122 protein-coding genes, 1 tRNA gene, 1 pseudogene, 1 riboswitch and 1 other annotated feature (2 of these 126 running past the window's edge) are annotated in these 115343 nt (G+C 53.4%); of the genes and pseudogenes, 49 read left to right on the top strand and 75 right to left on the bottom strand.

Annotated features, from left to right (window positions below; all coding sequences use genetic code 11):
- The 12 genes from H8696_RS08730 to H8696_RS08675 form a co-directional block, all read left to right on the top strand.
- Positions 1-3021 carry the 3' portion of a peptidoglycan-binding domain-containing protein gene (locus H8696_RS08730; RefSeq protein WP_249316741.1) on the top strand. Its footprint begins 2511 nt before the window's first position, so the window shows 3021 of its 5532 coding nt (coding positions 2512-5532); its start codon lies off the left edge, out of view; its stop codon occupies positions 3019-3021.
- A gap of 53 nt (positions 3022-3074) precedes the next feature.
- Entirely contained in the window at positions 3075-3338 is a 264-nt protein-coding gene (locus tag H8696_RS08725; protein WP_249316739.1) for a hypothetical protein, read from the top strand.
- Positions 3339-3356: 18 nt separating this feature from the next.
- A complete protein-coding gene (locus tag H8696_RS08720; protein ID WP_249316737.1) occupies positions 3357-4448 on the top strand; it encodes a hypothetical protein in 1092 nt (363 codons plus the stop codon).
- Positions 4445-5356: a hypothetical protein gene (locus tag H8696_RS08715; RefSeq protein WP_249316735.1), complete on the top strand. Its 912-nt coding sequence runs from the start codon at positions 4445-4447 to the stop codon at positions 5354-5356. Before H8696_RS08720 ends, H8696_RS08715 begins: the two co-directional genes overlap by 4 nt.
- Positions 5353-6495 carry a DUF5048 domain-containing protein gene (locus H8696_RS08710; RefSeq protein WP_249316733.1) on the top strand — a complete coding sequence of 381 codons (1143 nt, stop codon included), beginning with the start codon at positions 5353-5355 and terminating at the stop codon, positions 6493-6495. The genes H8696_RS08715 and H8696_RS08710 overlap by 4 nt, the downstream gene beginning before the upstream one ends.
- A gap of 18 nt (positions 6496-6513) precedes the next feature.
- On the top strand, positions 6514-7209 hold the full coding sequence (locus H8696_RS08705; protein ID WP_249316731.1) for a hypothetical protein: 696 nt from the start codon (positions 6514-6516) through the stop codon (positions 7207-7209).
- Positions 7210-7228: 19 nt separating this feature from the next.
- Positions 7229-7552 (top strand): hypothetical protein, encoded by a 324-nt coding sequence (locus H8696_RS08700; RefSeq protein ID WP_249316730.1) that lies wholly within the window; start codon positions 7229-7231, stop codon positions 7550-7552.
- Between the two features lie 12 nt (positions 7553-7564).
- Positions 7565-9082, top strand: coding sequence for a fibronectin type III domain-containing protein (locus H8696_RS08695; RefSeq protein WP_249316728.1), 1518 nt, complete (start codon positions 7565-7567; stop codon positions 9080-9082).
- 19 nt (positions 9083-9101) lie between these two features.
- Positions 9102-9404 (top strand): hypothetical protein, encoded by a 303-nt coding sequence (locus H8696_RS08690; protein ID WP_249316724.1) that lies wholly within the window; start codon positions 9102-9104, stop codon positions 9402-9404.
- A gap of 57 nt (positions 9405-9461) precedes the next feature.
- Positions 9462-10334, top strand: coding sequence for a peptidoglycan recognition protein family protein (locus H8696_RS08685; protein ID WP_249316722.1), 873 nt, complete (start codon positions 9462-9464; stop codon positions 10332-10334).
- Between the two features lie 12 nt (positions 10335-10346).
- Entirely contained in the window at positions 10347-10598 is a 252-nt protein-coding gene (locus H8696_RS08680) for a phage holin family protein (protein ID WP_283244965.1), read from the top strand.
- A gap of 108 nt (positions 10599-10706) precedes the next feature.
- Positions 10707-11861, top strand: coding sequence for an aldo/keto reductase (locus H8696_RS08675; RefSeq protein ID WP_249316718.1), 1155 nt, complete (start codon positions 10707-10709; stop codon positions 11859-11861).
- A 36-nt stretch (positions 11862-11897) separates the two neighbouring features.
- On the opposite strand, the gene H8696_RS08670 is transcribed toward H8696_RS08675, so the two are convergent.
- Together H8696_RS08670 and H8696_RS08665 are read right to left on the bottom strand one after the other, a co-directional pair.
- Positions 11898-12335 carry a GNAT family N-acetyltransferase gene (locus H8696_RS08670; protein WP_249316716.1) on the bottom strand — a complete coding sequence of 146 codons (438 nt, stop codon included), beginning with the start codon at positions 12333-12335 and terminating at the stop codon, positions 11898-11900.
- Positions 12332-13816, bottom strand: coding sequence for a potassium/proton antiporter (locus H8696_RS08665; RefSeq protein WP_249316715.1), 1485 nt, complete (start codon positions 13814-13816; stop codon positions 12332-12334). Before H8696_RS08665 ends, H8696_RS08670 begins: the two co-directional genes overlap by 4 nt.
- Positions 13817-13972: 156 nt before the next feature.
- Between H8696_RS08665 and H8696_RS08660 the strand changes: the two genes are divergently transcribed.
- Both H8696_RS08660 and ftsH read left to right on the top strand, forming a co-directional pair.
- Positions 13973-14455 carry a MarR family winged helix-turn-helix transcriptional regulator gene (locus H8696_RS08660; protein ID WP_249316712.1) on the top strand — a complete coding sequence of 161 codons (483 nt, stop codon included), beginning with the start codon at positions 13973-13975 and terminating at the stop codon, positions 14453-14455.
- On the top strand, positions 14452-16293 hold the full coding sequence (gene ftsH / locus H8696_RS08655; RefSeq protein ID WP_249316710.1) for an ATP-dependent zinc metalloprotease FtsH: 1842 nt from the start codon (positions 14452-14454) through the stop codon (positions 16291-16293). The genes H8696_RS08660 and ftsH overlap by 4 nt, the downstream gene beginning before the upstream one ends.
- Before the next feature lie 50 nt (positions 16294-16343).
- Here ftsH and H8696_RS08650 read toward each other — a convergent pair whose 3' ends face one another.
- The 3 genes from H8696_RS08650 to H8696_RS08640 all read right to left on the bottom strand — a co-directional run bounded on the left by H8696_RS08650 (position 16344) and on the right by H8696_RS08640 (position 19821).
- Complete coding sequence (locus tag H8696_RS08650; RefSeq protein WP_249316707.1) at positions 16344-17246, bottom strand: helicase associated domain-containing protein; 903 nt, start codon at positions 17244-17246, stop codon at positions 16344-16346.
- A 7-nt stretch (positions 17247-17253) separates the two neighbouring features.
- Positions 17254-18507 carry an EAL domain-containing protein gene (locus H8696_RS08645; RefSeq protein WP_249316704.1) on the bottom strand — a complete coding sequence of 418 codons (1254 nt, stop codon included), beginning with the start codon at positions 18505-18507 and terminating at the stop codon, positions 17254-17256.
- Positions 18508-18711: 204 nt separating this feature from the next.
- Positions 18712-19821 carry a tyrosine-type recombinase/integrase gene (locus H8696_RS08640; protein ID WP_249316702.1) on the bottom strand — a complete coding sequence of 370 codons (1110 nt, stop codon included), beginning with the start codon at positions 19819-19821 and terminating at the stop codon, positions 18712-18714.
- 572 nt (positions 19822-20393) lie between these two features.
- On the opposite strand from H8696_RS08640, the gene H8696_RS08635 reads away from it, so the two are divergent.
- Together H8696_RS08635 and H8696_RS08630 are read left to right on the top strand one after the other, a co-directional pair.
- Entirely contained in the window at positions 20394-21092 is a 699-nt protein-coding gene (locus tag H8696_RS08635) for a FadR/GntR family transcriptional regulator (protein WP_249316699.1), read from the top strand.
- A complete protein-coding gene (locus H8696_RS08630; protein WP_249316697.1) occupies positions 21077-21853 on the top strand; it encodes a GntR family transcriptional regulator in 777 nt (258 codons plus the stop codon). The genes H8696_RS08635 and H8696_RS08630 overlap by 16 nt, the downstream gene beginning before the upstream one ends.
- Positions 21854-21859: 6 nt before the next feature.
- Here H8696_RS08630 and H8696_RS08625 read toward each other — a convergent pair whose 3' ends face one another.
- The 3 genes and pseudogenes from H8696_RS08625 to H8696_RS08615 form a co-directional block, all read right to left on the bottom strand.
- Positions 21860-22258, bottom strand: coding sequence for a ribosomal maturation YjgA family protein (locus tag H8696_RS08625; protein ID WP_249316695.1), 399 nt, complete (start codon positions 22256-22258; stop codon positions 21860-21862).
- On the bottom strand, positions 22255-23535 hold the full coding sequence (locus tag H8696_RS08620; protein ID WP_249316693.1) for a cytochrome c biogenesis protein/redoxin: 1281 nt from the start codon (positions 23533-23535) through the stop codon (positions 22255-22257). The genes H8696_RS08625 and H8696_RS08620 overlap by 4 nt, the downstream gene beginning before the upstream one ends.
- A pseudogene (locus H8696_RS08615) lies at positions 23528-23981 on the bottom strand (DUF6125 family protein). The gene H8696_RS08620 and the pseudogene H8696_RS08615 overlap by 8 nt, the downstream one beginning before the upstream one ends.
- Positions 23982-24246: 265 nt before the next feature.
- Here H8696_RS08615 and H8696_RS08610 point away from each other — a divergent pair.
- Positions 24247-25623, top strand: coding sequence for an MATE family efflux transporter (locus H8696_RS08610; RefSeq protein ID WP_249316691.1), 1377 nt, complete (start codon positions 24247-24249; stop codon positions 25621-25623).
- A gap of 44 nt (positions 25624-25667) precedes the next feature.
- Here the strand turns inward: H8696_RS08610 and H8696_RS08605 are convergent, their stop codons facing one another.
- Positions 25668-26843, bottom strand: coding sequence for a M20 family metallopeptidase (locus tag H8696_RS08605; RefSeq protein ID WP_249316689.1), 1176 nt, complete (start codon positions 26841-26843; stop codon positions 25668-25670).
- A 155-nt stretch (positions 26844-26998) separates the two neighbouring features.
- On the opposite strand from H8696_RS08605, the gene H8696_RS08600 reads away from it, so the two are divergent.
- The 3 genes from H8696_RS08600 to H8696_RS08590 are packed head-to-tail and all read left to right on the top strand — an operon-like array spanning position 26999 to position 30711.
- Positions 26999-27682, top strand: a complete 684-nt coding sequence (locus H8696_RS08600; protein WP_249316687.1) for an ABC transporter ATP-binding protein — start codon at positions 26999-27001, stop codon at positions 27680-27682.
- Between the two features lie 4 nt (positions 27683-27686).
- A complete protein-coding gene (locus H8696_RS08595) occupies positions 27687-29366 on the top strand; it encodes a COG1361 family protein (protein WP_249316684.1) in 1680 nt (559 codons plus the stop codon).
- The gene (locus H8696_RS08590) at positions 29353-30711 is read left to right on the top strand and encodes an ABC transporter permease (protein ID WP_249316682.1); all 1359 of its coding nucleotides are present in this window, start codon (positions 29353-29355) and stop codon (positions 30709-30711) included. Before H8696_RS08595 ends, H8696_RS08590 begins: the two co-directional genes overlap by 14 nt.
- Before the next feature lie 45 nt (positions 30712-30756).
- Here H8696_RS08590 and H8696_RS08585 read toward each other — a convergent pair whose 3' ends face one another.
- From H8696_RS08585 to H8696_RS08575, 3 genes are read right to left on the bottom strand one after another with little or no spacing between them, the layout of a single operon-like run.
- Positions 30757-31044 (bottom strand): hypothetical protein, encoded by a 288-nt coding sequence (locus H8696_RS08585; protein WP_249316681.1) that lies wholly within the window; start codon positions 31042-31044, stop codon positions 30757-30759.
- Between the two features lie 5 nt (positions 31045-31049).
- The gene (locus H8696_RS08580; protein ID WP_249316680.1) at positions 31050-31226 is read right to left on the bottom strand and encodes a hypothetical protein; all 177 of its coding nucleotides are present in this window, start codon (positions 31224-31226) and stop codon (positions 31050-31052) included.
- A gap of 18 nt (positions 31227-31244) precedes the next feature.
- Positions 31245-31532, bottom strand: a complete 288-nt coding sequence (locus tag H8696_RS08575) for an HU family DNA-binding protein (protein ID WP_249316678.1) — start codon at positions 31530-31532, stop codon at positions 31245-31247.
- A gap of 377 nt (positions 31533-31909) precedes the next feature.
- On the opposite strand from H8696_RS08575, the gene H8696_RS08570 reads away from it, so the two are divergent.
- Positions 31910-32911: a GGDEF domain-containing protein gene (locus H8696_RS08570; RefSeq protein WP_249316674.1), complete on the top strand. Its 1002-nt coding sequence runs from the start codon at positions 31910-31912 to the stop codon at positions 32909-32911.
- 14 nt (positions 32912-32925) lie between these two features.
- Positions 32926-33498 (top strand): TetR/AcrR family transcriptional regulator, encoded by a 573-nt coding sequence (locus tag H8696_RS08565; RefSeq protein ID WP_249316670.1) that lies wholly within the window; start codon positions 32926-32928, stop codon positions 33496-33498.
- A 59-nt stretch (positions 33499-33557) separates the two neighbouring features.
- Here H8696_RS08565 and gap read toward each other — a convergent pair whose 3' ends face one another.
- The 3 genes from gap to H8696_RS08550 all read right to left on the bottom strand — a co-directional run bounded on the left by gap (position 33558) and on the right by H8696_RS08550 (position 36717).
- On the bottom strand, positions 33558-34565 hold the full coding sequence (gene gap, locus H8696_RS08560; RefSeq protein WP_249316669.1) for a type I glyceraldehyde-3-phosphate dehydrogenase: 1008 nt from the start codon (positions 34563-34565) through the stop codon (positions 33558-33560).
- 84 nt (positions 34566-34649) lie between these two features.
- Positions 34650-35771: an aminopeptidase gene (locus tag H8696_RS08555; protein WP_249316668.1), complete on the bottom strand. Its 1122-nt coding sequence runs from the start codon at positions 35769-35771 to the stop codon at positions 34650-34652.
- Entirely contained in the window at positions 35761-36717 is a 957-nt protein-coding gene (locus H8696_RS08550) for a glycosyltransferase family 2 protein (protein WP_249316667.1), read from the bottom strand. The genes H8696_RS08555 and H8696_RS08550 overlap by 11 nt, the downstream gene beginning before the upstream one ends.
- 171 nt (positions 36718-36888) lie before the next feature.
- Between H8696_RS08550 and fba the strand changes: the two genes are divergently transcribed.
- The 3 genes from fba to H8696_RS08535 all read left to right on the top strand — a co-directional run bounded on the left by fba (position 36889) and on the right by H8696_RS08535 (position 38788).
- Positions 36889-37818, top strand: coding sequence for a class II fructose-1,6-bisphosphate aldolase (fba, locus tag H8696_RS08545; protein WP_249316666.1), 930 nt, complete (start codon positions 36889-36891; stop codon positions 37816-37818).
- Between the two features lie 108 nt (positions 37819-37926).
- A complete protein-coding gene (locus H8696_RS08540) occupies positions 37927-38382 on the top strand; it encodes a DUF4190 domain-containing protein (RefSeq protein ID WP_249316663.1) in 456 nt (151 codons plus the stop codon).
- Between the two features lie 31 nt (positions 38383-38413).
- On the top strand, positions 38414-38788 hold the full coding sequence (locus H8696_RS08535) for a cytidine deaminase family protein (protein WP_249316661.1): 375 nt from the start codon (positions 38414-38416) through the stop codon (positions 38786-38788).
- Here the strand turns inward: H8696_RS08535 and H8696_RS08530 are convergent.
- From H8696_RS08530 to H8696_RS08520, 3 genes are read right to left on the bottom strand one after another with little or no spacing between them, the layout of a single operon-like run.
- Complete coding sequence (locus H8696_RS08530; RefSeq protein WP_249316659.1) at positions 38785-39531, bottom strand: DUF4097 family beta strand repeat-containing protein; 747 nt, start codon at positions 39529-39531, stop codon at positions 38785-38787. The two genes, H8696_RS08535 and H8696_RS08530, sit on opposite strands and share 4 nt — an antisense overlap.
- Entirely contained in the window at positions 39524-40168 is a 645-nt protein-coding gene (locus tag H8696_RS08525) for a permease prefix domain 1-containing protein (protein ID WP_249316657.1), read from the bottom strand. The genes H8696_RS08530 and H8696_RS08525 overlap by 8 nt, the downstream gene beginning before the upstream one ends.
- Before the next feature lie 13 nt (positions 40169-40181).
- Positions 40182-40502, bottom strand: coding sequence for a PadR family transcriptional regulator (locus tag H8696_RS08520; protein WP_249316883.1), 321 nt, complete (start codon positions 40500-40502; stop codon positions 40182-40184).
- Between the two features lie 236 nt (positions 40503-40738).
- On the opposite strand from H8696_RS08520, the gene H8696_RS08515 reads away from it, so the two are divergent.
- The 9 genes from H8696_RS08515 (at position 40739) to H8696_RS08475 (ending at position 47719) form a co-directional block, all read left to right on the top strand.
- Positions 40739-41278, top strand: a complete 540-nt coding sequence (locus H8696_RS08515) for a helix-turn-helix domain-containing protein (protein ID WP_249316655.1) — start codon at positions 40739-40741, stop codon at positions 41276-41278.
- A 24-nt stretch (positions 41279-41302) separates the two neighbouring features.
- On the top strand, positions 41303-42346 hold the full coding sequence (gene potA / locus H8696_RS08510) for a spermidine/putrescine ABC transporter ATP-binding protein (RefSeq protein WP_249316653.1): 1044 nt from the start codon (positions 41303-41305) through the stop codon (positions 42344-42346).
- 3 nt (positions 42347-42349) lie between these two features.
- Entirely contained in the window at positions 42350-43174 is an 825-nt protein-coding gene (locus H8696_RS08505) for an ABC transporter permease (RefSeq protein ID WP_249316650.1), read from the top strand.
- Entirely contained in the window at positions 43168-43968 is an 801-nt protein-coding gene (locus H8696_RS08500; RefSeq protein ID WP_249316881.1) for an ABC transporter permease, read from the top strand. The genes H8696_RS08505 and H8696_RS08500 overlap by 7 nt, the downstream gene beginning before the upstream one ends.
- Positions 43965-45008 (top strand): ABC transporter substrate-binding protein, encoded by a 1044-nt coding sequence (locus tag H8696_RS08495; RefSeq protein WP_249316648.1) that lies wholly within the window; start codon positions 43965-43967, stop codon positions 45006-45008. The genes H8696_RS08500 and H8696_RS08495 overlap by 4 nt, the downstream gene beginning before the upstream one ends.
- 104 nt (positions 45009-45112) lie before the next feature.
- Positions 45113-45586, top strand: a complete 474-nt coding sequence (locus H8696_RS08490) for a hypothetical protein (protein WP_249316646.1) — start codon at positions 45113-45115, stop codon at positions 45584-45586.
- Between the two features lie 221 nt (positions 45587-45807).
- Positions 45808-46314 carry a GNAT family N-acetyltransferase gene (locus H8696_RS08485; protein ID WP_249316645.1) on the top strand — a complete coding sequence of 169 codons (507 nt, stop codon included), beginning with the start codon at positions 45808-45810 and terminating at the stop codon, positions 46312-46314.
- Positions 46311-46904 carry a hypothetical protein gene (locus H8696_RS08480; RefSeq protein ID WP_249316642.1) on the top strand — a complete coding sequence of 198 codons (594 nt, stop codon included), beginning with the start codon at positions 46311-46313 and terminating at the stop codon, positions 46902-46904. Before H8696_RS08485 ends, H8696_RS08480 begins: the two co-directional genes overlap by 4 nt.
- Positions 46904-47719, top strand: coding sequence for a PHP domain-containing protein (locus tag H8696_RS08475; RefSeq protein ID WP_249316638.1), 816 nt, complete (start codon positions 46904-46906; stop codon positions 47717-47719). Before H8696_RS08480 ends, H8696_RS08475 begins: the two co-directional genes overlap by 1 nt.
- Positions 47720-47790: 71 nt before the next feature.
- Here the strand turns inward: H8696_RS08475 and H8696_RS08470 are convergent, their stop codons facing one another.
- Positions 47791-48975 carry an iron-containing alcohol dehydrogenase gene (locus tag H8696_RS08470; RefSeq protein WP_249316633.1) on the bottom strand — a complete coding sequence of 395 codons (1185 nt, stop codon included), beginning with the start codon at positions 48973-48975 and terminating at the stop codon, positions 47791-47793.
- Positions 48976-49008: 33 nt separating this feature from the next.
- Positions 49009-49992 (bottom strand): Gfo/Idh/MocA family protein, encoded by a 984-nt coding sequence (locus H8696_RS08465; RefSeq protein ID WP_249316629.1) that lies wholly within the window; start codon positions 49990-49992, stop codon positions 49009-49011.
- Between the two features lie 181 nt (positions 49993-50173).
- Here H8696_RS08465 and H8696_RS08460 point away from each other — a divergent pair, with 181 nt between their 5' ends.
- Positions 50174-51613, top strand: coding sequence for a phospholipase D-like domain-containing protein (locus H8696_RS08460; protein WP_249316625.1), 1440 nt, complete (start codon positions 50174-50176; stop codon positions 51611-51613).
- Between the two features lie 310 nt (positions 51614-51923).
- Positions 51924-53174: an MFS transporter gene (locus H8696_RS08455; RefSeq protein ID WP_249316621.1), complete on the top strand. Its 1251-nt coding sequence runs from the start codon at positions 51924-51926 to the stop codon at positions 53172-53174.
- 242 nt (positions 53175-53416) lie between these two features.
- Here H8696_RS08455 and rplL read toward each other — a convergent pair whose 3' ends face one another.
- The 21 genes from rplL to secA form a co-directional block, all read right to left on the bottom strand.
- Positions 53417-53797, bottom strand: a complete 381-nt coding sequence (gene rplL, locus H8696_RS08450; protein WP_249316615.1) for a 50S ribosomal protein L7/L12 — start codon at positions 53795-53797, stop codon at positions 53417-53419.
- Between the two features lie 80 nt (positions 53798-53877).
- Entirely contained in the window at positions 53878-54408 is a 531-nt protein-coding gene (rplJ, locus tag H8696_RS08445) for a 50S ribosomal protein L10 (RefSeq protein ID WP_249316610.1), read from the bottom strand.
- 16 nt (positions 54409-54424) lie between these two features.
- Positions 54425-54559, bottom strand: a sequence feature (ribosomal protein L10 leader region).
- A gap of 30 nt (positions 54560-54589) precedes the next feature.
- On the bottom strand, positions 54590-55276 hold the full coding sequence (gene rplA, locus H8696_RS08440) for a 50S ribosomal protein L1 (protein ID WP_249316607.1): 687 nt from the start codon (positions 55274-55276) through the stop codon (positions 54590-54592).
- A 52-nt stretch (positions 55277-55328) separates the two neighbouring features.
- Positions 55329-55754 carry a 50S ribosomal protein L11 gene (rplK, locus tag H8696_RS08435; RefSeq protein WP_249316602.1) on the bottom strand — a complete coding sequence of 142 codons (426 nt, stop codon included), beginning with the start codon at positions 55752-55754 and terminating at the stop codon, positions 55329-55331.
- Positions 55755-55845: 91 nt separating this feature from the next.
- Positions 55846-56379 (bottom strand): transcription termination/antitermination protein NusG, encoded by a 534-nt coding sequence (gene nusG / locus H8696_RS08430; RefSeq protein WP_249316597.1) that lies wholly within the window; start codon positions 56377-56379, stop codon positions 55846-55848.
- 30 nt (positions 56380-56409) lie between these two features.
- Positions 56410-56664, bottom strand: coding sequence for a preprotein translocase subunit SecE (gene secE / locus H8696_RS08425; protein WP_249316587.1), 255 nt, complete (start codon positions 56662-56664; stop codon positions 56410-56412).
- A 36-nt stretch (positions 56665-56700) separates the two neighbouring features.
- Positions 56701-56850: a 50S ribosomal protein L33 gene (gene rpmG / locus H8696_RS08420; protein ID WP_249316584.1), complete on the bottom strand. Its 150-nt coding sequence runs from the start codon at positions 56848-56850 to the stop codon at positions 56701-56703.
- Between the two features lie 232 nt (positions 56851-57082).
- Positions 57083-58294: an elongation factor Tu gene (gene tuf, locus H8696_RS08415; RefSeq protein WP_249316582.1), complete on the bottom strand. Its 1212-nt coding sequence runs from the start codon at positions 58292-58294 to the stop codon at positions 57083-57085.
- 72 nt (positions 58295-58366) lie between these two features.
- Positions 58367-58440 (bottom strand) — tRNA-Gly (locus H8696_RS08410).
- 129 nt (positions 58441-58569) lie between these two features.
- Positions 58570-59193, bottom strand: a complete 624-nt coding sequence (gene sigH / locus H8696_RS08405; RefSeq protein WP_249316580.1) for an RNA polymerase sporulation sigma factor SigH — start codon at positions 59191-59193, stop codon at positions 58570-58572.
- A gap of 105 nt (positions 59194-59298) precedes the next feature.
- Positions 59299-59820: an NYN domain-containing protein gene (locus H8696_RS08400; RefSeq protein ID WP_249316578.1), complete on the bottom strand. Its 522-nt coding sequence runs from the start codon at positions 59818-59820 to the stop codon at positions 59299-59301.
- Positions 59817-60599 carry a 23S rRNA (guanosine(2251)-2'-O)-methyltransferase RlmB gene (gene rlmB, locus H8696_RS08395; protein ID WP_249316576.1) on the bottom strand — a complete coding sequence of 261 codons (783 nt, stop codon included), beginning with the start codon at positions 60597-60599 and terminating at the stop codon, positions 59817-59819. Before rlmB ends, H8696_RS08400 begins: the two co-directional genes overlap by 4 nt.
- Positions 60592-61344, bottom strand: a complete 753-nt coding sequence (thyX, locus tag H8696_RS08390) for an FAD-dependent thymidylate synthase (RefSeq protein WP_249316574.1) — start codon at positions 61342-61344, stop codon at positions 60592-60594. Before thyX ends, rlmB begins: the two co-directional genes overlap by 8 nt.
- Positions 61326-61790: a Mini-ribonuclease 3 gene (locus H8696_RS08385; RefSeq protein WP_249316572.1), complete on the bottom strand. Its 465-nt coding sequence runs from the start codon at positions 61788-61790 to the stop codon at positions 61326-61328. Before H8696_RS08385 ends, thyX begins: the two co-directional genes overlap by 19 nt.
- 64 nt (positions 61791-61854) lie before the next feature.
- On the bottom strand, positions 61855-62625 hold the full coding sequence (locus H8696_RS08380; protein ID WP_249316570.1) for an N-acetylmuramoyl-L-alanine amidase: 771 nt from the start codon (positions 62623-62625) through the stop codon (positions 61855-61857).
- Positions 62626-62766: 141 nt separating this feature from the next.
- On the bottom strand, positions 62767-63807 hold the full coding sequence (gene tsaD / locus H8696_RS08375) for a tRNA (adenosine(37)-N6)-threonylcarbamoyltransferase complex transferase subunit TsaD (RefSeq protein ID WP_249316879.1): 1041 nt from the start codon (positions 63805-63807) through the stop codon (positions 62767-62769).
- Positions 63797-64519, bottom strand: a complete 723-nt coding sequence (locus tag H8696_RS08370; RefSeq protein WP_283244951.1) for a TIGR01906 family membrane protein — start codon at positions 64517-64519, stop codon at positions 63797-63799. Before H8696_RS08370 ends, tsaD begins: the two co-directional genes overlap by 11 nt.
- A 66-nt stretch (positions 64520-64585) precedes the next feature.
- Entirely contained in the window at positions 64586-65680 is a 1095-nt protein-coding gene (locus H8696_RS08365) for a DUF3048 domain-containing protein (RefSeq protein WP_249316568.1), read from the bottom strand.
- Positions 65681-65891: 211 nt separating this feature from the next.
- Positions 65892-66956 carry a dTDP-glucose 4,6-dehydratase gene (gene rfbB, locus H8696_RS08360; protein WP_249316567.1) on the bottom strand — a complete coding sequence of 355 codons (1065 nt, stop codon included), beginning with the start codon at positions 66954-66956 and terminating at the stop codon, positions 65892-65894.
- A 301-nt stretch (positions 66957-67257) separates the two neighbouring features.
- Positions 67258-68356, bottom strand: a protein-coding gene (gene prfB, locus H8696_RS08355) for a peptide chain release factor 2 (RefSeq protein WP_249316566.1) whose coding sequence is annotated in 2 segments (ribosomal slippage) — positions 67258-68280 and positions 68282-68356 — 1098 coding nt in all. Because the reading frame shifts where the segments join, the coding sequence is not laid out codon by codon here.
- Positions 68357-68391: 35 nt separating this feature from the next.
- Positions 68392-71139, bottom strand: coding sequence for a preprotein translocase subunit SecA (gene secA, locus H8696_RS08350; protein WP_249316565.1), 2748 nt, complete (start codon positions 71137-71139; stop codon positions 68392-68394).
- Between the two features lie 154 nt (positions 71140-71293).
- On the opposite strand from secA, the gene nagB reads away from it, so the two are divergent.
- The gene (nagB, locus tag H8696_RS08345; RefSeq protein WP_249316561.1) at positions 71294-72016 is read left to right on the top strand and encodes a glucosamine-6-phosphate deaminase; all 723 of its coding nucleotides are present in this window, start codon (positions 71294-71296) and stop codon (positions 72014-72016) included.
- 44 nt (positions 72017-72060) lie between these two features.
- On the opposite strand, the gene hpf is transcribed toward nagB, so the two are convergent.
- From hpf to H8696_RS08300, 9 genes are all read right to left on the bottom strand, one after another.
- Positions 72061-72603: a ribosome hibernation-promoting factor, HPF/YfiA family gene (gene hpf, locus H8696_RS08340; RefSeq protein WP_249316559.1), complete on the bottom strand. Its 543-nt coding sequence runs from the start codon at positions 72601-72603 to the stop codon at positions 72061-72063.
- 81 nt (positions 72604-72684) lie between these two features.
- Positions 72685-73104 (bottom strand): DUF3021 domain-containing protein, encoded by a 420-nt coding sequence (locus tag H8696_RS08335; protein WP_249316554.1) that lies wholly within the window; start codon positions 73102-73104, stop codon positions 72685-72687.
- 11 nt (positions 73105-73115) lie between these two features.
- Positions 73116-73553, bottom strand: coding sequence for a LytTR family DNA-binding domain-containing protein (locus tag H8696_RS08330; RefSeq protein WP_249316552.1), 438 nt, complete (start codon positions 73551-73553; stop codon positions 73116-73118).
- Between the two features lie 131 nt (positions 73554-73684).
- Positions 73685-74164, bottom strand: a complete 480-nt coding sequence (locus tag H8696_RS08325) for a hypothetical protein (protein WP_249316550.1) — start codon at positions 74162-74164, stop codon at positions 73685-73687.
- 158 nt (positions 74165-74322) lie between these two features.
- Complete coding sequence (locus H8696_RS08320; protein ID WP_249316548.1) at positions 74323-74601, bottom strand: zinc-ribbon domain containing protein; 279 nt, start codon at positions 74599-74601, stop codon at positions 74323-74325.
- 394 nt (positions 74602-74995) lie between these two features.
- Positions 74996-75643: a ComF family protein gene (locus H8696_RS08315; protein WP_249316546.1), complete on the bottom strand. Its 648-nt coding sequence runs from the start codon at positions 75641-75643 to the stop codon at positions 74996-74998.
- A gap of 11 nt (positions 75644-75654) precedes the next feature.
- On the bottom strand, positions 75655-77820 hold the full coding sequence (gene recD2 / locus H8696_RS08310; RefSeq protein WP_249316544.1) for an SF1B family DNA helicase RecD2: 2166 nt from the start codon (positions 77818-77820) through the stop codon (positions 75655-75657).
- On the bottom strand, positions 77820-78995 hold the full coding sequence (metK, locus tag H8696_RS08305) for a methionine adenosyltransferase (RefSeq protein ID WP_249316542.1): 1176 nt from the start codon (positions 78993-78995) through the stop codon (positions 77820-77822). The genes recD2 and metK overlap by 1 nt, the downstream gene beginning before the upstream one ends.
- Positions 78996-79056: 61 nt before the next feature.
- Positions 79057-79164, bottom strand: a riboswitch (SAM riboswitch).
- Between the two features lie 106 nt (positions 79165-79270).
- Positions 79271-79735 (bottom strand): COG2426 family protein, encoded by a 465-nt coding sequence (locus tag H8696_RS08300; protein ID WP_249316538.1) that lies wholly within the window; start codon positions 79733-79735, stop codon positions 79271-79273.
- Positions 79736-79900: 165 nt separating this feature from the next.
- Between H8696_RS08300 and H8696_RS08295 the strand changes: the two genes are divergently transcribed.
- The 5 genes from H8696_RS08295 (at position 79901) to H8696_RS08275 (ending at position 85154) form a co-directional block, all read left to right on the top strand.
- On the top strand, positions 79901-80128 hold the full coding sequence (locus H8696_RS08295) for a hypothetical protein (RefSeq protein WP_249316533.1): 228 nt from the start codon (positions 79901-79903) through the stop codon (positions 80126-80128).
- Positions 80129-80245: 117 nt separating this feature from the next.
- Positions 80246-81595 carry an ABC transporter substrate-binding protein gene (locus tag H8696_RS08290; RefSeq protein ID WP_249316531.1) on the top strand — a complete coding sequence of 450 codons (1350 nt, stop codon included), beginning with the start codon at positions 80246-80248 and terminating at the stop codon, positions 81593-81595.
- 153 nt (positions 81596-81748) lie between these two features.
- Complete coding sequence (locus H8696_RS08285) at positions 81749-82489, top strand: tRNA 2-thiocytidine biosynthesis TtcA family protein (RefSeq protein WP_249316529.1); 741 nt, start codon at positions 81749-81751, stop codon at positions 82487-82489.
- Positions 82486-83022 (top strand): NUDIX hydrolase, encoded by a 537-nt coding sequence (locus H8696_RS08280; RefSeq protein ID WP_249316527.1) that lies wholly within the window; start codon positions 82486-82488, stop codon positions 83020-83022. Before H8696_RS08285 ends, H8696_RS08280 begins: the two co-directional genes overlap by 4 nt.
- Positions 83023-83324: 302 nt before the next feature.
- Complete coding sequence (locus H8696_RS08275) at positions 83325-85154, top strand: ABC transporter substrate-binding protein (RefSeq protein ID WP_249316525.1); 1830 nt, start codon at positions 83325-83327, stop codon at positions 85152-85154.
- A gap of 109 nt (positions 85155-85263) precedes the next feature.
- Here the strand turns inward: H8696_RS08275 and H8696_RS08270 are convergent, their stop codons facing one another.
- The 6 genes from H8696_RS08270 to H8696_RS08245 all read right to left on the bottom strand — a co-directional run bounded on the left by H8696_RS08270 (position 85264) and on the right by H8696_RS08245 (position 92097).
- Positions 85264-85842 (bottom strand): cytidylate kinase-like family protein, encoded by a 579-nt coding sequence (locus H8696_RS08270; protein WP_249316518.1) that lies wholly within the window; start codon positions 85840-85842, stop codon positions 85264-85266.
- A 107-nt stretch (positions 85843-85949) separates the two neighbouring features.
- A complete protein-coding gene (locus H8696_RS08265) occupies positions 85950-86969 on the bottom strand; it encodes an LCP family protein (protein WP_249316516.1) in 1020 nt (339 codons plus the stop codon).
- Between the two features lie 165 nt (positions 86970-87134).
- Positions 87135-88178 carry a rod shape-determining protein gene (gene mreB, locus H8696_RS08260; protein ID WP_249316514.1) on the bottom strand — a complete coding sequence of 348 codons (1044 nt, stop codon included), beginning with the start codon at positions 88176-88178 and terminating at the stop codon, positions 87135-87137.
- 94 nt (positions 88179-88272) lie between these two features.
- A complete protein-coding gene (locus H8696_RS08255) occupies positions 88273-89235 on the bottom strand; it encodes a D-2-hydroxyacid dehydrogenase (RefSeq protein WP_249316512.1) in 963 nt (320 codons plus the stop codon).
- 89 nt (positions 89236-89324) lie between these two features.
- Positions 89325-90725, bottom strand: a complete 1401-nt coding sequence (locus H8696_RS08250; RefSeq protein WP_249316510.1) for an MATE family efflux transporter — start codon at positions 90723-90725, stop codon at positions 89325-89327.
- Between the two features lie 13 nt (positions 90726-90738).
- Positions 90739-92097: an MATE family efflux transporter gene (locus tag H8696_RS08245; RefSeq protein ID WP_407926377.1), complete on the bottom strand. Its 1359-nt coding sequence runs from the start codon at positions 92095-92097 to the stop codon at positions 90739-90741.
- A 275-nt stretch (positions 92098-92372) separates the two neighbouring features.
- Here H8696_RS08245 and H8696_RS08240 point away from each other — a divergent pair, with 275 nt between their 5' ends.
- Positions 92373-93368, top strand: a complete 996-nt coding sequence (locus tag H8696_RS08240) for a GNAT family N-acetyltransferase (protein ID WP_249316506.1) — start codon at positions 92373-92375, stop codon at positions 93366-93368.
- Between the two features lie 135 nt (positions 93369-93503).
- On the top strand, positions 93504-94841 hold the full coding sequence (locus tag H8696_RS08235) for an MATE family efflux transporter (protein ID WP_249316877.1): 1338 nt from the start codon (positions 93504-93506) through the stop codon (positions 94839-94841).
- A gap of 15 nt (positions 94842-94856) precedes the next feature.
- Here the strand turns inward: H8696_RS08235 and H8696_RS08230 are convergent, their stop codons facing one another.
- Both H8696_RS08230 and H8696_RS08225 read right to left on the bottom strand, forming a co-directional pair.
- A complete protein-coding gene (locus H8696_RS08230; RefSeq protein WP_249316504.1) occupies positions 94857-95699 on the bottom strand; it encodes an endonuclease VIII in 843 nt (280 codons plus the stop codon).
- A 57-nt stretch (positions 95700-95756) separates the two neighbouring features.
- Entirely contained in the window at positions 95757-96134 is a 378-nt protein-coding gene (locus H8696_RS08225) for a VOC family protein (protein WP_249316502.1), read from the bottom strand.
- Between the two features lie 82 nt (positions 96135-96216).
- On the opposite strand from H8696_RS08225, the gene H8696_RS08220 reads away from it, so the two are divergent.
- The 5 genes from H8696_RS08220 (at position 96217) to H8696_RS08200 (ending at position 101349) form a co-directional block, all read left to right on the top strand.
- Positions 96217-96942: a sulfite exporter TauE/SafE family protein gene (locus tag H8696_RS08220; protein ID WP_249316500.1), complete on the top strand. Its 726-nt coding sequence runs from the start codon at positions 96217-96219 to the stop codon at positions 96940-96942.
- Between the two features lie 10 nt (positions 96943-96952).
- Positions 96953-97678 (top strand): sulfite exporter TauE/SafE family protein, encoded by a 726-nt coding sequence (locus H8696_RS08215; RefSeq protein ID WP_249316496.1) that lies wholly within the window; start codon positions 96953-96955, stop codon positions 97676-97678.
- A gap of 103 nt (positions 97679-97781) precedes the next feature.
- Complete coding sequence (locus tag H8696_RS08210) at positions 97782-98456, top strand: response regulator transcription factor (RefSeq protein ID WP_249316494.1); 675 nt, start codon at positions 97782-97784, stop codon at positions 98454-98456.
- Positions 98444-99724: a sensor histidine kinase gene (locus H8696_RS08205; RefSeq protein WP_249316492.1), complete on the top strand. Its 1281-nt coding sequence runs from the start codon at positions 98444-98446 to the stop codon at positions 99722-99724. The genes H8696_RS08210 and H8696_RS08205 overlap by 13 nt, the downstream gene beginning before the upstream one ends.
- Positions 99725-99840: 116 nt before the next feature.
- Positions 99841-101349, top strand: a complete 1509-nt coding sequence (locus tag H8696_RS08200) for an IMP dehydrogenase (protein ID WP_249316491.1) — start codon at positions 99841-99843, stop codon at positions 101347-101349.
- Between the two features lie 55 nt (positions 101350-101404).
- Here H8696_RS08200 and H8696_RS08195 read toward each other — a convergent pair whose 3' ends face one another.
- From H8696_RS08195 to H8696_RS08115, 17 genes are all read right to left on the bottom strand, one after another.
- Entirely contained in the window at positions 101405-102769 is a 1365-nt protein-coding gene (locus H8696_RS08195; protein ID WP_249316490.1) for a hypothetical protein, read from the bottom strand.
- A 219-nt stretch (positions 102770-102988) separates the two neighbouring features.
- A complete protein-coding gene (locus tag H8696_RS11350; RefSeq protein ID WP_249316487.1) occupies positions 102989-103699 on the bottom strand; it encodes an FtsX-like permease family protein in 711 nt (236 codons plus the stop codon).
- A 459-nt stretch (positions 103700-104158) separates the two neighbouring features.
- On the bottom strand, positions 104159-105259 hold the full coding sequence (locus H8696_RS08185; RefSeq protein WP_249316486.1) for a HigA family addiction module antitoxin: 1101 nt from the start codon (positions 105257-105259) through the stop codon (positions 104159-104161).
- Between the two features lie 501 nt (positions 105260-105760).
- Positions 105761-106024 (bottom strand): phage holin family protein, encoded by a 264-nt coding sequence (locus H8696_RS08180; RefSeq protein WP_249316485.1) that lies wholly within the window; start codon positions 106022-106024, stop codon positions 105761-105763.
- A 3-nt stretch (positions 106025-106027) separates the two neighbouring features.
- Positions 106028-107095, bottom strand: a complete 1068-nt coding sequence (locus tag H8696_RS08175) for a peptidoglycan recognition protein family protein (protein WP_249316483.1) — start codon at positions 107093-107095, stop codon at positions 106028-106030.
- 62 nt (positions 107096-107157) lie between these two features.
- The gene (locus tag H8696_RS08170; RefSeq protein ID WP_249316481.1) at positions 107158-107400 is read right to left on the bottom strand and encodes a hypothetical protein; all 243 of its coding nucleotides are present in this window, start codon (positions 107398-107400) and stop codon (positions 107158-107160) included.
- On the bottom strand, positions 107390-107542 hold the full coding sequence (locus tag H8696_RS08165) for a DUF433 domain-containing protein (protein WP_249316479.1): 153 nt from the start codon (positions 107540-107542) through the stop codon (positions 107390-107392). The genes H8696_RS08170 and H8696_RS08165 overlap by 11 nt, the downstream gene beginning before the upstream one ends.
- Entirely contained in the window at positions 107539-107895 is a 357-nt protein-coding gene (locus H8696_RS08160) for a hypothetical protein (protein WP_249316477.1), read from the bottom strand. The genes H8696_RS08165 and H8696_RS08160 overlap by 4 nt, the downstream gene beginning before the upstream one ends.
- Before the next feature lie 2 nt (positions 107896-107897).
- A complete protein-coding gene (locus tag H8696_RS08155) occupies positions 107898-108431 on the bottom strand; it encodes a hypothetical protein (protein WP_249316475.1) in 534 nt (177 codons plus the stop codon).
- Positions 108432-108690: 259 nt separating this feature from the next.
- Positions 108691-109770 (bottom strand): hypothetical protein, encoded by a 1080-nt coding sequence (locus tag H8696_RS08150; RefSeq protein ID WP_249316472.1) that lies wholly within the window; start codon positions 109768-109770, stop codon positions 108691-108693.
- Positions 109770-111893 (bottom strand): fibronectin type III domain-containing protein, encoded by a 2124-nt coding sequence (locus H8696_RS08145; protein ID WP_249316470.1) that lies wholly within the window; start codon positions 111891-111893, stop codon positions 109770-109772. Before H8696_RS08145 ends, H8696_RS08150 begins: the two co-directional genes overlap by 1 nt.
- Positions 111894-111897: 4 nt before the next feature.
- Positions 111898-113634: a phage tail tape measure protein gene (locus tag H8696_RS08140; protein ID WP_249316469.1), complete on the bottom strand. Its 1737-nt coding sequence runs from the start codon at positions 113632-113634 to the stop codon at positions 111898-111900.
- Positions 113618-113866 (bottom strand): hypothetical protein, encoded by a 249-nt coding sequence (locus H8696_RS08135; RefSeq protein ID WP_249316463.1) that lies wholly within the window; start codon positions 113864-113866, stop codon positions 113618-113620. Before H8696_RS08135 ends, H8696_RS08140 begins: the two co-directional genes overlap by 17 nt.
- 32 nt (positions 113867-113898) lie before the next feature.
- Positions 113899-114294, bottom strand: a complete 396-nt coding sequence (locus H8696_RS08130; RefSeq protein WP_249316462.1) for a hypothetical protein — start codon at positions 114292-114294, stop codon at positions 113899-113901.
- Between the two features lie 3 nt (positions 114295-114297).
- On the bottom strand, positions 114298-114858 hold the full coding sequence (locus H8696_RS08125) for a major tail protein (RefSeq protein WP_249316459.1): 561 nt from the start codon (positions 114856-114858) through the stop codon (positions 114298-114300).
- Positions 114859-114860: 2 nt separating this feature from the next.
- Positions 114861-115160: a hypothetical protein gene (locus tag H8696_RS08120; RefSeq protein WP_249316456.1), complete on the bottom strand. Its 300-nt coding sequence runs from the start codon at positions 115158-115160 to the stop codon at positions 114861-114863.
- Positions 115157-115343: the final stretch of an HK97 gp10 family phage protein gene (locus H8696_RS08115; protein ID WP_249316453.1), read on the bottom strand. It continues 188 nt past the right edge of the window; the window shows 187 of its 375 coding nt (coding positions 189-375); the start codon falls outside the window, past its right edge — the gene reads right to left on this strand; it ends in the stop codon at positions 115157-115159. The genes H8696_RS08120 and H8696_RS08115 overlap by 4 nt, the downstream gene beginning before the upstream one ends.

Below are 115343 nucleotides of genomic sequence, written 5' to 3'. Positions count from 1 at the left end.
CAGAAAAATCTGGACATCCAAAAATTAAAAGAAAATGCCGCCGCCATTGAGATTCTTAAAGATTCAACCGACGCCAACAGCGACGCAACCCAGGCACAGATCACGGCCCTTGAAGAAAACAACGTTGCGCTACAGAAATCCATATCAAACTATGACTTATTGGAGCAGCAGATCAACGCCTCAACAACTGCCAAAAACGAGTTTGAAAAGGCCTTGCAGGGCCCGGAGAAAGACGACAACCTAAAAACCCGAGCCAAGGCCCTTGAATCCATCAATGAGGGATTAAAAACCGGCGCCACCAATACAAGGGAGTTTCAGGCCGCCGTCAAGTATATGGAGATGGACGGCCTCACTTTGGATCAAATACAATCCGAAACTGCACGGCGAAAGAAGTACTATAACGAAGAAAATGGTCTTGACGCATTTAAGTCTACCGTCAATGAGAAGATTGATTCCGGAGAGTTGGACGGGCTTATCGAACGAATGGATTTAGGTGATGGCCAAACAGGCTTCAAAGTTTGGGCAGAGGATATGGAACAACTGGCCGCTGTTTTCGGCCTTAGCAAAAACGAGCTCATCGACTTCTTTCAAGCCCTGGATATGTACAACCCGGTGGATTATGCCGATAAGCTGGAAACGTTAACCGTCGGGGGCTCTGAAGGTCTCATGGGTCTTCTTCAGGAAAGCGGCGTTGCTGAAGGCAATAAGGTGAATCTAAATGAACTGCTGACCTTCGGCGATGAGTATGGGTTTACGGAAGACCAGATTCGTTCCCTGGTTAGCCAAATCTCCGCCATCAACGATATCGAATTCACCGACGCCGAGGGCAATCTTCTCATTCTATCTGAAGTCATGGAAGAGATCCTGGATAGATTTCCCACCATGTACGAAACCTTGGATTCCTTAATGGAAAACGAAGAATATTCGAAAAGTATTACGAAGATTGGTGAGCAGTCCTTTGAAGTGGATCTTACCAGTTTCATTGAGGCCGAAGCTTCGGCGGGCAGGTCAAAAGAGGAAATTACCGATATCATAACCAAAATGTCCGAAACTGACGGCATCAAGCTGTTAAAGGATGGAGAGGTCGTCAACCTTCAGGCCGCCTTAGCCCAGGTGGATACCACCGTCGCCGAAAGCGAAGTAGGCGATTTGCAGAAAAAATGCACCGACCTGCAGGAGGACCTGAAGGACACCCAAACCGCCTTCGACGAACTCAACGGCCGGCAGATCGGTGATCTGGGATTTACATCGTTGCTCAGCAAAGTCGAGAAGGTAGCTAAGGCCGTTACCACGATTGTCAACAGCCTACCCATGCTTTCACTCGTTGAGGGAGTTCTGGCCAGGATTAAACCGCTGTTAGGTATTGGTCCAATAGAACAACATGCCAACGGTACCGACAGTGCTCCCGGCGGCGTGTCGCTGACCGGCGAGGAAGGCCCGGAGCTGGTTCAATCCGGCGATAAGGCCTACATCGTGGGCGGCCGCGGGCCGGAGCTGGTGAGCCTGAGGCCGGGCGATCGGGTGTACACCGCTTCCGAAACACGGCAGATCATGAGCCGCGTTCGAAACGGCGCTTCCGGCACCTTCCGTGCTTATGCCGGCGGTACCGGCTCCAAGAGTTCCAGCTCCGACGACGCCAATCGTGAGTGGAAGGAAAAATTTCAGGCGGATCTTGACGATCTTGAATATCTTCGTGATATGAACCGGATTTCCGAGGAACGTTACTATCACGATCTGGAGAGGCTCAACAAGCAGTATTTCAAAGACCGTGTTGATTTTCTCGAAGAATACCGCAAATATGAGGTTAAAGTCTATGAATGGCTGCTGGATACCCGGATCAAGAAGTATGAACGGACCCAAAAGGCGGTCAATCAGCTGCTGGATAAGGAGATGGACGCTCTCAAGGAGCAGCAGCAGGCGGTGGAAGATCAATATGACGAACGCATCCAGCTGATCCGGGACGAGATCGATGCCCTCAAGGAGAAAAACGAACAGACCGATTGGGAAAATAAGCTGGCCGAGGCCCGCAAGGAAGTGGAAACGGCCAAGACGCAAAAGACCAATCTGATCTACCGTGAAGGTCTTGGCTTTATCTATGAGGCCGATCTGGAAAAGGTGAAGAAGGCCGAGGACAAGCTTCGGGATCTGGAACAGGATAAGATGATCGATGATCTGGAAAAGCGGATCGACGGTCTCGAGGATCTGAAGGACAAGGAGTCGGAGGTTTACGATCAAAAGATCGATAACCTGAAAGAATACCAGGAAGCCTGGGGCGACGCCTTGGACGAATACGAAAATGCTCAGGATGCGCTGATGGCCCAGGAAATCCTGGGTGCAAACTGGGAAGCTGACATTTTGGCCCAGCGCCTGGACGTGCTGCAAAAGTTCACCCAGGAATACACCGCCCTGCAGCGCGAAGCCAATCCCACCGGTATGGCCACCATTGGCGGGGGCGGTTCCAAAGCTTCCCAGCCAAAGGTCTCGAATGTCGAGGGATATATCCGCAAGGGACAATCCGGCGAAAATGTACGGCTTCTTCAGCAAGCCCTCGACGCGCTGGGTTATAAGCTGAACCAATACGGCGTGGACGGCAACTTTGGTACTGAAACGCTGAATGCCCTCAAAAAATTCCAGCGGGATATGGGCATCACCGCGGATGGCGTGGTGGGTCCGGACACCAAAGCCAAATTCAGGGCCAAAGGCTATGCTCTTGGCGGCGTGGATACCGCCGGCGGGATGGCTCTCCTCCACGGAAAGCCCCATGCTGTTGAAACCATCTTCAATGCGGCCGATGGACGAAAGCTCTATGATTTCATTCACGCAACCCCCGACTTGGTTGCCGATTTCATGGGCAGGCTCATGACCCGGGTTCCTCTATCCGCCGGCGGATCAGGAGCCCAGCAAGCGAACATTCAGATCGGTGATATCCATCTGCATGGCGTACAGGATACCGATACGCTGGCCCGGAACATCGTAAATAAGTTCCCCGGGCGAATGCTTCAGGAGATGTATAGACGTTAGAAACGGGACCGCTTCGGCGGTCCCCCTCTTCATTTTGGAAAGGAGGAATCCCCTTGAACGACAACGATAAAGCCATTTCAGTCTTGGCCCAGGCCATTCGAAAGGCCGTGCATAGCTGTCTTGCCTCCGCCCCCTTCGATATCACCATCGTGGGCAAGGTGGTCTCTCGGGACAGCAGCGGCCTATACACGGTGGAGCTGAACGGCAAGCATTACAAGGCCAAAGCCCAAGGCAGCGTCCAGCACACCGCCGGTGCAGTGGTCCGCATCCTTGTCCCCCAAAATAACTATGAGGATCTTTGGATCCTAGCTCCATAATGCAGAAAGGAGTATGCCATGGCACAGCCCATTTTACTCAATATCGACCCCTTTGACGCTCAGAACAGCTGTACCTTTGCTTTTCTTTATGAGGGCAATCAGGCGGTCAAAAATACCCTCACCATTCGCAACAATGAAACCAATGAAACGGTCTACAGCGCCACCCAGCAGACCATGCGCCTTGAGCATGTGCTGCCAGCAAACACCCTAAAAAAGGAGGACGGCACCCCGGGCAACGGTTTATGCTACAACGCCGCCCTCACAGTATATGACGCCCTGGACCAGGCCAGTGAATCCAGCCAGCAGCTCATTTTCTACTGCTTCACTGAGCCTTCCTTTTCCTTTTCAAATCTGGAGGAATCTCAGGTGATTCAAAGTTCATCCTTCAATCTGGCCTTGCAGTATTCCCAGCTGGAAAATGAACCGCTCAACGCCTTCCAAATCCATCTTTACGACTACAACAAGGTGGAAATTTTTCATTCCGGGCCCATCTATGACACCGAGAACCTAAGCTACACCGTCAGCGGCCTCAACGACGGAACGGTCTATTTTCTTCAGGCCACGGGTATCACGGTGAAGGGGATGCCCGTGGATACGGGCATTATCGGCTTTTCCGTCAAGTATAAGATTCCTGCCCTCTATTCAATGGTGGAACTGGAAAACGAGCCCCTTCAGGGCAGCATCCGCATCACCTCCAATATTGTGATTCTGGAGGGCACCGCCACTCCCGATCCGCCCGCCTATCTGGATGGTACGTGGGTGGATCTGACCACGGCCGGTAGCAGCGTGACCTTTTCCAAAGGTTTCAACCTGCAAAGCGATTTCACCATCCAATTCATCGCTCAGCAACTGGTGGATTACAGTCCCATTCTGATTTTGGACAACGGAAGGCAGAAGGTGGAGATCACCTACATGCGGGGAAAGTTCGAAGGCGATTCCGAGGATTCCGTTTATCTGTACCTTCGGGCCTACAATGCCCTTACCAACTATGTTGCCATCAGCAACCGCCTAAAAGTCAGCACGCTTACCGGCCCCCTCTTCGGATGGGTCCAGCGCTCGAAAAACCTTTTCAGTCTAAAACTACAGGTTATGGGAGGTGATCCATCATGATCTTTTGCGGAAGCACCTTTTGCGGCATGGCTCACACCTTGGACGCCACCGCCAATGAAGTGGGCGCCATCGGCTCGGTCAAAATCCAAGGCGGCCAGTATGACGAACTGGCGGTCCAGAAGAAAAGTGAGAACTATACCGAAGAAATCAGCCAGGAATGGGACTATGACACGGCTCTGCATGCCCAATTTGAGAACAGTCTCAATGCCGGCAACGTGACCTACACCATTTCACAGATTTCTGCCATCCTTCTTAAGCGTCGCAAATACGGCGAATTTGCTTGGCAGACGCTGGAGCGGGTGGATATCAGCAGCCAGGAGGATGCACTGTTCACCTATTATGACCGGTTTAACCAGAGCAACTGCGAATACGAGTACGCTCTCGTTCCCGTTATCGGAAATACCGAAGGCAATATCAACGTCAACCGCATCCTCAGTCATTTTGACGGGCTGTTCATCATGGAGCGGAACGATGGGTTCAACACCCTGCTGGAAACGGAGATCGTCACCCAGAAAAACAGGCCCTCCTCCGCCATCACCACCATTGACCGGCGCTACCCCTATTATGAATCCAACGGCAGCTCCAACTATTACAGCGGACAGGCCAGCGGCCTATTTGCCAAATTGAACGCAAAGACCCATGACTGGTCCATCGAGGATGGCTGGCAGTACCGGGAGGCGCTCATGGAGTTTTTATGCAACGGCAGGCCCAAGATTCTTAAATATGAGGACGGCCGCATGTGGCTGATCAACATCGTGGGCGAACCCAGTGAAGATGCCAGCTCCCATCCTGACAAGGTTATTACCAGCTTCGATTGGGTGGAAATCGGCGACGCTCAGTCCGGTGTGGACCTTTATATCAACAATTTCATTGATTACGATGGCAACTTGAGGCGGGGAATCCTATGAGTTACATGCCTAAAACCCAGGACGTCAATCTTCTCCAGCAGACCAACCGGGCGATCTTCTCCAAGGTTGAGCTGCTGAGCCATGATTTTAAGATCCTGGACAGCCTGGAGGGGAACACGCTCAATTACAGTATCTCCATTGACGCCGACTCGGATATTCGAAGGACCTGTTCTCTCTCCCTTTATGTGCAAAACGCCTCCTTCACGCCCAGCAGCAGCTCCCGCATCTGGATGGACAAATTTCTCCGCATCTATATGGGCCTTAAGGATCAGCGAACGCAGCAAACGATATGGTACGGTCAGGGCATCTTCATCATCGACGGTGCAAGCTACAGTTTCGATGCTTCCACACAGGAGCTGAGTTTGTCCTGCAGCGACCTTATGAGCGTTTTGGTGAATACCTGCTACAACCCCCAGATGGTTTCGGAAATCACCATTCCTGCGGGGTCCAGTGCCCGCAGTGTGCTCATTTCTCTTCTTGAAACCTTGGACTCAGCCATTCCCTACCGGATCGACGACCTTGGCGCCATCCCCTACGATCTGGTTTTTTCTCTTGGAACCACTCTTTATGAAATCATGGCCAAGATTCGGGACCTCTACCCCGGCTGGGAATTCTTCTTCGATACCAACGGAACCTTCGTCTTTGAAGCCATTCCTTCGGGGTCCTCCGATCCGGTGGTGCTGGATGACACCATCCTGCAAAGCCTAGTGGTAAATGAATCCACCGACTATGACTTCAGTGAGGTCAAAAACCGCGTGGCTGTTTATGGCAGGACACTGGACGACGGTACGCAGATCTACGGTGAAGCCAAGGACACGCTGACGGACAGCCCCTTCTCCATCTCCCGTATCGGTGAGCGAATGGAGGTATTGAGCGGCGGCGACTACGATTTGATTACCACGAACGACCTCGCCCAGCAGCGAGCGGATTATGAACTATGGCGTCTCACCCGGCTCAACGATGGCATGTCCCTTGAAACCATCGCCATCTATTGGCTGGACGTCAATCAAAAGATTGCCTATACCTCCAAAATCACCGGTGTTTCCGCTGAGTACCTGATCAAGCAGATCGCCTACTCCTCCACGGACACCACCATGAGTTTGGACATGATCAAATTCTATCCGACCCTTCCTGAATGAATCTAATGAGGTGATTAAATGAGCAGAACTTATATGGATTTGAGCAACCAGTTCCCCGATGAAATCGACGCCCTCACTCGCTTCAGCGATGTGACGCCCGAATATCTTGGCACCGTCAAACAGTACTACGACTTTCTTGAACAGGACAATCTGACCAGCGCCAACGCCCTTCTCGAGGACAATCCGGCCCTCAAAACCATGATTATCAACGCGGAAAATCTCAATAAATTTGTGGATATCGCCATTTCTCTGGAGCGTTTCTATCGCGACGAGGTGGAAGACTACCTGGTCAACATTGTCAAATACAAGGGCGCATGGAACGAAAACACCGCCTATACCAAATACGATGTGGTCACCTACGCCCGGGAGGACAATATTGAGGCGTACATGGGTATTGTTCTTGACATTCCCCTTGGCATCCTGCCCACCAACACCGCCTATTTTGTACCGATGGTGGTGCGAGGTCCCCAGGGCGTAAGCGGCACGGGCTTGTCCTACCGCTATGCCTGGAGCTCCATCCAGCAGTATCAAACCGACGACTGCGTGGCTTACAAGAATGCCCTCTGGGCAGCCAAAAGAAACAATGTCGGCGCCATTCCACAGGACGGCAGCGCCGACTGGGAGCTTGTGCTGGGAATTCCAAGCCAGATCACCGTATCCGAGCTTCCCCCCGTGGATCTGTCCGTGGGATATCTTTGGTACAAAGAAATATAACGGATGAAAGGTGATGGATATGACAATTAAAAATATCCTTATGCACGAGCGGGTGGGCAACAGCGGTATATTCGAGGACGACTATGTGATGCTCTACCCCAAAACCTTGGACGGACTAGTGGTGGACGATTCGGGTGTGCCCATCCGGGACACCATGGTGCGAAACGCACAAACCATCAATGGGCATGCCCTTACCGGCGACATCGTCCTGACCCCGGGCGACGTGGGCGCGCTGGCCGAAGACGCCGTTGCCGCCGATACCGCCCAGATCTCTCACGCCATTATTTATGCCACCGATACGCCCCCCGTCATTCCGGGGAAGCTGTGGCTGAAACCCATTTAAGGGGGGATCGGCATGACCATATATCCTCAAAATAATATCGGCGACCCACCCTATATAACCTATGAGGTCACCTGTTCCTGTGTTCGAATCAGCAGCGTGGTTCGCTACACCTTTTCGCTGACAGGCCGCTTCACCACCCATTCCGGCAGCGACATCAATGACACCCGAGCCCATCTGGGGACTGGTACTGGAACCGATATGAATTTCTATGTCTCCTATGGCGGGACAACTCGATCGGTACAATTCAAGAGCACCAGTGATTACTGGAGTTATCCTGGGACCAGAACGGGCAGCGTGTCCATCGATATCGAAAATATTTCCGGCACCCCTTTGACCTGTTCCATTTGGACGGCCAGCGGCGGTTATTTTAAAACCTCCGGTATCTTTTCCACCACCATGGCCACACCCACTGCAACCCCCTATTACACCAATCCCAGCACACCGACTGTCGAAACCGATAAAAAATCCATGCTCATTGGAGACGCCGTGCGCATCAGCTGGACTGCCCGTGCCGGAACCAACAATCCCATACTAAGCTATTCCGGTCAGTATCATATCGAAAGGAATGGCTTCTCGACCGGCTGGTACAACATTGGAAATCTAGGCAATGCCTCTTACAAAGATTTTGTACCCAGCGTCAACAGTGCTGAAAGCATACAATATCATATCTGCGCCAACGGACAGCATTCCAGTTCCGCCTATGGCAATAGTCCGTCAATTTATCTTGTCCAAAGACCCGCCATGGGCGCGGTCACTCTCAGTCCTGGTTCGGGCTATTTTGAGTCGGTCCGAATCTCCTGGAATGCCGCAACAGCATACAGCGGCAATCCTGTCAGCCGTTATGAAATCTATTATCAAACGGCATCGCCCGGCAGCTCTTGGAGCGGATGGAACAGCCTCGGCTCCGTATCCGGCGTCACGCTCAATCATACCTGGAACGGCGGTGTTCGCGGAAATTCCTATCGCTTCATGGTTCGGGCCGTGGGCGGAGCCTCCGTCTCCGGCAATAATTGGACCGACTCGCCTGTCACGGGTTCCATTCAAAAAGCGCTCACTCCATCCACGCCAAACGGTCTCTCCTCCAGCTTAACGACCATCGAACCCGATGGTCAGATTCTTTTGTCTTGGAATGCCGCAGCCCCAAATTCCGGAACGCTGGAAGCCTATGAAGTCAGCGTGGACTGCAATCTTGGCAGTGGCTGGAAAGGCTTTGCCGTCATCCAGAACACGGCGGAAAACTCGCTGATCACGGCCCCCTGCGGCTATACCGCCTTTGATTATACAGGAGATCCGCCCGCAGGCAGTCAGTTCCGCTATCGGGTTCGGGCAAAAAATTCCTTCGGCGTATGGAGCAGCTACAGCGCTTATTCTCCCACAATCACCCTATCCCCCTATCTTGGCGTATACTGCCCGGTGAACGGTGTTTGGACAGCCTGCCGTTTGTACTATGCCGTGGATGGCGAATGGGTCCGGGTTGCACCCCACTGGGCCTCGGAAAACACTTGGCAGGCGATGGGTGTTACAAAATGATACAAAGCGGGGTGAATTTATGGAGTATGTGACGAAGGAAGCTTATGAAGGCCGGTGCAAGATTGCAGACGAGCGGTTCGCGAGGGATAAAGACCGGCTCGACCGGCTGGAAAAAATGATCGAGGAGAGTCATGAACTGGCGCAATCGGTTCACGAACTGGCCACCGAAATGAAAAGCATGCGTAAAGACATCGATTCTTTGAGCAAGCGTCAGGAAATCATCGAACAAAAACCCGCAAAGCGCTGGGAGCAGGCCATGGGCTACATCATGGCGGCTTTCCTGTCCGGCGTGGTGGGATATTTTATTGCAGCAATTTCTTAGCGCTGCACCTTCAATTCCCCTTCCCATGGTAGGGTTAAGCAAAGGAGTGTGAGGCATATGCAGATTCTTAAGGAGCAAATGCAACTCATAGAGCAGCTGCTCCCGGCGGGAGCGAAGAACAAACCGGGGCGGACCATGACCCCGAAGTATATCACCATGCACAACACCGGCAACACTGCAAAGGGCGCGGACGCAAAGGCCCATGCAGGCTACCTATTGAGCGGCGCCGGGGGCCAGAAGGTCTCCTGGCATTACACCGTGGATGACGGCGTGATCTATCAGCACCTTGCCGACACCGAGCAGGGCTGGCACGCCGCCGACGGCCGGGGCCCCGGGAATACCCAGTCCATTGGCATCGAGGTGTGCATGAACGCGGGGATCGACCAGGCGAAGGCGGAGGAGAACGCCGCAAAGCTGGTGGCCCAGCTCATGCACAAGCATGGCATTCCCCTCGCCAATGTGACCACCCATCAGCACTGGTACCCAAAAAAGTACTGTCCGGCGCTGATTCTGCCCCATTGGGACAAGTTTGTTTCGGCGGTTGAGGCGGCCTATGCCGGAGGGGAGGCGGTGATTGATGTGACGAAGGGACACAACGTACTGGTCAAGTGGTCCAAGGGCGAAGAAGTGAAGGAACTGCAAACCATCCTGAACGGGCTGGGCTATGGACTTGATGTGGACGGGACCTACGGCCCGGCAACGGAGGCGGCGGTGAAGGACTTCCAAGGCAAGCACAACCTCGAGGTGGACGGTAAGACCGGTCCCAGGACCTGGGCGGCCCTGGCTCAGGCAACGGAGGCTCATGACGATGCTCTGTACCGGGTGCAGATCGGAGCGTACCGGGACAAGGCCAATGCGGAGGCGGCGAAGGAAGCGGCGGAAGCGGCGGGTTTTGAGGCGATCATCAAGATGGACGACGGGGAGGGATAGAAAGTGAAGTTTATGGATTATATCATAGGGGACGCACTGATTCTGATCCCGGCGCTTTGGATCGTGGGCGCGCTGATCAAGCACGCCTTTGAGAAGGTGCCGAACTGGACGATTCCCTTCGTGCTGCTGATGCTGGGAATCGGTGGCGCGATAGGGCTGATGGGCCTGTCGGTTGAGAGCGTCATCCAGGGCATTCTGGTGACCGGTGCGGCGGTCCTCGGCAATCAGCTCATCAAGCAGGGACAACAGGCGAAAACCAATTAAATCAAAGGGTATGGAGGTCTCCATACCCTTTTTTTACCTCATTACCTTGCATGTGTCTCCGTCCTGTCCTATAATATAGATAACGATTACACGAGAGGAGGATGTGAGATGCAATATCGTCCTTATGGGAAGGAAGGTTTCGAAGTGTCCGCTTTTGGCATGGGCTGTATGCGCCTGCCTCGAATCGTCAAAGCGGACGGAAGCGTGGAGGTTGATCGGGAGAAGGCTTTTGAGCTTATCCGTTATGCAGCGGATCATGGCGTCAATTATTTTGATACCGCCTATGGTTATCACCGGCAAAAGAGCGAGGAAATATTAGGTGAGGCCTTGGACGGCGGTTATCGGGAGCGGGTTAAAATTGCCACCAAGCAGCCCTTTGCTGTGATGAAAACCCAAAGCAATATCCGAAGGAATCTGGAAAACACTCTTAAGAAGCTTCGGACTGACCATATTGATGTCTATCTCATCCACAACATCCAGGCCAGCGCCTGGGAAGACATCAAGAAGCGCAAGGTTATTGAGGAATATGAAAAATTCAAGGAAGAGGGGCTTATCGGCGCCATTGCCTTCTCTTACCACGGTGAATATGAGCCCTTCAAAGAAATTCTGGAATTCTATCCGTGGGCCATGTGCCAGGTTCAGCAAAACCTTTTGGACTGCGATAAGGAAGTGACCGAGGAGGGCATCAAACTGGCCGGAAAGCAGGGCACGGCGCTGGTCATCATGGAGCCTCTTCGAGGCGGCGGCCTTGCCAATGCGCCGGATGATGTTCAAGCTATTTACGACGAATATCCCGTCAAGCGCTCCCCCGCCGAATGGGCTTTCCGATACATGTACAATCACCCGGAGGTGAGCACAATCCTGAGCGGCGTGACTACGCTGGAGCAGCTGAAGGATAATATTCGTATCTTCTCTCAGCCCGATGCTCTGCCCGGAGTCATGACGGCCGAAGAGATGGACATCGTGCAAAGAGCCAAGGCCGCCTACGAAAGCAGAGTTACCATCCCCTGCACGGGCTGCGAATACTGTATGCCCTGTCCCAAGGGTGTGGACATCGCCGGTATCTTCCACAAATACAATACGGGCATGATGTTTCGTAATTTCGACAACCCCCAGCGGACCTACATGTTCACCCGCAATGCCGGCCAGGACGTATCCAAATGCATCGCCTGTGGCGCCTGCATGACCAAATGCCCCCAGCATATCGAGATCGTCGATCAGCTTCGGGTAGCTCATGCAGCTCTGGATGGCTGGAACGAATAAGTAAAAAAAGCTCAGTGTTTTGACACTGAGCTTTTTTTAACCCTTTTTATGGACCATGATGAACCTGCCTGGCAAACGAACTGCCTTTTCAAAACCCAGCCGTTCATAGAAACGGATGGCGCCCACATTTCGCTCAAAAACATAGAGGCGAAGTTCCTTTTCTCCGGCCAGCGCCAAACACTTTTGGATCACCTGCGTCCCGATTCTACGGCCTTGATAGGCCTCATGAAGGTAGAGATCATTGAGTTCCCAGCGATCATCCTCTTCCAGCATCAAATAATAGCCCGCCTTGGCATCATCAGCCCAGATGCAGCAATATCGATTCAAATTCTGAATAATTTTTTGCCGGATCCAAGCCATTACACGATCATACTGGATTGGAGGCAGATCCTCATAGCACGCCACGTGTTTTTGATTCAAGATGAAGATCTTATCCGCATCTTCCGCATCCGCCGGCAAAAGACGCACCATCATCCGCCTTCACCAATACTGGGTGGTGCATCTTTGGGATGCTTGTGCTGCTTATCCTGTCTGAGATTGCGCAGGACCTTGAAGTTTTGTCCGCTGAGCACCAGCGTATCCCCCACCTTGATGAGAGTGGATCCCTTTGGAACGACCACATCCCTGCCACGCTTGACCATGACGACCAGAATCTCCTCAGGTATCTCGGCTTCAATGATGGTCTTGTTTGCCCAGGGACTGTGGGGATGAATCCGGTATTCCAAAAGCTTGGTTTGATTCTCCTCCTGGTAATCGGTAAAGGTTTTGAACACGGAGCTCTCCTTCTCCACCAGCCCAAGGGTTTTGGCCAGCCTTGGAATCAGAGTGCCCTGCACTGCCACCGAGAAAAGGGCTACGAAAAAGACCATATGGAAGATATCGCCTTTCAGCGGCGCATGGTTAGCCACCGCATAGATGGCGAACACGATGGAAGCCGCGCCGCGAAGGCCCACCCAGGAAACCAGCAGCTGCTGCTTGAAGGGTATTTTGAACCAGCTCAGAATGCTGAAGGTTGCCAGCGGCCTGGCCACCACGATCATGAAAATGGAAACCAAGATACCGGGAACAATAATTTGCGGCATCTGGGACGGGAAGGCTAAAAGCCCGAGGGTAAAAAACAGCATGATCTGCATCACCCAGGAGATCCCATCGAAAAAATGCACCAAGCTGCGCTTGTGCATGATTCGGCTGTTGCCCAGCACAATACCGATGATATAGACGCATAGATAACCATTGCCGCCGAGGTATTCACTGAGCGCATAGCCCAGCACCACCACCGCCGTGACAAAGATCGGATAGAGGCCGTCGATCTCCAGATTGATGCGCCTTAAGACCATGGCGGCCAGCTTGGCAAAACCAAAACCGATACCGAGGCCCACCGCCAGCTGAAGCACCAGCATAAGAGGGATGGAGCCTGCGCCTTCCCCCTTGATCAGCATGACCATGATCATGGTGAGCATATAGGCAAAAGGGTCATTGCTGCCGCTTTCCACTTCCAAAAGCGGCGCCAATCCCCCTTTTAGGTTCAGCTTGCGGGAACGAAGTATGGCAAAAACGGAGGCGGCATCCGTGGAGGCCACCACCGAACCGATTAAGAGCCCTTCCAGCCAGGAACAATGCAGAATCAGATGACAAAAAACACCGGTCAGCCCCGCCGTGATCACAACTCCCAGCGTGGACATGCAAACAGCCGGCCCAATGACCGGTTTTGCCGTGCGCCAGCTGGTGCCAAAGCCGCCGTAAAACATGATGAAGATAAGTCCCACCGAACAGATCTTGCGGGCAAGTTCGTAATTATCAAATTCGATGCCCACCAGACCGTCCGACCCAAACACCATGCCCAGCACCATAAAAATGAGGAGTGTGGGCACCCCAAAACGATAAAGCAGCTTACTGGAAGTTACGCATAAAAGCAGTACAACCGCAATGATAATTAAGCCTTCCGTTAAACCCAACCATCAATCCCCCCTTCAACGGATTCCAAATTAAGTATATCATAAAAACATTCGATCGACCAAATTCGACATGCACAATTTTAATCAAATATTTATTGACAATATATATTATACATCATATTATTTATCCAGTATAGTATCGCAAGGAGGATGTTCATGGATCCCAATGTATTTCAGGAACGGCTCATGGAGCTGATTAGAAGCATCAACCTTCGTTTCACGGCCCTGCTCCATGATGTCTACGCCCCCCTTGGCATCACGCCTGTTCAGGCCATCATCCTGCTGGAGCTGATGAAGGGTGATTCCACCGCGGGCGAGTTGAGCAAAGCCCTGCATATGGCGGGTTCCAACCTCTCCAATGCCTGCAAGACTTTGGAAAGAAAGGACCTTATCCGCCGCACCCGGGACCAGCAGGATCAACGGATTGTCCGCCTTGCAATCACCGAAAAGGCGCAGAAGCTTTTCTGTTCACTGAAGCCCTCCCCCCGGGATCCTCAATTCGCTCTTTTGCGGGAACAGTCCGATGAGGATCTCAATATCATTTTGCAGGGGCTTGAACGCTTCAACATGCTTCTAATAAGCCTTGATAGCCTGGAGCAAACCGGGAAAACCTATAAGGAACAGGAGGAACAGCCATGAATGAAAAACCCCCGATCAAGGAAAAGAAACCCATAATATTTTATTATATCATTGCGCTCATCATACTGATATGCCTCAATGCCTTCTTGTTTCCGAGCATGAACCGCATTTCAGTGGAGGAAGTGGACTACGGCACCTTCCTCACCCAGCTGGATGATAAAAACATTGCCCAAGTGGAAATTGACGAAAAACAGATCGCTTACACTCTTAAGGACAACGATAAAAAGGTGTTCATCACCGGTCTTATGGACGACCCGGACCGGGTGAACCGTCTGCAGGAATCGGGTGCGCAGTATTCCAAGGTCATCCCCCAAGAAAATTCACCGCTGGTGGACTTTCTGCTCTACTGGATTCTCCCCATCGGACTCATGGTGCTGGTGGGCCAGCTCTTCTTCCGGGCCATGAAAAAAAGAATGGGCGGCAATGCCATGACCTTTGGCAAGAGCAACGCCAAGGTGTATGTGGAGGCCCAGACCGGCAAAACCTTCGACGATGTGGCCGGTCAGGACGAGGCTAAGGATGCGCTGGCGGAAATCGTGGATCTTCTGCATAATCCAGAGAAATACAAGGCCATCGGCGCAACCATTCCCAAGGGCGCTCTGCTGGTGGGCCCTCCCGGGACAGGTAAGACATTGCTTGCAAAGGCTGTGGCCGGCGAGGCCAAAGTTCCTTTCTTCTCCATATCAGGATCGGAATTTGTGGAAATGTTCGTGGGTATGGGCGCCGCACGGGTGAGGGATTTATTCAAACAGGCCCAGGAGAAGGCGCCCTGCATCGTATTCATCGATGAGATCGACACCATTGGCAAGAAGCGGGACAACGCTCTCGGTGTGGGCGGCAACGACGAACGGGAGCAGACGCTCAATCAGCTTCTTGCTGAAATGGATGGCTTCGATCCCAGCAAGGGCGTAGTGATTCTGGCGGCCACCAACCGTCCGGAAACGCTGGATAAGGCCCTGCTCCGTCCCGGCCGCTTTGACCGCCGCATACCCGTGGAGCTACCCGACCTCATGGGCCGGGAAGCCATCCTCAAGGTTCATAGCAAAAATGTAAATATGGCGTCCGGTGTGGATTACAACGCTGTGGCCCGGGCCACAGCCGGCGCTTCCGGCGCGGAGCTGGCCAACATCATCAACGAGGCCGCCCTGGCCGCCGTCCGGGCGGGCCGCACTCAGGTGGAGCAGCGGGATTTGGAGGAATCGGTGGAAACAGTTATCGCCGGCTATCAGCGCAAGACCGCGGTGATCTCCGATCGGGAGAAGAAAATCATCGCCTACCACGAAATTGGTCATGCGTTGGTGGCAGCCAAGCAGAAACATTCCGCGCCGGTTCATAAAATCACCATCGTCCCCCGCACCTCCGGTGCACTGGGCTACACCATGCAGATCGAGGAAGGCGAACGGGTGCTGATGAGCAGAACGGAAGCTTTTGATAAAATCGCCACGCTGACCGGCGGCCGCACCGCCGAAGAACTCGTCTTTGGCGTGGCCACCTCCGGCGCTTCCAATGATATCGAGCAGGCCACCAAGCTTGCCCGCGCCATGGTCACCCGCCTTGGCATGAGTGAGGAATTCGACATGATGGCCCTTGAGACCGTCACCAACCAATACCTGGGCGGAGATACGGCTCTTGCCTGCTCCGCCGAAACAGCCGCCAAAATTGACAGTGAAGTGCTCAGCCTGATCAAGAAGGCCCATGGCAAGGCCAGAAAGATCCTGGAGGAGAACGCGGACAAGCTCCACGAGCTGGCCGACTTCCTGCTCGAAAAAGAGACCATCACCGGAGAAGAATTCATGGAGGTGCTGAATCGTCCCGCTGTTGCCAACGGTGAGTCTTAAAAGCGTGTTCATTTTAAAGGGCCTCCTTTTTGAAAGGAGGTCCTTTTCGTCTAGGAGGCGGGTTTTTTACCAAAGGCATAAATGCCCAGTTTCATCAGCTTATTTTCCCGCTCCGCGGATATCTTGCCCCGGCTGAGGCTGGTCCGCTGTGTGGAGATCCAGCCGTTCATGCTGCGTCCGTCCGGCGCTTTGATCTCCGGCCACAAGGGCAGTTTGCCGTTCTGCAGAGCATATTCTTCAACCCAATGATACATCCTGTTCCATTTTTCTTCCCTCAGTCCGGATGCCGTCCATACCATATCCATCCGTTCGAGAGCCTCAATCTGTTCCAAGGTGAGTGGTTTGCGCTTCCGTTTGCCCAAATAACGTTCCCGCTGCACAGCAATCCATAAGCCGAGCCTCTCCCCACCCGCCGCAGTGTATTCGGAGGGGACCAAGAGATCGCCATGTTCCCGGTGATATTTTTGAGCCAGCTCATACCAGTCGAACCAGCTGTTTTTCTCGTAGCAGCTCCAGATCATGCCATATTGATCCAGATCCTGAATCTGCCCTTCAGGCATGCGGCCCGCCTTTCGCTTTTTCCGCTGCTCCTTGATCCAGTATCCCAGTCGGTGTCCATCCTTCGTAACATAATCGGTGGGAACGGCGAGATTGTGATAACGTTCATGGTATGCCTTCACCATATCCATCCACACATGCCATTTCAGCCGCTCCTCCAGCCTCCAGACCATTCCAATCCGTTCCAATGCGGCCTGCCGCTCCCCGCAGATGGGCGCTCCCAGGATACCATTGTACATGGCGCGCTGGCGCTCGATCCAGCGGCCAAGGCGGTAGCCCTTTTTTGTCTTATAATTGGATGGCACCAGCAAATCGCCGTGCTCCTCATAGTAATCCCGGGCCAGAGCATACCATCCGTCCCAGCTCAGTCTGCGATAAACTCTCTCCTTTTTCATCGTCGCTCTATCCCACCGCCGGGCCTTTCGGCATCATTTCATATCGTCCATGAATGGTTTCGTACATGTCATAGAATTCCTCCGGCGGAACCGGCGGCGAAAAATAGTAGCCCTGCGCCTTGGAACAGCCAATCCCGGCAAGATAGCGGCACTGCTCCGCAGTCTCCACGCCTTCACATAGGGCATCGATGTGAAGCTTCCTCAGGATGCGCAGCATATCCGGCAGAATGATCCGATTCCGGCTTTTCAGCGGTTCCCTGTCCGAAAGAAACCTCTTATCCAATTTCAGCACATCAAAATTGAGTTCCTGAAGGATGTTCATGCCGGTGTACCCCGCTCCATAATCGTCAATGGACACGGTATACCCATATCCGCGCAGCTGGTCGCAGAATTTTGCCGCTCCTGCAAACTCGTTCAGAGGAATACTCTCCGTCAGCTCAAACTCCAGCAGATGAGGCGGTATGCCGTATTCCCGCACGATGTCATGCAGTCTTTTTGCTTCATCTTCTCTGATATGCAGGCGGGACAGATTGACGGAAGTGCGCACCACGGGCAGTCCTCCCAGCAGCCTTTGTGCCATATGAGCACAGACTTTGCGAAGCATCATTTGGTCCAGTTCCAGGATGGACCCATTTTTCTCCATGATGGGTATAAAGGCCTCGGGGGGGATCACCGTGCCTTCCCGGATCAGCCGGGTCAAGGCTTCCGATCCAATGATCTCTCCGCTCTCAACGTTCACCTTGGGCTGAAGATAAAAGATAAAACGCTCCAGATCGTCCATCTCCCCCGCCATATCCTTTTTAACCATCGCCCCATGATTTGTCCCATGATTTCCGGCGTGCCGACACGCCGTATATGCGTTATCCAGTGCGTCCGCCAGGCTTTCCTTCCTTTCAACAGGTGCAATGCCGCAATGAATTTGCATATGGCCGCGGGAAAGTATCCGCCCCTGCTTTGACAGGAACGCTTCGGCATGTTCATCATAAGCACGTGCCATCTCTCCTTTTGACCGGGTTTCCCTGGTAATGGCAAGAATTGCAAACTGATCTGAAAAAATTCTTTCGCACGCCGCTGCCTCCGGGATTCGACTGATATACTCCGCTGCCGTCAAGTGCAGCGCGCCGTCGCGCTCCATGCCGTTAAGGCGGTTCACTCCCTTAAGCTGTGCAAGATCCACGTAATATACATAGGCCCGGCCTTCATGAAAGGAGGTCTGTAGAACCGTCTGTGCTTTTTCTAAAAACGGCGTATGCGGAAGCATACAGCCCTCCTTTCTGGCCACCACGCTCATGGCCCCATTTTCATAGATCGATATTTCCATGTTTTTATTGGATAATGAAGATATTTTGCGGTTACCTTAAATCTTGTAAGCGTTCGCAAAATCGTTTATATTGCAAATCGTCCTTCAAGTCCCAGAGCTTCACCGGTTTCAGCAGAATGCCTGACCATTTTTGACGGCTCATTCTTATGCGGTCAGCCGTGCTGTATGCATCACCTTCCACTTCTTTTCCATGGTGCAGTTATCGTAATGCTTGATGGTCATCTGGGAAGAACTGTGGCCCAGGATCTCCGAAAGTGCCTTGTATCCCATGCCCCGTTCCAGGCAACGCATGGCAAAGGTGTGGCGCAGGGTGTGCATATGGGCGCCGCGGATGTCAGCCCTCTTTGCCAGGCGCGCAAAACCCTTCTGCACCGTGCGGGGCTCGGCGGCGCCTCCCTGAGTGCCGGGGAAGATGAAGCCGCCCTGCACAGTGCCTTCCTCTTTCATGCGTTCTTTAAGCATCTTAAGCAAAAAAAGCGGCAGCGGAATTTCCCGGATGGAGCTGTCCGTTTTCGGTCTTCCCACCACAAGCTGAGTTGTGCCTTCACCGTTTTTGATCCGTTTTACGGAGCGGGTTACGTATAGCAAGCCTGCATTGAAGTCGATATCTTCATATCTTAGGGCGCAGAGCTCTCCCAGCCTAAGTCCCGTATAAAGGCAAAGCAGGTATTCCAGTCCGCCCGTTTCTAGGGCGACCCGTTCCATCCGGCTCTGTTCCGCCGCGGTCAGCACACGAGGCTGCTTTACGTGAAATTTGGGCAGGCGGATGTCCCGAAATGGGGACTCGGTCAGCAGCCGGTTTTTTACCGCGCTTGCCAGAATGCTCTTGAGAAGGCGGCACAGCCCGTGCAGGGTGCTGGATGCCAGCTTATCCCTCAGTCCATCCACCATCTCCTGGATCTGCTGGCTGGATAAGGCCTTTACCGCATGGTTTCCCAGCCAGGGCTTCAAATGTTTATCGATGCTGCGCTTGTAAAGCTGGTATGTGGTTGGCCGAACATAAGGCTTCTCGATTCCGTCCAGCCAATAATCCATCCATTCGGCCATACTGCCGTTTCCATAGATCAAAACCGTTGATCCGCCGGAGGTCATTTGTTTGGATTTTAAAAGCACCAGCTCACGCTTGACCTCACTGTAGCTTTTGCCATAAATGGAGCGAAATTTGGGCTTGCCTTCCATGCTTCGCCCTACAATATAGCGGCCTTCCCACCTTCCATCCTTCCTGTGATAGATGTTTTCTCCACGTCGTGCCATGTTTTTTCTCCCTTCGATTTGACGGCCCATTTGACGGCTCATTTTTGCGTCGCCTCATCGAACTTCCGTTTGCATATTCCAAGCTTTGCCGCAGGTTTTTCCGCCTTCGTGCCTCTTTTGACCCTTGATCATCTTGAAACATTGACACGATTCAGGAAAATTGCTAATATGAACTTGGTCAAACGTACCCTTTTCGGGTTCGTTTTCGGAATATAAACGATTTTGCGAACGTCCTTCCAAATTGGGGGGCGTTTTTTTGCTGTCTGCGGCAGGGCGGATTCTGTAAAAAGGGTATAAAAATTCCCCACCCGCCGCATTACTGCAGACACAATGGGGAAGCGATCCGGGTTCTGACACAAAAGGCGCAGCAGAAAACAAAGGCCCCCGATCTGGCTGCCTCATGTCTTGTCGCTTTCCCCTGTATGGCTTTTTGTGTTCCGGAACAATATAAATGAACATGAGAGGGCACCCTCCCTGTTCAATTTTATAGGACTATTTTAAATAATATTTTGTGACTAAACAACCGCTGTCTGGACACGCTAGCATATAGGTTGTAAAAAAAATAGGCTAGTGTGAGGTGCCTTTTGGACGAAAAACGAACGCGATCCTCCTCCATTCATGAAAACTTGCGGGAACAAATCATATCTGGACTTCGGGAATATGGCAGCAGACTGCCCTCCGCCCCACAGTTATGCAAATCATATGGTGTGGGAATGCGGGCTGTTCGCACCGCCCTAAAGGCGCTCAAGGAGGAGGGGCTGATTGAAACCGGCGAACGCCGGCGTGCCGTTGTTGTCTACAGAGACTCTTTGATGGAGCAGTCCGCTGATGTCCAAAGCATTCTGCAGCGTAAATCTTCCGTCCTGGCTGTTTACCAAACCATGGAACTCATCATGCCCGATATCCTGACCTTCTGCGCCCAATTTTCCGGTATCATTGAGCTTGAGCACTATGACAGCACTATGAAATGGACAATGTATCATCGAGATTCACTCAGACGCTGGAGAGTGCCCTCTGCCTTTTTTCATGATATCCTCGTTTCCTCAGGCAATCCCCTGCTCGCCTCCTTGTACACGACTTTGGAGATGTATGGCGAAGCTCCTTTTTTAACCGCCTGTCAAAGGTCCATGCAGCTCAATCAATATAAGTTTGAAAGGCAAAGCGTATCATACATCTTGGACGCCTTGAAAGCTGGCAAGCCTCAGGACGTTCGTGACAGCCTTACCAGCCATTACCGCTACACCACCCCCGTTTGGTGCAGGAAACACTAAATCGGCTGTCCGCCCAGTATCCGGGTACGGTGGAGCAGGCTGATGAGCACTTTTTCTGGAATGCGGCAGGAGATCGATATCCCTATTATCTACGAATCATCCAAAACCTCGTGGGCAAGATCGGGGCAGGGATCTATCCGCTGGGTACGTTTCTACCCTCGGAAGCGGCTTTGGCAAAGGAGTATCAGGTATCGATACATACCATCCGCAGAGCGCTGGCATATCTCAATCGAATGCATTTTGTCAAAACGATCAACGGCCGCGGAACCCGGGTGATTTCGCCGGATAAACAAGCCAGCATCACGGGCGCAAGCCATATCAGTATGCGGCTCTATTTGAGTGCCATTCAGCTGATGACACTGATCATCCGTCCAGCGTCCCTATTGGTCTTTGATAAGCTGGATGCCAGTGTTCAAAAACAGTTGACGCTTAAGATGGAGCAGCCCCATGGCATTCCTCTGACCCACATTGCCGACTGCGTCATCGAAAACACACCGCTTTATCCGCTGAAGGTGATTCTCCAGGAAGCCAACTATCCGCTCAGGTGGGGCTACTATTTTTCTTTTGACAGCCGCGGCAAATCCGGCACGGCTCATATTAATGAGATTAGTTTGAAAGCGTTTGCATGCCTGCAAAAAGGAGATCAGCAGGGCTTTGCTGATCTCCTTTTTAAAAGCTATTGCTATATTCTTGACAGCGTATGCAAACCGCTTTGCGAAAACGGACTGGTGCGGGACAGCTGGCTTATCCTTCCCCGCTGATTCCCCTCAGCTTCTGCCGGATCCAGCACGCCCTTTCCGGTGCCTCTCAAAAAGCCCCAGGCCCAAAGCCGTGAGCCCATAGAAAACCAGATCCCAGGGATCAAAGGTGGAACCAAGGAGCGTTCGGAAAAACTTTGAATCCCCAAGCCCCAACTTCCCCACCAGATCGAAGACCTGGCTCACCTCCACTGCCGCCGCGAAAAGAAGGATCAGCAACGGCAGGAAGGGCATGGGCCGGTGGATAAAGATGCGAAAGAATGCGTAAAGAAGAACGATCACCAGCGCATCCCCCACCAGCGGCCGAACAAAGTCGTCTCGGACATACAGCGCAATGAAAATCTCCATGGCAAGCAGGCCGGCGAAGAGGGCCGCGTATCGAAGATCCGGCCTCCAACCCTTTTTCATTCGGCCTCTAAGGTTTGATCGACGATCCGATCCATAAGCTCTCGGGTGAGACTGCCCGGCGCATAGCCGTAGATGTTGCCCTCACGGTCGATCATGAAGGTGGTGGGAAAAGAGTTGATGGCGTAATCATAGAAGACTTCCTGGGTTTCGTCGAACACCACAGGAAAAGTGTAGCCATTCTCCTTCAAAAAGTCGATGATGCCCTCACGGCCCTTCTCCTGACCCACGCCAGGCGCCGCCACAGCCAGCACGATCACATCGCCCGAATTCCTGTCCCAGTCCTGATAAAGGGACTCGATATGGGGCATCTCCATCTTACAGGGACCGCACCATGTTGCCCAGAAGTTGAGAAACACTACCTTGCCCTTGTAGTCGGACAGGGTATGGCTGTTCCCATACTGATCGGTCAGCGTGAAATCAAAGGCCGCAACTTTTTCCGGTGTGGGCGTGGGCGTTTCCAAGCCTTCGGGCGTGGCCAAAGCTCCAGGTGCGGAGGGGCTGGGCGCGGGTGCAGGGGTTTGTGTGATGATGGGCGTCTCCGAGGGCGCCGCAGGCTTATTGAGATAGCCGGTGATGCCATTCATCCAGCCGGTTAACGTCATAATGCCCATCACGATGAGCACCACGCCGCCGATCTTGATGGTATATTTAATCCAATTCTTCCTCTTCTGAAGAAAATTCAGCATCTGAGACGTAAATAGGCCCAGAACAAGGAAGGGCACCACGAATCCAAGAGCGTATACGGCTACGAGCAGATTGCCCACCAACGCGCTCTCCGCGCTGGAGGCCAGAATAAGCACAGAAGAAAGCATGGGCCCCACGCAGGGTGTCCAGGCAAAGCTGAAGGCAAATCCCATTAAAAAGGCAAAGAAGGGATTGACCGTCCCAGGCATCTTGAGATGCCAGCGCCGCTCCCGCTGGAGAAATTTGAAATCCAAAAAACCCACCTGTACCAAACCCAGCAGGATAATAAGGATTCCGCCGATTCTGGCAAAAAGGGTTCTATGCTCGTTCATGAAGCTTCCAAGGGCCGAAAAGGACATACCCAGCACGAAGAAGGCCAGCGAAATACCCAGCACGAAACAGGCCGTATGGAAGAACACGCGGCCCCTGTCATAATGGATTTCATCCCCATCCGTCTTTTTGGCCCCGCCGGCCAAATAGCTGATATAAACGGGGAGCAGCGGAATCACACAGGGCGAGAAAAAGGACAGCACGCCCTCCAGAAAAACCATAAGAAAGTTGATGCTGCCCGCATCCACCAAACCGTTAAACATTTTCGCTTCCTTCCTTTAAGGTAAATTTCCACATGCAGTTGCAGCCGGGATCGGTGACATCGGGATGGCAGCTCAGTGCCTCCGTTTCGAAGCGGTCGTCGATGGTCTTTGCAAAATAGGTGTATTCCAAAATGCCGGTTTCGTGCGTTCTGTACACGGCAGGTGACCACCCGATAGATCACCGTGCTGCCCTCCACGATGATCTCATCCTCATTGAGGGGCGCATAAAGCCTGAAGCGAAGAGCCCGGGCCAGTCCCTCCACCCCCGCCCGTTCCGGAAGGCCCAGAAAAGCTTTGATTCTGCGGGCTTCGATCACCGTGAAGCGTTCCCAGGCATGGGCGTCGTGTTCCAGGGCCTCGGACAGGCCCAGTTTTTTTTCTATGGATTGGAACCAAAGGCCGTCCAAGGCCAGCCAGTTTTTGGCGTAGATTTCCACCAGCTCCATCAGCTTCTCCCGAGGCAGATCCTCTATCTTTTCATAAGGCATTCTCAATTCCTCCTCACATGCCCCATTATACCGTAATCCCATGCAAAAAAACACCGCTGCGCTTCCTTGACTTTGTTTTTCCGTTCCTATATAGTGTTATTAGAGTTTGCCATGCAAGCTTTAGCAACCTGCGTACGCCGCAATTGCGTACAAATTGTTGCCCCTCGCGAGAGGTATACATCGAAAAACAATTTTTGCAATTGCGGAAAGGCGGGATTTTTTTATGTTAGCATTTTTCAAGGATATCTTCAGCGATAAGCGCTTCTATCACACCCTCATCACCTTGGCAATCCCCATCGTCATTCAGAATTTCCTGCTGTCCTCCCTCAATATGGTGGACAGCTTGATGGTGGGCGCCTTGGGCGAAACAGCCATCGCCGCTGTGGGCGTGGCGAATCAGCTTTTCTATCTTTTCAACATCACCATCATCGGCGTGGGCACCGGCTGCAGTATCTTTATCGCCCAATTCTGGGGCAGCAGCAACCATGAACCCATCAAAAAGGTGCTGGGCGTGGGGCTGATGACCATGCTGTTCTTTGCAGTAATTTTTACCGCGGGAGCGCTTTTCATTCCCCATATCATCCTCGGCTTGTTCAGCCGTGATCCCGCGGTCATCGAGCTTGCCACTCAGTATCTCACCGTGGTCTCTCTCAGCTACATCATCACCGGCGCCACCGTGGTCTTCACCAACGCTCTCAAGAGCATCGGCAACACCAAAGCGCCCATGATTGTCAGCATTATCGCCGTGGCCACCAATGCAGGGCTGAACTATGTCCTCATCTTTGGCAAGCTGGGTTTCCCCGAACTGGGCGTTCTCGGCGCCGCCATTGCCACCGTTATCGCTCGGATCATAGAATTTTGCGCCATCCTGTTCTTCGCCCTTCGAAAGAATTCTCCTCTCCGGGGAAAATTCAGATCCTATATCACCGTCAGCAGGGATCTGGTGAAAAAGCTTTACGCTTCCATGGTGCCGGTGGTGCTGAATGAAGCGGTCTTTGGCGTGCTCACCTCCCTGTACACCGTAGCCTATGGCATCATCGGCACCCAGGCCATTGCCGCCGTACAGATCTCCAACACCGTGCAGAACCTGTTCACCGTGGTCTGCATCTCCATGAGCGGCGCGGCGCTGGTCATGGTGGGCCATGAGATCGGCGCCGGGCATATGGATGAGGTGCATCACTACGCCCGCCGTCTCACCGTGCTTTCTCTCATGGTGGGCGCGGCGCTCGGTATCGCTCTCGCCCTGGCGGCACCGCCCATCTCCACCTTGTTCAACGTATCCCCCGAGGTACGCCAGTCCGCCATCAACCTGATGCGGCTGTTCTCTTTGATACTGCCTCTCACCGTGGTCAACATGGTGGTGCTCTTTGGGGTGCTTCGGGGCGGCGGGGACACCAAGTTTCCCCTCTACGCCGAAGTTTTCACCATGGGCTGTCTGGCGGTTCCCCTGGCTTTTCTGGGCGCGGCCGTCTTTCATTTCACGGTGGAGCAGGTGTATATGCTGATCATGATTGAACCGGCGGCCAAATGCGTCCTGTGCTATTTCAGGATGCGCGGCAATAAATGGATCAAGGATGTCACCACGGGAGTCGCAGCTTAAAGCACAAAATAGGCGTTATGTAACCATAACGCCTATCAAAATTTTTATGATTCATAGCCCAGAAGATCCATACACAAGGTTATGTATACCTTTGCCGCATCCACCAGTTCCCCGATATCCACAAATTCATCCACCGTATGAGCCTGCGCAATGAGCCCCGGCCCGAAGGTGAGGGTGGTGAGTCCCAGATCGTCCTGAAACCAGGGAGCCTCACAGCTGGCCTTGAAATCGGTAATCTCAGGACTTCTGCCCACGGCCTCGATATGCCGTTTCAGCGTTTTGACCAGAGGGTCCCCGGCGGGCGTCTCGGCATAGTTCAAAAAAGCACTGGATGTGACTTTTGCCTCCAGGTTCAGCCGGCTCAAAATCTCCTGCACATCCGCAAGCGCTCTCTCCTTTCCGCTGCCCGGAATGAGTCTCCGGTCCAAACGGACCAAACAGCGGTCGGGAATGACGTTCTCCTTGTCCCCGCCGCGGATCACGGTTACATTCACCGTCGCCGGCCCCAGGATGGGATGGGGATCCCTCTTATAGGCCTCGTTCAGTTTGCGAATCTCCTCCATGAAAGGAAGGGCCATGTAAACGGCGTTTTGCCCCAACTGTTCCTGAGCCGCATGACAGGACACTCCTTCAAACTCCACATCGATGACCAAAAGGCCGCGGCAGCCGATGGCAATATCCAAACCGGTGGGTTCTCCCACGATGCACCAATCGGCTTTTAGGCCCTTTGGGTCCTCCATCACCTTTTTGACGCCGATGTTGAGAAGTTCCTCATCCACGGTAAAGACAAACTTGAGGTCCCCTTTCAGCCTGACTCCGGCTTTTTGCAGCACTTTTACCGCGTACAGCGCCGCGGCAATGCCGCCCTTCATGTCCGCGGTGCCTCGGCCGTAAAGCCTGCCTTCGCGCTCAGTCATTTGATAGGGCGGGGACTGCCACTGGGATGGTTCCACCGGCACCACATCCAGATGTCCATTGAAAAGAAGAGCCTTGTCTGACTGTGTGCCCTTCCAGGTACCGATAACGTTGGGCCGATTGTCCTGCGTTTCCTGCAGCCGGGTCTCCAAGCCCATTTCCCGCATATAGTTTTCCGAAAAGACCGCAGTTTCGTACTCCCTGCCCTCGGAGGATTCGCTCCTTCGCTTCACCAGTTCCCCCAGCAGGGAAATGAGCTCAGTCTTGTCGAAATAGGGCGCAAAATCCACACCGCCATAGATCATGAGTCCGCTCCTCCATTCATGGTTGGTAATTCTATCTTACAGAATTTGTGGTCAAACCGCAAGATGGAATTCTTTCTCAATCGTTTCAAAAATCTGCAACTTTCCGTCCTTTTGTGTCGTCTCACTACATAGATGTTTTTGAAGGGAGATGCTCCATGGATCCGATCATAACCGCCGAGAACCTTACCAAGATCTATCGGATGAAAAATGTGAAGATGACAGCGCTGGATCAAGCCTCCATTGCAGTCTACCCCGGAGAGGTCTGCGCTATCGTGGGCACCTCCGGCAGCGGCAAATCCACCCTGCTGTCCCTCCTTGCCGGCCTCGAACGTCCCACCTCCGGCAAGGTGTTTATCAAGGGAAAACCCATTCACCGCATGAACGAAAAACAGTTGGTGGCTTTTCGCCTCAATCACATTGGCTTTGTCTTTCAGGCCTTCAATCTTTTCCCCGTGCTGACGGCGTGGGAAAACGCCGCTTTCGGCCTGGCCTGCCGCGGCGAGCCTCGGCCATTGCAGTACCGAAAGGCCAAAAGGCTGCTCGGCCGCATGGGGCTGCAGGATCATCTGAATCATAAGCCCATCGAGCTTTCCGGCGGCCAGCAGCAGCGGGTATCCATCGCCCGCGCCGTGCTTCCCAAGCCCGATATCATCTTTGCCGACGAGCCCACCGGCAATCTGGACAGCCACACTTCCCAGCAAATCATGGATATGCTGTTGGAACTGGTGCGGGACAACGGCGCCACGCTGGTTTTTGTAACCCACGATTTGGAGAAGGCCCAGCAGGCCGACCGAATCATTCATATCACGGACGGTAAAACAGAACTTCAAGGGAGGTAACACCATGAAAAAACTCTCCGCCGCGCTGGCCCTCATCCTGGCCTTCACACTGCTCCTGGGCAGTACTGTTTGGGCGGAAGGCGAAAATCCGAATGCCAAAGCCACCACCCAGGGCATGCTCTTTTTGGACAACGAAAACGTCTATGCGGGCATGGACCAGTCCTATTCTGACGGCTACATTCCCCCGGTGGAGGGCGGACGGGTGCGGATCATCCTGCCCCTCATTCCCGCGGTAGGACTTGCCTCCCAAAGCATCATTGTCTCCCCCAACTATGGGGATCCCGACACCTCTCCCTTCGCTTTTAACAACGTGCAGCGCACCGTGCGCAAGGGCTCCCATCAGATCAATGACACCTCCACCAATCAGGAAGCCTTTTTGGTGGATATGTACTTCAATCTGGTGAAAGAACCACAGCCCGGACGCTATCCGCTGATTCTCCAGGTCAGCTATAACGACGGCACCGACCTGGTCACCCAGGACTTTACCGTCTATGTGACCATTGAGGGTTCGGCCTCCACTCCCACGCCTTCTCCCTCGCCCGACGCACCGGAATCGCCCAGTCCTGAACCTCCCGTTGACGGCGGCGGCTCCATCGGCGGCGGTGGTGGCGGTGGCGGCTCTGGAACGCCCGATTCTCAGCCCCGAATCCTCATTAGCAAATATGTGGTGAACCCTGAGGTGGTGACCGCGGGCGAAACCTTTACCATCCAGCTTTCCCTCAAAAATTCCCATGAGAAACAGGATGTGCGCAACGTTAAGCTGACCTATAAATCCGAGGGAACGGATATCCTTCCCGCCGGGGATACCAATATACTATATTATCCCAAAATCAAGAAGGGGGCCGTGCAGGAAGCGGAGCTTCAGCTCAAGGTCCGTTTGGATGCTGAGCCCAAACCCCAAAAGGTGCTGGTCACGCTGGACTATGAGGACAAGAATGCCCAGGCCCTGACCGTAACTGAAGAGATCGTGGTGGAGGTCGCTCAGCTCCCCCGGGTGGAATATGACGACCCCATCGTACCCGAATCCATCAGTGCCGGCGATTCCCAGTCCCTGTCCCTCAATGTCTTCAACAAGGGTAAGGGACAAATTTACAATGTGATGTGCCAGGTCGAGGTTCCCGGCCTCATGCCCGAGGGCAGTGCCTTCCTGGGCAATCTGGAGCCCGGCGGCACCAAGCTTGCTGAAATGGTGGTCTATGCCGCCATGCCCGATGTTCTTCCGCCCAGCGGCGGCGCGGGCGCTGAACCCCAAGACGACGTGGACACCGACGGCGAATCCGGCGGCGAGGTGCTGCCTCAAGACCCACAGCCCCGTGCGGAGAGCGATGAGCCTGCTGCCGATGAAGGCGTGCCGGAGGGTGAAAGCGATACGGACGGCACCCCTTCGGAGGACGATTTTGCCGATCCCCTCATGGGCGGCTATGGTCCGGTTTCCGGTATCATCCGCATCACCTATGAGGATTCCTTCGGCCAGGTGTATGAGGATACGGTGGACGTGGCCACCGTGATCACCGAACCCTATGTACCCAATGTGCCCACCGATACCGAACCCACCGAAGAACCCCAGGGCTTCCCCTGGTGGGGCTACGCGGCCATCGGTGTGGGTGTGGCCGCTATCGCGGCGGGTATCATGCTGTGGCAGCGCAAAAAGCGGAAGGCGTGGATGGACGATGAAATGGAATGAGTTATTCCGTTTAGCTCTCCTCAATCTCTGGCGGCGGAAGTTTCGGGCAGTGCTCACCGTTCTCGGCGTGATCATTGGCACCGCCTGCATCGTCGTCATGGTGGCCCTTGGCATCGGAAACATGGAGCAGTTCAACGATGAATACGTCAAAAATCTGAATCTGACCCAGATCGACGTCTATATGGGATACGGCGGCGGAGCCGGGCCTTCCTCCGAACCGCAGGGCATGACCCAGGCGGAGATCGACGCCATGGGAATGCTGGAGGGTGTGAAGGCCGCCTCTCCCGTCATCACCATTCCCGTCTATATGAAGATTGCGGGCCGGGAAGCCAATATGTCCCTTAACGCGGTGGATCCATCGGTGCTGGGCCATCTCCGCCTGTCCGATGGGCGGTTGTTTTCCACTGATGGCTCCACTCCGCAGATTGTGCTGGGCTCCAATGTTCAGCAGAATTTCATGACCGCCAAGGAGAGTGAAGACTACTATCGCTCGATGGACGAATACTACATGTCCGGGGATGTATCCGCCGATGATGCGCCGGCTCCGCCCCAGATCGACGTGGACTGGCTGAACGAGCAGATCCAAATATACCTGGGCGGCCAATGGCTCCTGGAGGATCCCCCGGAGGATACGCCCCGGCCCAAAATGGCCCGCGGCCGCGTAGTGGGGTTGCTGGAGGCAAGCAACAGCCAGGAAAGCTACAACGCCTATATCAGTCTGGACGCGGCGAAAAAGCTCATCAAGGACAACCGCAAGCTGGCGGAAAGTCAACTGGGCATCCGCTCCGGCAAATATACCCAGGCCATCATCCAAGCCAACGAGATCGAGGACGTATCCGCCATTGTCAAGGCGGTGAAGGAAATGGGTTATGAAGCTTACAGCCCCACCGAGTCCATTGAATCGGTCAAAGAGGAGCAGGCCCGCCAGCAGTCCCAGCTGTTCATGATGGCCTTCATCTCCCTTTTCGTATCGGCCATAGGCATCGCCAACACCATGATGACCAGTATTCTGGAGCGGCGGGGTGAAATCGGCGTCATGAAGGTTATCGGCCTTTCCATTGCCAAAATTCGGGCCATGTTCGTGGTGGAATCGGGTCTCATCGGTTTTGTGGGCGGCATCATTGGCGTAGCTTTGAGCTATATCCTCGCCTGGGTTCTGCAAAGCGGCGAGGCCACAACGCTGTTTGGCATGTACTTTGCCTCCGGTATCCGACTGGTGATCCCCCCCTATCTGGTGCTTGCCGCCATGATCATTGCCGTGGGTGTGGGCATCCTTTCCGGTATCTATCCCGCCTACCGCGCCACCCGCATGAGCGCTCTGGAAGCCATTCGAAGCGGCGGCTAGACTCAAAAATGCAAAAAAAGACCTGGTGTTCAACCAGGTCTTTTCTTATTCCTCGCTCTTCAGCCGTTCGTTCGACCGCTGCGTTTCGAGCTCCTCATCCAGGCGCTCCACCTGCATGCATACTTCCCGCAGCACTTCAGTGTGCAGCTCATCCTTTTTGTACATCTCATAGAACATCTGGCCCAACTCCTGGAGTTTGCCCCGCTTCTCATCCTCAAGCTTAAGAATCGAAGCCTTGATTCTGCCCCGCTCCACCAGTTTTCCGCCTTCTTCGGCTACGGTGCTGGCACCCCGCACAATACCGTCCCGCATCCGTTCAAAAATATCCGGCATAGTATTCACCTTCCATCCAGCTTTAAAAACTCTTTCGCCATTTTTTCACCATTTCCTGCCGAATTTTCGTTTTTGTACTTCACGCTTACTGGAAGGAATTGCTCTTGGATGCCCTGGGATTCATTGTAAATCCGCCCCTGCGTCCTGATATATTTACATAAAATAAGCAATGCCGACTGCATTGCCTATTAAAGCCTCCTTTATTTGGAAGTGTTCTCCACCACGTAGGACTTGAGAACAGTGCTGGGCCGGAAGACCGGTACCTTGGCTTCGCAGATATTCATGGGCTTGCCGGTTCGGGGATTGACGGAATCCCGTCTGCTCCGATCTCGGGTTGTGAAGGTTCCAAAGCCTACAATGGACACCTTTTCTCCACTTCTTAGACCATTACGGATTTCATCCACAAGACAATTGAGAACGAGCTCAACATTTTTCTTGGGGAGCCCTGTTTTTTGTTTGATGTGATCCACCAACGCTACCTTATTCAACGTCCTACTCTTCCTTTTCTTTTAAAAAATTAATCGAAAAAACGTCAAAATCTAGCTCACTCGCGATTATTTACATAATATTATTTGTGAACATTGCTCACATATGCTACATTCGCATTATATACAGCAATTTGTCGAATGTCAAGATCGCCCTGGCCAAAGGGTTTACCAAGTGTTACAATAGATAGGAGTCCATTTGAGAAGGAGCTTATATGCGTTTACTTTCACGCTTAAAGATTGCGCCGATGGATCCGTTGGATTCTTTTGGCGTAGCGATTGCCAAAAAAAATATTGCGAACACCCAGATTCTTTTACCCATTGTAATCCTGTTACAATTGATCAATATAGTTCATGTACTGTTTTTTAGCCGCTCCGGATTGGCTACATCCAACAATATGACCTATTTTCTTCTCTATGTGGCTTTGACACTGTTTAGTTTTGCAGGGCTATGGCGGGGCTGGTATCTGCGCAAAAGGCTGCCCAAGAGCGCGAGGAATGTGCTGCTGGAGTCCATTATTTTTTGCGGAATATTTTTGCTCTGGAGCACGGTCCTGACCCTGCTGGATCTTCGCAGTTCCGATGATCCTACCGTTTTTGTGATCACAGTCTTCACGGCATCCATTTTCCTGCACATGGTGCCCAGGGTATCGATTCCCCTCTTCGCGGTCAATGAGGCGATCCTGTTGACCGGCTATCTTTGGATGCGGAACGGTGTGGGCCTCAACTCCGGAATCTTTATCAACACCATGGTCATGACCATTCTTGCCGCAACGCTGTCGGTCATGTATTACTGCAATCAATCCAGGGACTATGCCTATGTGAAAACCATCGCTGAAAAGAATGCAGAGATCGAGCGCATGAATCAGCAACTCAAAATACTGGTCCAAACCGATCCCCTTACTGGTCTTCTCAACCGTCGTTTTATGGATGAGATCCTGCCCGGCATCTGGGAGCAATGTCAAAAAGTGCAAAAGCCTCTGGCTTTTCTCATGATCGATATCGATGATTTTAAGCATTACAACGATCAATTTGGCCATCAGGCAGGGGATCAATGTATCGAGAAACTGGCCAAGGTGTTCCAGAAATACAGCGACAATGCCAATAGCTTTGCCTTCCGTTACGGCGGTGAGGAGTTTGCCATGGTGCATCTGGGGCTGGATAAAGGTGCATCCAAAGAGCTTGCAGAAACCATCCGCCAGGAGGTGGAAAGCCTGTTTGCGGATCAGCATATCACCGTCAGTGTCGGCGTATACCACGGTCTGCCTCAGTCGCAGGATACCGCTGACGCCTTCATCCATAAAGCGGACCGCGCACTGTACCGGGCCAAGACCAATCACAAGAACCAGGTAGTTTTGGACAGTATCGCCACGTCGGCTTAGGAAGGAGATCATCATTGACCCATACTCCAGAATGCGAGAGTCATTTGCGGGAGCAGCTCATCCAGGCTGGTATCGAGATGCTTCGTTTGGAAGGTGCTCAAAATTTATCATTTCGCAAGGTGGCCGCCCTTTGCGGCGTCGCGCCCAGCGCTCCCTACCGGCACTTTAAAACCAAACAGGATTTTCTCTATACACTGGATATCCGCCTCTATCAATTTTTCCTTACCAATTTAAAAAACATTTATGCAGCTTTCGAGGACCTTGACGCAAAGTTAATCAATGTTGCCCTGTCCTGCATCAAATTCTTAAAGGATTTCCCCCGGTATTATGGCCTTTTGACGAATCCTGAGGACGCAGAATCCGCTTTGTTTTTCGATCAGCGGAATAGAATCATCGATTTTCTTGCCGATGTGACCTATGCCTGTTTGCAGCATCACAAAATTTCGAAGAGCCGCTGGGAACTGGAGGGCTACCGACTGTGGTCCACCATTCTGGGATTGTCCCAGTTGGTCAACGCCAAGGGCCTGCCCCTTGATGAGACAGTATTGAGCGCTATCCTAAGCCGGCAGTTGGAAACTCTCGCTTAAAAAATCAAAAAAACAACGGCATAGTCGTTTGACTATGCCGTTGTTGTGTAAGACGCAGATTATTCGGCGTCCACCTTGGCCATGTGGCGAATGAGGTCAACAACCTTGTTGGAATAACCCCACTCGTTATCATACCAAGCCACCAGCTTCACGAAGGTGGGGCTGAGCATGATACCCGCGGTGGCATCGAAGATGGAGGTGTGAGGATCGGTAATGAAATCGGAGGAAACCACGGCATCCTCGGTGTAGTCCAGAATACCCTTCATCTCGCCTTCAGCGGCGGCCTTCACAGCAGCTTTGATCTCCTCATAGGTGGCGGGCTTCTCCAACCGGCAGGTCAGGTCAACCACGGAGACGTCAGCGGTAGGCACGCGGAAGGACATGCCGGTCAGCTTGCCATTGAGCTCAGGAATGACCTTGCCCACAGCCTTAGCAGCACCGGTGGAGGAAGGAATGATGTTGAAAGCCGCACCGCGGCCGCCGCGCCAGTCTTTCTTGGAAGGACCATCAACGGTCTTCTGGGTGGCGGTGGTGGCATGCACGGTGGTCATCAGACCCTCGGCAATACCAAAGTTATCGTTGATAACCTTGGACAAAGGAGCCAAGCAGTTGGTGGTGCAGGAAGCGTTGGACACGATGTTCATGTCCTTGGTGTACTTGTCGTTGTTCACGCCCATCACGAACATGGGAGCATCCTTGGAAGGAGCGGAGATAACGACCTTCTTGGCGCCGCCCTTGAAGTGAGCGGAAGCCTTGTCCATGGTGGTGAAAACGCCGGTGGACTCCACGATGTATTCGGCACCGCAGGAACCCCAGGCGATGTTGGAAGGATCCATCTCAGCAAAAACCGCAACCTCGCTGCCATTGACAATCAGCTTGCCGTCCGCAACTTCCACGGTTCCGTTGAAGCGGCCATGCACCGTGTCATAGGTGAGCATGTACTTCATGTAATCCACATCGATGAAGGGATCGTTGATACCCACAACCTTTACGTCATCCATGGCGCAGGCTGCGCGGAATACCAAGCGGCCGATACGTCCAAAGCCATTAATACCGATCTTTACCATAGCTTATTGCCTCCTTATAATTTGTTACGAAATTCTCAATGTTATTGTAACGCAAGTGAGCCGTGCTGACAAGCGTTTCCAAGGCTATTTCAGATTTTCAGGGTTGAGACAAAGCAGATCCTCCGTCACAAACCGTCCGTCCCTGCGGATGAGCTCATCGTCGAACCAGATCTCCCCGCCGCCATACTCCGGCCGCTGAATGTACACCAGATCCCAATGGACGGCGGAATCGTTACCGTTGTATGCCCCTTCATCATGGTAGGCCTGGCCCGGCGTAAAATGGATGGATCCCATGATCTTTTCATCGAACAGGGTGTCCTTCATGGGCGAGAGAACGTAGGGGTTTACGCCGATGGCGAATTCACCAATGTATCGGGCGCCGGAGTCCACATCGAGAGCCTTGTTGATGCGTGCGGTATCGTTGGCCGTGGCCTCCACAATTTTACCCTTCTCAAAAACAAAGCGGATATTCTCATAGGTGAAACCCTCGTGGACCGACGGGGTATTGTAGGAGATCACGCCCTCCACCGAATCCTTCACCGGCGCGGTAAACACCTCGCCGTCGGGAATGTTGCGGTCACCGGCGCACTTGATGCCGGCAAATCCCCTGATGGAAAAACGAAGGTCCGTGCCCTCCCCCTTGATGTGCACGCGGTCCGTGCGGTTCATACGGGCCACCAGCGCGTCCATGGCCTTGGACATCTTGCCGTAGTCCAGATTGCACACATTGAAGTAGAAATCCTCAAAGGCTTCGGTGCTGGTTCCCGCCATCTGTGCCATGGAGGGGGTGGGATAACGCAGGATCACCCATTTCGTGTTGTTGACCCGGGTCTCCGAATGCACGGGCTTTTGATAAAGGGTGCCATAAAGCTCCATCTTCTCCGCCGGAACATCGGCAAGCTCGGTAGCATTGTCCCCGGAACGCACGCCGATGTAGGCGTCCATCTCCTCCATACGCATACCATCGTAGCGGGCCATGTTGGTGAGAACCGTCTCGCTCGCATTCATTAGAATGCTCCGGGTCACCGCCGGGATCTGAAGATTTACATAAGGTTGTCCCCCAGCCTTGTAGGCCTCCTCCACCAGCGCCGTGACCATCTCCACTTCCGGTCCGATACACTCGATCAGTATCTTCTCGCCCGGCTTCAGCTCACAGGAATAATTGACCAGGTTTCTGGCCAATGTCCGTACTCTTTCATCCTTCATGTTCATCCTCCTTTGCTTCTTCCGGATATTGGATGCACTCCCGCACCAAATACACCGGCCGGCCCTTGGCCTCATCATAGATTCTTCCAATATACTGGCCCAAAATACCCAGGCACAGGAACACCAGCCCGAAGGCGGCAAAAAGCACAAGATAAAGCACTTGACTGAACAGCGGGAGTCCCTGACAGGCCCGGACGATGAGAACGACAAGGTCCACAAGCGCGCCCAAAAGGCTGATGCAGCCAAGAACATAGGCAATGCGAAGCGGCATCAGCGAAAAGGAAAAAATACCGTCTCCCGCCAGTTTGAACATCTTTTTAAGGGGGTACTTGGTCTCCCCGGCAAAGCGTTCCGCCCGCTCAAAGACAATGGGCGTTTGCCTGAAGCCCAGCCAGGACACCATGCCCCGGAGAAAGGGATTCTTCTCCTTCAAGGAAAGCATGGCCCGGACCACCTTTTCATCGATGAGCCGGAAGTCGCCGGTATCCTTGGGGATGTTCACCGAAGTCATCCAGTTGAGGATGCGATAGAAGGCGAAGGCCGTAAAGGTCTTGAACTTTGATTCGCCCTTGCGCTCGCTGCGCTGGCCATAGACCACCTCATAGCCTTCCTCCCAGAGTTTCAGCATCTCGGGAATGAGCTCAGGCGGGTCCTGCAGATCGCAGTCGATAATCACCGTGGCTTGTCCCCCGGCCTGCTCCAAACCCGCCAGCACGGCGGCCTGATGCCCAAAATTCCTGGAAAAATCCACCACCTTCACCCGCGGGTCCTTCCTCGCGATGCCAGTGAGAAGCTTCAGCGTATCGTCCCTGCTTCCATCATTGACAAAAATGAGTTCATAGGGTTTACCCAGCTCCTGGCAAACCTTATCCAAACGGCGGTAAGACTCGCCGATAACTTCCTGTTCATTGTAGGCTGGTATCACAACCGACAGCAGCGGCCGCATGCCATCGCCTCCTTTCATGATGTTATCATTATACCGCATTTTACCATCATCCAACAACCGAAGGGCACAAAAAACATATTTGATCCACAATTTTTTAAAATTTGGTAGTCAAAAGGCGAGAGCTTGTTTTATACTAGGATTAACAGCGAAAGCGAAAAAGGAGGAGATTTCATGCCTTTGGTAACCACGAAAGAGATGTTCAAAAAAGCTTATGAGGGCGGATACGCCGTAGGCGCCTTCAACGTGAACAACATGGAAATCGTCCAGGCCATCACCGAAGCGGCCAAGGAGGAGAACGCTCCCGTCATCCTGCAGGTCAGCGCTGGCGCCCGCAAGTACGCCAATCACACCTATCTTGTGAAAATGGTGGAAGCGGCTGTTCAGGAGACCGGTCTTCCCATTGTGCTTCATCTGGACCACGGCGACAGCTTCGAGCTTTGCAAGAGCTGCGTGGACGGCGGCTTTACGTCCGTCATGATCGACGGTTCTCATCTCGACTTCGAGGACAACATTGCCCTGGCCAAAAAAGTGGCCGATTATGCCCATGACCGCGGTGTGGTTGTGGAGGCCGAGCTGGGCCGCCTGGCCGGTATCGAAGACGCTGTCAACGTGTCCGATGCCGACGCCGCCTTCACCGATCCCGCTGAGGTGGAGGAATTCGTTACCCGCACCGGTGTGGACTCTCTCGCAATTGCCATCGGAACCAGCCATGGGGCTTTCAAGTTCAAGGGTGAGCCCAAGCTCCGCTTTGATATCCTGGAGGAAGTGGCCCGCCGCCTGCCCGGTTTCCCCATCGTGCTGCACGGCGCTTCTTCCGTGAACCAGGCCGATGTGGCCACCATCAACGCCAACGGCGGCGATATGGCCGGCGCCCAGGGTGTGCCGGAGGATATGTTGCGTCAGGCGGCTTCCATGGCCGTTTGCAAGATCAACATCGACTCCGATCTCCGTCTTGCTTTCACCGCCGCGCTGCGCAAGCATCTGTTTGCCCATCCCAATCATTTCGATCCCCGTCAGTATCTTGGCGATTCCCGCGCCGCCGTCAAGGAGGCTGTTCGCCACAAGATCGTTGATGTGCTGGGCTGCAACGGCAAAGCCTAATCACAGGTTCTTTAGGAGAGAATCCTTCCGGGGATTCTCTCCTTTTTGTTGTATTTCCGGAAAAAAACTGATATTCTGATAAAAAGGAATGAGAAGGGAGTAAGTGGGATGCAGGACGATAACAACGATATCTATTATGCAAGCGGAAATCCCGAACCGAACCCGGGAAACAATGGCGAAGAGGGTCAGGGTCCCGCGGAAGGATACGCCTACGGTTATCAAAATACCAATCCTCAGGGCGTTCCGCCGCAAAACTACAACGGGCAGGCCTATCAGCCGGGTCCCAATCCGGGGTACAATCCCCCCATCGATCCAAAAAGGAATATTGCTCTTGCGGGTTTCATTCTGTCCCTGGTGAGCCTTATCGCGCCTCTCAACTATGCCATTGGGATGATCCTTGCCGTGCTGGGACTCATCTTCAGTGTTCTTGGCCTCAAGTCCACCGAGCGCCATGGCATGGCCGTGGCGGGCATGGTAATCTCCATCGTGGTTCTGGCCTTCGCCATCCTGATGCTGATCCTCGCCGTGGCTCTCGTAGGGGTTGTGGGCGCATCCTTTCTGTAATATCGGCAGCAAAAAAACAAGGAGAATAGATATGAACTTTGATGAACTCCGGGCCATCGCCAAAAAAACACTCAATCCCCGTGATTTAACCGATAACGCCTCCGCTGGCTCGGTCGCCGCCGCTCTTCTCACCGAAGCCGGCCACGTTTACACCGGCGTTTGTATCGACGTTCCCTGCTCGATGGGCTTTTGCGCTGAGCATGCCGCCATCGCCGCAATGATAACCGCCGGTGAGAACAGGATCGTCAAGATTGTTGCCGTGTGGGAAGGCGGCCACGTGGTGCCGCCCTGCGGCCGCTGCCGCGAATTTATGTTCCAGATCGATCCCCGAAACGTGAATGCCGAGGTTCTCCTGGAGGACGGCGTCAAGCCCTTGGATGAACTGCTGCCCGACCGCTGGGCCTAGGGCAGTCGAAGTATTTTAACGTCCCCGCTCACCACATCGGCGTTGAACATGGCGCCTCCACCTTTGTAGGTGTAGCGGTCATTTTCCTGTGAGCAGTTAAAATCGGTGGAGTAACTTCCGGAAACCTTGTCAAAGTTCAAGGTGAAGCCGTCATTTTCCGGAATCATGATGGTGAGACTGCCGGAAACCGCTTTGAGGCCCATCCGTTCCAGCATGGTTTCAGAGGTCAATGTCACACTGCCGCTGGTGGTATCCACTTGAACCTCCGCAAAGGCGCCGGACAAATGTACGCTTCCAGAAACGCTTTTCACATTGATGCGGGATATGTCAAGAGCCGTTCCGTTTATATCGCCGGAAACGCTGTCCAAGTCCATGGCCTCAAAGGATTGGTTGGGCACGTAAATGTCCAGATTCGTGCCGCCAAAGCTGAACAGGTGAAAACCCCTCCGGCCGTCCCGAATCTTGAGAGTTCCGCCCGTAATGTCCGCTTTTAATATCTGCTTTTCGGAAAAGTTGCCCCAGCTGGTCTGCACCACCTTGATGCCCTCACCATCCCAGCGGTTCAGATTGACGTTGCCGGATACCCATTCGATATCCAACTTCTGGATGGATTCGGTGAACACCCATTCTCGGGTCATATTCTCTTCATCTCCCTTCAGATCGCCAAAAAGCAGCGTTAAAAAAACAATCACAGCCGCCGTCAAAATGATGCTCCACAGCACAACGCCCATCTTCTTATTCATCGCCGTCCTCCTTGAGGTGCCACAGTCCGCTCACCAACCGGTCGATGGCGGCGCCGATGATAAAGATCAGCCATGAATAGCCCCAAATTCCAAAATAGAAGCTCACCCCAAAGTAAATCACCACCACGATCAGCCAGAAAGCCGAGCGAAGGGAGCCTTGCGCGGCTTCGCTGCGGGCGCTCTGCCTGCGCCACTTCTTAAAATCCTCCACCATGGTTTCCTCCGGGTTCGTTTCGGGCTTGGTCATGTGCACGTAGATGAGCATGGCCGTGGCCACCGCGATACAGCCGAAAAACAAAAACATGCCCAGCATCTCCAAATGGAACAGCTCCTCACCCACCAGGAACAGAAAGGGGCTTAGAATATACAGCGCTACGGCCACAGCCGTGATGGCCGCCCGCCGGCGCTTGGCGTCAACGTCCCTGGGCTCCTCCATGCTGGCAATGAGGTCGGAGATATCCCCGATGCCTCCGATGACCACATTGTACGCCTCCTCTTCCGAGGCGCCGTTGTTCAGCTGGTCCTGATATTTATCCACCAGGTTGGCGAACAGTTCCTCCTTGAGTTCCAGCACCTTGGCCGTTTGGGGCGCATGGGCAAAGGCCCGCTCCAAATACTCCCGAATCCTTTCAATCATGGTTTTCCTCCTATCAGATCAATCGATCGATCAAGTCCTTGGTCTGCTGCCATTCCTGAACCATGGCGGCGTAGTGTTCCCGGCCCAGAGGGGTGATGGCGTAATAGCGCCGCCGGGCGCCAGTGCGCTCGTCCCCCCAATAGGAGGTGATGTATCCCGCCTGCTCCAGTCTGCGAAAAGCGGTATAGAGCGTTGCCTCCTTGAGCTCATAGCGGTTATCCGTCTTTTCTTGAATCGCCTTATTGATTTCATAACCATAGCTGTTTTTTTTCAGCAAATGGCTGAGTATGATCGTATCCGTATGCCCTCGAATCATATCGGATGCAATGGACATGCCCTTCACCACACTTTCCATTTTCACTATAAACAAATATACCTCGCCTGTCAATGTATATTTTATTATGAGATATATTTTCTTTTTCCGCCCTCCTTCAACAAAATTCATATTGACTTTTCACCCTTCATATGGTAAATATATCTTTGTTGTTTAGTCTTTCTAAACTTTTTTGTTAACGATAGCAAACTTTAGTACCGCTAAACCTTTGGTTTAGCATAAAGGAGCTAAATCCCATGCAAATCGGTGAAAAAATTAAACGGCTTCGGGTGCGGTACGGCCTGACGCAAAGCGAACTTGCAGCGCGCACGGATCTGTCCAAAGGCTTTATTTCTCAGCTGGAGAGGGATCTCACCTCCCCTTCCATCGCGACGCTGATGGACATTCTCGAATGCCTGGGCACAAACCTGCGGGATTTCTTCAACGAAAAGGAGCCGGAAAAGATCTGTTTTGGTGAGGAAGATATCTTTGAAAGCCGCTCGGATGACATGACCCGCTCCGTCAAATGGCTGATTCCCAGCGCTCAGAAAAACCGCATGGAGCCCATCATGCTCACCCTCTCGCCGGGCGGCGAAACGGAGCTGGACGACCCCCATGAGGGTGAAGAATTCGGCCATGTGCTTTCCGGACGGATCGTGCTCCATGTGGGTGGACAGAAATATCGGATGAAGAAGGGTGATTCCTTCTATTTTAAGGCGACCGCTTCCCATTGCATCGAAAATCCGGGCAAGCGGGAGGCCGTGGTCCTATGGGTGGCGACACCTCCCAGTTTTTGATTCAGATATAAAAGAGGTGCAGGCATGAGTGATGAAGTGATTCTGTCCCTGGTGGACGTCAAGAAGGATTTTGGCGGCGATGTCGCCCTCAAAGGCATCAATCTTTCCATTCGAAAAAAGGAATTCGTGACCTTCCTTGGGCCTTCGGGCTGCGGAAAAACCACAACGCTGCGCATCATCGGCGGCTTTGAAATGCCTTCTTCCGGCAAGGTGGTTTTCGAGGGCAAGGACATCACCGAAGTTCCGCCTCACAAACGGCCGGTGAATACGGTCTTTCAGCGTTACGCCCTTTTCCCCCACCTCAATGTGGCGGATAATATCGCCTTCGGCCTCAAGATCAAAAAGCTGAGCAAGAAGGAGATTGGGGAGAAGGTCGACCGCATGCTGGAGCTGGTCAATCTCAAGGGCTACAACAAACGCTCGGTGGACTCCCTCTCCGGCGGTCAGCAGCAGCGAGTAGCCATCGCCCGGGCGCTGGTCAATGAACCGGATATCCTGCTCCTCGACGAACCGCTGGGCGCATTGGATCTGAAGCTGCGCAAGGGCATGCAGATCGAACTGAAAAACATGCAGCAGCGCACCGGCATCACCTTCATCTATGTCACCCACGATCAGGAGGAGGCCCTCACCATGTCCGATACGGTGGTGGTCATGAAGGATGGCGAGATTCAGCAGATCGGCACTCCCATCGATATCTACAACGAACCGCGAAACGCCTTTGTAGCCGATTTCATCGGTGAATCCAACATCCTGCCCGGCGTCATGCTGGATGATTTCCGAGCCGTCTTTGCCGGCCGGGAATTCGAGTGCGTGGACAAAGGCTTTGCGAAAAACGAGGAAGTGGAAGTGGTGGTCCGCCCCGAGGACATCAAGGTGGTCTCTCCGGAGGAGGGCATGCTGGTGGGCGAAGTCCAGTCGGTGGTCTTTAAGGGTGTCCATTACGAGATGATCATTCGCTGCCAGGACTTCGATTGGATGATTCACAGCACCTATATGAAGGAGCCCGGTCAGAAAATTGGCATGGTTATCCTACCTGACGAGATTCACATTATGAAAAAGGGGGCCTGATGGATGAAGCGTAAATGGCTTGCCACCCCCTATATCGTCTGGATGTGCATCTTCATCGTGATTCCCATGTTTTTGGTGCTCTATTACGCCTTCACGGTGGATGCTTCCGGCGGCCGCGTGGCTTTCTCCCTGGAGAATTTCGAGAAATTCTTTCAGCCCGTGTACCTGTCCGTGCTCTGGCGTTCCCTGGTCATGGCCCTGCTGTCCACGATCATCTGCCTTTTGATCGGTTATCCTACGGCCATGATTCTGGCCAGCCGGGACTTTTCCAAGGCGGGCACGCTGCTGCTCCTTTTCATGGTACCCATGTGGATGAACTTTCTGCTGCGCACCTACGCCTGGAAGGCCATTCTGGAGAACACCGGCATCATCAACTCCTTTTTGCAGGCCATTGGGCTGGAGCCGGTCCAGATGCTCTACACCTCTGGAGCGGTGGTCTTTGGCATGGTCTACAACTACCTGCCTTTCATGATCCTGCCCATCTACACCTCGCTTAAGAAGATCGACCGCTCCCTCATCGAGGCGGCCCAAGATCTTGGCGGGCGGCCTTCCCGGGTGTTCCGGAAGGTGACCTTCCCCTTGAGCCTTCCCGGGGTGATGAGCGGCGTGACCATGGTGTTCATGCCGGCGGTGAGTACATTTGTCATCTCCCGGCTGCTCGGCGGCGCCCAGTTTATGCTCTTCGGTGATCTGATCGAGCAGCAGTTTATCTTTGCCAACGATTGGCATTTTGGTTCCACCCTGTCCATCATCATGATGGCGCTCATTCTCATCAGTATGGGTATTTTTTATCGCTACGACGATGAGGAAGGGGGACGGCTCTGGTGAAAAAGTTCGGCAAGAATCTGTATCTGGGGCTGGTACTGCTTTTCCTGTACGCCCCCATCATCATCCTGATCCTGTTTTCCTTCAACGAATCCAAATCCCGGGGCACCTGGACGGGCTTCACCTTCAAATGGTATGCCAAGCTCTTCTCCGATCCGGAGACCATGAACGCGCTGTACGTGACCTTATCCATGGCCATCATCACGGCCATTGTCGCCACCCTGATCGGCACGGTGGCCGCCATCGGCATCCATTCGATGAAGAAGTGGCCCAAGGCCCTCTGCATGAACGTGTCCTATCTCCCCATCCTCAATCCGGAGATCGTGACCGCCGTATCCCTCATGATTCTGTTCGTCTTCGCAAAGCTGGATCTAGGATACTTCACCATGCTTCTGGGTCATATCACCTTCAGCATACCCTATGTGATTTTGTCCATCATGCCGAAGCTTCAGCAGATGAACAAGCACAGCTACGAGGCGGCCATGGATCTTGGCTGCACCCCGGTACAGGCGGTGCGCAAGGTGATCCTGCCCGAGATCATGCCCGGCGTGATCACCGGCGCTATCATGGCCTTCACCCTGTCGCTGGACGATTTCGTCATCAGTTTCTTCACCTCGTCCGGCGTCAAGAACCTGTCGGTCCATATCTATTCCATGGCCCGGCGGGGTATCGATCCTCAGATTAACGCTCTGTCCGCGCTCATGTTCGTTGCGGTGCTGCTTTTGCTCATCATTGTCAACGTTCGTACGGCCAGGGACGCTAAAAAACAAAACAAAAATGGAGGGGTAATGGATTGAAAAAGCTTCGCTTTCTGCTGGCTGCCGTGATGCTCTTGGGGGTTTTCGCCCTCAGTGCCTGCTCCGGCGGCAACACCGAGGAGGTTCTGGTCTATAACTGGGGCGACTACATTGACCGTGAGGTCCTCACCATGTTTGAGGAGGAAACCGGCATCAAGGTGAAGTATGACACCTTCGCCACCAACGAGGACATGTACGTCAAGATCAAAGGCGGCGGCAGCAACTATGATGTGATCATTCCGTCGGACTATATGATCCAGCGCATGATTCGGGAGGACATGCTGGAAACTATGGATATGTCCAAGCTGGAGAATTACAGCAGGATTGATCCCGCACTGCTCTCCCCCGCTTATGATCCCACCGACGAATACTCCGTGCCTTACATGTGGGGTACCGTGGGTATTCTCTACGACAAGACCAAGGTCACCGACCCGGTGGACAGCTGGAACATTCTTTGGAATGAAAAGTACTCCAAGCAGATTCTGATGCTGGATTCGGTCCGCGATTCCTTCTTTGTTGCCGCTGAAAAGGTCGGCGTGGATCCGAACAGCCATGAAGCTGCGGACCTTGAAAAGGTCAAGGCTGCTCTCATCGAGCAAAAGCCGCTGGTTCTCGCCTATGTGGGCGATGACGTCAAGGATATGATGATCGGCGGTGAAGCTTCGCTGGCCGTGGTCTGGTCGGGAGACGCGGTTTACTGCATGAACGAAAACGAGAACCTGGCCTACGCCATCCCCATGGAGGGCTCCAACATCTGGGTGGACGGCATGTCCATCCCCAAGGACGCCCCCAACTATGACAACGCCATGAAGTTCATTGACTTCATGTGTCGCCCGGACATTGCCAAGATGAACAACGACTACATCGGGTACGCCAGCCCCCTGCCGGAGGTGCAGGACCAGCTCTCCGAGGAGCTGAAGGCCGATCCCGCAGCCAATCCCACGGAGGAAGAAAAGGCCCGGTGCGTAACCATGGAGGACCTGGGCGACGCCACCGAAATGTACGATTCCCTCTGGACGGAGATCAAGGCAACCCAATAATTTGATCATGAAAATATCCGGCTCTATGCCGGATATTTTTTTGCAACTTTTCCCTTATTCCCATCGTCCTACTTTTAACAAGGAAAAGATGGGAGGCGGTTCGGATGAAAAAATGGATGGTGGGAACAATTCTTACCCTTGGAGCAGTGCTTGTGGGTTTCGCTGCGCTGAATCTGGACCGCGGACCGGAAAGCCCCATCAGCCCCGCCACCGGTGCCAAGGTGGATCGCATTGAGATCACCCTGACGCCAGCCTCCGGCCGTGCAGCCAGCAAGGTGGTGGAGGACCCCGATGAAGTCGGCGCCCTGGTCAACGCTTTCACCGAGGCCAAGATCACCGATCGGGTGCCCGACGACGAGTGGGCGGTTCAGCTTCCCTGCACCTATCGATTCTATGCCGGAAAGGATCTGATCGCAACCCTGAGCTTCCACGGCAATGAGGGCACCGCCATCTACCGTCGGGGAGGCACCCTGTACAGGGTGGAGTACGCTGGCTCCACGCCTTATGATCTCTATTTGGCCTCCCGCGCTGATGCGGTCCTCGTCAACGAGATGGCGTATACTGCTAGCGGCTACTAAAACTCTATGCAGCGTTTCTTGCCCTGTTCGGATGCAGCACTCCGCCGCTCAGCTTGAATGACCGTCTGCACGCCATCGTTGCCGCCGCAAAGGCGGGTCCAGGTATCGCGGCACCGCGGCCCAAAATGTCTTTAACAAATGAATTATTTTCTCCAACACCTGTTCAAGGTCTTTTTTAGAGTGTACAATGAAGCTATAAAGATTTTGGGGAGGTGTATTCTTTGTCCTTTGCGATCCGTGAACTGTCGTCTGAACAGCTGCCTGAATGCGCCCGGCTTATTCGGGAATCCTTCCTCGCTATCGCCAGGCGCTATGGCATCACGTCGGAAAACTGCCCCCAGTATGCCGCTTTCATTCGTGCGGAAGATCTTGAAGCCAGAAGATCCAAGGGAGGTCTGCTTTTTGGTCTTTTCGAAGCGGATCATCTGGCCGGATGCGCCTGCCTCCTGCCGCCCAGCCGCGAGAGCAGCCCTGCCATGCTGGAACTCGTCGCCGTTCAGCCCGAGTATCGTCACCGCGGATATGGGCGCGCTCTGGTTCAGCATGGAGAAATTGCCGCCCGGGCGTTGGGCGCGCCCACCCTGGATATTGTCGTCATCAATGAGAATGCCAAGCTCAAGGATTGGTACAAATCCTATGGCTTCACCGAGATCGGAGAAAAAGTTTCTTCCGAGCTGCCCTACACCCCGTGTTACATGGGACTGGAGCTCGATCGGGGTGAGACATGAAAGACAAGCTTTACAATGTTTATTTTCCCATCTGGCTGCTCATCATTTTCCCCGCCGCCTGGCTCATCGCCCTGCCGGTGAACTTCGCGCTGGACAGTGCGGTACTGTGGATCGCCATGGCGGCGCTGCATCTGACGGATAAGGGAAAGCTTTACCGGCGCACAATTCTATGGATTTGGCTGTTTGGCTTTTTAGCCGATCTTCTGGGCGGTGCACTTTTGCTGTGGGCGTCAACGGGCACTTCCGCCTGGTGGTATGAAAACATCGCCTTGCCCATATCCCTCAATCCTTTCAGCAGCATCTGCGGTTTTATATTTGTACTGCTGGTGACCATTTTTTCCGGCGCGCTCATTTATGTGTTCAATTATTTTATCACGTTCCGAAGAGCCGCTCCGAGTCCAAGAGTCCGGCGGATACTGTCCCTGGTGCTCGCTATCGTCACAGCGCCTTATCTATTCTTTGTGCCTACTAAAGCCTTGTATAATAATAATGTAAGTGCTTACCAATATGATCAAGTCTGTGAAAAAGAATTTTCTCTGGATGAAATTACTCAGCTTTTATCATCCCATGCGCTGAAGGAGGATGGTTGATGTACGGAGATTTGCATATCCATTCCTGTTATTCCGATGGTACCATGACTCCTGGGGAAATTGTGAAAGCCGCGCTTCAGGCAAAAGTATCCCTGCTGGCCATCGCCGATCATAATGCCCTGGACGGCAGTCGTGAGTTGGTGTCCCTCTGTGCCGGCGCAGGTCTTGACTGTCTGTCCGCCGTGGAACTGGACAGCCTTCATCAGGCCGTGGACTATCATATCCTGGGATATGATGTGGATCTGGAGGACACATCCTTCAAGGACTTTGTAGCCCATAGCCGTTATTGTCTTGACCAGATGAGTGTGGATCTCATCGCGGCTATGGAATCTGCGGGAGAACCGGTCTCCCTAGCCGCCTATACCCGTTATCGTATGCCAAAAAACGGAGGAGGTTGGAAAGCGCTTCACTACCTTATGGAATGCGGGATCACGCAGCAGCTTCATGAAGGATTTCGCTGTTATGACCGCTACCATATCACCTATGGCGAGGCCGGCTTTCCCGAGGTAGAGGAGGTGTGCCGGGCCATTCACCGGGCGGGCGGCTATGCCGTATTGGCCCATCCTGGCAAGGTGATCCGCAACATCAGTATGTCCCATTTCCGGGCCAAGGTTGAGAACCTTCTGACCTTGGGACTGGACGGAATCGAATGTTACTATCCCGCCCACAGCGATGCCGTAACCGAAACCTGCCTCGCCATTTGTCGGGATCACGGACTTTTTATCACCGCCGGTTCCGATTGCCATGGTGATTTTCAAGCCACCCGGATCGGCGAAACGCAAACGCCCTTAGCCCTTTTACAGCTGCGCTCCTAAAAAAGCGGCCGCATCGATGATGCGGCCGCTTTTCAATATGCACTTGTTGCTCCATCCGAAGCCCAAGTCGGTCAATAGGCCAACTTGTAGATTTGATAGATGTCCTCCCGGGTCAGCTTCACAAGTCCGCCCAAAGTGCCATCGGGATTGATTGCACATCGCTCGGTCATGCTCCGAAGATCATCGTCCGTCACTTCACCTTCCACCAGGTCGCGAATGCTGGTGGGCATTCCCAGCGATTTGAAGAAGGCCTCCAGGCGGCTGATCCCTTCCCTTGCTGTTCTCTCAGGATGATATACGTCAACGTCCAAACCAAATACCCGGTTTCCAAACTCCACAAACTGTTTCGTCTTTTTCGGAGACACGTATTTCATCCAGGCGGGAAACATCACGGCCAAACCCGCGCCGTGGGTTACATCCCATTTTGCTGATAACTCATGCTCCATGCGGTGAGAGGCCCAATCGGTGGCCCTGCCCGTGTCCAACAATCCGTTGTGGGCCAGCGTGCTCGCCCACATGATCTGTGCACGAGCCGCATAATTTTCCGGATCCGTGAGGGCAATGGGCAACTGCTGAATCATCGTTTTCAGTACCCCTTCACACAGACGGCTGGTCAAATCCACATCCGGTGTGTTGGTAAAATATCGTTCCATCACATGAGCCATGATGTCCACGCCACCTGCAGCCGTTTGATAGGCCGGGAGCGTATACGTCAGCTCTGGGTCAAGAATGGCAAATCTCGGTTTGTAAGCCTCACCTTTGGCGCCCAGCTTTCTCCAGCCGCCCTCACCATCGGTGTCGGTAACGACGCTGCTGTTCGAAGCTTCACTACCCGCTGCCGGGATGGTAAGAACCACGCCTATGGGCAATGCCGCCTCCGGGATTTTGCCTTTGTAAAAGTCCCAAACATCACCTTCATACACCGCGCCCATCGCGATGCCTTTGGCGGAGTCAATCACGCTTCCGCCGCCGACGGCAATGATCAAATCGATCTTCTCTTTTCGCACCAGGTCGATGCATTCGCGCACCAGTGCGAGTCTCGGATTGGGTACCACACCGCCAACCTCGATGACCTTGATGTCCTGAGCGATCAGAGAATCCTTCACTCTTTGAATCAAGCCACTCTTCAGGGCGCTTTTTCCGCCATAATGGAGCAAAGCCTTCCTGCCCCAGCGGGCCGCCTCCAACCCCACCTTCTCCACGGTATTTCTACCGAAGATAATCTTGGTGGGGCTCAAAAACTCGAAGTCGTCCAACGGTACCACCTCCTTCAAGGTGTCATGGGGTGTCTAATCCATTGCATAGCGCACGCCGATTTGGCGCCGCACCTCATCCATGACCTCCATGATGGATACGGACATCGACAGAGGAACCCTCGGCGATTCCGTAAAGCCTTTCGAAACACAGTCCATCACTTCATTGATCTGGAATTGGTAGCCCAGTCCCTCATAAGGGAAGGACAGCACCTCTTCGTCGCTCTCCCCTCTTGGCTGATAGATCAGCGTATCCGCATGCCAGAAATCAGGAACCCAAATCCAACCTTCCGTACCCGTGATGATAAGCTGCTGCGGTGTCTTGCCATCAATGCCGCACATGAGCTGGGAAGTCACGCCCATGGAATGCTGAAGATTGATGATGGTGTGTTCATCCACACCGGTCTCACCCAATCTGCCCATGGCCTGCACCTTGGCGGGAAGCCCCACCAGCGACGCAGCCGCCCATATCACATAGGGTCCAACATCGAGGGTGGCGCCGCCGCCCAATACGGGATTCAGCAGCCGTTCCTCCGGCCCGTGGGTGTTAAGGAATCCAAAGTCCGCACTGATATTCCTGATCTGTCCCATGCGTCCCATCGCTACCCATTTGACCAGCGTACGAAATGCCGGAAACAGCCGGCTCCACATGGCTTCCATCAAGAAAACATTGTTTCTTCTCGCGCATTCCATCATCTTGCGGGCCTGCCCGCCATTGACCGCCATGGGTTTTTCCACCAGTACGGCCTTTCCATTTTCCATGCAGGTTATCGCATTGCCAAAATGCTCCGTGTGCGGCGTCGCAACGTAGACAATATCCACATTTTGATCCTCCGCCATCGCCAGCACATCGTCATAGAATGCGGTTGCCCCATAGTCCTCTCCAAACTCCCGGGCCCTGCTGAGACTGCGGGAACAAACCGCATAAACTTCAGCTTCCGGAATCCTGGACAGATCGGATAAGAACTTGCGGGCGATGGTGCCTGTGCCGATCACAGCCCAACGGTAGCGCTTGTGCAAGGGAAACACCTCCCAACCTTGGATAGAAAAATCTTCTATCCTGATTTCAGTATACTTGATCAAAATGTAAAATTCAAGAGGGTGTTTCAAAGAAAATAAGCTTTTATTTTCATGCAAAACTGTCGCATTTGATCTTCCCTGGCTGGAGTGATATAATCACTATGTCGAAAGGATGGGAATTATGAGTCTTTTTCTGCCCAAAGGGCTTTGGCGCGGCATTCGAACGGCGCTGGTCGTTTTCGTATGTTACGTGATGCTGCTGGGTGTGCTCATCTTTCGTTCCCCCTCCAAGGTGAGCGATTCATATCAAAAAAGCCATCGTCCTCAAAGGTTTTACGGGGATGGCGATGGCGAGGACCGGGTTTGTCTGGTGGACACCCCTTCGGAAGGCCTGAGGGCCCGCCTCGATCTTATCCGGCGGGCGCAAAAGACGCTGGTTGTTGCTTACCACGCCATTCTGCCCGGGGAGACCTCCAAGCTTTTCCTGGCCGCCATTTTGGATGCGGCGGACCGGGGCGTTCATGTGCGCATGGTGTTGGACGGTTTCTTCCATGGACTCAAAGGGGACATGGAAGATGTGATTCATGCTTTTGAAATTCATTCCAATATTGAACTGCGCCTCTACGAACCCTTCCAGCTGCTGAGACCCTGGGTTTTCAACAATCGTATGCACGACAAGTTTATGGTTGTTGACGATGAGCTTGCCATTTTGGGCGGGAGAAATATCGGCAACCGTTTCTTCCGCACCACCGCCAATATTCCCACCCAGGATCGGGACGTCGTGGTGTACAGCATTCTGGAGCATCCCTCCTCAAACAGTGCGGTCCGTCAGATCGCCGACTATTTTGAGGAGCTTTTCAACTGTCCTTACTGCGCGCCCGCCCAAAAGATTGCGGGCCGGATCAGCCGGCTTCGCGGCAAGGCCATGCAGGAACAGCTTCGGGCATTCCTCGAGGATGGGAGGCGCCGTCAGGCGGATCTGTTTCAGCCCATCCCTTGGGCGGATATCAGCTATTCCACCCGAAATGTCACACTGATTCATAACCCCATCGCCCGCATGAGCAAGGAACCCTGGTGCTGGTGGGAACTGGCTCAGCTCATCAACGGAACCTCCGAGGGTATCTTTATTCAAAGTCCCTATATTATTCCCACCCGGAGCATGCTCTCCTACCTCAAGCAAAAACGTTTGCCTTCACAGGTAACGCTGCTCACCAATTCCATGGCTGCAACCCCCAACATCCCGGCTTATTCGGGATATATCCGTCATCGCAGGCGGCTGGTCAAAGGCGGTATGACCATCTTTGAATATCAGGGGCCCGATTCCATCCATGCCAAAACCCTCATTTTCGGAAAGCGCCTTACAGCGGTGGGCAGCTTCAACATGGAATCCCGCAGTTCCTACCTCAGTACGGAAACCATGCTGGTTATTGACAGTGAACCCTTCACGGAACACCTGACCAGCAAACTGACCCCCTATTTCGACCGCTCTCTGGAGATTAATCGCAGAGATTACACCTACATTCACCGCCCTGGAATTCTCGCCGGAAAGGTCTCATGGCTTAAACGTGCTCTTATTCGCGTCGTCTCCACGGTTGCCCCTCTTTTTGATTACATGTTGTAAAAAGAGATCCAACTCCAGCCTTGATCGGCCGCAGCAGCGGGTATGTTCGGAATATTCTTTCTTTCCCGATGACTGCGTAGGCTACTCTCTCATCGAAGCAGGATTTCTTGGCTTCAATATGCGAAGGCAGAAGTTTGAATTCGGGGATTCCATATAAAAAAATTACAGTAAATCATTCATTTTTCCTATTCCTTGACCATGGTAAAAAATAAATATCAAGAATATTCAATATTTGTAGGTTTGACATTTACAAAGTAATTTTTATGCGCTAAAATAGGGTTTGTGTTGAATTTTTATGGAGGAGTATTCTATGTTTAAAAAATTCTTGGCAACAAGAAACCCTTATCAGGAGAAGCTCTGGACAAAAGACTTCATCAAGGTAGGCTCCTTGGCCCTGTTTGCAAATATTTGCATTCAGATGCTGATCTCCTCCTTCCCCATCTATTTGGAACAATTGGGCAGCAGTGCAACCATGATCGGAAGCGTAGCCACGGGCTACACCATCTGTGCCATGCTGGTTCGTTTCGTGGCTGGGAACATCATTGACAAAAAAGGCCGCCTGATCGTGGGCATCGTCGGTCTCATCCTGCTGGGCATTCCGCTTTTCGGGTACATATCCTTTCCCATCGTTGCACTGACGGTCTGCTTCCGCATGGTTCAGGGTTTCGGAGCCTCCGCCACCACCATCACTACAGGAACCATGGTGGTGGATGTCCTGCCCAAGAGCCGAATGGCAGAAGGCGTCGGCTACTACGGCCTGTTCACCTCCTTGGCCATTGCCGTGGGCCCCGCAGTGGGTCTGGCTCTCATTGAGATAAATCCCAACATAGTATTTATCTGCTCCATCGTTGCGGTGATCGTATCCTTCACCATCTTGATGACCCTGCGCTACGAGAAAAGTCCCGCCTTTCTGGAGAAGGTCGCCCGGGAGGACGCGGAGGAAACGCCGGTCTCCCCCGATCAATACAAGGGTATCTGGAAATTCTTTGAGAAAAAGAGCATGCCCTCGGGTGTGCTCACCATCATGATTGCCATCTGTACGGCCACTTCGGTGAACTTTCTCTCCCTTTTTGCCACTTCTTTGGGGCTGGCAAACGTCAGTTTCTACTTTGTCATTCAAGCCATCTTTATGCTGCTTGTTCGGCTTTTTGGCGGAAGGCTCTCCTCGCGGTTCGGCCAATACAACATGCTCATTATGAGCTTCTCCGTTATCATCGTCAGCTATCTGCTCATGGCCTTTATCAACTCCACCGCCCTACTGTATATTTCGGCGGCCGTCTATGGTATTGGCTGCGGTTTCTGCTGGCCAAATCTGAATGTGCTGGCTCTCTCCGGGGTACCCCGCACCCGCCGCGGCACGGCCAATTCCACCTACCTGGCCTCCTACGATGTGGGCGCCGGTATTGGTGCTCTGATTTGGGGCGTGGTCATCGACCTGTTTCGGAACAGTATTTTCGGCGGATACCGCCCGATCTTCATTTTATCTTCCATTCTGATCTTCGTCACCATTCTCATGACGATCTATCTCAAGAAGCGCTATCCCTGTGAACTGGATCAATAAGAAGTTCCAGTGTCTGGACACCCAAATATTTTTGTCCGGTTCAGGAACCATTTAGCGAACGGGCGGCCTGGAACGCGCCCTCATCGCTCCGTGTATGCGTTTCCTTGGCGAAGCAGGATCCCTGCGTGCCTGACAAAAGACGGCGCCTGATATCCCCTGGGCATCATATAACAAGGAGCGGTAAAAGCTAATGCAAAAAAATAAGAGGCAGGTGATCAAACCTGCCTCTTTCTTTTAGGATCTTACTTAACTTCGACGGTGGCGCCCACCTCAGCCAGCTGAGCCTTGATCTTCTCGGCATCTTCCTTGGAAGCGCCTTCCTTCAAGGGCTTGGGAGCCTCGTCAACCAGAGCCTTGGCTTCCTTGAGGCCCAGACCGGTGATCTCGCGCACAACCTTGATGACCTTGATCTTCTCGGCGCCAACATCCTTCAGGATCACGTCGAACTCGGTCTTCTCTTCCTCAGCAGCTCCGCCAGCGGCAGCCCCAGCAGCGGGAGCAGCAGCAACGGCCACGGGAGCAGCGGCGCTCACGCCGAACTTCTCCTCCATGTCCTTAACGAGCTCAGAGAGCTCCAGCACGTTCATCTGGGCAATAGCTTCCATGATTTCTTCACGAGTCATTTTAAATTCCCTCCATTTAATCTTAGTAATGTTGAGTGTAAATCGGGGAACATTCCCCTACCGGAACGGTATCGCCCGGATTATGCGGTCTCTTCCTTCTGCTTGCGCACCGCATCCAGCGCACATACGAAGGCACGGGGTACTCCATTGAGTACGCCCAGAAGTCCAGCAATGGGACTTTGCAGGCTTCCCAGCATCTTGGCAATAAGCACTTCGCGGCTGGGTAGATCGGACAGCGCCTTGACGCCCTTGGCGTCCAGAACTTCCGTGCCCAGCAAACCGGCCTTGATCTCGGTTTTCTGCGTCTTCTTAATGAAAGCGTTCATCACCTTGGCCGCGGCAACAGGATCTTCATAGCCAAAAGCCACCGCCGTAGGACCCTCCAAGTAGGTATCCAATCCCTCGATGCCAAGCTCCTTCGCCGCCAGGGAGATCAGGTTGTTCTTCAGCACCCGGTATTCCACATTGGCCGCACGGAACTGGTTGCGAAGCTCGGTAACTTCGGCCACGGTGAGTCCGCGGTAGTCCACCAGCACCACGCCCTCGGCGCGTTCCAGCTTGTCCTTGATGTCCGCAACCACCTGCTTTTTGAGCTCCAGATTCTTTCCCATCTTGTTCACCTCCTTCAAGTGAAAACAAAATACCCTCACGCAAACAGCATGAGGGTATCGAAAAAGTCCATTACAAACTCGATCTCCTCGGCAGGCCGGCAAAGCGTTTAAGGCGTGCACCTGCTGTCTACGGTATGAGTTAAGCCTTAATCAGTATAACAAGGGGAAAAGCCCCTGTCAACTAGATGTTGTAGGTAATCTTGATGCCAGGTCCCATGGTGGAGGACACGGCGATGCTCTTGAGATAGGTACCCTTGGCGGCGGAAGGCTTCGCCCGAACGATCGCGTCCATGATCACCTTGAAGTTCTCCGCAAGTTTCTCCTGACCAAAGGACACCTTGCCAATGGGCACATGGATGATAGCCGTTTTGTCCACACGATACTCCACCTTACCGGCTTTGATATCCGCGATAGCCTTGGCAACATCCATGGTCACCGTACCGCTCTTGGGGTTCGGCATGAGTCCCTTGGGGCCGAGCAGACGAGCAATCCGGCCCACCACCGACATCATGTCCGGCGTGGCAACACAAACATCAAAATCGAACCAGTTTTCGGACTGGATTTTGGTCACAAGCTCCTCAGCGCCCACAAAATCGGCGCCAGCCGCTTCGGCTTCCGCAGCCTTATCCCCCTTGGCGAAAACAAGCACAGTCACCTTCTTGCCGGTACCATGGGGCAACACAACGGTGCCGCGGACCTGCTGGTCGGCATGGCGGGGATCGACGCCCAGCTTGACGGACAGTTCCACCGTCTCATCAAACTTGGCCTTCGCAGTCTTTACAACCAGATCCAAGGCTTCCTTGGATTCATAGCTCTTCTGGCGGTCATACAGCTTCACACTGTCCTGATAATTCTTTCCGTGTTTCATTCAAATTTCCTCCTTGTGGTCTTAACGGTGTAGGCCTCCCACGTACGGAAAATTACTCCGCAACCGTGACGCCCATGCTGCGGGCCGTTCCTTCAATCATGCGCATGGCCGCTTCGACGGACGCGGCGTTGAGGTCAGGCATCTTAAGCTCTGCGATTTCCTTTACCTGCTGTTTGGTAATCGACGCCACCTTGGTCTTGTTGGGCACGCCGCTGGCCTTATCGATGCCGCAAGCCTTCTTGATCAGCACCGCCGCCGGGGGCGTCTTGGTGATGAAGGTAAACGAACGGTCCTGATACACCGTGATCACCACGGGAATGATAAGACCCGCCTGTTTAGCCGTCTTCTCGTTGAATTCCTTGCAGAAGCCCATGATGTTAAGACCGTGCTGGCCCAAAGCGGGACCAATCGGCGGAGCCGGCGTCGCTTTACCGGCGGGCACCTGCAACTTAACGTAAGCCATAACTTTCTTTGCCATTTTGTACCTCCTATACTGTCCAAGTGGTTATTGCGGGACGGAGCATCCCTCCCACTTATTTAAAACCGCAGGATCGCGGTCTTAATTCGAATCACATGCGCTGCACCTGTGCGAAGTCCAGCTCCACCGGAGTCTCCCGGCCGAACATGGATACGGTCACCTTCACCTTTTGATGTTCGGGATGGATCTCTTCCACCACGCCCACAAAATCCTTCAAGGGACCGGCGATCACCTTCACGTTTTCGCCCACATTGATATCCAGCTTGATGGGCACATTCTCCACACCCATGAAGCGTACTTCCTCATCGGTCAGCGGAACGGGTTTGGAACCAGGGCCCACAAATCCCGTCACACCGCGGGTATTTCTCACCACATACCAGGACTCGTCGGTCATCTTCATTTTGACCATGACATAACCCGGAAAGATCTTGCGCTGCACGCTTTTCTTCTTCCCGTTCTTCACTTCGATGACCTCTTCCACGGGCACCTTGACTTCCTCGATGAACTCCTGAAGATTACGGTTTTCCACCGTTTTCTCCAAATTGGCCTTCACCTTGTTTTCGTAGCCCGAATAGGTGTGGATCACATACCACTGACATTTCCCATTGGTTTCTTGTTCAGACATATGAACTGGGAGCCCATGGGCTCCCCCTCCTTAGCTCGTAATCAGCTTGAGCAGGCTACCAAAGCCCCAATCAACAACACCAATAACGATTGCCATCAAAATCATGAAAGCGACAACCGCCAACGTGTAGTTGACCAATTCCTTGCGGGTGGGCCAGGTGACCTTTTTCAATTCGAAGAACATTTCCTTGAAAAAGCGTATAGGATGAAAACGGCGTTCCTTTTTCTTCTTCGCCGGTTTGCCACTTTTAGCTTTTTCCACAACCACCTTATCTACCTTCGCCATCTTTTCACATCCTTATACCCTGCTTATCCCTTGGGATCAGCGGGTTTCCTTGTGCACGGTGTGCGCTTTGCAGAACCGGCAGTACTTTTTCATCTCCAAACGATCAGGATCGTTCTTCTTGTTCTTCATGGTATCGTAGTTGCGCTGCTTGCATTCGGTGCAGGCCAGCGTGATCTTGGTACGCATCCCCTAGGCCCTCCTTTTCCGCTGTGAGTAGCTTGCGCCCGTTTTTTGTGTCCCAAAAAGGTGCCCAGTCAACAGGCCGCAAAAACCATGACTCCCTCCGGAGCCGTACTTAAATAATCTATCACACACGGGAATTCATGTCAATATTTTTCCACGGGTTTTTGGGACATGTCTCCCCATTTGAAAAGAAAACAGGGCAGTTTGCCTGCCCTGTTTTGTTTCAATCTCTACCTCAGCCATCGATGGAGGAAACAACGCCCGCACCCACGGTCCGGCCGCCTTCCCGAATCGCAAATCGCAATCCTTCCTCAATCGCTACCGGCGTGATCAGCTCTATCTCCATCGTGATGTTGTCCCCGGGCATCACCATCTCCACGCCCTCAGGAAGCTCGATCACTCCCGTCACATCCGTCGTCCGGAAAAAGAACTGCGGACGATATCCGTTGAAGAACGGCGTGTGCCGCCCTCCCTCTTCCTTCGTCAGCACATACACCTGTCCCGCAAACTTCGTGTGCGGCTTGATCGTCCCCGGCTTCGCCAATACCTGCCCGCGCTCGATCTCGTTCCTCTGCACGCCCCGAAGCAGCACGCCGATGTTGTCTCCCGCTACCGCCTGGTCCAGCAGCTTCCGGAACATCTCCACGCCCGTTACCACGATCTGCCGCAGCTCCGTCGTCATGCCCACAAGCTCCACCGTGTCCTGTACCTTCACCGTTCCGCGCTCCACACGGCCCGTCGCTACGGTCCCGCGGCCCGTGATCGAAAACACGTCTTCCACTGGCATCAGGAACGATTGATCCGTTGCTCTCTCCGGCGTGGGAATGTAGCTGTCCACCGCTTCCATCAGCTCAAAGATCGGCTTGCACCATTCGTTCGTCTCCACGTCGTCTCCGCTCTGCACCGCTTCCAGCGCCTTCAGCGCCGATCCCTTGATGATCGGAATATCATCGCCGGGGAAATCGTACGAGCTCAAAAGATCCCGCACTTCCATCTCCACCAGCTCCAAAAGCTCCTCGTCGTCCACCATGTCCACTTTGTTCATGAACACGATGATGTAAGGCACGCCCACCTGCCGCGCCAGCAGAATGTGCTCCCGCGTCTGCGGCATCGGGCCGTCCGCTGCCGACACCACCAGGATCGCTCCATCCATCTGCGCCGCTCCCGTGATCATGTTCTTCACGTAGTCAGCATGCCCCGGACAGTCCACATGGGCATAGTGCCGCGTTTCCGTCTCATATTCCACGTGCGCCGTGTTGATCGTGATGCCGCGTTCCTTCTCCTCCGGCGCCTTATCTATGGCGTCGTACGCCATCGCTTCCGCCTGCCCCTTCTTCGCCAGCACCATCGTGATCGCGGCCGTCAAGGTCGTCTTGCCATGGTCCACATGGCCGATCGTTCCAATGTTTACATGGGGTTTCGTACGTTCGTACTTCGCTTTTGCCATTTTGCTTTTCCTCCTTTTTCGGTTCCTTCCCCCTAGGCAACGGGTCCGGGTGTTTCACCAGCATAATATTTTTGGAGCGGACGAAGGGAATCGAACCCTCACGACCAGCTTGGGAAGCTGGGGCTCTACCATTGAGCTACGCCCGCATGGGCCACCTCGCGCCTCGGCCCAGGAATCGAAATCTATTCTAATCCTCAAAGGGGGTCTTGTCAATAAAAAAGTGGTTCTTGATCCATAAAACGGCCCGTCTGCAGGATTTATGCCAAAGCTTTGGATCAGCGGAGCTGCAGATACTTGTCCAACTTGCGCTTAACCCGCTGCAGGGCATTATCGATGGACTTGACATGGCGGCCAAGCTCCTTTGAAATCTCCTGATAGCTCTTGCCCTGAAGATAGGAGGTCAGCACTTCCCATTCAAGATCACTCAGAATTTCGCCGATTTTGCTCTCAATGCCAGCATAATCCTCCTGCCCGATAATGAGATCCTCAGGGTTCTGGGTCTTGGCACCGGAAAGCACATCCATGAGCGTTCGGTCCGACCCCTCCTCATAGACGGGCTTATTGAGGGAAACGTAGGAATTAAGGGGAATATGCTTTTGCCGGGTAGCCGTCTTGATGGCAGTGATGATCTGCCGGGTGATGCAAAGTTCAGCAAAAGCCCGGAAGGAGGACAGCTTGTCCGGGCGGTAATCCCGAATGGCCTTAAAAAGGCCGATCATGCCCTCTTGGATGATATCCTCATGATCGGCGCCCACGAGAAAATAGGAGCGCGCCTTGGAGCGCACAAAGTTCTTATACTTGTTGAGCAAATAGGCCTCCGCAGGACCGCCAGAACAGCCCCTTGCCTCTTCAGCGATGGCCTCATCGCTCATCAGTTCGTAGTTCGTCTCAACTTCCATGATGCTTCCTTCCCGCGAAACGCATGTCAACATAATATAAATTATACAGGCAGGACAACGCTTCGTCAAGGCGCAAAATATCGGGAATACGGGGAGGTTACCTCCTTATAGCCCGTTATTTCGCCGCATCTGTTCGAGTTTTTCGCGAACATGTTCGGGAAGGCGGCCTTCCAGCGCGTGATCCCGGGCCACCCGGCCGGTCAGCTCCGCCATCTTCCGTTTCCGCAGGCGCACATAATCCTCATAGAGTTCCCGTGCGGACATGCGTACGGCACCGCGGGAAAGGATGAGGGACTGCTCAGCCCCATCGGAAGTTGCCACCTTCACCGTCACCCGCTGATCCTCCAGCTCATCCACCATCCGTTCGATATAACTGTCCGCCGTCTTCATCTCCCGGGTGAAGACCACGTTCACCCGGCCGGGGCTGAAATCTTCCACCTCACCGCCCGGCACCTGATGGGCGTCAAAAACCACCATCACCGGCACACCGGTATACCCCTGCCAGTCCTCCAGCATATCCACCAGCGCATCCCTGGCGGAGGCCAGAGACACCCCAAGCTGCTTTTGCAGGGGCGGCCAGTCGTGGATCATGTTGTAGCCGTCCACCACCAAGATTTCCCGCATCATGATCTTTGGCGCACCGCCTCGTACAGCAGTACCGCGGCCGCCACCGACGCATTCAGGGAGTCGATTTTCCCTTTCATGGGAATGCGGCAAAGAAAGTCACATTTTTCCCGCACAATACGGGAGATGCCCGCTCCTTCGCCGCCCACCACCAGGGCCAGGGGACCCGTGAGGTCCACCTTCGTGTAGGCTTCCCCCTCCATATGGGCGCCGGCCACCCAAAGGCCCTCCTTCTTCAGCTGCTCAAGGGTTTGGGCAATGTTGGCCACCCGGGCCACCTTCACATATTCCGCCGCTCCGGAGGCCACCTTGCTCACCGTGGACGTCAGTCCGGCCGAACGCCGCTTCGGAATGATCACGCCATGAACGCCGCAGCACTCCGCCGTACGCAGGATGGAACCCAGGTTATGCGGGTCCTCCACGCCGTCCAGCACGGCAACAAAGGGCGCCTCCCCCCTCTGCTTCGCATAGGCCAGAATATCCTCCACCGTGACATAGTCGGCAGCGGACACGCGAAGGGCCACGCCCTGATGCACCCCATGATCCGTCAAAAGGTCCAGCCTCGCCCGATCCACCGTCTCCACTCGAATGTGGTGATCCCGGGCCAGGCGCAGCAGTTCGCCCATGGAGCCTTCCTTGACCCCTTCCGCCGCATACATTCGCTCAATGCTGTGGCCGCTTTTGAGCGCCTCCCGCACGGCATTGCGGCCCATCACCAGACGTTCCTGTTCCTGCCCCGCGTTTTCCCGCTCCAGTCCATCGTTCTTTTTCCAGTCACCCATGGTTCTCCTCCATAAGCGCCCGCCGTCGCGCCTTCATCTCCGCAGCTTTTCCACAGCTTTTTTCACCCTCCGGACAGGGACCCGCGATGCAGGCCGGGCCCGCATTTTCAAAGAGATTGGGCGCCACTTCCACCGCCTGGCGCAGCATCTCCCAGGCCAAAGCCCGGATCTCCCACTGAGCCCTTGAACAGCAGCGCAGCCGGAAGAAGTGCATCAGCTCCCGGGCATTCATGGTCACCAGCATCTGTGTGGCCGCCGCATTGGGCAGCACGAACCGGGCATCCTCGTTGACGCCCTCTCCGGTGCCTCCCATTTTTTCAACCCATCCATCGTACCAGCTCTGGATGGTGTCCATCTGGGCCTCGAACTCCGCCACCGCATCCTCTCCCAGGCGTTCCACACCCTGGGGCACCACATAGAAAAATCCGCCCCGCTTCTCCGAGCTCGCCGACACATAGCGCTGGGACTGCACCGAGAAGCTGGCAATCCGGTGCCGGGTAATCTGGGCCAGCAGACTGCGGGAGACCCCGGAAATGCCATAGGTGAAGCTGGCATGCTCCATCACCGACAGATGATTCATGGAGATAAGCCTGCGAATAAAGCCGGCTTGATCCTTCTTTTCCACCCCGGCAGCCAGCTTGTCCAATTCGGATGCACTGTAGCACAGCTTTGCCCCCAAGGCAATGGTGCCTTCGGGGTCAGGCGTATGACGCAGCAGCGTCGCTTTCATGGTTGTCTTTGGCATGTTTCCTCCTCCTTCACTGCCGCAGCCGCCTTTGTTAAAAGCTCGGCCAGGCGCTCCGTCCTTCCCGTGATATAAAGATACCCCAAAACCGCCTCGAATCCGGTGGCTTTGCGGTATTCCTGAATGTCCGCATGCTTGGGCGAGGTGGCTGACTTGGCGTTTCTGCCCCATCGGAACACATCCTGTTCCTCCTCGGTCAGCCCCTCCATCATGTCCTGCACCGCCACGGCCTGTCCATGAGCGTTGACATGCCGCACAGCCTTTCTATTCAGACAATTAACCAATCCGTCCCCCCGCACCGCCAAGGTGGTGCGGATAAACAGATCATGAATGGTATCTCCCATATACGCCAGCACCAGCGGATTCATCCGCCGGGCCTCTGCCGCCTCCAATGGCAGTGCCGCTCCGCTGAGCTTCTCCACCGCCGCATACCATACGCTGTTCAACCCAATCCCCCTTTTATCCCCTGATCAATTCATTATACCGCAGCCGGCTTCAAAAGGACAGGCCTTATGGATAGGACTGGGCGCCGTAATTCATCAGACCCGAGTAAATGCACCAGGCCACCTTTTTTTGATAATCAGGATCGGCCAGCAGCTTCTCCTCCTCAGGATTGGATACGAAGCCGCATTCCACCAGCGTGGAAGGCATGTTGCCCGCATATAGCACATAGAAATCCTCCGCCCGCGGCTTGCGGGTATTGGACTTATCAAGGCCGTTGATCAGCTCGTTTTGAATAATGGTGGCCAGCTTTTCCCCTTCCGTGGAACCGGGATAATAGAAGGTCTGCGCGCCCTTATATTCGGCTTTCTCAAAGCGGTTCATGTGCACCGATACGAAAAGGTCCGCATTGCTGTCCTTGATGATCTTCTTGCGCATCGCCATCTCCTGCTTCTTGCCCTGCTCGGAGTAATTGACGCCGTCCACCACGATGCCCTCCTTCTCGTTGCGCGTCATGATCACCGTCACGCCGCTTTTTTCAAGCAGAGCCTTCAGTTCACTGGCGACCGCCCAGTTGAGATCCGATTCCTTGATTTGAAGATTGGGGCTGAGCACGCCGCCGTCCGTACCGCCATGGCCCGCGTCCACCACCACCGTTTTTCCTTTGAGGGGATTGTCGAGATCCCACACCTTGCCCTGGGTAAAAGCACTGGTTACATCGAGCTCCACAAACAGCAGCCAGCCCAAAAATGCAACGATCAAAATTGCCGCGGCAATCCACGCTGCACGGGTTTTCGGATTGATCTTTTTCTTTTTCGCCTTTTTTGGGCGCTTATTCATAGGCCACCTCTTTCTCGGTCCAGATTATGTAGAGCGAACACTTTCCACAGATTCCACAGAGTTATCCCCAGAAAAGGAACGCTTTTTTATGGGTTTTGCGGTCCAAATCCACATTATCCACAGGTCAAAGGCTTGTTCGCATCAATACTGGGTCACAAGCTCCAGCGAAGGCACCGCGTTGAGGTCCAGACCCGCGATGTTTCCGGCCTTCAGCTTGTATGCGCCGGCGCACCCGATCATCGCTCCGTTATCGGTACATAATATCGGAGCCGGTACGGTGAGTTGGACCCCCTTTGCAGACAGCGCCGCTTTCATCCGCGCCCGAAGCGCACCGTTGGCCGCCACGCCCCCGGCTAAAGCCACCCGCTTCATTCGGGAACGGTCCACAGCCCGCAGAGTGTTTCGCACCAGCGTGTCCACCACCGTCTCCTGAAAACTGGCGGCAAGATCGGCCACGGGAAGAGGATTATCCTTTTGATGTAAGCGGTTAACTTCGTTAATTACTGCCGTTTTAACTCCACTGAATGAGAAATCCAAATGATCTTCTCCCCGAAAAGCCCGGGGAAAGGAAAAAGCTTTGGCGTTCCCCGCCCTGGCCGCCTGTTCCACCGATGGACCGCCAGGATAGGGCAGACCCAGTACGCGGGCCACTTTATCAAAGGCTTCTCCCGCCGCATCATCCCGGGTTCGACCCATCAGTTCATACACGCCATAATCCAAAACCTTGACCAGGTGGGTGTGGCCGCCGGACACCACAAGACAGAGGAAGGGCGGTATCAATTCCGGATCTTGGACGTAATTTGCCGCAATATGTCCTTCAATATGATGCACCCCCACTAAAGGAGTGTCCAGCGCAAAAGCCAATGCCTTGGCCGCTGTCACCCCGGTAAGAAGCGCACCCACAAGGCCCGGTCCGTAGGTCACAGCGATGCCGTCCAGATCTCCAAGCCCGATACCCGCCGTTTCCAGGGCGGCATTTACCACTCCATCCACCGCCTCCAGATGTTTTCGGGAAGCGATCTCCGGCACCACGCCGCCAAACAGCCGATGAATGGGAATCTGGGAGGCGATCTCGTTGGCCAGAACCTCTCGGCCCCGCACCACCGCAACCGATGTCTCATCGCAGGATGTTTCAATCGCCAAAACCAGAGGATTTTCTAGCTTTTCTACTCTATGCCTCATTCGATCCAGATAATGCACGTCTGCTTCCCCCTTTTTTCCGCCAAACGAGGTATCCCCCGCTCAAAAGTCCCAAAACAGCACACGCCGCCGCAAAAAAGGCTACAATCCTAAAAGCTGTATCATAAAAAAATGCTTCCGGTACCATATTGATCAGCACATCGGTAGCGGGATTGAGCAGCCACAGATCATTATTAAACAGCAGTAAATGAAAGTTTGTAAATGCCCCGTTGAAGTCAACCGCCATATAGATGCCCAGCGCCGCCATCAGTACAGCAATAATCGCCATAGCCCAAAGAAAACTCTTGGCTAAAATGGGCATAGCTTGTCTTTTCTTGTAAGCGATTACAAATCCATATCCCAGGACCACCAGTCCCAGGCAAACATACAGAATAATGAACCCTCGATCGAACAGCAGCCGCACATCCACCATATGCGCCTTTTCACGCTCACCAAAGACCTCCTGTTCCTGGCCCTGGATTACGGCCCGCATATTGAGATCATCCCGGGAGCCCTTTAGATAGTCCACCAGACCTTCCGTAATCCCCATCAGCCCTTCATCGCTGATACCGATCACCTGAGCCTGTCCATACTTTTGGTATTCCCTTTCATAAAAGCCCATATCAAAGGCCACCAAGGCCACCGCCCCAAAAAGGAGGGATATCACAAGAGCAAGGGAGGCCGCCAGGCTCACCACTGAAGTCAACCTTCTCATCATTCAAAGCTCCTTTTAAAAAACAGCATCCTCCCCACGGGGAGGATGCCAGTGTATCACAATCCACTATTCGGCCGTACCATAGGTGATCTCGGTGCTATCCTGAACCACCTGCACAAAGGTGTTGCCCCGCAGCAAGCTGATCTCCTGGCCAGCTTCGTCCATAAATATCGTACGGCTGTCCTCGCTGTCCCTCTTCCAGGTACCCTGTATGCGCACTCCGCCGATGTTGTATTCGGCCTTGCCTTCACCCACAAAATCCACATCGATATGGCCTGCGTCCGTGCCCAGATTGGTGTGCTTGGCATATTGGATGATCACATTCTTCACATAAATGGTCTCATCGTTGCCGGCATCCACCATGGGCTTATCCCCAATTTTGCGGAGATAAGCGTTCTTTTCTGCATCATATACATAGCCGACCACATTGTATTTGCTGTATCTAATATTGAATGAATCAGCCTTTACCCCTTCGGGTGTTGCATCCGTAAAGAAATAGGCGTGAGGCTTGGGCGTAAAATCGTTGGAATCGTAGAGCGCCGCAATCTTTTCAGCATTGGTATATGCGTTATGGGGCGCTTTTCTCGCGGTATCACGCCAGTAAAGATCGTTATGAGGCCCCAATCCATCGACGCGAAGGGGCACTCCAGTGGCCTGGAATTTTTGATAAACATCATAGATTTTGTCCCCTTCAGGTCCGCCGTAATGGGCCAAAATGCTTTGAAATTCCGACCAGATATCCACATAGTAAATTCTGCAGCTGCGGACCGGTCCCACCTTTTCTGGCGTATTCGCATTGAAGATGGCAAAGAAGCGGGTAACTCCACCTTCTTCATAGACCTCATAGACGATATCCGCTTGTGAAAGTCCATTTTGAGGATAAGCCGCCTGCGTATTTTCGATCATAACTGCAATGGGCTTATAGACATCACAGGGCAAACCCGTCAACGGTGAAATGCCAGCTTCAACCTGAGGTTCACTGGGCCTGGACGTTGCTGTAGGCTCCGGAGTCGCCACCTCCACCACAACGGTGGGCGCGGGCGTGGCAACGGGCGTAGGCTCCGGCGTTGCTGCCGGCTCCTCCTTTTTGCATCCACTCATTATCCCGGCGCATAGAAGTGCGGCAGCCGCCAACCCAGCTATCATTCTCTTCGATCTCATATGAACAAGGCTCCCTTCAAAGTAGACTTTGCAGCCCAATCGTTTGCGCATCTTCATAATTGCCTTCTTATGCCACAAACTTCCCCTTATTCTACTCTTTTTAAGGGCTGCTTGTCAATTTTGCCATATGGAACCAAAAAGCCGCCGGAATCCCTGTTCCAGCGGCTTTCCACTCCATTTGCAAAGGAACTCTTCACGAAAGATTTACAAACTATTTCAGGCGGGATCCATAAACCTTTTTAAAGTAACTTTGATATTCACCGGAAGTCACGCCTTCCAGCCACTCCCAGTTCTTGAGGTACCATTCTATAGTATGAATCAAGCCCTCTTCAAAGGGAACTTCAGCCTTCCATTCCAGTTCGTTATAGATCTTTGTCGCATCAATGCCGTAACGGCGGTCGTGACCTTTACGATCCTCCACAAAGGTGATGAGGCTTTCATCAATTTTTTCATCCACATGATCGTGGAGATAATTCACGATACGCTTAACCACTTCAATATTGGTATACTTGTTGTCCCCGCCAATATTGTAAACCTGGCCCAAGCGTCCTTCCTCCACCACCCGCTCAATGGCACGGCAGTGATCCCCCACATACAGCCAATCCCGCACATTTTGGCCATCGCCATAGACGGGCAGAGGCTTTTTGTGGCGCGCATTGTAGATAATCAGCGGGATAAGCTTCTCCGGAAACTGATAAGGTCCATAATTGTTGGCGCTCCGCGTGATCACCATGGGGAAGCGATAGGTGTGCCAGAAGGCCTTCAGCAGCATCTCCGCCGCGGCTTTGGTTGCGGAATAGGGGCTTCTCGGTGCCATGCGGCTCTCCTCGCTGAAATCTCCCTCCGGCCCCAGGGAACCGTACACCTCGTCACTGGAAATCTGGACATATTTCTTGCCCACCATATAGGTACCGTCCGCTTTGGTCCACTTGGCGCGAAGAGCGTCAACCAATACACTGGTTCCCAGCACATTCGTCTTGATGAAAATTTCTGGATCCAAGATGCTTCGATCCACGTGGGCTTCCGCAGCAAAATTGATCACATAATCAATATCGATCTGTTCAAGGATGGAATCCAACAGCGCCCGATCCCCAATATCCCCTTGAATGAAGGTGTACCGGGGGTCCTTTTCCACGGGTTTCAGGTTCTCAAGATTCCCTGCATAGGTAAGCTTATCCAAATTCACCACATGAACATCCGTCTTGGTACTCAAAAGATATTGAATGTAATTGGAACCAATAAACCCTGCACCGCCGGTTACCAAATAGTTCTTCATGAAATCCGACTTCCTCCTTGAGCTAACCATGTCCCTCTTGAGATCTATGATGCGTTGTTGATGGGGCTTTATGTGATGCCCTCTTCGCTATTATACGGGCAAGCCGCCGGACCGTCAAACGATTTTGAACGTCTGGGGATTCCAAAACTTAACAATATCGCTTGCACTTTCATCATCATTCGTGTTTTATAATTCACAATTGTAATAAATTGTCGAATCATAGTCCCATATTTAATAAAGCCGCCTCCCAAAGATTGATCTTTGGGAGGCAGCTAATAATTACTTCTATTGCCGCATGCAATTACAGCTTGATCAGATAAGCCTGAATGAATTCATCCAATTCCCCATCCATCACCGCATTTACGTTGGAGTTTTCCTGCCCGGTGCGGTGATCCTTGACCATGGTGTAGGGCTGAAAAACATAGGAGCGAATCTGACTGCCCCATTCGATTTTTTTCATTTCACCCTTGATGGACAGCATCTTCTCCTCGTTCTCCCGAGCCTTGACCTCCGCCAGTTTACTGCGCAGCATGCGCATGGCCGTTTCCTTGTTTTGCAGCTGGGAGCGTTCATTCTGACATTGGACCACGATGCCGGTGGGCAAGTGAGTAATCCGGATGGCGGACGAAGTCTTGTTGATATGCTGTCCGCCTGCGCCGGAAGATCGGTAGGTGTCGATGCGAAGATCATCGGACTTGATCTCAATGGTATCGTCATTGACGATCTCCGGCATCACATCCAGGGAAGCAAAGGAGGTATGCCGTCTGGCTGACGCGTCAAAGGGCGAAATTCGAACCAGTCGGTGCACACCCTTTTCCGCCTTCAGATAACCATAGGCATTCAGGCCCTCCACCAGGAAGGTGACCGCCTTGATGCCAGCCTCGTCCCCCTCCAAAAAGTCCAGCACTTTCACCCCATAGCCTTTTTTCTCACACCAGCGCGTGTACATGCGGTAGAGCATGGAAGTCCAATCCTGGGCTTCGGTTCCGCCGGCGCCGGCGTGGAGGGACAAGATTGCATTCAGCTCATCGTACTCCCCCGTAAGAAGAGTCTCCAAATAGGCCTTTTCAGCCAGGTCCACCAACTCATTCAGTTCCGCTGCGACCTCGTCCACGAGGGTGGGATCCTCGCTCTCGTCTCCCATCTCAATCAAGGTCTCAATATCCTCCGCACGGCGATTCATATCGGCCATGCGGTTTTGCTTGTCCTCAATACCTTTGAGCCGCTGATTGATGCGCCCCGCCTTCTCCGCGTCATCCCAAAAACCTGGCTGAGCCATCTCAATTTCTAACTGCTTGCGCTCGTTATCCATCTTGGCGGGGTCAAAGGGACTCACCTACCTTTTGAATGGTTTCAAGCACCGCCGTCAATTGCTGACGGTAGGGGTCCAGCTGTATCATACGTTCACTTCCTTTATCTTAATATCCCACTAAAATCAGCCTTCATCCAAAGGCTGCTCATGACCAGGGCGGCCATGACAATTCTTGTACTTTTTGCCGCTGCCGCAGGGACAGGGTTCGTTACGGCCCACCTTGGGACCCACCACCACCGGTTTTTTCCCTTCCGGAGCGGGGCGGTTGGCCTGGGCCGCCAGGCTCTGGGCAGCGAAGCCTTCCCGCGTCGGGGTCGCAACCCGTTTTCTCTCCATGGGCTTCTGGGAAGTCAGATGACAGATGGTGGTCACCGTATCCAGACGGATGTTGGCGATCATCTCCTCGAACATGTCGAAGCCTTCCATCTTATACTCAATCACCGGGTCGCGCTGGCCATAGGCTCTAAGTCCGATACCCTGACGCATCTGGTCCATGGCGTCGATATGGTCCATCCACTTTTGATCCACAATCTTGAGCAGGACCACCCGCTCCACTTCCCGCATATCGAGATTCTTGCCGGTAATCTCCTCTTCCTTGGCCGCATAGCAGGCCTTGGCCGCCGCCATGCAGCGCTCAGTGACCTCCGCCTTGGAAAGGCGGCCCGCTTCCTCCACGGTGAAAGTGAAAGCACCGGGCACCGGGAAAATCCGCTCCATGACCTGGGCTAGCCCCTTGATATCCCATTCGGTGTAATCGTCCACCCGGCCCATGTAATGCTCGACCTGTTCCTTCACCACGGTCTCCAGCATATCCATGATGTTGCCATGGACATCCCCGCCCTCCAGCACCGTGCGACGCTGGCCGTAGATGACCTCACGCTGGGTGTTCATCACATCGTCGTACTGAAGCACATTTTTACGAATGTTGTAGTTTCGTCCCTCCACCTTACGCTGGGCCGATTCAATCTGCTTGGTGAGCATCTTGAGATCAATGGGTTCGTCATCGTTCATCCCCAGCTTGGTGACCAGGCCTTCAATGCGTTCCGAACCGAACAGACGCAAAAGATCGTCATCCAAGGACAGATAGAAGCGGCTGGAGCCGGGGTCGCCCTGACGGCCGGACCGGCCGCGAAGCTGATTATCGATTCGTCGGGATTCATGGCGCTCAGTGCCAATGATATGCAGGCCGCCGGCCGACACCACCTTTTCGTGCTCCACATCGGTCTCAGCCTTGAAGTGGTCATAAAGGCGCTGGTACTCCCTGCGGGCCGCCAGAATCTCCTCGTCCTCCGTATCCTCGTGGGAGGTGGCGTTTTCAACCATGTCATCGCTGAAGCCCTGCTGATGCATGTTCAGCCGGGCTAAGAACTCGGGATTTCCGCCCAGGAGGATATCGGTGCCACGGCCCGCCATGTTGGTGGCAATAGTCACCGCACCGTAATGGCCCGCCTGGGCCACGATGGTGGCCTCCTTGTCGTGATGCTTGGCGTTCAGAACCTGATGATGGATGCCCTTGCGTTTCAGCATCCGGGAGAGTTCCTCGCTCTTTTCCACCGAGATGGTACCCACCAGCACCGGCTGACCGCTTTCATGGCGTTCCTCGATCTCCCGCACCACGGCCTCAAATTTGCCCTTCTGACTGCGATAGACCACATCGTTGAAATCCTTGCGGATCATGGGTTTATTGGTGGGAATGGTCACCACGTCCAAACCGTAGATATCCCGGAATTCCTCCTCCTCCGTTTTGGCCGTACCGGTCATGCCGGAGAGTTTTTTGTACATTCTAAAATAATTCTGGAAGGTGATGGTGGCCAGCGTCTTGCTCTCGCGCTCCACCTTCACGTGCTCCTTGGCTTCAATGGCCTGATGGAGGCCATCGCTGTATCGGCGGCCATACATGAGCCGGCCGGTGAAATCATCCACGATGATGACCTCGCCGTCCTTGACCACGTAGTCCACGTCAAGCTTCATGGTCACATTGGCTTTTAGCGCCTGGTTGATGTGATGGTTGAGCTCGGTATTCTCCGCATCGGCCAGGTTATCCACCTTGAAGTGCTGTTCCGCTTTAGCGACGCCCTTTTCGGTTAGGGTCACCGCCTTATCCTTTTCATCATAGAGATAATCCTCGTCCAGCTTGAGATATTTGACGAAGCGGTCCGCCGCACCGTACATCTCGGTGGATTTGTCCCCCTGTCCGGAGATGATAAGGGGCGTCCTCGCTTCATCAATCAAAATGGAGTCCACCTCATCGACGATGGCAAAGCTGAGAGGCCGCTGCACCATCTCCTTTTTGAAGATAACCATGTTATCCCGGAGATAATCGAACCCAAATTCGTTGTTGGTTCCGTAGGTGATATCGCAGGCATAGGCCGCCCGCCGCTGTTCGGAGGACAGATCGTGGATAATCACACCCACCGAGAGCCCGAGAAACCGATGAATCTTACCCATCCACTGGGCGTCACGGCTGGCCAGGTAATCGTTGACGGTGACGATATGCACGCCCTCGCCCTTCAGTGCGTTGAGGTATGCGGGCAGGGTCGCCACCAGCGTCTTGCCTTCACCGGTTCGCATCTCGGCAATACGGCCCTGATGCAGTACGATGCCGCCGATAAGCTGCACATCGAAGTGCCGCATTCCCACGCTGCGCCAGGCCGCCTCCCGCACCACCGCGAAAGCCTCCGGCAAAAGATCGTCCAGGGTTTCTCCCTGGTTCAGTCTATCCTTAAACTCCGACGTTTTCGCCCGAAGTTCCTCATCGCTCAGCGCCTTGATGGAGGGCTCGAAAGCGTTGATCTGGTCCACCGTCTTTTGCAGCTGTTTGATCTGGCTTTCATTGCTATCTCCAAGTACCTTCTTTAAAAAATCCAGCATGTTACACCGCCTAAATCGTTAAAAATGTTTACACTTAACCGTCCTTTATTGTACCACCATCGGGGTGCCCATGGCAACGAAACAAGGTGTTTTTATTTCTTGGTAGACAAACGGTCAAAATGCGTTATAATAGAGCTGAAGGGAGGATACAAATTTGTATACTTGGGTTTATGATTCGGTGGATCAGGTCAATGAGGTGGCCTCCATGCTCCTTCTCAGCCAGCTGGTGGAGCGGCCAAAGAGCGTGCTGGGTCTTGCCACGGGCAACTCCCCCCTCGGCGTATATCAGCGCCTGATTGAAAATTATCGAAAAGGACTTGTGGACATGTCCCGGGCTTCATCCTTCAATCTCGATGAATACTGTGGTCTCGCGCCGGAACATCCGGGCAGTTACCATTACTACATGGAAAAGCATCTGTTTGAACAAGTGAACTTCCGACCTGAAAATATCCATATCCCCAGCGGTGTCGGAGAGTGTGAGGCAAATGCCCGAGACTATGAGCTTGAGCTCAAAAAATGCGGCGGCATTGATCTTCAGCTGCTGGGCCTTGGTCAGAACGGCCATATCGGCTTCAACGAACCGGGCAGCGCCTTCATCTTCCATACCCACAAGGTCGCTCTCACCGAGAGCACCATTGAGGCGAACCGCCCTCTCTTTGAAAATCCCGGCGATATCCCCCGCCATGCCATCACCATGGGAGTGGGCAATATCCTGGAGGCCCGGAAGATTCTTCTCATCGCCACCGGCGAATCCAAAGCACAGGCGGTTTCCGCGATGATCCACGGCGATATCACCCCCCGTCTTCCCGCATCCATTCTCCATACCCATGCCAATGTCACAGTTCTGCTGGACCGGGCCGCAGCCAGTGCGCTTTAATAAAATGAGGCTGGAGCAAAAGCTCCAGCCTCATTTTTTGAATCTCATGCGGGTTCGATGAGCCCCAGGTTTCCGTCCTTGCGTTTGTAAACCACGTTCACCTTGCCCGTATCCCCATTGCAGAACACATAGAAGGTATGGCCCAGCAAATCCATCTGAAGTGCCGCTTCCTCCACGGTCATGGGCTTCATGTCAAACTGTTTGACCCGGACCACCTTGCCCAGTTCATCGCCCGGTTCATCTGCAGTGAAGGCATCGTCCGCTTCCAGCGGTACGCCCTTGATGAAACTCCCGCTCTTGACCCGCTTTTCCAGCCGGGTGCGGTGTTTGCGGATCTGACGGACGAGCACATCCACCACCTTATCGATGGCGGTGAACATATCACTTCCCGATTCCTCCCCGCGGAGGATCACGCCGTCAAAGGGAATGGTGACCTCGATGATTTGCCGGTTCTTTTCCTCCGAAAGCGTTACCTTCATGGGCGTATCCTCCGCGAAGAAACGCTCAAGCTTGCCCAGCTTCCTTTCCAGCCTCGCTTTCAGTTTGTCCGAAACTTCCATGTTCTTGCCAATGATGGTCATCTTCATGAGATCCACTCCTTCCAAGAGCTATTCTAGATTGGCTCTTTGTCCCAAATATTCTACGCTGAACCAGCCAAATCCTTCATTTTATTTTTGCCCCACCCTGGCATTAAAATCCCGGATTGTCCGCTTATAATGAAAGAACCACCCTGTCCACAGGATGCCATAGATCGCAACAAACCCACCAAAACAGATGGCCGCCGGCACCAGTCCTGCCGGGATCCAGCCCGCCCACATGGAGAGGGTGGGGTAGACCGCCGCTATCACCAGCATATGAAGCACGGTCTGCTTTAAATAGCTCCACCTTTTCACATTCCAGATCACCGACGCCGCTCCAAACACAATGCCCATGATCCCGCCCGCCGCGTAGCTTTTGCTCATGATCTCAAAATCATAGGTGCTGAGCCCTTCCCTCCATCCAATGATGACCGCGATCGTCATGCTGATAGCAATTCCTACCGCCAGGCCCATGGCGCCTCTTTTTAAGGCTTCCTTCCCATAACTCATTCTCATTCACCTCACAGCCTGAAATACTTTTTGATGGCAGGCACATAGCGCCGGGATACATATTCCACCGCACCATTTTTGAACCTCAGCTCCATGGTTCCGTTGAAATGCATGGCAAAGTTTTGAATATGGCTGACATTGGCCAGTGCCGATTGGGAGATGCGTATAAATCCCTCGGGCGCCAGTCTTTCTTCCAGCTCATACATCCTGCCCTTCACCTCGTACTCCCCCGCCAGGGTATGGGCAAGAATCCGATTTCCCTGGGTGGTGACCGCATAGACCTTGGTCAGATTCAGCGGATAGTACCGTTTGTTTCGCATCCCGGAAAGCGCGCTTCCCCCGCTCTCCATCCTGCGGATGAGGTCGCTCACCTCCCGGCTCATGGCCGGCGCCGTAATGTCCACCTTTACCTCGGGAACGCTTCCATCGATATGAACTTCCAATCTCATGTTCTTTCTCCCCTCTCCTGCCCATCCCCAGCATAGCGCAGGCATATCTCAAGACCAAGTTTTTTCAGGCAATCGGTGGTTTTGATCCCTCAAACGGTAAAAAAAGAGCGGATGTCCTCATCCGCTCAATATCATTCGCCCAGATAGGTAAGCTTTGGCTGCTTGCCCGCTTCCAAATGGAACACTGGATCCGCATTCCGGGACAACTTCAGGGAATTCCCGGTAAAATTACCGAAGTCCAGCGTGTACCCGCATTTCTTTCCATAACCGTACACATAACAGACCACCTCGCCGTTTTTGACGAACACCGCTTGGTTCATCCCCTCATTCACCGTTTCATGCAGCCCATTCCACTGTATGCCCAGCGTGGCCAGCATGGCGTCCTCGGAAGCATAGGGCGCGAAGGTATACACTTCATCCCATTCAAAGGTGGTCAATGCCGAAAGACGCACATCCCCTGTTTCACAGTTTTGGATCGCCTCCTTCAGCTGTTTGGCGTTGGCTTCCTGAACAGTGGGCGGTTTCAAAGCCACCAATGCCCAAAAGACCAGACCCGCCACCAGGACAAACGTCACAGCCATAGTGATCCGTTTTTTTCGGGTGACCTTCATTGCCAAGCCCTCCTCCATGATCTTCCCAAAACATTATATCGCGCCTTGGCCCCGACTGCAACGCTGGACAAAATAAAAAAGAAGCTTTGGAAAACCAAAGCTTCTTTGACCAATCGGTATCCTACGGGTTTATGGCTAAACCATAAATTTTGCGGGAATTACCTGTGCGACTGGAAGCACTCGCTGCAGTAAATTGGCCGGTCGTTCTTGGGAACAAAGGGGATCTTGCAAGGAGCGCCACAAGCCGCGCAAACAGCGTCATGCATCTCGCGCTGGCCACCCTCGGCACGCCGAGCGTTCTTGCGAGAGTCGCGGCAAGCTTTGCAGCGAGCGGGCTCGTTCATGAATCCCTTTTCAGCATAGAATTCCTGCTCACCAGCGGTGAAAACGAACTCCGCGCCACAGTCCTTACAAATTAACGTCTTGTCTTCGTACATGGATAAAATCCCTCCGCAAAAAAATATGGTTTTTGGTCTTTCGTCTCAGCTGACCTGGTCTTTGCCCCCACACCCGCCGGCAGGAAGGTTCGCTACTAAGCATTTCGCTCCCCACTACTGCTTCTCTCAGGCACAAAAAAACGAATCTCGCGAAGGTCGATTCCAAGAGGGTCCAGCATTGCCAAAAACCTTTTGGAATGTTCCCTTTGCGTGGATTCGCTCGCACCTGGCCGGTCTTACATCTAAACCGCACCATGCTCATTTGGATTTTCCAAACTTACGTGGATCGTTTCGCCTGCGACTGGCATCGATTTTCAACCACAGACCTAAGACGATTGACTACCTGTAGTATATGCTCCTTTGTGGAAAAAAGCAAGTCTTCCAGGCAAAGTTTTTATTCCTTCTCCTTTTTTTCTTCGGAAGTCCTGGCTGCAGTCACCCAAATCACTTCGTCGGCGCCCGCTTTCAGGATCTCCTCCCCACATGCTTTAAGAGTACTGCCTGTCGTTACGACATCATCCACTAGCATCACCGTCATTCCATCAAAAGAAATTTCATCCTTGACTTTGAAGGCGCCGCGAACATTGGCCTCTCTTTCCAGATGATTCAGTTTGGTCTGCGTTTTGGTCTTCCGCAGACGAACCAGTCCATCCACCACTGGAATACTGAGCTCCCTTCCCAAACCTTCCGCAAGCTTCAATGCCTGATTGAACCCTCTTTGGCGGAGCCTTGAAGAATGCAGCGGCACGGGCACAATCACATCCGCTTTTCCATCCAGCTCCCGCACACGATCCGCCATATAGCCGGCCAAAATATCCGCGATCCAAAGTTTCTCGCCATATTTAAAGTCGCGGATCAGTTTGGCCGCTGCATCTTCATAGTGAAATGCGGCCATCGAATCGTCATCAAGTCTGGGCAGGCTTTCCTCGCAAGCCATACAAAGCCCGTGCTTTCCAAGCTCCAGGGTATGGCGGCCGCAAAGGGCGCAGTTGTCCCGGGTTGTAAAGAGTTCGCGAATGAAATTCATCAGCCAGTCCTTCATTACGTTCCACCTCAATCCAATGCCCGGATAAGCCGCTCCGCCAATGCACTGTTGCGCTGCTGAACCTCCGCGTTATCCACCATTCGATAGATATCCCGCTCTTTGCCCACCAATACCACCAGCCGTTTAGCCCGGGTGATGGCCGTGTAAAGAAGGTTTCGGGTATACAGTCTGGGCGGGCCCGCCAAGACGGGCATGACCACTGCTGCGAACTCACTGCCCTGGCTCTTATGAACGGATACCGCATAGGCCAGTTCCAGCTCGTCAGCGTTTTCATAGCCATATTCAGCTTCCCGTCCATCGTCGAAGCGAACCACCAGACTGCGCTCCCGTTCGTCGTCCTCTTCCACAAAACCCATGTCCCCGTTGAAGATGCCGAGCCCTTCCTCGAAATCCCGGGTCCAGCGCAGCTGATAGTTGTTTTTGATCTGCATTACCTTGTCACCGGCACGGTAAACAAAGGGCCTCTCCCCGGCGGCAGCAGGATTCAGCGCCTTTTGCAGCAGCAAATTGAGATGGGTGACCCCCGCCTCACCTTTGCGCATGGGCGCCAGCACCTGAATCTCCTCCGGACCGCAGCCAAGATATTTGGGCAGCCTTCGCTTCACCAGATCCACCACCGTTTTGGCAGCGCTGACTCCATCCGGCGCGCCCACCAAAAAGAAGTCGCTGTCCCGCCGGTTCAGGATGGGCATCTCACCGCCGTTGATGCGGTGAGCGTTGACGACAATGAGGCTCTCATCCGCCTGACGGTAGATCTCCGTCAGCCGCACCACCGGCACCGCGCCGGAGGCGATCACATCCCGGAGGAAGTTTCCGGGGCCCACCGGAGGAAGCTGATCGGCATCCCCCACCAGCACCAGCCTGCAGCCAGCGGGCAGCGCCCGAAGCAGCGCCTCGGTGAGCAGAATATCCATCATGGATACCTCGTCCACAATGAGCACATCCATCTCCAAAGGATTGCTTTCATTGCGTATGAACCCCATCTCTCCCTGACCATATTCCAACAGCCGGTGAAGGGTTTGGGCCTCGATACCGGTGGCTTCGCTCATCCGCTTAGCCGCCCGGCCCGTGGGCGCCGCCAAAGCCACCTCATAGTCGGAAAACGCGCCAATAAGCGCACGAATCAACGTGGTTTTTCCCGTGCCCGGCCCGCCGGTCACTACAACCACCGGATTTTCTAAAGCCATCTCAAGGGCTCTATGCTGGCCCTCGCCCAGCGTGATATCCAGTTCCTCCTCCACCTTCGCGCCATCCAAGTCCAGCTTGGGCGAGGCCTCCATGAGCTCCGCCAAGAGATTGGCGGTCCGGTTCTCGGCGTTCCAAAGATCGATGCTGTACACCCGCTCTTCCTCAGCGGTCTTTTCCACCACCGCCTTCCGGGACAGGGTCAAGGACTGCAGTGCTGCCTCAACGCTCTCAATCGGCGCTTCCAAAAGATTGGAAGCGCTTTCTAAAATAAACCTTTTCTCCAGATAACAGTGGCCCATGCCAAAGGCCGATTCGTCCAAAATATAGGCCAGCCCCGCCATCAGCCGGAAGGGCGCATTTTTTTCAATCCCCATCTCCCGGGCAATCTTATCGGCGCTTTTAAAACCAATGCCCGCCACATCCTCCATCAGACAATAGGGGTTTTGGCGGATCTTGGCGATGGCATTGGCGCCATAAAGCTTATAAATCTTCATAGCAAAATTGGCGGATATGCCATAACCCGTCAAAAAGACCATGACCTCTTGAGTCCCTCTGGCCTCCATGAAGGACTCAGCAATGCCCTCCGCCTTTTTTTCACCGATTCCCGGTATCTCCGCCAGGCGGAGGGGATTGTAGCGCAGAATATTCAGCGTCTCGTCCCCAAAATGGTTGACAATCCGTGAGGCTGTGGCTTCTCCGATGCCTTTGATCAGACCAGAGGCAAGGTAGCGCTTCACACCGCGAAGATCGGTGGGCAGCATGGTCTCCAAGCGTTCCGCACGAAACTGCTGGCCATATTCCCGGTGCTGCACGAAGCGTCCGAAAAGCTTCACCCGTTCTCCCGGCGATACGGGCGGCAGAACGCCCACAGCGCTGACCAGTTCGTCCTCCTCATCCAGAGCGATCTCCAGCACTGTGAACCCAGTTTCCTCATTATAATAAACTACATTTTCAAGTGTGCCCGTTAATACTTCTTCCGATGGCATCAGCGCACCCTTTCCAAAAGTTCTTCCGTGCGGTCCGTATGCTCCCAGGGCAGATCAATATCCGTCCGTCCGAAATGACCGTAAGCGGCGGTGGATCTGTAGATGGGCCGGCGAAGATTCAGCTCCCGGATGATGGCGGCAGGTCTGAAGTCAAAGGTCGCCTCCACGGCCCGGCTCAGCTTCTGCTCATCCACCTTGCCCGTACCAAAGGTATCCACTCGGACACTCACCGGATTGGCCTTGCCGATAGCATAGGCCACCTCAATTTCACAGCGGTCAGCCAAACCCGCCGCCACCACATTTTTGGCTGCATAGCGGGCATAATAGGCCGCCGAGCGATCCACCTTGGTGGGATCCTTACCCGAAAAACAGCCGCCGCCATGGCGGCCAAATCCGCCGTAGGTATCCACAATAATCTTACGGCCCGTGAGCCCGCTGTCTCCCTGAGGACCGCCCACCACGAACCGTCCGGTGGGATTGACCAGATAACGGGTGTCCTGCAGGAATTCCGCCGGAATCACCGGCTCAATCACATGCTGAATCATATCCCGCTGAATGGTGCCAAGAGGCACGTTGGGATCATGCTGGGTTGATACCACCACCGTATCCACCCGCACAGGCGTGTTGTCGTCGTACTCCACACAAACAAGCGCCTTGCCGTCCGGCCGGAGATAGGGCAGTGTCCCGTTCTTTCGGACCTCTGCAAGCTTCCGGCAAAGTTCATGGGCGAGCTGAATGGGCAGGGGCATCAAAGCCTCCGTCTCGTTGCATGCATATCCAAACATCATGCCCTGGTCTCCCGCGCCGGTGGCCGCAGCCTCCTCTTCGGCGCCGTCCTTGGCCTCCAACGCTTTATCCACCCCCATGGCAATATCCGGCGACTGCTTGTCCAATGTCACCATCACCCCGCAGGTCTGGCCGTCAAAACCATACTTTGCCCGGTCATAGCCGATGTCCACAATGGTTTTGCGCACGATGGAGGGAATATCCACCGCGGCCCGGCTGGTGATCTCACCCATTACCATGACCAGGCCCGTGGTGGCCGCCGTCTCACAGGCCACCCTGCTTTCCGGATCCTGCTCCAGCATGGCGTCCAGGATACTGTCGGAAATCTGATCGCATATCTTATCCGGATGTCCCTCCGTCACCGACTCCGAACTGAAAAATCTTTTCAATTTGCTCCACCCCTTTGTACCATAATCAAAAAACCGCTTCCTTGCGGAAGCGGTTCAACAAATCTTATCTGTCAAGACGCTGCCGTCTTGTAGGATTTAGCACCGTGCGCCCCATGCGCCGGTTGCCGGGTTTCATCGGGCCTATTCCCTCCACCGCTCTCAATAAGGTTCCCTATTAAATTGTACTATCTGTACCATACCATGGGCTCCATAGCTTGTCAACGGTTTTGCGAAAAATGACTTTTCGTCATTTATTTTGCATGCCCCACTTTCATTTAGAAGATGGCCACACCCGCAGCGGATAGAATCAGCATAATGATGCCCGCCGTAATATCACCAGCCAGAATGGGCCAAATAGCTTTTTTGAAGGGCAGCTCTAAAACGGTGGCAATCATGCTTCCCGTCCAAACTCCAGTTCCAGGAAGAGGTATTGCAACAAATACAAAAAGCGCCCACGAAATTCCCTTACTTTCGCGCACCTTTTTAGCTCCCTTTTCCCCCTTGTTTTCAAGCCATGTTGCAAAACGATGCATAAATTTGAGCTTTTTCAACCACGCCAATACCGGTTTAAAAAGCCACAAAATAAAAGGTACAGGTACCATGGAACCCAGCAGTGCCAAGATGAAGGTGATATCCAAGGGCAGGCCGTAGATTGCGCCGTAGGGAATCGCCCCACGGAGCTCAACGATGGGGAGCATGGACACGCCAAACACAATAAGATACGGTACGATATTTCCCATTTCACACTTCCTTTATATTGTAGATTCCACCCTTTCAAACTCCTCCCATTATAGAGGAATGTTCTTACAGGTGTCAACAACGCAGTTTCTACTCTCCTTCCGGGATTGACTTTTACCCAAATTAGCCTATGATAATATTAATAGGTATAAAAAGGAGAGTATGCCATGAGAAACCGACATGTTTTAAAAAGAATAGGCAGTTTATTGGCCCTCGTGACCGTCTTGATATACACCCTCAGTTTTACCATTCTGGCCGGTTCTCCAACGCCCACTCCCGAAAGATTTGACCCAGGCAAGCTGGGCGGCACCTCTCCCCTTTGGATCATCGGCGCGGTGGTATTGATCGGCGCCGCTCTATTCCTGGACTTCAGAATTCAACGGAAAAGGCCCTAGAAAATATAAATACAGTTGATTTTTTACTATTTTTATGTTCCAAGTTTTCTTCAAGATAAAAGTGAGAATTCTAATCCCGCCCACGAACTTCAACCCCATCTCTGGTACCGGCAGGACATGGCCATCTACTCGGCTGATACTTGGGATGTCTGCGACGACATCGTGGCTGTGGACGATTCTACCGTTAATTTCATCAAAAAGGAAGGCATTGGTAAGAACCTGATCGAGCGCGAACTCATGAAGGTTGCTCTGCTGCCTGAGCACATCTGGGCGCCCATGATGGAAACCATGGAGGAAGCCGAGATCCGTCAGTTCGAAAACTTCGATCCCGTCGGTTCCGGCCCCTACAAGGTTTACTACTATGACGACACCCGCGTTGTGTTCATCCGTGACGACAACTTCTGGGGCCAGGCCGAATCCATGTGGGGCAAGCTGCCTGAACCCAAGTACATCGCCCACGTGATCTTCAAGGATAACAGCGCCAACACCACCGCCATGCAGGCCGGTGAGATCGACTACAACGAGAACTTCATTCCCCAGATTTGGAAGCTGTGGGAGAACGGCGAGCCCTACCATGCTTACCTGAACGATCTGCCTTACTACGAACCCGGTATGCTGGTATCGCTGTACTTCAACCTGACCACCCCTGGTCTTGACAACCCCGACATCCGCCGTGCCATCGGCTACGCTATCAACTATCCCCAGATCATCGAGCTTGCAATGAGCGGCTACTCCCCCGATGTGGTGCCCTCCCTCCTCATGCCCGATGAGATGGAGAAGTACCTGATCGAGGACGACGAGTTGAAATCCCTCCGCTGGACCTATGATCCCGACAAGGCCAATGAGATCCTCGATGGTCTCGGCGCTGAGAAGGGTTCGGATGGCATCCGCGTGCTGCCCGACGGCACCCGCCTCGGCTTCTGGGGTCTTGAGTGCCCGAAGGGTTGGAGCGACTGGACTTCTTCTCTCGAAATCGTGGCTCAGAGCCTCAAGGCCGTGGGTATCGACGCCGGTTCCGAGCTGCCCGAGCAGTCTGTGTGGCTGAACCACTCCCAGACCGGTGAGTTCGACATGATCATGCAGCGGCCCGCGGCTTACTTGGATCCCTCGCAGCCCTATGCGCGCTGCAAGTTCATCATGGACGGCTCCAATACCCCTGCCTTGGGTGAGCAGTCCTTTGAGAACTACAACCGCTACAACAACGAGGAAGCTACCAAGCTGGTGCAGCAGATCGCCATCACCGAGGACGAAGAAGAGCTGAAGAAGCTGTACACCGCCCTTGACAAGATCTACCTCACCGATATTCCGGTGCTTACCCTCATGTACCGCCCGCTGACCTTCTACTCCGTGTATGAAGGCGTGTGGACCGGATTTGCCCAGGAGGGCGACGGAACTGGCATTCCTGGTCTTGCCTGCTTCCCGTACACCTCCTACAAGATGCTCTACGAGCTGAAGCCTGCTGAATAGGGTGTAGATCCCCTTTCCGAGTGGCCCCGCTCGTTGGTTACCGGCGGGGCCAACTTCTTTCTAAGACAAAGCGGCGGAATTTTCCGCCGCTTTTTCATTGCGTAAAATAGCGTACACCGTTTATACTGAAAGAAAGACAAAGGGGGAACAACCGTGAAAAAAGTGCTGGGCTGTCTGCGCCGAGCTGACGATGATTTTGATATGATCGCTCCAGGCGACGCTATCCTCCTTGGCATCTCCGGAGGCAAGGATAGTCTGTGCCTCTTGGAGGCCATGGCCCGCTACCGCAAGTTCTCCAAAAAGGCCTTTACGCTTCATGCGGTCACCCTCTCCATGGGTTATGAGCCCTTTGATGTAACGGGCATTCGTGAGATGTGCCAGCGTTTGGAGGTCCCTTTCCATTACCGGCCCACCCAAATCGGGCCCATCATTTTCGAGGAACGAAGGGAAAAGAGTCCCTGCTCCCTGTGCGCCAAGATGCGCCGGGGGATACTTCATGATACCGCCAAGGAATTGGGCTGCAACAAGGTTGCATTGGGCCACCATCGGGATGATGCAATTGAGACATTGCTGCTTAGTCTGCTCTATGAAGGGCGGCTCCATACCTTCCAGCCCGTCACCTATCTTTCCCGGAAAGAAATTACCGTGATCAGGCCCTTGATCTATGCAGCGGAGAAACACATCCTGGGCGTAAGCCGAAAGCTTAATTTTCCAGTGGTTAAAAACCCCTGTCCCGTGGACGGTGCAACCCGGCGTCAGGATATGAAAGAACTGATTCGGCATATGGAAAAATTGGTACCCGATGCTCCAGAGAAGATGCTTGCGGCTCTCCAGAATATGGACCAATATGGACTTTGGGACAAAAGTTACCGTCTTCAGGAGGATCGGATTTGAAACTGCTCGCTTTTATAGCCGACGGATCAGAGGAAACCGTTCAGGTATTCACCCCCTCCGAGCTCCCCGTTCACTGGATCTCCCCCTTCCATCCACGTTTGACGGCAAGAGCGGTGCTGCTGAAAGACCGTGAAGTCGCCTTGATGCACATGGACAAACTGGGTATTTACACGCTGCCCGGCGGAGGCCTGATGGAACGCGAGACCCCCTGTTCTGCTCTTCACCGCGAGGTTCTGGAGGAAACCGGCTATCCCTGCACCATCCTTAAGGAGCTTGGCCGCATTGACGAACAGCGCCGCCGCTACCATTCGGCTCAACGCTCCTATGGCTTTTTGGCTGAAGTCAACGGAGCCGCCTCCAAACCTCAAATGACCCTCCAGGAGCAAAAATCAAATACACATCTGGAGTGGCATAGTCCTGCTGAAGCCCTTTATCTATTGAAGTATGGCCATCAGGCTAAGAATCCCTATTGGGCAAGTTTCATCGAAACTCGTGAACGCATTTTTCTGCAGCACGCACTGGAACTGCTGTAACAATAGAAGCTGTTCATCTATTCTGTCGCTTTTATCGTTCTTCACCTATAATTGAAACAGAATTGTATTATCTTTTTTTCTTTTTCATCTTGTAAATGGAATGTAAATCCGTTATAATGGGCTCAACGTAGTGAAACGTTTTTACTTTTCTTCCAGCGCTTATCTTGTAATTCCCTAAAGCACAAACGATCGACGGAACTCCATATACAATGGATTTGACCACGTTGCCCGTGGAGGGCTGCGTCTTGAAGCTATAGCTTTTTGCTATGCTATAAAAAACCCATTTAAAAGGAGGATCGATTATGAAAGGGAACCTCAAACGAATCCTATGTCTGGCTCTGGTCCTGGCTCTGGTGGGCTTGCTTCTGGCCGGATGCGGCGGAGGCACGGACAATGAGAGCACGCCGGCGCCCAGTGCTGCTGGGGATGCGGCGGACAAAACGCCGGAACCATCCGGCGAGGATGCCTCTGCTGACGTTGCTAATTTGCCCCGTGAAGAAACCATGTACCTTGGCGGTCAGATCCATGCGCCGCCCACCAACTTCAACCCGCTGTCCGGCACCGGCGCCTATCCCTGCAGCGGCAACTCCGTGTTCCTTACCTACGAGGCGCTTTTCATGTACAACATGGATACCGAAGGTTTGGAGCCGCTGTTGGGCACAAGCTACGAGTGGATCGATGACGATACCCTCCAGGTGAAGCTCAATCCCGACGCCCATTGGTCCGATGGGGAACCCTTTACCGCTGACGATGTGGTATTCTCCTATGGCATGGGCAAAGATTATTCCCTGTATTGTTCCGATACCTGGGATGTTTGCAAGGAAATCGTCGCTGTGGATGACCACACCGTAAACTTTGTGCGGCTTGAAGGCATCGGCAAAAATCTGATTCACCGCCAGATCATGAACGTTCTCATTCTGCCCGAGCACATCTGGCAGCCCATGACCGAGACCATGGAGGAAGCCGAGATCCGTCAGTGGGAGAACTGGGACCCCGTCGGAACCGGTGCTTACAAGGTCTATTATCATGACGACACCCGCGTGGTCCTCATTCGGGACGACAACTACTGGGGCCAGGCCGATTCCATGTTTGGCAAGCTGCCCGCCCCCAAATATCTGGCTCATATCGTCTTTAAAGACAACGCCGCCAACACCGTAGCTTTCCAGGCCGGTGAGATCGACTACAACGAGAACTTCATTCCTCAGATGTGGAAGCTGTGGGAGAACGGCGAACCCTACCACGCTTATCTGGATGAACTCCCCTATTTCACTCCCGGCACCATCCCCATGCTGTTCATCAACATGGAGAAACCCGGTCTGAACAATGCTGATGTGCGCCGTGCCATCGCACATGCCATCAACTACCCCCAGATCATTGAGCTCGCCATGAGCGGCTACTCTCCCGACGTGGTGGCTTCCCTTCTTCTTCCCGCCGAGCAGGAGAAGTACCTGAACGTGGATGAAGAATTGGAATCCCTCCGCTGGACCTATGATCCCGACAAGGCCAACGAGATTCTCGACGGTATCGGTGCTGAAAAGGGTTCGGATGGCATCCGCGTGCTGCCCGACGGCACCCGCCTTGGTTTCTGGGGTCTTGAGTGCCCGAAGTCCTTCTCCGATTGGACCGCCTCTTTGGAGATCGTGGCCCAGAGCCTCAAAGCTGTGGGTATCGATGCCGGTTCCGAGCTGCCTGAGCAGTCCGTGTGGCTGAGCGATTCCCAGAATGGTGAGTTTGATATCATCATGCAGCGTCCTGGTTCCTACATGGATCCTTCCCAGCCGTGGGCCCGCTGCAAGTTTATCATGGATGGCTCCAAGACGCCTCCGGTTGGCGATCAGGCTTTCGAAAACTTTAACCGATACAAGAGCGATGAGGCGACCGAGCTGGTGAATCAGATCGCTCAAACCGAGGATCTGGAAGAGCTGAAAAAACTGTACACCGCTCTTGACAAGGTCTATTTGAAGGATATTCCCGTGATTCCTCTCATGTACCGTCCGCTCAGATTCTACTGTGTATATGAAGGCGTTTGGAAGAACTTCCCTGTCGCTGGTGACGGCACCAATATTCCCGGCATGGCCTGCTTCCCGTGGGCCAGCTTGAGAGTTCTTTATACGGTGGAACCCGCTAAGTAAGGCTTTCTCAGTCCCCTTTCCGAGTGATGGCCCCGTTGAATATTTCCAGCGGGGCCTATCTTTTTGGCATGAAAAAAGGGCCGTGGCTTTAGCCACAGCCCTTCCGTTGTTATTTTATCTTTGCCTCTCGAAGCTTAATACAGGCCTCAATAAGATCCACGGCGCCTTCCACGCCCAGCCAACCGCTGTCCACGGCCAGTTGATAGTTGCGAACATCACCCCATTGGGAATCCGCATAGTAGTTGTGGTACTTCATACGCTGCTTGTCATGCTGTGAGACCACTGAGGCCGCCTTATCCTGGGGAACACCATATTCCTTGATGGCGCGGTCGATTCGATCCTGAAGCGGCGCATGAATAAAAACTGCACAGCGGCTATCCATCTTCCGCAGCACATAATCCGCACAGCGGCCCACGATGATGCAGGGACCTTCCTTGGCGATCTTCTTGATGGTATCAAACTGAGCCAAATAAAGCCGTTCATTGAGCTGCGTATAGGAATGGAACAGGCCTGTTTCCACCTTTTCGTCATTCTGTTCAAAAAGCTCCTTGGCCATTCCGCTTTCTCTGGCCGCCATATTAATGAGTTCCTTGTCATAGACCGGGATTCCCAGCCTCTCTCCCAGCATCATGCCAATCTTACGGCCGCCACTGCCATACTGCCTGCTTATTGTGATTACTGACTTCACATTCACTACCTCCTTTTTTGCGAGGTTCTATATCTATTATATCGCATTTGTCCAAAATTACCAGATCAAAAATAAAAAGCGCGTTTCCGCGCTTTCAAAATTCAGTTTTATTCAAAGAATATTTCGTGGATCATTTCATCCGCCTCATCTTCGCTGATCACGTAGTAGCTGCCGCCGTTGATGTTTTGAGGCACGCCAGGCAGAGTATACATCTGAATATCCGTTACGTCCATCTCATTGAGAGAGTTGGCCATGGTGAGCATTTCATCAGCGGACAGGTTTGTCTTGATATACTTGCTCACCTGAGGATAAACATTGGTGAACAAATTTACGATGCCAGTACTTTTTGCTTTTTTGGCAAAGGCCAGGAAAAAATCCTGCTGACGCTGGGTCCGACCGAGATCGCCGCCGTCGCCCACGCCATAGCGGGCACGACAGAATTCCTCACAGGCATCCCCTTCCAGATGAACGGTGGATCCCTTAGAATAGCCCAATGCCGGCATATTATCCCGCACGTACACGTCCACTCCGCCCACGGAATCGGCGATGGGACCGATGCCATCCATATCGATCTGTACATAATGGCTGACGGGCACATTGCCCAGCACGCCGCTCACGGTGTTCATGGCATTCTTAAAGCCGTACTCATCCTTGTTGCTCTCCACCTTGCCATAGGCGAAGGCGGCATTGATCTTGAAGGTGGATTTTTTCACCGGCTCACCTTTGGCGTTGAGATAATCCATTTCCACCCGGGTATCCCGAGGAAGGGTGATTGCCCGGATGGTCTTCTTCTCAAAATTGAAAGAGAAGAGGATCATGGCATCCGTGTTCATGCCTCCATCGGACTTTCCTTCTCTCCGAGCATCATCAGCATCTACGCCCAAAAAAAGGATGTTGACCACGCCTCGGTCGTATTTCTTGGTAACAACCTGGCCCTGATCATTGGTGGCCGTGACCGTCAAATTGGCATGTGCATCCTGGATGCTGTCGTCCTTACCAAAGACCGACAGAGGGTCCTTCATGATCTCCTTTGCCATGGAATAGGTATAGTAGCACAGACCACCTGCGCACAAAATCAGTGCGCCAAGCACGCCCGCTAAAATCCGAATGATCCGGGTCCGATTCATCCAAGCACCACCTACAGTTTCATTACCTACTTACTATAAAGCCATGTCCAAATGCTGTCAACGAAGTATATTTCAAATCCATGACAAAAGGCGCCCTTTTCTATAACATTCCGCTAAAAAAGCCCCGATCTTAAAAGATCAGAGCTTTTAAAATGGTTTCCCTCTTTACATTCCCCGTTTGTAGTCAAAAACGGCTGTTTCCGCATAAACGCTGATCTCCTCCAGCGCCTTACCCGTGCCGATAGCCACACAGGAATCGGGATCCTCCGCCACATAACAGGGCACCTTGGTGTGCTCCTGAATGAGCCGGTGCAGGCCATAAAGCAAAGCCCCGCCGCCAGTCATGATGATACCCGAATCGGAGATATCCGCCGCCAGCTCCGGCGGAGTCTTTTCAAGAACCAGATGGACCGCTTCCAAAAGCTGCTGTACAGGCTCCTCCAACGCTTCAATCATTTCATCAGAGCCCACGCGGACAGTCTTTGGCAGACCCGAAATGAGATTTCTGCCGGTGACCTCCATGAATACCTGCTCCTTGCGGGGGAAAGCGGAACCAATATTGATTTTAAGGTCTTCCGCCGTACGCTCACCCACAAGCAGGTTATATTTTCTGCGCATAAAACGCGTGATGGCTTCATCAAACTTATCGCCAGCCACCTTGATGGAGTGGCTGACTACAGCGCCCCCCAAAGAGATGACCGCGATATCAGTGGTTCCGCCGCCCACGTCCACCACCATGGTGCCCCGGGGCTTGCCGATATCGATACCGGCGCCAATGGCCGCGGCAATGGGTTCCTCGATCAAATAGCAATGGCGGGCGCCCGCCTCGCAGGTCGCCTCCACCACACTGCGCTTTTCCACTTCCGTGACACCGCTGGGTACGCATACGACCACCCGGGGTCTCCGGAAAAGATTCTTGCCCACCACCTTTTGCAGGAAGTAGCGAAGCATCCGTTCCGTCACATCGTAATCGGAAATCACGCCGTCCCGCAAAGGACGAATGGCCACAATATTGCCCGGCGTCCGTCCCAGCATGAGCCTGGCCTCATCACCCACCGACAGAAGCTTCCCGCTCTTTTTATCAATGGCCACCACCGACGGCTCCCTTAGAACGATGCCCCGATCCTTGATATAGACCAGCACGCTGGCCGTTCCCAAATCGATCCCCACATCGTGAGGTGAAAAACTCTTAAAAAAATTCTGAAACATGATTCGCCTTCCTTACTGCAAATCTCCCATAATGGTATAAGTGACATAATTGTACTCATTCAGTATAACAAAAGCCATTCCAATAAGCAAGCCCTCAATAGCCTTTGGTATAATCCACCCTGTAATAGAGTTCTTCGCCCGCAAGGTAGCGGGAGAGCAGGTCCAGGAAGAGCTTGGCCCTCCTGGCGGGAACCTTGGGGGAAAAGCCCGATACGTGCGGCGTGATCATCACATTGTCCAGCGACCAAAGAGGGCTCACTTCCGGCAAGGGCTCGGGATCGGTCACATCAAGCCCCGCGCCGCCCAGCTGTCCCGATTGAAGGGCTGCCGCCAGAGCCGCCGTGTCCACGATATCCCCCCGTCCAATATTGATCAAAATACTGTCCCGCTTCATGGCCGCAAGAAGTCCAGCATCGAACATGCCCCGCGTCTCTTCGGTGCTGGGCAGAGCAATCACCGTGAAATCCGCCTTGCCCAGGACCGCAGGCAGTTCCGCCATTCCGTACACATCGTCAAAATACTGGGACGGCCGGGCGCTCCTCCGTATACCCAGGATGCGGCAGTCAAATCCCGAAAGCCGCTTTGCGATCTCTCCGCCCAGGTCTCCCGCGCCCACCACCAGTACCGTGGCGCCGCTGATCTCCCGATAGCTGTCCTCCGGCAGCCGCTTCCACTGCCTGTCACGCTGATTGGCCTCATAGATCGGAAATGCGCGGCAAAGAGCAATCATCATGCCCACCACGTGTTCAGCAATGGTGGTGCCAAAGACGCCGGCAGTCCGTGTGACCACCACATCTTCCGAGGGCAGAAGGGCGGGATCGGCGTACTTGTCCACACCTGCCGACTGGATGTGCAGCCATCTCAGCTGTCTGGCCCGGGCCAGACGCTCTGCGTCAGGGTGTCCTGTGATCACCTCCGCCTCCTCCAGCATCTCGTCAGTAAGTTCATCCTGGCGCACCACCATGACCTCATAGCCGGAGGCCATATTGCGGACTTGGTTTACATATTCATCCGGCATACGATAGACCTGGTTGTATAGTATAATAATCTTTTTCAATGATTTCACCCCTTATCTGAGCTAAGAACATTGTAACACAGCCTAAAACAAAAGGCAGGCTCAGCCTGCCCTTTGCTCTTTACGGATCATCACTCGCCGATCAGGTCATGACGGTACCACTTGTCGCCCTTAAACCGCAGTCCAAAGACCACACAGCGTGCTCCCCATTCGATATACATGGCCAGCCACACACCCATTACACCCATGTTGAGCACAATGCCCAACACATAGCCCAGGACCACCCGCACCACCCACATGGAGGTCAGCGCGGCAACGGAAGTGAACTTGGCATCGCCCGCCGCACGAAGGGCGGAGGGCAGAACAAAGGCGATGCTCCAAAGAACGGGATCAGCCAAAGCACAGGTCAAAATGAGCCAGAAAATCTGGTTGATGAGTTCCTGCGGCGGCGCAAACAGCTGAATGATCAACGGGAACAGTCCGATCAAAATTACACCGCTGACCACAAAACACAGGCCTGCCAGGAACATGAAGGATTTGGTGAACTTCCGCGCATCCTCCACATCCCGCCTGCCCATGCACTGGCCCACCACCGTCACCACCGCAATGGACAGGGCGTTGGCGCCGGTGTTATTCAGGACGGACAGGGAATTGGCGATAGCATTGGCCGTAATAGCGGCCGTACCCATCTGCACGATGAAGGTCTGCATGATCAGCCGGCCGCCATGGAAGAACAGCTGCTCCGCTCCGAAGGGCAGGCCCACCGACATCAGGCGTTTTTGCATCTTTAGATCCATTTTGAGGGCGTAGCGGACCCGGAAACGGACATTGAAATTGTACTTCGTGACATACACCAGGGATACCACCGCCATACCATAACGGGAGATCACCTGGGTGAGCACCAGTCCCATTACTCCCATGCCCATGATGCTGATGAACAGCAGATTGAACAGGACGTAGCTTACATTGAGCACCAGCGAGAGCCACAGGGACGATTTGCTGTCACCCACACCGCGCAGGGATCCGCACACCGCTTGGATGACGGCCACTCCCGGCCAGGTCAGGGCGGAGCCGATGATGTACACCTGGGCGTTGCTCATGACCGCAGGTTCAGCGGCGCCGAAAAGGCCCATGAGAATGGGATGATGAAAAACCGCAACGCCGATGGCAAGAACCGTAGCAAGGAGCGTCACCACCGTCACCGTCTGGGTTCCGGCCTTGGAGACCATCTCCGCATTCCCTGCACCCTTGTATTGGGCCACGATCACCGTACCGCCGGTCGCTACCGCGATAAACACGTTGATCAGGAACATATTGATGGAATCCACCATGCTGACGGCCGATACCACATCCACACCCGCCGCGCTGATCATGGCCGTGTTGAACAGGGTCTGGCCATTGATAAAGGCCTGATCCACCAGCAGCGGAATGATGATGGCAATGACCATCTTGTAATTCATGGATGCTCCGCTTAAATACTTGTTGAGAAAGCCCTCCAATTTTGGATGGCTCTTTGGATGCCTGCGCCTCATATGATACCCCCCATTATGATTCACCTATGAGATTATGTTTGCACCATTTGCTGCCCCGGAAACGAAGTGTGAAAACCAGGCCCCGGGAGCCCCACTCGATAAACATGGCGACCCAAACGCCCACGATGCCAAGCTTAAACACGACGCCCAAAACATAGCCAAGGACCACTCGCACCACCCACATGGAGATGAGCGCGGCAACGGACGTAAATTTTGCATCCCCCGCCGCTCGAAGAGCGGAGGGCACGATAAAGCCAAAGGACCACAGCAGCGGGTCCGCAATAGCGCAGAGCGCCGTGATAAGAAAAATATCTCCGACGATTTCCACCGGCGGTGCAAACAGCTGGACAATGAGCGGAAACAGCGGCAAAACCACCACCGCGCTCACCACAAAGGTCAGCATGGATAACACGATAAAGGATCTGGTAATCCGTCTTGCATCCTCCACGTCCCGCCTTCCCATGCATTGGCCCACCACCGTCACCACCGCCAGGTTGAGCGCATTTGCCGCAATCTGCAGCAGCATGGTAATGGACGCCGAAATGGCGTTGGTGGTCAAAGCAAGGGTACCCATCTGAACCATGAAGGTCTGGGTCAAAATTTTGCCGCCATTGAAAAACATCTGCTCCGCGGCAAAGGGAACGCCCACGGTGAGCATCCACTTTTGAATTTTGAAATCCAGATGAACGGCATCCCTAAGCCGGAAATGAATATTGTGATTGTGATGGGAAAGGTAGAAGATCGAACAGATGGCGGCGGCATAGCGGGAAACATTCATGGAGATCACGAATCCCGTTACTCCCATACCCATGAAGGTCACCAAAATGAGATTGAGCGCCACGTAGGAGAGGTTCATCACCAGGGACATAGCCAGAGAGGCTTTGGTATCCCCCACGCCCCTCAGGTCGCCCATAGCGGCCTGGACAACGGCAACGCCGGGATAGGATAAGCAGGAGCCCACCATGTATATACTGGCGTTCTCCATCACGGTGGCCTCCGCACCGCCAAACAGCAGGTTCAGCACCGGCGTATGAAAGATGGCCAGAAGGCCGCCAAGCCCCACAGCCAGCATGAATACTGAAGACACCGCCTGTGTCGCGGAGCGGGAAACCATATTCATGTTGTCCACGCCTTTGTACTGGGCCACGATCACCGTGCCGCCGGTCGCCACTGCGATGAACACGTTGATCAAAAACATGTTCAGCGAATCCACCATGTTGACCGCGGAAACCGCCGCCACCCCGGAGGAACTGATCATGGCTGTGTTGAGCAGGGATAGACCAATCACAAAGGCCTGGTCAACCAGCAGGGGGATGATGATTGCAACCACCTGCCGCCAGTCCATGGCCTTCACCGTAAAATATTTATCCATTGTTTTTGCGAATCTGGAATCGTTTGTAGCAACGCCCTGAATGGGCCGCTTCCTCACAAATCATCCCCGCTTTCTTCCAACATGGTAAGAAATCCTTTTCATTGTATCACGTATTGACCAATTTGTGCCCCCCAAATTTCGATCTTTTTACAAATCATGGACACAAGGTCACTAAAGTGGTATCCTGTAACTGTTATAAAAAATGTTTCATAATTTACAATAGGTTGGGATTTCATTGCACTGCCCATCTGAATAACTGTGAGGAGGTAGCGCAAGTGCAGATCAGATCGAGCAAAGAATCGGATAAGCATTTTGTTCAGGAACGGCTTGCCCAATACAACGCTTCCTATCCGGAAGGCAGCGAGGACCTGTCCTTTCATCTGGAGGATGAGAAGGGACGATGTGTGGGCGGCATTGTGGCCTCGATGGAGGGCAGGACCGTACGCCTCGACTATTTTTGGGTGGAACCCACGCTGCGGCACAAGGGTTATGGCAGCATGCTCCTCGATCATTTGGAGCGGGCCGCCAGAGGATTGGGCGCCCGTCAGATGGAGGTCAATACCTATTCGTTTCAAACCCCCGATTTCTATAATAAACGCGGCTATAAGGAATTCGCCCGGGTGAAAACCAGCCAAAAGGATCAGGTACGGCACTATTTTGTCAAGAATCTGGCGTCCACCGCCCGTACCGAATGGGAAAAGATGCTGCAGGGCGAGGCCTTTGACATGTGCGATCCTGAAATTTTGACCGCCCATGACCGGGCTGTTCGCACTTTGAAGAATTTTCATGAGGTTCCGCCGGGCCATCAGACCCAGCTTTCCTCCATCCTGGGCGAACTCATGGGCGTCTGCGGCAGGAACCTTCTGGTGAATCGCCCATTCCACTGTGAATTCGGCAGCAACATTAAAATCGGCAATGATGTTTTCATTCACAGTGACTGCATTTTGCTGGATTATGGAGAAATCCGTATTGGCAACCGCGTAATCATCGAGGCCGGCGTCAAAATCAGCACGCTGGAACGTTCCTTGGGCGCCAATGATCGAATTGCCTACGATGAACACGGAAGCACCCACTATCCTGCCTACGCCCGGCCCATAATGTTGGGAGACGACGTATGGATTGGAACCGGCACCGTCATCTGTGCAGGAATTGCAATCGGCTCCAACGTGGTCATCGGACCTGGAAGCGTGGTCAATCAAAACATTCCCAGCAATTCCATTGCCTACGGCGTTCCCTGCAAGATTTCCCGTAAAACAAGAAGGGACGGCTGAATTCCGCTCCTCTCCCCCAGCCCAGATTCGGTTTTCATTTTTCGCCATTGGCGTTATAATGAGATAGGCCCGAACGGGCTGTTTTTTTGTGGAAGTGAGGGGAATCATGTGAATAACGACAATAAGCTGGGCGAAATGCCCGTGGGCAAGCTCCTTTGGAGCCTGGCTCTGCCCGCCATTGCCGCCCAGGTGATCAATGCGCTTTACAACATCGTGGACCGCATGTATATCGGCCGCATTCCTGAAGGCGGCAGTCTGGCTCTCGCTGCTCTGGGCGTATCCTTTCCCATTATCATGATCATTTCAGCTTTTTCCGCCCTGGTGGGAATGGGCGGGGCGCCCCGGGCCGCCATTCGTATGGGCGAGAAACGCATGGATGAGGCGGAAAAGATCCTGTCCAACGCCTTCGTGTGCCTGTGCATCATTTCTGCGGTGCTGATGATCTTTTTCTTCTTCACCAAGGAAAAGCTCCTGCTCATGTTTGGCGCCACGGAAAACACCCTGCCCTACGCCAATCAATACTTTTCCATCTATTTGATCGGAACCTTCTTTGTACAGGTCTCCATTGGACTCAACCAGTTCATCAGCGCCCAAGGGTTCGCCAAGACCAGTATGATGACCGTTCTTATCGGTGCTATCTGTAATATCGTTCTCGACCCTGTTTTCATCTTCGTGTTCAACATGGGCGTTTCCGGTGCGGCGCTTGCCACCATCATCTCCCAGTTCATCTCCGCCTTCTGGGTTCTCCGGTTTTTGTTCAGCAAAAAGACCACCCTTCGCATTCGCCGCAAATATTTCAGGTTGGAACGCAGGGTCATTCTGCCGGTGCTGGCTCTCGGCCTATCCCCCTTCATCATGCAGTCCACCGAGAGTCTGGTGCAGCTCACCCTCAATTCAGGAATGAAGACTTACGGCGGGGCCGACGCGGATCTTTACGTCGGCACCCTGTCCATCATCATGAGCACCATGCAGTTTTTCACGCTGCCCATGATGGGTCTCGCTCAGGGTGCTCAGCCCATCATCAGCTACAATTACGGCTCCAAGAACATGGGCCGGGTAAAAAAGACCTTCAAGCTGCTCATCATCAGTTCCATCGCCTTCTCCGCGGTCATGTGGGCAGCGGCAATGGCCATTCCCCAGATGTTTGTCCGCATCTTTTCTGCGGATCCCGAGCTGCTGCGGCTGGGCGTGCCGGGCATGCGCATCTTTATGGCGGGCATGCTGCTCATGGGAGCGCAATTTGCCTGTCAGAACACCCTTATCGCTCTCGGCCAGGCCAAGACTTCCATGTTTTTGGCCCTTCTTCGAAAGGTCATCCTGCTCATTCCTCTCGCTCTCATCCTGCCCAAATTCCTGGGCGTCACCGGTATTCTCATCGCCGAGCCCATTGCCGATATGCTGGCCATAATAACCACCTGCATTGTGTTCTACTTCACCACTCGAAAGCTTTTCCAGCAGATTGAACCGGCTTAAAAAAAAGCCCTGAAATCAGGGCTTTTTTTCTTGCTTCAAAGGCTGGCAGACCGGGCAGAAGTAGACGTTGCCGCCAAGGTAGGCCTGGCGGATTCTGGGGCCGCCGCACTCGAGGCAGGGCATGGCATAGGTCTTTTGGGAAAGCAGCGTTCGGTAGCCGCCGGGCCGGCCGAACAGATCCTTCTCCGTATCCCGTCCGCCCCCCTGGATCATGGCCGCAAGGGTGGTTTTCACGCTTTTAAACATGCGCTCCCTGTCCCCATCATCCAGCGCCGCCAGCTTGGATTTGGGATGGATCCCCGCCCGAAAAAGGATATCCTGCAGCACGCCGTTTCCCAGGCCGGGAATCCGCTGTTCCGTAGACAGGAAGGCTTTGGCGCTCAGTTTTGGCTGACTTTCTCTCCACAGCCGCTTAAAATAGGCTTCATCAAAGGCGTCCGACAAAGGCGAGGGCTTTTCCCTGGCCGCCTGCATATAGGGGGTATCGAACTCCCCCTTACGGTAGGCATAGAAGGAGCCGTACATGCGGGTGGTCCCGGTTATAACGCTTCCATCCTCCATCGCCAGATAGAACTGGCGCTTGGCAGGAATCTTGCCGCCAGGCGGTGTATAACGCAGCGTGGCTCCATCGGCAAAATTCATTTGGCTGTCCCCGGCGTCGACGGCTACCTGGCCGCCATAGGCCCAGGCGCCTTGCACCTGCCGGCCTTCCAGCACGGACGGATAGTCCGCCGGGTCCCCACAGTAAAAGGCGAATCCATGATGGGTCTCATCCGCCGCTGCCTTTTCAATGCGTTTGCCCCGAAGCACTTCATTCAGCTGTCCTGCGATTACTCTGCATTCCGGTATTTCGAGCATGTTCATCCCTCCTTCTCCCCATTATCCCACACCAAAGTGGACACATACCGTCCAGTTTTATTCAGTGATCTCCACCTCGTTGCCGTCGGGATCGAGCACCAAGCATTCATAATACCCATCTCCCGTCACCCTGGGGCCGCTGAGGACTCTGCAGCCATCCTTTTGCAGTCTGCCGGCCAGGTTGTCCACCGCATCCCTGGAACCGGCTGAAAACGCCAAATGGACGTACCCAAGACCCTGTCTTGGCCGGTCCCGCACATCCGGCCGGCTCATGATCTCCAGCCTACTTCCCTCTTCAAAACTCAGAAAATAGGTCCGAAGCCCGGTTTTGGGATTGTGGTAACCGCCATTGGACTGGGCGTTAAAATATTTTACATAGAAATTCCGCATTTTTTCTAGGTTTTCCGTGAACAGTGCCGCATGCTCTATTTTCATTCAAAGCCCTCCATTTCCTTGCCCAAACCGGGCATTCCCTATATAATAAAGTAGTTATACCGAAGATAAAGGGAGGTCCCCCATGACGCCAGGCACAATCCTCATATTTTTGGCCGCCGCTCTTATTGGATCCTTCATTCAGACCGTGAGCGGATTTGGCTTTGGCATCTTTGTGATGTCCATTTTCCCTTATTTCATGCCTTCCTACGGCGAGGGCGTAGCCGTCTCAACAGCACTGTCCCTCACCATGACAGTCATTATTGTATGGAAACTTCATAAGCATATCATATGGAAATGGATCATTCCGCCCATCTGCAGCTTTTTTGTGGTCAGCGCCGTATGCATTACCCTATCGGCAGGCCAGGATCAGCTCCTCATCAAGCTCTTGGGCGGTGCGCTCATTCTGATGAGCATCTATTTCCTGTTCTTCAGCGGCAGAATCCACATTCGCCCCACCAAGATCAACGGAGCCATTGCCGGCGGCCTGGGCGGCGTTTTAGGCGGTCTTTTTGGAATGGGAGGGCCGCCCATGGTGGTGTATCTCCTGTCCCTCAGCGATTCCAACGAACAGTATCTGGCCAATATACAGACCTATTTCGTCATCACCGGTACCTTCACCTTCCTGGTCCGCGTTTTGAACGGCATGGTGACCGCCACCGTTCTCACCTATTGGGCCATCGGCATTCCCATCCTGTTTCTTGGCATCTTCATCGGCCATAAAGTGGTCAAGCGCCTCAATCCCGATAATCTGAAGAAGCTGGTCTACGTATTCATGGCCCTGTCCGGCCTTTCCATGCTCATCAAGTAGGAGGTGACCTATGACACCGCTCACGGTGATTGTCTTCATAGCGGTCTGTTTTCTGGGAACGGTTCTGCAGGCGGTTTCCGGCTTCGGTCTTGCCATCACGGCCATGACCATCCTGCCCTTCGTGCTGCCCTACAACACGGCCCTTGCTGTCACCACCCTCATCTGCCTATCCACCAACGTCGTGTTCACCATCCGGATGCGGAAATATATTCAGTGGAAACGGCTGGTGCCCGTGCTCATTGCCTTTGCCCTTACCAGCGCTGGAATCATCCTCCTGTCGGTGGGACAGTCGGATGAACTGCTGAAGAAGCTCCTGGGCGGTGCGCTCGTGCTGTTCAGCATCTATTTTGCCTTCTTCAACGGCAAAATCCATATCAAACCCCGGCCGCGGAACGGCGCCATCGCCGGCGGACTTGCCGGCATCACCACCGGTCTATTTGGCATTGGCAGCCCGCCCATGGCCGTGTATCTTCTTTCAGTGTGCGAATCCAACGAAGATTACTTCGGCTCCATTCAGGCCTACTTTACTCTCTCCAGCATCTTCACCCTGGGGATGCGCTTTGCCAGCGGACTTATCACACTGGAGGTGGGAAAATGGTGGCTCATGGGTCTTGTCCCCCTCTATCTAGGCATGTTTGTGGGCAAGAAGATCTTTGACCGAATGAATCCCGCCGCACTTCGCCGCGTGGTGTATGTGTTCATGGCCATCTCCGGATTATCCATGGTCTTGCAGTAAAAGGGCCCGCGGGCCTTTTTTTCTTGTGCAAAATTCCGTGGTCCATGAAAAGTTGATGAAAATTTGAGAATTCTAAGGTAGGATGATGGGAAGGAGGGATATCATGGTCAAAAAGATTCTGTGTGTGGATGATGAGCCGGGCATTTTAACGCTGCTCAAGGACTATTTTGAGATGAACGGCTATCAGGTTCTCACCGCGAAATGCGGTGAGGAGGCGGTGGCCCAGGCGAGCAAAGGGCCCGATCTTATCCTGCTGGATATCAACATGCCGGGCATGGACGGCATGGAAGTGTGCGCGAAGATTCGTGACCATGTGGGATGTCCCATACTTTTTTTGACGGCGCGGGTGGAGGAAATGGACAAAATCAATGGTTTTGCCATGGGCGGTGATGACTATATCGTCAAGCCCTTCAGCTTGGACGTGCTGGGCGCCCGGGTGGCCGCTCATCTCCGCCGGGAGGAGCGGGCCAGCCACCGCACCGAAGCCCGGTTTATGGACGATCTGGTGATCGATTACGGCCAGCGCACCGTCTGCTACAAGCATCAGCCCATTCCTCTTGCCCGCAAGGAATTTGATATCGTTGAGCTTCTGTCCATGAATGCGGGCCAGGTCTTTGATAAGGAACGCATTTATGAGCGGGTGTGGGGCTATGAGGGCACCGGCGACAGTGCCGTGGTGGCCGAACACATTCGGCGCATCCGTCAGAAGCTTGCTGCGTTCACCGACAGAGCCTATTTGGAAACCGTTTGGGGGGTGGGTTATAAATGGGTCCGGTAAATGAAGAGCTTCGCCCTTCCCTGCTTGACGAATGGCGGGAACGGCGGCGTCAGAGAAAATCCGCGCCCAAGGCCTCCCGCCGCACCCCAAGAAAACGCCGCACCTGGAGGGAGCGGATCGACCGCATGTCCCTCAGAAAGGCGTTCATCGTCTACATTCTGGGCGCTTTGGTGATGGCCCTCATCACCAGTTTCATCTTTGTGTTTTGGATGCAGGAGAGTGCAAATGACATCTACCGCTCGGCCCAGAACATCAGCCTGGAGTATAACGCCCTGTACACCGTCCCCCATTCGGGCTATGAGCTTTCCTCCTCCGACAGCTTCATGCTCAGTTTCTACGGGGCGGCTTCCATTGCAGGGCCGGTGATTCTGTTTCTTCTATGGATTTTGATGGCCTACCGGCAGTTTTACCGGACCAAGCTCAAGCGCCCCTTTGAACTGCTGCAAAAGGGCGCCGCCCGCATCGCCGCAAGCGACCTCGACTTTTCCTTTTCCTATCCCGCGGGAGACGAGCTGGGCACTTTGTGCCAGGCCTTCGAACGGATGCGGGGAGATCTTGCCGAAAACAACCGCCGCATGTGGCGCATGATGGAGGAGCGAAGGCGGGTCAACGCGGCCTTCGCCCATGATCTGAGAACGCCCATCACCGTGATTAAGGGCTATACCGAGTTTTTGCAGACCTACTGGCCGGAAGGGAAATTGAGCGATGAAAAGATTTCCTCCACCTTAACCCTTCTTCACGATTCCACCCAGCGCCTTGAAGACTATGTGGCTTCCATGCGCGCCCTGCAAAACCTAGAGGAGCTCCAGCCCGATCCCAAAGCGCTGGATGGATCCAGCTTCTCCAATGGTCTTGAAAGCGCTCTCACCATTCTTGCTAAAGAGTATGATAAGAGGATTGAATTTCACTCTTCCATCAAAGGTGAGCTTCGATTTGATGGGGCAATGGTTCTTCGGACCGCAGAAAATCTGGCGGCAAACGCCCTTCGCTATGCCCAAAGTCGGGTGCTGTTGGACATGAATGTCCAAGACGGATTCCTTTGGCTTTGCTGCACGGACGATGGGCCCGGCTTTACGGCGGAGGGCCTTAAGATGGCCGGCGAACCCTTCTATCGTGCGGAGAAGAAACCCTCCGGCGAGCTTTCGGGCCATTTTGGTCTTGGACTTAACATTGTCAGAACTTTGAGTGAAAAGCACGGCGGCAACGCTTCCTTTGGCAACGCTCCCGAGGGCGGCGCCGCGGTCACCGTATCCTTTCGGCTTTCCTGAGCCCCTTCCCTTTGGCCCCAAAATTTTTGTTCCCTTTTGGTTGATTTTATGGGACAATGCTGTTAGAATAACATACTTAACAGGGAAAGTTTTTAGCAGAGGAGTGGAGCAAAAAAATGGCGTATTTTTATGACGAACCGTCCCATACTTTCAGCGAATATCTTCTCATTCCCGGCTATTCCTCCTCGGAGTGCATTCCAGCCAACGTGAACCTGGAAACGCCGGTGGTCAAGTTTAAAAAGGGCAAGGAACCCGCCATCAAGATGAACATTCCCCTTGTTTCCGCCATCATGCAGGCCGTGTCCGACGACACCATGGCTATTGCACTGGCCAGGGAGGGCGGTATTTCCTTCATCTACGGCAGTCAATCCATCGACAGTGAGGCGGCCATGGTCTCCCGCGTAAAGAACTACAAGGCGGGCTTCGTGGTCAGCGACTCCAATGTGAGGCCCGATCAGACCCTTCAGGATATTTTGGACCTCAAGGAAAAGACCGGCCATTCCACGGTGGCCGTCACCGATGACGGCGGACCGAACGGCAGGCTTCTTGGCGTGGTTACCGGCCGCGATTATCGGATCTCCCGCATGAGTCCTGATCTCAAGGTCTCCGAGTTCATGACGCCCTTTGAGAAGCTGATCTACGCCGGCAAGGATACCACCCTCAAGGAAGCCAACAACATCATCTGGGATCACAAGCTCAACTCCCTGCCTTTGGTGGACGAGGACGGTCGTCTCGCCTATTTTGTGTTCCGCAAGGACTACCACTCCCACAAGGAGAACCGTCTGGAACTGCTGGACGCCTCCAAACGTTACATCGTGGGCGCGGGCATCAACACCCGGGACTACGCCGAACGCATTCCGGCGCTGGTGGAAGCCGGTGCGGATGTTTTGTGCATCGATTCCTCGGAGGGCTTCTCCGAGTGGCAGAAGCTTACCCTGGCCTGGGCCAGAGAGCATTATGGCGATCAGGTCAAGATCGGCGCCGGCAATGTGGTGGATCGGGAGGGTTTCCTGTTCCTCGCCGAGGCTGGTGCGGATTTTGTGAAGGTGGGCATTGGCGGCGGCTCCATCTGCATCACCCGTGAGCAGAAGGGCATCGGCCGCGGCCAGGCCACAGCTCTTATTGAGGTCGCCAAGGCGCGGGACGAGTATTATGAACGCACCGGCATCTACATTCCCGTGTGCTCCGACGGCGGCATTGTCTACGACTATCATGTAACGCTTGCCCTGGCCATGGGCGCCGATTTCATCATGCTGGGCCGCTACTTCTCCCGGTTCGATGAGAGCCCTACCCGCCGGGTGAACATCAACGGTACCTACATGAAGGAGTACTGGGGCGAAGGTTCCAACCGTGCCCGCAACTGGCAACGCTACGACATGGGCGGCGATAACAAGCTTTCCTTCGAGGAAGGCGTCGATTCCTATGTTCCCTATGCCGGAAGCCTGAAGGATAACGTGGGCCTCACGCTCAGCAAGGTCCGCCACACCATGTGCAACTGCGGCGCCATGACCATCCCCGAGCTGCAGCAAAAGGCCAAGATCACCTTGGTCTCCGCCACCTCCATCGTGGAGGGCGGCGCCCACGATGTGGTTCTGAAGGACTCCGCAACTCCTGGCATCAAGTAACACCGCGATCAAAAAAACCTGCCGAAAGCTTTCGGCAGGTTTTCTTCTATTTGGTCTAACTTCGCTTGCGAAGACGAAGGCCGGCCACAGCGCCGCCCAAGAGCAGCACCGCAATGGCACCCAACATGGAGTCCTCATGACCGGTCCTTGGAATATTCGTGTTGGACCCGGTGGGCGCGGGCGAAGTTGCGGCGGAAACCGTCGGCTCGGGCAAGGGTGTTGCGGCACTTGGGGTTGGCATGATGCTTGGCGAAGGCGTCGCGGCTGTGGGTTCCGGTGTCGTGACGCTCGGCGTTGGTGTGGGTTTTGGCAGCATGGGCACCTTGAAGGAAGCACCGTTCAAGGAAAACTCACCCTTCGTTTCCCAAGTGCCATTGTAAACCTGATAGGCCATCGCGATTTCCAAGGTCTTCTCAACATTGGCGGTGTCGGTTCCGTCATTAGCCAGAGCATCTATGGTCATTTCCGCTTTCCCATCGGTAAAGGTCCCCGTCAAACCATTGAAACTCCAACCGACAGCAACATAGCGGAAATCGCCCGTGCTTGGCGCAGCATTCTCTTCTCCGAAGCCCGCGGCTTCAATGTTAAGCTTAGAGCCGGCCGTCAATATGGAGCCTTCCGCCGCACTGCTGTTGAAGACCGCAAGAGGCGAACACCTTTTGAAGTCAAGGTTTGCTGTCGCCATGGAAACGCCATTGCCCATCGTTCCTTCGATGCGCAGCGTATAGATTCCAGCTTCCGTAGCCGGTGCAAGAATGCTCAGTTTTCCGTCCACTTCGGAGGCAGTCACCGATTTCCCGCTGGGATAAATCAGCTTCATGGATGTATAACCATTGGCCGCATCAGAAAATTCCGGCGTCATCTCCCCGACCGATAACGCCAGCGCACCCCACATTTCAGCATCAAATTGGTAGCTGCTGTAGAAAGGCCCTTCGGAATTGTCGGGTGTGCTGTTATGGAAAGTCTCCGTTTCCGAGAAAGGCAGCGTTACCGATTCCGGTGGTCCAAAAGCCGTGTTCCGCAATGCTCTGAAGCGAACTTCAGCAGGCACGGGATCTCCTCCGCTGTAGGCGATCTCAATTTTGTAGATACCCGTTCGTTCCACCAGAATGAAAGCATTTCTTTCACCGGGCGCGTTGGCGGCAAGAACCGTGCCGTCATTGTCCTTGATGGTGATTCCAAAATCATAGCTGGCCACCGTTATTTCCAAACGATCGCCATAGCTTAGGTTCACCGAATACCCCTTTGCGGGCAGGCCGTCGGCATTGGTTTCCGAGTCATCGAAAGCATAGGTGTTCACCGAGCTTCCAAGCTTGTCCGTAATGTCGACATACGTAAGAGAAGGATCGGCCTTTACGTTGAAGGCCGGCACAAGAAGCAGGACACAGACCACCAGAAGTACGCTCAATAATCTTTTCATAATCACCCTCCTATAATTCTACATTTTTCTTTTAAATTCGCCATCAGATTATACCATATTTATAGCAAAAAGTGTTTATACTTTATGAATTTTTTACAAAAAAGCCTTGATATATCCAATAAATAATTATTTTTCATATAAAGATTTACAAATACTCTATTTCATTCCTGAAAAACAAAAAACCGGATGCCTTTTAGCATCCGGTTTCTGAAGTTCGACTCATTCAATCGCCATAAGAATTTTTTTGGGACGGTAACGCGTAATCTTCCAAATGGATACGGTGGACGCCAGCAGCGTTAAGCCCAGGCCGCAAAGATACATGATGATGACCGGCGCTCTTTCAATGGTCACCTTGATGTTTTCCCCGCCAAGCAGAGTGCCATTGCTCTGCGCCACCCAGCCGCTGATAAACACGGAGGCGGTTACCGCCAGCATGACCGGCACCAGCACATCCAAAATCATTTGGGCAATGATCTTCCATTTACGTTCACCCATGGACAGAAGGATACCGATTTCAAAATCCCTTTCCTTCATCGCCATGATCACAAGAAGGGTCAAAATGATGGCACCCATAACCATGGACGCCGTTACCATGGCAATGGTAATGCCCATGATGCTGTTGAGCGCTCCCGATACATTGCGGTATTCACTGTTATTAACCGTATAGATGATCTCCTTTTCCTTCGAAAATGCTTCGGGCAGAGCTTTGGCTTTTTCCACAAACGCGGATGCCTCCACCGGATCGTCTATGCTGTAGACCGCCCTATGAATCCGCTCCTCATCATTCAGCTCAAGAGCCGTCCCCGCATCCACATAGATCTGGTTCTCCGGATTGTTGAAGGGATGCCCCACGGGAGCCAGCGCCTCCGCCAGGGTATAGATGCCCACAATCTCAAGCTCCACTTCTAAGAAAGTGTAGGGCGACTTCACTGTGGCCGTATCCCATAAGTGGTAAATAAGTGGTATTAAGACCCGAAATGGTGTCAATAACGCAAAAAGAAAAAACCTGTAGCCTTACAGCCACAGGGTTTTCACGTTGGTGCGCCATCGGGGGCTCGAACCCAGGACACCCTGATTAAGAGGCGTATCAAAGTCCTTTGATCATGGCATTTCTTTGTGTTTTTACGACGATTTTACGACAGTTTACGTTATTGATCCACGCGCCCCGTGTATTTCAATCCACGCGCCAAGACGGCACGACATCGTTTATTCGCTTTTTTGCCATTTCAATGCAATTTCAATCCACGCCTCTAGGGCGACACTTATAGAATAGCACAGATAAGCAATAAAAAACACCCCGGCCATAATTGACCGGGGTGTCCTGCCCTGGTCTCCGTCCAATCCCACCAGTTCATGGGAGACATACTGCTTAGGAGCGAATAGACAAAACTAAATTGCTTCTCGCGGAGTGATTCGGTATTGTATCCTCATATCGTTAAATTTTCTAAAATCCACCTTCCTATCGTGTTGCAATCTACCCACAACAATTCCCGGATGTATGCTAATTTTTTTAGCAAAATCAGTTATTTCCTCCCTGGTATAAAATCTATCCATTCCTACAAACTCCGCATATTGGCGGGCGGGAATAAGTGTATCTCTGGCAAAATTATCAGCTTCCTCTTCCAGCTTCTTATCTGTTTCAATATATTCATAGTTCGTACTAATGAACAGCTTCTTACGTTTTTGCATCACATGGCCAATCTCATGAAATAGCGCAAACCAGAATAAGTCTGCATATTTTCTCCGATCATTTAAAGCTAAAATCACCTTATCGTTAACCCATTTTACAGCACCATTGATCCCAGAATTTTTTAATGTGGGCAAGAATATGAGTGCCACCCCGCATTCAGCTAAAATTCTGTTTAGCTCTGGGGCAAATTCATTTGGTTCCTTTAGGGTCATGGATCGTATTGTTTCTATTTGTTCCTCCAGCCGTTTGCTGTTAAAGGCTGCAACTTCTTTTCCCATACCAATGTTAATTGCTGTTTGCACCCAAGCATTAGCATTTACAATGTTCTTTTTTTGCACATTTGAAATCCCCGTTTTAAAACTTGCAAACAGATCAGGCTGTGACAACACCTCCAAATTAGATATTTTGAAATAACTACATAGATTAAGAATCTTTTGCACCTTATCTTTTGCTTTGGGGACAAGGCCCAGTCTTTCAAAATACGAGTAATCCATCATATCAAGAACTTCTTGCTGTTCATCCATCTTTTTTCTGCCCTCGATGATCAGCAATTTTTCTTTATACGCCTTCTGCAAATTAAGCCATACGTCAACACTGGATCCCGTCATCACAGATAATCCATAGGCTAGTTGATCTGATAGATCTATTTGACCATTGATGAGTTTGCTAACTGTTTTGCCTGACGTCTCCAATCTTTTAGCGAGCTCATTTTGGGTAATCCCCAATTCTTCAATTAGATCATTGATATAATACCCCGGGTGGAAGGCAATAATATCCCTATATTCTACTTTGTTAGTCATAATGATTCGTCACCTCCCATACGTACAGTTCATGCACTCTCTCACAAATCTCCTCTAAAGCTCCAACCAGTTTATTATTATTGTTATCATATAAGACCAGAATTAATCTCCAACCAGTCCTTCTCCCCAAGTCTATTGCATATTGATTTTTTCGGTCCGAAGTTAACGCATGGAAATGAAAGGGGGTATACGCCTTAATATCAGCTAAATTTTTGGCCCGCTCTATATAATCAATCGTCGCAATCAACTTCTGCCCCACCAAATCGCCATACTTCTTTCTGGCTGATCTTATATCATAACAACACTTCTTTATTTTATTGCTTCTAAAGCTAATCTCCATGCCGCCACCATTATTTTTATTTACCTATTCGGTAATATTATTTTACTACCAAACATTATAGCGGTCAATGTCAATTACTACAAACTTTTTATTTTTAGTATATTCGTATTATTCGTTAATAGGTGCTGCGAAAAAAGGCCGGTCTTTTGACCGGCCCTATCTCATCCCTGATTCTTTGCTTCTGCACCCTGCTTCATCATCTGATTGCCCAGCACCGCCGCGCCGGTCACCAGAATGCCCTGGACGACGCTCTCAACCGAGGGGCCCATCAGCCCCATCGCGCCCCCGATCCCCAGGACCAGCAGCACGAAGGGGATCGTCCAGTTCGGCACCTTTGCAAAGGCGTGCTTGATCAGCGCTCCCACGATCCATAGCGCCGGGACCAGGATCAGCGCGTCCCCGATGATGTAGTCCATAAGCTCCATTTTCTACCCCTCCCCGTCGTCCATCTTGATGATCGCCTCAAATCCTGCGGCCTTTGCCGCTTCCTTCGCCGCCTCCGCATTCGCCTTGTCCCGGTACGCTCCGATCTGCACCCGATACAGGGTGTCATCTTTTTCTGCTGTCGCTTGTGCCAGCGCCGTCCACGTTTTGGAGCCGGTCTTGCCGTCCACGTCCAGGCCGTGCTTGCCCTGGAAGTCCCTCACCGCCGCTTCCGTCGCTGGACCGTAGGTGCCATCCACATCAAGACCATACCCCAGTCCATTCAGAATGGTTTGCAACCCCTTGACCTCCTCGCCCTTGGACCATTTCACCAGTACGCTGTGCCCCTGGCTCACCGGTTCCTGCTCCAACGCCGCCCAGGTTGCAGGACCCACCTTCCCGTCCACATCGAGGCCGTGGGAACGCTGGAATTCCTTCACCGCTGCCAGCGTCGCGGGGCCATAGGTACCATCCACTTCGAGGGCGTACCCATGCCGGTTCAGGGCGCTTTGCAACTCCTTGACCTCCGCGCCCCTGCTCCACTCGACAAGTACGCTGTGTCCCTTACTCACGTCAATCTGTGCCTCCCCTCCGTTGTACGCCGTCTCTACCGCCGCCACAAACTTGTCCCAGTGGGGCAGGATCAGCGCCGGGCAATACTTGCTGGGATGCCAGTGCTGATGGGTGGTCACGTTGGCCAGGGGGATGTCATGCCTGTGCATGAGCTCTGCCACCAGCCGGGCGGCGTTGGCCTCGGCCCGGGCCTGATCGATGCCCTCGAACATACATACCTCGATCCCGATGGATTGACTGTTGCCGGGGCCTCTGCCGTCCGCCGCGTGCCAGCCCTGCTCGGTGTCAGCAAGGTGCTGATAGATCACGCCGTCATCCACGGTGTAATGCCAGGAGACCTTCTGGCCTCCGGCCCCGCTGGTGAGGTAGCTGGCATGGGCCTTCGCGTCCGCGCCCTTTGCACTGTTGCCGGTGTTGTGCATGGTGATGTACTTCGGGGTCATGTTCCGCCCCGGTTTGTTCTTCGCTCCCGCCGGGAGCAGCTGCTCTATGAGTTGCATCCTTTCACGCTCCTTTTTCTTCACCCTATCACACCCTCAATTCCTCTGGGTGCTGCCAAGGTCTATTTATGATAGTTCTCCAGATCCTCAAGCCTATGATTGACCACCTTGATATCCTCCTGAATTACCGCTCCGTCCTGTTCCAGCTTGTACACCCGTTCGATCACCTTGTTGTGCTTTTCCACCTTGTGCTCCAGTTGTTCGATTCGGTACGTGGTCAGCTTGTTGGCTGTCAGTATCCCCCCGAAGGTCCCGGCTAATGTCCCCGCAAAGGCCACCAGGGCCACAATGATTTCACTGTTCACTGCCGCCCATCACCTCCGCCCGGATTTCTGCAAGCTGTTCCGCCGTAAGTCCCGGATAGTCCAGGATCACACTCTCCCAGCTCTCGCCCGCCTCCATGCGCCTTTCAATCGTTCGGCATGCTATTCTCGTCATTGCCGTCATGCCGCACCCCCTTCGGGTTTAGGAAAGCTTCCGCTTTCCTCTGACCCCCCTGGTCCAAACATCATTTCGGTAAGCGCGTCCTCGATATCCGCCACCCGATCGGCCAATGTTGGACCCGGCACCGGATGGTGGGCCCGCCATTCCTCTATTTCTTCCGCTGTCGCGCCCTCAATCCATTCCTTGCCATCCCATTTGGGCCGGACAGCCTCACTGCTTACCCGGACATTCACCAGGCTTTCGCCCGCCTGTAAAGTGTAGTACTGAACGGCCTCATGCCCGCTCCCGTCGATCTCTACCAATACGGGGAACCTATAGTAGCCCTGTGCATCTATGACCCATCTATGTGTGTACATCATCACACCCCCACATAAAATTGTGCATCAAATACCGGTGCGCTGGATGTATTGCTATTCGCGTTGTTATGCACAGGCACCCATATAGCGCCATCTATGATTACAAGTACATCCGGATCAAATATTGGATTACCGCCGCTGGAGTAATTGCTGGTTACGGGTACTGCAAGGCGTCCAGGACGATAGTATCCCACCGGCAGGTCAGCGACAATGGAGCCGAGCGGCACAACAACGCCCGGCGCTTTATAGATCTGTCCATACAAATGCACAAACCCCATATCATCCTTTGCATACTTGGCCGGGCCTATAAAGCCATCCCGGACGGGTAAGTCAAACCATTGCAGATTCCGCCGCGCAAACGCCTCCGCGTGCATCCCATCCACCGTGTCCGCGTCCATGGCGTTGACTCGCACCGTCCCGTCCTCGCCTGTGTGCGCGTGGGAAGCAAACCTCGTATTTAGGTCGTCCATACTCTCCTGCATGCCAAACAAAGCATCAAATTCTTGGCCTGTATGATTGCTGTAATAATTGCCCATCTATCATCCTCCGCTCTTATCGCCAAGTACGCCAAGGATCACAAGCGTTGAGCCTGTTCGCACAAAAAAAACGCGGTCACCCGCGCTCGGCGTACAGCTCTGTAAGCACTCGTACCATATTCCATTAGTTGAGGCATCGCCATCTATAACAATCTTGGCCTTACCCCCTTGATAAGCTTCCACCGTGCCAAAGCAAGGCAGACTCGGCGTTTGAAGGAGCCGCTTATCTCGATCCGTCTGAACAAACACATTGCGCATTCTACACCACCACCCGCTGCAGGCTATGCGTCATTTTCCCCGCTGTGTGCAGCTCCATTGCCCATCCAGTCTCCCGGAAAACACCGTTTAGAGCGTCGGTGCGAAGCTCAATAACGTCATATATTTCATGGTGAGGCATGTTCAACGTTTCCACTTCGACGATTTGAGAGACTTGCTGCCTTTCAAATGCAATTCGCTCCACAATCTTCTGCAAGCTCTCCTGCCCGTCCACCATATCAATAGTGCCCGTATCCACAATCCTCATGCCGCCGCGAGCTACCGTGGATAGCTTACTTGCGGGATTGTCATTGATGTGGACTGCTGTCAAGGGATCCATATCTGGGCGACTCATGGTGCGTTTGATGACATTGGGCACATTCCAGAAATCTGCCTCTATGGTGACTTCGGGATAGAGTACGGACACCTCGTCTTGTACATAGCTGTAATCAGGCACCGTCATTTCAGATAGCATATAAGGTCGCAGGATGGGGGCACCTGCGTCGTCCATGTATAGGCTCCTGAAGTTGATCTGAGTACACAGCTCATTGATCCATTCAAGCTTATTTTTGCTGTCATCCAAAACCAGAGCCGCTGGCAGGACTCCATCGCTTGGCTCCACACGGGCCTCGCGCAATCCTGCTGATATTAGGATTTGAGTCAACACATCAAAGTAGGGTGTGCCCGCTGGGAAGGTTTGGGATTCCACAAACCGATCCTGCTGTAAGATCATACTCTCATCATAGCACTCGACTTCGCACACCTCGTCTTTGCCATCTAAGGTCCTTTTTGGGCTCATCATGAGGTATCGTCCTTTAGGCCATTGGGCCCAGGTGCCGTCTTGGAGTTGTACGCACATAACGGGCCTTATCCTATCACTGAGCCAGTCAATGTCGTCGTCCAGCACGAGCGAAAATGTGCCGCGGCGCTTGACCGCATCGTCCATATTGACGGATATGGATGCACTCAATACAGCCAAATCCTTTTTCCTGATGCCCCACCGGTCCACTAGTTCAAATACATACCTTTCTTTCCGTGGGCTCCTTTGCAAAGCCAACCGTTCTTCCGGGGTCAATCCTAGCATTATCCATCCCTCACCATCATGGTCTGATAAGCCGGCATCAGCACCGAGTATCCCTCATGCCTGGCCGCATAGTCCTGGTAATCCACCACCGTTGCAGCGATGCTGTACTGATACATAGCGGGTGTACGTTTGTAGCTGATGCTATCGATGGCAATATATCTTTGCGCACCATATGCATCCCGATAGACCCAAACCGCATGCTCCTGTACAAGCTGTAGCAATTTGGTCTTAACCTCATCATTCGGCTCCACATACCCGAAGGACAGCGTCTCCGTCTCAAAGTCCGAGGTTATGACCATCGGCCGCCTCCTACCGGACAACTGGATATACTCCTTGGGACTTGTATAGGTCGCCGCGAAGGAACTACGCTCCGTGTCATAACGGCAGATGAGGATGTCGTCTGGTCTATCCACCGGCGCGATCAGAATGCAGGGCAGCGCAATGTCAACTGTCACGGGCTGACTATCCGTGATGTCGCCCTCGGCCTTCACGCGAATACTGTAGGTATGTTTGCCGCTTGGCACCAAATAGTCCTTATATTGCGTAGCTGTTCCGCAACTAGCCACGGGTACACCGTCCCGCAGAACAAGGGCTTCGAACGTGGTCTTATCCGTGCTGATCGTCCAATTAAGCACGGTGCCATACCCCTGTTGACCACACGTGAGGATTATGTCCGCAAATGACAGTACTGCAATTATGACAGGATATTCCGACCAATCGGACATCGCCTCATTGATTCCCACAACCCTCATCCGCACAATATAATTGCCATTGACGAGAGCGTTGGCAACAGTATGTTGATTACCCGAGCCCGCTACGATCCGCGTGTCATAGATAATATCCTCTCCTTGGATAATTTGCGCCTGATAACCATATTGCCCTGTAGCTTGCCAGGTGATTGTGGGATAGCTATGGTTGGTCACACCAATGATTTGGGGTGCTTGCGGTGCAGAAATGATGGTAATTTGAGCCGGTGTCGACCACTCGCCCACCACGTTGTCCGAGTTGTAGGTGCGTACCCTCCAATATTGATTGCCGCTCGAAAAAGTATGGGCCGGAACATCACAATGGCTATTTGAGGTTACCGCAGACGCAACCGTCGTCCAGATAACACCATCATCAGATTTTTGCAGCTCATAGCCATGGGGCTGGGTACCCAGCGGCGACACACTGGTCCAGGAAAAACGCTGCACTCTATCGCCCGCCACATAGGACAGGTCGGGCTTGAGGTCCACCGCACTCGTCTTGGCGCTATCCACCGTGGATACCCGATACCACGCGCTCCAGATGCCTTCAGCGCCGTTATCGCCATCGGCGCGTACGCGCCACTCGAAAGCGCCATTGCTAGGCAGCGTATTCGCTGGGATGGTCGCCTGCGTATCCGTCCCCTGGACTACAAGATTGTAAACTGTAGCCGGAGTCGTAACGTCACGCCACTCCAGCCTTGCCGATGACTGGGACACAGTCCCGATAACCCGCGTGGCGTCGAAGGAGGGCGCCCACGAAAATGTGGTATCCCTGGTTTCGTCCACCACCCCGCCTGCTGGAGCCGGCGAACTCGCGTAGAGCTGTACGTCCTCGCATTGTAGTTCCAGGTAAGGTTTGTTGCTTGCCGCGTGAGCGGCCGCGATCTTGGAATAAGTAGCACGTCCCGTGGAATAGTGCAAAAACATATTTCGCGGAATCAAAGTATTGGAAAAGGAGGGATACTCGCTCCATTGATCTACCCGCTCCTTCGACAAAGAGGATACACATACAGCCGGGGAGCCTTCCGCCATGCGCGCCGTGAGTTCAGCTCCCACCTCGCTAAAGGTAACCGTGCCCTCCTGCCAATCCGCGTCAAAACAGATCGCCGTCAGTGTCACCCGCCGGTTTTCCGGATCCTCTGCCGGAATGTCGGTATCCAGCGTATAGAGATTAAGACTGTACCCTACAATCCTTTTTTTGTCGGCCGGCGTGAGGTCGAACTGCAGAAGTAGCGGTGTGGTCAATAGATCGCCGTAGGGGTTATATTGGCATTGCCGAATAAGAGCCTCCGAAGTACACGGAAAATTTTCGCCGGGCCGGCTCTTATCCACCACGGCGCTCTGGCACGCATAAGCACGCAACGTTTGTACCGCCATTCTCTTACCCCCTCGCCCGAATAGCTGCCGGGCTGTCCTTGATCATAGCCATAAGCTCGTTATACTCACGGATACCGTTGACCGTCACATTGACAACAGTATGATTGGATGTGCTGCTGTTGTTCATAACGGCCTCCGTCTGCCGTGCTGTGTAGACCTTGCTGCCTCGGGGCAGCGCTACCAGTTCAGGGCCCTGCTCGCCAACCAACGCCATGCCCCCTGGATGGTAACTGGTACCCACCGCATAGGACGGCACACGGCTCGCAGAATAACTCATTGAGCCTACGGACCTATTGACCGATGCAAATGTATGCTCCATCTCCTTGGCACGCCCCTGAATGGTAGCAATGATAACCCCTAAGGCTACAAGAGCAGCCACAACCAGCATGACAATGGCTATAGTTTTGAGCAGCGTCGGATTGACGCCGAAGCCAAAGATGCTGGACAGCATCTTAACCCCCGCGGTGACTGTCTTAATCGTCTGCACAAGCGTGACGATGGACACCGTTATGGTAGCTACCACCACAATAATTGCCGCCACGTCCGGCGGGATAGCGGATACGATATCAACAATGGCCGTCAAGATGGGCAGGAGCGCCTCGCCCATTGCTGCTTTGAGGGCGAGCGTCTTGTTGTCCAGCCGGTCCAGGCTGTCCTGGAGAGAGTTGAAGGAGTTGAGCGTTTCCCCACTCATCACATAGCCCGTATTGTGAGCCTCCTGAGCCAGCTTTTTGAGCTCGTTACTGCCGGCAAGGATAAGAGGATTGAGCTCTCGTGCGGATCTGCCGAAGATGGCCATGGCCATGGCGTCCCGCTCCGTTTCGTTGCGCACCCGGCCCAGTTTATCAATCAGCTCGTAGAATACCTGCTGCTGGTTGCGCAGCGTACCATCATTGTTAGTTATGGCGATGCCCAATTTTTTGAATGCGTCCGCAGCCTGCCCCGTCCCTTCACGGGCCATATTCATATTCCGGACCATTCGGGCCATGGAGTCGGTCATAACCTCGGTCGATACGTCCATCAGTTCAGACGCATAATTGAGTTCCTGGATGGCATCCGTGGAGAGCCCAGTGACCTTGGACAGCGTCACAATATCATCGGCCAATTTTGCCGTCTCCGTGGAGGCTCTGATCAGCTTCCCGATGAGAGTGCCGGTCGCGGCCATCAGTGCCCCGCAGGCCGCCACGCTGGCCGTCATGCTGGCAATGGCTTTGCTCGCCCCTTGAGGCACTTTTACGCCAAGGGCATTCGCAACCTCCCCCAACCGGCCATTGAGCTGCAGATTTTCCGTGGCTGCCCTGTTGACAGACCTGGAGTACTCGTCCACCCGGACTTTCGTCTGGCTTGCCGCCTTGGTATTTTGGTCAAGTTCCGCCGTTGTCGCATTGAGTTCATCCTTGTATTTCGCCGTGCTGGTCTTAGCCTTGGACAGTTCGGTCACCAGCTTTGTGTACTCCTGGCGATTGATCTCAGTTCCGTTTGCCATGGCTTTATCGGCGTTGTCCTTGGCCGTTTGTAAGGCCTCAGTGCGTTTCTGGGTTTCTTGGACGGCCTGGGACAACACTTTTTGCTTCTCTTTGAGCAGGTCCACATTACCCGTGTCCAATTTTAGCGCACTGTTGAGAGCGCGGAGCTCCTTATCTAGGCCGTTGGTCGTCTTGCGGGATTCGCTGATCGCCTTATTGAGGCCAGTGGTATCGCCGCCAATCTCAATGGTAATGCCCTTAATGTTGCCCGCCATACTGCTCTCCCTCCTTCAGCGCGTCAAGATAGCTTTGGTATTGCTCGTGTGTCATTTTTCCTGCCGCGAATTTTTGTGCGTAAGCATCTTTAAGGGCAAGGAGCTGTTCGTAGCGTTGTGATCTGTCTGCCTCGTCGTCATCTGCATTTGCCATCAAATTGTTGTAGGTGGTGATAGCGTCCAACAGCATTCCCGTCGAAAAGTTGTCCATATCCGCGGAGGTGAGGCCCATTCCTAGACTGCTGATTAGCAGCGTTTCATAGGTTAAGGGCGCCTCCCCTCCGCTATCCCGTTTTTTGGTGGTACCGTGGTGGCTAAGCTGTCCAAAAACATCTGCATTATCTCGTCGATTTTCTCATATACACTCACAAGTTTCTCAAATTGGCTGAACCATTCATCAATGTCGACAAGATTAGGGTCCGCTTTCTTCGCCATTGCCCAGGCCAAATTCTCCAACAGTTCGAATTCCACATAACGCCATATATCATCATCCGTTGCCTCTCCCGCCTCTTTGGCCAAAAGGAAAACCTCCACGCTCTTTTGCAGCTTGCCAAAGTCCTTGAACAGATCCTTCCGAAAGTAGAACCGATATAGCCTCCCTAGATTACCATCCGCCCGAAACCGAATATCCTTGCCCTCTATTGTAATTGTGTGTTCCATGGCCTACGCTCCCACCGGTGACGGCTTTGCCACCGTAGGCACTACGGACGGAATCTCATTACCTTGTGTCACGTACATTACCAGCCCGTCATTTCGCCGGGAAGCCCGAATTTCCATGGTCTCAAACTGCGCGTCGAAGCCCTTTTCCTTGGTCTTGCTCGCGAATGTAGGTCTGCTGTTGGCGCGGCAGTTGTAGAACCACTTGATTTCGCCGGCTGCATCCGTCGTAAGATCCCTTAGCGCCAGTCCAAAACGCGGACGAACCTGGTTATCATATTCGGCTCTTGTTTTTTGGGCCGTGTCCACCGTATCCCCCAGCCAGTCGTGCATCACGCTGTCCAAATATTTGAGCACCGTCAAGGATACCATATACCCGTCGTTTACATCCTCGGAATAAGCAAGCACGGAATCAGCATAGATCTCTACAGGATCGCCCTGGGGTTCCACGGAATATTCGCGTCCACCGGGGAATTTGGTCACAGGACCGTATTCATCCGTGCCATCTTCTTTTTCTGTGATCGTAAAATATCCGATTTCTGCAAAGCCTTTATTGAGTTTTGCCATAATCAATCCTCCACTTCGTAATAGGTGACATACATATCTTCGCCGTCAAGATAAATCGTGTCCGACTTATCCCAAACATACCCTTCTAGGGCCGCCACGATCTTGTTTTCCGCCTCTTTGTCGATGCGCTCCGTATAGAGCTCAATGCGCAGAGGGGCGACAACTTCGGCGACCTTGCTGTCCGCGGCAATGTTCGTCGTGCTGGGCATAAGATACGCAATATAGGGCAACTTAGGCGCGTTCTTCCAGGCCCCTTGCACGTAGGGCAACCCCGCCGCGTCCAGGATTTTGGTTGCGTTCATGAATCGCTCAGCGCCTTTCGCACACTCTTTTCAAATTCACCAATCATCTTATCTTCAACTTTATGGATATGAGGCTTTGCGGCAACGCGGCCACCATTTCGTTTGGCGTGGCCCCTCTCCAAAAGATGGGTCAATTGATAGCGCGTATTCCTCACAACGACTCTTTTGCCTGCCCGATCCTCG

Origin of the sequence: Gehongia tenuis (assembly GCF_014384795.1) — a bacterium.
Taxonomy (GTDB): Bacteria; Bacillota; Clostridia; order Christensenellales; family NSJ-53; genus Gehongia; species Gehongia tenuis.
Note: the sequence above shows the minus strand (reverse complement) of the source record. Positions and strands in the feature narration are given on the sequence as shown.

Coding starts and splice junctions, on each gene's coding strand:
- H8696_RS08720 (WP_249316737.1), top strand. CDS start 3,357: ATGGCACAGCCCATTTTACTCAATATCGACCCCTTTGACGCTCAGAAC.
- H8696_RS08715 (WP_249316735.1), top strand. CDS start 4,445: ATGATCTTTTGCGGAAGCACCTTTTGCGGCATGGCTCACACCTTGGAC.
- H8696_RS08710 (WP_249316733.1), top strand. CDS start 5,353: ATGAGTTACATGCCTAAAACCCAGGACGTCAATCTTCTCCAGCAGACC.
- H8696_RS08705 (WP_249316731.1), top strand. CDS start 6,514: ATGAGCAGAACTTATATGGATTTGAGCAACCAGTTCCCCGATGAAATC.
- H8696_RS08700 (WP_249316730.1), top strand. CDS start 7,229: ATGACAATTAAAAATATCCTTATGCACGAGCGGGTGGGCAACAGCGGT.
- H8696_RS08695 (WP_249316728.1), top strand. CDS start 7,565: ATGACCATATATCCTCAAAATAATATCGGCGACCCACCCTATATAACC.
- H8696_RS08690 (WP_249316724.1), top strand. CDS start 9,102: ATGGAGTATGTGACGAAGGAAGCTTATGAAGGCCGGTGCAAGATTGCA.
- H8696_RS08685 (WP_249316722.1), top strand. CDS start 9,462: ATGCAGATTCTTAAGGAGCAAATGCAACTCATAGAGCAGCTGCTCCCG.
- H8696_RS08680 (WP_283244965.1), top strand. CDS start 10,347: ATGGATTATATCATAGGGGACGCACTGATTCTGATCCCGGCGCTTTGG.
- H8696_RS08675 (WP_249316718.1), top strand. CDS start 10,707: ATGCAATATCGTCCTTATGGGAAGGAAGGTTTCGAAGTGTCCGCTTTT.
- H8696_RS08670 (WP_249316716.1), bottom strand. CDS start 12,335: ATGATGGTGCGTCTTTTGCCGGCGGATGCGGAAGATGCGGATAAGATC.
- H8696_RS08660 (WP_249316712.1), top strand. CDS start 13,973: ATGGATCCCAATGTATTTCAGGAACGGCTCATGGAGCTGATTAGAAGC.
- ftsH (WP_249316710.1), top strand. CDS start 14,452: ATGAATGAAAAACCCCCGATCAAGGAAAAGAAACCCATAATATTTTAT.
- H8696_RS08650 (WP_249316707.1), bottom strand. CDS start 17,246: ATGAAAAAGGAGAGAGTTTATCGCAGACTGAGCTGGGACGGATGGTAT.
- H8696_RS08645 (WP_249316704.1), bottom strand. CDS start 18,507: ATGCTTCCGCATACGCCGTTTTTAGAAAAAGCACAGACGGTTCTACAG.
- H8696_RS08640 (WP_249316702.1), bottom strand. CDS start 19,821: ATGGCACGACGTGGAGAAAACATCTATCACAGGAAGGATGGAAGGTGG.
- H8696_RS08625 (WP_249316695.1), bottom strand. CDS start 22,258: ATGAAAAAGGGTTGGAGGCCGGATCTTCGATACGCGGCCCTCTTCGCC.
- H8696_RS08620 (WP_249316693.1), bottom strand. CDS start 23,535: ATGTTTAACGGTTTGGTGGATGCGGGCAGCATCAACTTTCTTATGGTT.
- H8696_RS08610 (WP_249316691.1), top strand. CDS start 24,247: ATGTTAGCATTTTTCAAGGATATCTTCAGCGATAAGCGCTTCTATCAC.
- H8696_RS08605 (WP_249316689.1), bottom strand. CDS start 26,843: ATGATCTATGGCGGTGTGGATTTTGCGCCCTATTTCGACAAGACTGAG.
- H8696_RS08600 (WP_249316687.1), top strand. CDS start 26,999: ATGGATCCGATCATAACCGCCGAGAACCTTACCAAGATCTATCGGATG.
- H8696_RS08595 (WP_249316684.1), top strand. CDS start 27,687: ATGAAAAAACTCTCCGCCGCGCTGGCCCTCATCCTGGCCTTCACACTG.
- H8696_RS08590 (WP_249316682.1), top strand. CDS start 29,353: ATGAAATGGAATGAGTTATTCCGTTTAGCTCTCCTCAATCTCTGGCGG.
- H8696_RS08585 (WP_249316681.1), bottom strand. CDS start 31,044: ATGCCGGATATTTTTGAACGGATGCGGGACGGTATTGTGCGGGGTGCC.
- H8696_RS08580 (WP_249316680.1), bottom strand. CDS start 31,226: ATGCAGTCGGCATTGCTTATTTTATGTAAATATATCAGGACGCAGGGG.
- gap (WP_249316669.1), bottom strand. CDS start 34,565: ATGGTAAAGATCGGTATTAATGGCTTTGGACGTATCGGCCGCTTGGTA.
- H8696_RS08555 (WP_249316668.1), bottom strand. CDS start 35,771: ATGAAGGATGAAAGAGTACGGACATTGGCCAGAAACCTGGTCAATTAT.
- H8696_RS08550 (WP_249316667.1), bottom strand. CDS start 36,717: ATGCGGCCGCTGCTGTCGGTTGTGATACCAGCCTACAATGAACAGGAA.
- fba (WP_249316666.1), top strand. CDS start 36,889: ATGCCTTTGGTAACCACGAAAGAGATGTTCAAAAAAGCTTATGAGGGC.
- H8696_RS08540 (WP_249316663.1), top strand. CDS start 37,927: ATGCAGGACGATAACAACGATATCTATTATGCAAGCGGAAATCCCGAA.
- H8696_RS08535 (WP_249316661.1), top strand. CDS start 38,414: ATGAACTTTGATGAACTCCGGGCCATCGCCAAAAAAACACTCAATCCC.
- H8696_RS08530 (WP_249316659.1), bottom strand. CDS start 39,531: ATGAATAAGAAGATGGGCGTTGTGCTGTGGAGCATCATTTTGACGGCG.
- H8696_RS08525 (WP_249316657.1), bottom strand. CDS start 40,168: ATGATTGAAAGGATTCGGGAGTATTTGGAGCGGGCCTTTGCCCATGCG.
- H8696_RS08520 (WP_249316883.1), bottom strand. CDS start 40,502: ATGTCCATTGCATCCGATATGATTCGAGGGCATACGGATACGATCATA.
- H8696_RS08515 (WP_249316655.1), top strand. CDS start 40,739: ATGCAAATCGGTGAAAAAATTAAACGGCTTCGGGTGCGGTACGGCCTG.
- potA (WP_249316653.1), top strand. CDS start 41,303: ATGAGTGATGAAGTGATTCTGTCCCTGGTGGACGTCAAGAAGGATTTT.
- H8696_RS08505 (WP_249316650.1), top strand. CDS start 42,350: ATGAAGCGTAAATGGCTTGCCACCCCCTATATCGTCTGGATGTGCATC.
- H8696_RS08490 (WP_249316646.1), top strand. CDS start 45,113: ATGAAAAAATGGATGGTGGGAACAATTCTTACCCTTGGAGCAGTGCTT.
- H8696_RS08480 (WP_249316642.1), top strand. CDS start 46,311: ATGAAAGACAAGCTTTACAATGTTTATTTTCCCATCTGGCTGCTCATC.
- H8696_RS08475 (WP_249316638.1), top strand. CDS start 46,904: ATGTACGGAGATTTGCATATCCATTCCTGTTATTCCGATGGTACCATG.
- H8696_RS08460 (WP_249316625.1), top strand. CDS start 50,174: ATGAGTCTTTTTCTGCCCAAAGGGCTTTGGCGCGGCATTCGAACGGCG.
- H8696_RS08455 (WP_249316621.1), top strand. CDS start 51,924: ATGTTTAAAAAATTCTTGGCAACAAGAAACCCTTATCAGGAGAAGCTC.
- rplL (WP_249316615.1), bottom strand. CDS start 53,797: ATGACTCGTGAAGAAATCATGGAAGCTATTGCCCAGATGAACGTGCTG.
- rplJ (WP_249316610.1), bottom strand. CDS start 54,408: ATGGGAAAGAATCTGGAGCTCAAAAAGCAGGTGGTTGCGGACATCAAG.
- rplA (WP_249316607.1), bottom strand. CDS start 55,276: ATGAAACACGGAAAGAATTATCAGGACAGTGTGAAGCTGTATGACCGC.
- rplK (WP_249316602.1), bottom strand. CDS start 55,754: ATGGCAAAGAAAGTTATGGCTTACGTTAAGTTGCAGGTGCCCGCCGGT.
- nusG (WP_249316597.1), bottom strand. CDS start 56,379: ATGTCTGAACAAGAAACCAATGGGAAATGTCAGTGGTATGTGATCCAC.
- secE (WP_249316587.1), bottom strand. CDS start 56,664: ATGGCGAAGGTAGATAAGGTGGTTGTGGAAAAAGCTAAAAGTGGCAAA.
- rpmG (WP_249316584.1), bottom strand. CDS start 56,850: ATGCGTACCAAGATCACGCTGGCCTGCACCGAATGCAAGCAGCGCAAC.
- tuf (WP_249316582.1), bottom strand. CDS start 58,294: ATGGCAAAAGCGAAGTACGAACGTACGAAACCCCATGTAAACATTGGA.
- sigH (WP_249316580.1), bottom strand. CDS start 59,193: ATGGAAGTTGAGACGAACTACGAACTGATGAGCGATGAGGCCATCGCT.
- H8696_RS08400 (WP_249316578.1), bottom strand. CDS start 59,820: ATGATGCGGGAAATCTTGGTGGTGGACGGCTACAACATGATCCACGAC.
- rlmB (WP_249316576.1), bottom strand. CDS start 60,599: ATGGGTGACTGGAAAAAGAACGATGGACTGGAGCGGGAAAACGCGGGG.
- thyX (WP_249316574.1), bottom strand. CDS start 61,344: ATGCCAAAGACAACCATGAAAGCGACGCTGCTGCGTCATACGCCTGAC.
- H8696_RS08380 (WP_249316570.1), bottom strand. CDS start 62,625: ATGAATAAGCGCCCAAAAAAGGCGAAAAAGAAAAAGATCAATCCGAAA.
- tsaD (WP_249316879.1), bottom strand. CDS start 63,807: ATGAGGCATAGAGTAGAAAAGCTAGAAAATCCTCTGGTTTTGGCGATT.
- H8696_RS08370 (WP_283244951.1), bottom strand. CDS start 64,519: ATGAGAAGGTTGACTTCAGTGGTGAGCCTGGCGGCCTCCCTTGCTCTT.
- H8696_RS08365 (WP_249316568.1), bottom strand. CDS start 65,680: ATGAGATCGAAGAGAATGATAGCTGGGTTGGCGGCTGCCGCACTTCTA.
- rfbB (WP_249316567.1), bottom strand. CDS start 66,956: ATGAAGAACTATTTGGTAACCGGCGGTGCAGGGTTTATTGGTTCCAAT.
- secA (WP_249316565.1), bottom strand. CDS start 71,139: ATGCTGGATTTTTTAAAGAAGGTACTTGGAGATAGCAATGAAAGCCAG.
- hpf (WP_249316559.1), bottom strand. CDS start 72,603: ATGAAGATGACCATCATTGGCAAGAACATGGAAGTTTCGGACAAACTG.
- H8696_RS08335 (WP_249316554.1), bottom strand. CDS start 73,104: ATGAGTTATGGGAAGGAAGCCTTAAAAAGAGGCGCCATGGGCCTGGCG.
- H8696_RS08330 (WP_249316552.1), bottom strand. CDS start 73,553: ATGAGATTGGAAGTTCATATCGATGGAAGCGTTCCCGAGGTAAAGGTG.
- H8696_RS08325 (WP_249316550.1), bottom strand. CDS start 74,164: ATGAAGGTCACCCGAAAAAAACGGATCACTATGGCTGTGACGTTTGTC.
- H8696_RS08320 (WP_249316548.1), bottom strand. CDS start 74,601: ATGTACGAAGACAAGACGTTAATTTGTAAGGACTGTGGCGCGGAGTTC.
- H8696_RS08315 (WP_249316546.1), bottom strand. CDS start 75,643: ATGAAGGACTGGCTGATGAATTTCATTCGCGAACTCTTTACAACCCGG.
- recD2 (WP_249316544.1), bottom strand. CDS start 77,820: ATGCCATCGGAAGAAGTATTAACGGGCACACTTGAAAATGTAGTTTAT.
- H8696_RS08300 (WP_249316538.1), bottom strand. CDS start 79,735: ATGGGAAATATCGTACCGTATCTTATTGTGTTTGGCGTGTCCATGCTC.
- H8696_RS08295 (WP_249316533.1), top strand. CDS start 79,901: ATGAGAAACCGACATGTTTTAAAAAGAATAGGCAGTTTATTGGCCCTC.
- H8696_RS08290 (WP_249316531.1), top strand. CDS start 80,246: ATGGCCATCTACTCGGCTGATACTTGGGATGTCTGCGACGACATCGTG.
- H8696_RS08275 (WP_249316525.1), top strand. CDS start 83,325: ATGAAAGGGAACCTCAAACGAATCCTATGTCTGGCTCTGGTCCTGGCT.
- H8696_RS08265 (WP_249316516.1), bottom strand. CDS start 86,969: ATGAATCGGACCCGGATCATTCGGATTTTAGCGGGCGTGCTTGGCGCA.
- mreB (WP_249316514.1), bottom strand. CDS start 88,178: ATGTTTCAGAATTTTTTTAAGAGTTTTTCACCTCACGATGTGGGGATC.
- H8696_RS08250 (WP_249316510.1), bottom strand. CDS start 90,725: ATGAGGCGCAGGCATCCAAAGAGCCATCCAAAATTGGAGGGCTTTCTC.
- H8696_RS08245 (WP_407926377.1), bottom strand. CDS start 92,097: ATGGATAAATATTTTACGGTGAAGGCCATGGACTGGCGGCAGGTGGTT.
- H8696_RS08235 (WP_249316877.1), top strand. CDS start 93,504: ATGCCCGTGGGCAAGCTCCTTTGGAGCCTGGCTCTGCCCGCCATTGCC.
- H8696_RS08230 (WP_249316504.1), bottom strand. CDS start 95,699: ATGCTCGAAATACCGGAATGCAGAGTAATCGCAGGACAGCTGAATGAA.
- H8696_RS08225 (WP_249316502.1), bottom strand. CDS start 96,134: ATGAAAATAGAGCATGCGGCACTGTTCACGGAAAACCTAGAAAAAATG.
- H8696_RS08220 (WP_249316500.1), top strand. CDS start 96,217: ATGACGCCAGGCACAATCCTCATATTTTTGGCCGCCGCTCTTATTGGA.
- H8696_RS08215 (WP_249316496.1), top strand. CDS start 96,953: ATGACACCGCTCACGGTGATTGTCTTCATAGCGGTCTGTTTTCTGGGA.
- H8696_RS08210 (WP_249316494.1), top strand. CDS start 97,782: ATGGTCAAAAAGATTCTGTGTGTGGATGATGAGCCGGGCATTTTAACG.
- H8696_RS08205 (WP_249316492.1), top strand. CDS start 98,444: ATGGGTCCGGTAAATGAAGAGCTTCGCCCTTCCCTGCTTGACGAATGG.
- H8696_RS08200 (WP_249316491.1), top strand. CDS start 99,841: ATGGCGTATTTTTATGACGAACCGTCCCATACTTTCAGCGAATATCTT.
- H8696_RS08195 (WP_249316490.1), bottom strand. CDS start 102,769: ATGAAAAGATTATTGAGCGTACTTCTGGTGGTCTGTGTCCTGCTTCTT.
- H8696_RS08185 (WP_249316486.1), bottom strand. CDS start 105,259: ATGACTAACAAAGTAGAATATAGGGATATTATTGCCTTCCACCCGGGG.
- H8696_RS08180 (WP_249316485.1), bottom strand. CDS start 106,024: ATGGAGCTTATGGACTACATCATCGGGGACGCGCTGATCCTGGTCCCG.
- H8696_RS08175 (WP_249316483.1), bottom strand. CDS start 107,095: ATGCAACTCATAGAGCAGCTGCTCCCGGCGGGAGCGAAGAACAAACCG.
- H8696_RS08165 (WP_249316479.1), bottom strand. CDS start 107,542: ATGACGGCAATGACGAGAATAGCATGCCGAACGATTGAAAGGCGCATG.
- H8696_RS08160 (WP_249316477.1), bottom strand. CDS start 107,895: ATGTACACACATAGATGGGTCATAGATGCACAGGGCTACTATAGGTTC.
- H8696_RS08155 (WP_249316475.1), bottom strand. CDS start 108,431: ATGGGCAATTATTACAGCAATCATACAGGCCAAGAATTTGATGCTTTG.
- H8696_RS08150 (WP_249316472.1), bottom strand. CDS start 109,770: ATGCTAGGATTGACCCCGGAAGAACGGTTGGCTTTGCAAAGGAGCCCA.
- H8696_RS08145 (WP_249316470.1), bottom strand. CDS start 111,893: ATGGCGGTACAAACGTTGCGTGCTTATGCGTGCCAGAGCGCCGTGGTG.
- H8696_RS08140 (WP_249316469.1), bottom strand. CDS start 113,634: ATGGCGGGCAACATTAAGGGCATTACCATTGAGATTGGCGGCGATACC.
- H8696_RS08135 (WP_249316463.1), bottom strand. CDS start 113,866: ATGGGCCTCACCTCCGCGGATATGGACAACTTTTCGACGGGAATGCTG.
- H8696_RS08130 (WP_249316462.1), bottom strand. CDS start 114,294: ATGGAACACACAATTACAATAGAGGGCAAGGATATTCGGTTTCGGGCG.
- H8696_RS08125 (WP_249316459.1), bottom strand. CDS start 114,858: ATGGCAAAACTCAATAAAGGCTTTGCAGAAATCGGATATTTTACGATC.
- H8696_RS08120 (WP_249316456.1), bottom strand. CDS start 115,160: ATGAACGCAACCAAAATCCTGGACGCGGCGGGGTTGCCCTACGTGCAA.